Source organism: Chromatiales bacterium (assembly GCA_024234935.1).
Lineage (GTDB): Bacteria > Pseudomonadota > Gammaproteobacteria > Steroidobacterales.
The window spans coordinates 1-115343 of record JACKNI010000004.1 but is presented as its reverse complement, the minus strand read 5'-3'; the positions used below and the strand labels follow the sequence as shown (position 1 = coordinate 115343).

104 protein-coding genes, 1 pseudogene and 1 riboswitch (1 of these 106 running past the window's edge) are annotated in these 115343 nt (G+C 63.1%); of the genes and pseudogenes, 33 read left to right on the top strand and 72 right to left on the bottom strand.

Going from position 1 to position 115343, the window contains the following annotated elements; translation table 11 throughout:
* The 6 genes in view from recQ to ilvN are tightly spaced (at most 55 nt apart) and all read right to left on the bottom strand, a layout consistent with a single transcriptional unit that may run on beyond the window.
* A protein-coding gene (recQ, locus tag H6979_10280; GenBank protein ID MCP5140233.1) for a DNA helicase RecQ crosses the window boundary here: on the bottom strand, nucleotides 1-1459 show its 5' portion. The gene continues 380 nt to the left of window position 1, outside the view; 1459 of the gene's 1839 nt are visible here — the first part of the coding sequence; it begins with the start codon at nucleotides 1457-1459; the stop codon falls past the left edge of the window.
* A complete protein-coding gene (locus tag H6979_10275; GenBank protein ID MCP5140232.1) occupies nucleotides 1459-2511 on the bottom strand; it encodes a hypothetical protein in 1053 nt (350 codons plus the stop codon). The genes recQ and H6979_10275 overlap by 1 nt, the downstream gene beginning before the upstream one ends.
* Before the next feature lie 55 nt (nucleotides 2512-2566).
* Nucleotides 2567-4174, bottom strand: a complete 1608-nt coding sequence (glpD, locus tag H6979_10270) for a glycerol-3-phosphate dehydrogenase (GenBank protein MCP5140231.1) — start codon at nucleotides 4172-4174, stop codon at nucleotides 2567-2569.
* 20 nt (nucleotides 4175-4194) lie between these two features.
* Nucleotides 4195-5499, bottom strand: coding sequence for a glutamate-5-semialdehyde dehydrogenase (locus tag H6979_10265; GenBank protein MCP5140230.1), 1305 nt, complete (start codon nucleotides 5497-5499; stop codon nucleotides 4195-4197).
* An 11-nt stretch (nucleotides 5500-5510) separates the two neighbouring features.
* Complete coding sequence (locus H6979_10260) at nucleotides 5511-6662, bottom strand: glutamate 5-kinase (GenBank protein ID MCP5140229.1); 1152 nt, start codon at nucleotides 6660-6662, stop codon at nucleotides 5511-5513.
* A 19-nt stretch (nucleotides 6663-6681) separates the two neighbouring features.
* Nucleotides 6682-7182, bottom strand: coding sequence for an acetolactate synthase small subunit (gene ilvN / locus H6979_10255; GenBank protein ID MCP5140228.1), 501 nt, complete (start codon nucleotides 7180-7182; stop codon nucleotides 6682-6684).
* 246 nt (nucleotides 7183-7428) lie between these two features.
* Between ilvN and ilvB the strand changes: the two genes are divergently transcribed.
* The gene (gene ilvB / locus H6979_10250; protein MCP5140227.1) at nucleotides 7429-9228 is read left to right on the top strand and encodes a biosynthetic-type acetolactate synthase large subunit; all 1800 of its coding nucleotides are present in this window, start codon (nucleotides 7429-7431) and stop codon (nucleotides 9226-9228) included.
* Here the strand turns inward: ilvB and H6979_10245 are convergent.
* Together H6979_10245 and H6979_10240 are read right to left on the bottom strand one after the other, a co-directional pair.
* Entirely contained in the window at nucleotides 9225-10670 is a 1446-nt protein-coding gene (locus tag H6979_10245; protein ID MCP5140226.1) for an aldehyde dehydrogenase family protein, read from the bottom strand. The genes ilvB and H6979_10245 overlap by 4 nt on opposite strands.
* Nucleotides 10667-11530 (bottom strand): DUF1838 domain-containing protein, encoded by an 864-nt coding sequence (locus H6979_10240; GenBank protein ID MCP5140225.1) that lies wholly within the window; start codon nucleotides 11528-11530, stop codon nucleotides 10667-10669. Before H6979_10240 ends, H6979_10245 begins: the two co-directional genes overlap by 4 nt.
* Before the next feature lie 166 nt (nucleotides 11531-11696).
* Between H6979_10240 and H6979_10235 the strand changes: the two genes are divergently transcribed.
* Nucleotides 11697-14102, top strand: coding sequence for a TonB-dependent receptor (locus H6979_10235; GenBank protein MCP5140224.1), 2406 nt, complete (start codon nucleotides 11697-11699; stop codon nucleotides 14100-14102).
* A gap of 11 nt (nucleotides 14103-14113) precedes the next feature.
* On the opposite strand, the gene H6979_10230 is transcribed toward H6979_10235, so the two are convergent.
* Genes H6979_10230 through H6979_10185 form a run of 10 tightly spaced genes read right to left on the bottom strand, consistent with a single transcriptional unit; the run spans nucleotide 14114 to nucleotide 25398 of the window.
* On the bottom strand, nucleotides 14114-14458 hold the full coding sequence (locus tag H6979_10230) for a 4a-hydroxytetrahydrobiopterin dehydratase (GenBank protein ID MCP5140223.1): 345 nt from the start codon (nucleotides 14456-14458) through the stop codon (nucleotides 14114-14116).
* A gap of 19 nt (nucleotides 14459-14477) precedes the next feature.
* A complete protein-coding gene (locus H6979_10225; protein ID MCP5140222.1) occupies nucleotides 14478-15461 on the bottom strand; it encodes a VWA domain-containing protein in 984 nt (327 codons plus the stop codon).
* Nucleotides 15458-16540 (bottom strand): VWA domain-containing protein, encoded by a 1083-nt coding sequence (locus H6979_10220; GenBank protein ID MCP5140221.1) that lies wholly within the window; start codon nucleotides 16538-16540, stop codon nucleotides 15458-15460. Before H6979_10220 ends, H6979_10225 begins: the two co-directional genes overlap by 4 nt.
* On the bottom strand, nucleotides 16530-17915 hold the full coding sequence (locus H6979_10215) for an FHA domain-containing protein (GenBank protein ID MCP5140220.1): 1386 nt from the start codon (nucleotides 17913-17915) through the stop codon (nucleotides 16530-16532). The genes H6979_10220 and H6979_10215 overlap by 11 nt, the downstream gene beginning before the upstream one ends.
* Before the next feature lie 13 nt (nucleotides 17916-17928).
* Entirely contained in the window at nucleotides 17929-18726 is a 798-nt protein-coding gene (locus tag H6979_10210) for a MotA/TolQ/ExbB proton channel family protein (GenBank protein ID MCP5140219.1), read from the bottom strand.
* A 23-nt stretch (nucleotides 18727-18749) separates the two neighbouring features.
* Nucleotides 18750-19067, bottom strand: a complete 318-nt coding sequence (locus tag H6979_10205; protein ID MCP5140218.1) for a hypothetical protein — start codon at nucleotides 19065-19067, stop codon at nucleotides 18750-18752.
* Nucleotides 19068-19070: 3 nt separating this feature from the next.
* The gene (locus tag H6979_10200) at nucleotides 19071-21482 is read right to left on the bottom strand and encodes a PEGA domain-containing protein (GenBank protein ID MCP5140217.1); all 2412 of its coding nucleotides are present in this window, start codon (nucleotides 21480-21482) and stop codon (nucleotides 19071-19073) included.
* Nucleotides 21479-23368, bottom strand: a complete 1890-nt coding sequence (locus H6979_10195) for a protein kinase (protein ID MCP5140216.1) — start codon at nucleotides 23366-23368, stop codon at nucleotides 21479-21481. The genes H6979_10200 and H6979_10195 overlap by 4 nt, the downstream gene beginning before the upstream one ends.
* A 12-nt stretch (nucleotides 23369-23380) precedes the next feature.
* Nucleotides 23381-24631, bottom strand: a complete 1251-nt coding sequence (locus H6979_10190) for a hypothetical protein (protein ID MCP5140215.1) — start codon at nucleotides 24629-24631, stop codon at nucleotides 23381-23383.
* Nucleotides 24628-25398, bottom strand: coding sequence for a hypothetical protein (locus H6979_10185; protein MCP5140214.1), 771 nt, complete (start codon nucleotides 25396-25398; stop codon nucleotides 24628-24630). The genes H6979_10190 and H6979_10185 overlap by 4 nt, the downstream gene beginning before the upstream one ends.
* A 169-nt stretch (nucleotides 25399-25567) precedes the next feature.
* Between H6979_10185 and H6979_10180 the strand changes: the two genes are divergently transcribed.
* Together H6979_10180 and H6979_10175 are read left to right on the top strand one after the other, a co-directional pair.
* Complete coding sequence (locus H6979_10180; protein MCP5140213.1) at nucleotides 25568-26035, top strand: MaoC family dehydratase; 468 nt, start codon at nucleotides 25568-25570, stop codon at nucleotides 26033-26035.
* Nucleotides 26036-26045: 10 nt separating this feature from the next.
* Entirely contained in the window at nucleotides 26046-26813 is a 768-nt protein-coding gene (locus tag H6979_10175; GenBank protein ID MCP5140212.1) for an enoyl-CoA hydratase/isomerase family protein, read from the top strand.
* 35 nt (nucleotides 26814-26848) lie between these two features.
* On the opposite strand, the gene H6979_10170 is transcribed toward H6979_10175, so the two are convergent.
* The 3 genes from H6979_10170 to H6979_10160 all read right to left on the bottom strand — a co-directional run bounded on the left by H6979_10170 (nucleotide 26849) and on the right by H6979_10160 (nucleotide 30573).
* Nucleotides 26849-27295, bottom strand: a complete 447-nt coding sequence (locus H6979_10170; GenBank protein ID MCP5140211.1) for a winged helix-turn-helix transcriptional regulator — start codon at nucleotides 27293-27295, stop codon at nucleotides 26849-26851.
* A gap of 177 nt (nucleotides 27296-27472) precedes the next feature.
* Nucleotides 27473-28363 carry a hypothetical protein gene (locus tag H6979_10165; GenBank protein MCP5140210.1) on the bottom strand — a complete coding sequence of 297 codons (891 nt, stop codon included), beginning with the start codon at nucleotides 28361-28363 and terminating at the stop codon, nucleotides 27473-27475.
* Nucleotides 28364-28403: 40 nt separating this feature from the next.
* A riboswitch (cyclic di-GMP riboswitch) is annotated at nucleotides 28404-28496 on the bottom strand.
* Between the two features lie 385 nt (nucleotides 28497-28881).
* Complete coding sequence (locus H6979_10160) at nucleotides 28882-30573, bottom strand: AMP-binding protein (GenBank protein ID MCP5140209.1); 1692 nt, start codon at nucleotides 30571-30573, stop codon at nucleotides 28882-28884.
* Nucleotides 30574-30766: 193 nt separating this feature from the next.
* Between H6979_10160 and H6979_10155 the strand changes: the two genes are divergently transcribed.
* The 6 genes from H6979_10155 (at nucleotide 30767) to H6979_10130 (ending at nucleotide 37035) form a co-directional block, all read left to right on the top strand.
* Nucleotides 30767-33022 carry a hydroxymethylglutaryl-CoA reductase, degradative gene (locus tag H6979_10155; GenBank protein MCP5140208.1) on the top strand — a complete coding sequence of 752 codons (2256 nt, stop codon included), beginning with the start codon at nucleotides 30767-30769 and terminating at the stop codon, nucleotides 33020-33022.
* Nucleotides 33019-33600 (top strand): isopentenyl-diphosphate Delta-isomerase, encoded by a 582-nt coding sequence (gene idi, locus H6979_10150; protein MCP5140207.1) that lies wholly within the window; start codon nucleotides 33019-33021, stop codon nucleotides 33598-33600. The genes H6979_10155 and idi overlap by 4 nt, the downstream gene beginning before the upstream one ends.
* Complete coding sequence (locus H6979_10145) at nucleotides 33597-34403, top strand: SDR family oxidoreductase (GenBank protein ID MCP5140206.1); 807 nt, start codon at nucleotides 33597-33599, stop codon at nucleotides 34401-34403. Before idi ends, H6979_10145 begins: the two co-directional genes overlap by 4 nt.
* 12 nt (nucleotides 34404-34415) lie before the next feature.
* Nucleotides 34416-35366 (top strand): ABC transporter ATP-binding protein, encoded by a 951-nt coding sequence (locus H6979_10140; protein ID MCP5140205.1) that lies wholly within the window; start codon nucleotides 34416-34418, stop codon nucleotides 35364-35366.
* Nucleotides 35363-36592 carry an ABC transporter permease gene (locus H6979_10135; protein ID MCP5140204.1) on the top strand — a complete coding sequence of 410 codons (1230 nt, stop codon included), beginning with the start codon at nucleotides 35363-35365 and terminating at the stop codon, nucleotides 36590-36592. Before H6979_10140 ends, H6979_10135 begins: the two co-directional genes overlap by 4 nt.
* A gap of 140 nt (nucleotides 36593-36732) precedes the next feature.
* The gene (locus H6979_10130) at nucleotides 36733-37035 is read left to right on the top strand and encodes a hypothetical protein (protein ID MCP5140203.1); all 303 of its coding nucleotides are present in this window, start codon (nucleotides 36733-36735) and stop codon (nucleotides 37033-37035) included.
* 60 nt (nucleotides 37036-37095) lie between these two features.
* On the opposite strand, the gene H6979_10125 is transcribed toward H6979_10130, so the two are convergent.
* From H6979_10125 to H6979_10090, 8 genes are all read right to left on the bottom strand, one after another.
* Nucleotides 37096-38316, bottom strand: coding sequence for an MFS transporter (locus tag H6979_10125; GenBank protein ID MCP5140202.1), 1221 nt, complete (start codon nucleotides 38314-38316; stop codon nucleotides 37096-37098).
* Nucleotides 38316-39290 (bottom strand): phytoene/squalene synthase family protein, encoded by a 975-nt coding sequence (locus H6979_10120; protein ID MCP5140201.1) that lies wholly within the window; start codon nucleotides 39288-39290, stop codon nucleotides 38316-38318. The genes H6979_10125 and H6979_10120 overlap by 1 nt, the downstream gene beginning before the upstream one ends.
* 1 nt (nucleotide 39291) lies before the next feature.
* Nucleotides 39292-40785, bottom strand: coding sequence for a phytoene desaturase (locus H6979_10115; protein ID MCP5140200.1), 1494 nt, complete (start codon nucleotides 40783-40785; stop codon nucleotides 39292-39294).
* The gene (crtY, locus tag H6979_10110) at nucleotides 40782-41963 is read right to left on the bottom strand and encodes a lycopene beta-cyclase CrtY (protein ID MCP5140199.1); all 1182 of its coding nucleotides are present in this window, start codon (nucleotides 41961-41963) and stop codon (nucleotides 40782-40784) included. The genes H6979_10115 and crtY overlap by 4 nt, the downstream gene beginning before the upstream one ends.
* Nucleotides 41960-42457 carry a hypothetical protein gene (locus H6979_10105; protein ID MCP5140198.1) on the bottom strand — a complete coding sequence of 166 codons (498 nt, stop codon included), beginning with the start codon at nucleotides 42455-42457 and terminating at the stop codon, nucleotides 41960-41962. Before H6979_10105 ends, crtY begins: the two co-directional genes overlap by 4 nt.
* Nucleotides 42458-42596: 139 nt before the next feature.
* Complete coding sequence (locus H6979_10100) at nucleotides 42597-42995, bottom strand: hypothetical protein (protein ID MCP5140197.1); 399 nt, start codon at nucleotides 42993-42995, stop codon at nucleotides 42597-42599.
* A 206-nt stretch (nucleotides 42996-43201) separates the two neighbouring features.
* Entirely contained in the window at nucleotides 43202-43645 is a 444-nt protein-coding gene (locus H6979_10095) for an Hsp20/alpha crystallin family protein (GenBank protein ID MCP5140196.1), read from the bottom strand.
* A 93-nt stretch (nucleotides 43646-43738) separates the two neighbouring features.
* Nucleotides 43739-44923, bottom strand: a complete 1185-nt coding sequence (locus H6979_10090; protein ID MCP5140195.1) for a PLP-dependent transferase — start codon at nucleotides 44921-44923, stop codon at nucleotides 43739-43741.
* A gap of 182 nt (nucleotides 44924-45105) precedes the next feature.
* Here H6979_10090 and H6979_10085 point away from each other — a divergent pair, with 182 nt between their 5' ends.
* Nucleotides 45106-45450 carry a cupin domain-containing protein gene (locus H6979_10085; GenBank protein MCP5140194.1) on the top strand — a complete coding sequence of 115 codons (345 nt, stop codon included), beginning with the start codon at nucleotides 45106-45108 and terminating at the stop codon, nucleotides 45448-45450.
* An 8-nt stretch (nucleotides 45451-45458) separates the two neighbouring features.
* Here H6979_10085 and H6979_10080 read toward each other — a convergent pair whose 3' ends face one another.
* The 4 genes from H6979_10080 to typA form a co-directional block, all read right to left on the bottom strand.
* Nucleotides 45459-45692: a DUF2132 domain-containing protein gene (locus H6979_10080; GenBank protein ID MCP5140193.1), complete on the bottom strand. Its 234-nt coding sequence runs from the start codon at nucleotides 45690-45692 to the stop codon at nucleotides 45459-45461.
* 46 nt (nucleotides 45693-45738) lie between these two features.
* On the bottom strand, nucleotides 45739-45936 hold the full coding sequence (locus H6979_10075; GenBank protein MCP5140192.1) for a hypothetical protein: 198 nt from the start codon (nucleotides 45934-45936) through the stop codon (nucleotides 45739-45741).
* Nucleotides 45937-46114: 178 nt separating this feature from the next.
* Entirely contained in the window at nucleotides 46115-47899 is a 1785-nt protein-coding gene (locus tag H6979_10070) for an acyl-CoA dehydrogenase (GenBank protein ID MCP5140191.1), read from the bottom strand.
* 45 nt (nucleotides 47900-47944) lie between these two features.
* Complete coding sequence (gene typA, locus H6979_10065; GenBank protein ID MCP5140190.1) at nucleotides 47945-49783, bottom strand: translational GTPase TypA; 1839 nt, start codon at nucleotides 49781-49783, stop codon at nucleotides 47945-47947.
* 369 nt (nucleotides 49784-50152) lie between these two features.
* Between typA and H6979_10060 the strand changes: the two genes are divergently transcribed.
* A complete protein-coding gene (locus H6979_10060; protein ID MCP5140189.1) occupies nucleotides 50153-50497 on the top strand; it encodes a C40 family peptidase in 345 nt (114 codons plus the stop codon).
* Between the two features lie 2 nt (nucleotides 50498-50499).
* Here the strand turns inward: H6979_10060 and H6979_10055 are convergent, their stop codons facing one another.
* Nucleotides 50500-51882 carry a glutamine synthetase gene (locus H6979_10055; protein MCP5140188.1) on the bottom strand — a complete coding sequence of 461 codons (1383 nt, stop codon included), beginning with the start codon at nucleotides 51880-51882 and terminating at the stop codon, nucleotides 50500-50502.
* A 91-nt stretch (nucleotides 51883-51973) separates the two neighbouring features.
* On the opposite strand from H6979_10055, the gene purU reads away from it, so the two are divergent.
* Nucleotides 51974-52837, top strand: a complete 864-nt coding sequence (gene purU / locus H6979_10050) for a formyltetrahydrofolate deformylase (GenBank protein MCP5140187.1) — start codon at nucleotides 51974-51976, stop codon at nucleotides 52835-52837.
* A gap of 28 nt (nucleotides 52838-52865) precedes the next feature.
* On the opposite strand, the gene H6979_10045 is transcribed toward purU, so the two are convergent.
* Entirely contained in the window at nucleotides 52866-53939 is a 1074-nt protein-coding gene (locus tag H6979_10045) for a 3-deoxy-7-phosphoheptulonate synthase (protein ID MCP5140186.1), read from the bottom strand.
* A 122-nt stretch (nucleotides 53940-54061) separates the two neighbouring features.
* On the opposite strand from H6979_10045, the gene H6979_10040 reads away from it, so the two are divergent.
* Nucleotides 54062-55012, top strand: coding sequence for a hypothetical protein (locus H6979_10040; GenBank protein ID MCP5140185.1), 951 nt, complete (start codon nucleotides 54062-54064; stop codon nucleotides 55010-55012).
* Between the two features lie 52 nt (nucleotides 55013-55064).
* Here the strand turns inward: H6979_10040 and H6979_10035 are convergent, their stop codons facing one another.
* The 9 genes from H6979_10035 to H6979_09995 form a co-directional block, all read right to left on the bottom strand.
* Nucleotides 55065-55775 carry an SDR family oxidoreductase gene (locus H6979_10035; protein ID MCP5140184.1) on the bottom strand — a complete coding sequence of 237 codons (711 nt, stop codon included), beginning with the start codon at nucleotides 55773-55775 and terminating at the stop codon, nucleotides 55065-55067.
* A gap of 117 nt (nucleotides 55776-55892) precedes the next feature.
* Complete coding sequence (locus H6979_10030; protein MCP5140183.1) at nucleotides 55893-56738, bottom strand: SDR family oxidoreductase; 846 nt, start codon at nucleotides 56736-56738, stop codon at nucleotides 55893-55895.
* Between the two features lie 22 nt (nucleotides 56739-56760).
* Entirely contained in the window at nucleotides 56761-57909 is a 1149-nt protein-coding gene (locus H6979_10025) for an aromatic ring-hydroxylating dioxygenase subunit alpha (GenBank protein ID MCP5140182.1), read from the bottom strand.
* Between the two features lie 110 nt (nucleotides 57910-58019).
* Nucleotides 58020-59198 (bottom strand): MFS transporter, encoded by a 1179-nt coding sequence (locus tag H6979_10020; protein MCP5140181.1) that lies wholly within the window; start codon nucleotides 59196-59198, stop codon nucleotides 58020-58022.
* 94 nt (nucleotides 59199-59292) lie between these two features.
* The gene (locus H6979_10015; GenBank protein MCP5140180.1) at nucleotides 59293-60288 is read right to left on the bottom strand and encodes a DUF1838 family protein; all 996 of its coding nucleotides are present in this window, start codon (nucleotides 60286-60288) and stop codon (nucleotides 59293-59295) included.
* Nucleotides 60289-60297: 9 nt separating this feature from the next.
* Nucleotides 60298-61251, bottom strand: a complete 954-nt coding sequence (locus H6979_10010) for a DUF4437 domain-containing protein (GenBank protein MCP5140179.1) — start codon at nucleotides 61249-61251, stop codon at nucleotides 60298-60300.
* Between the two features lie 12 nt (nucleotides 61252-61263).
* Entirely contained in the window at nucleotides 61264-61530 is a 267-nt protein-coding gene (locus H6979_10005; protein MCP5140178.1) for a hypothetical protein, read from the bottom strand.
* Between the two features lie 43 nt (nucleotides 61531-61573).
* Nucleotides 61574-62470, bottom strand: a complete 897-nt coding sequence (locus H6979_10000; protein ID MCP5140177.1) for a polysaccharide deacetylase family protein — start codon at nucleotides 62468-62470, stop codon at nucleotides 61574-61576.
* A 23-nt stretch (nucleotides 62471-62493) separates the two neighbouring features.
* Nucleotides 62494-63147: an isochorismatase family protein gene (locus H6979_09995; protein MCP5140176.1), complete on the bottom strand. Its 654-nt coding sequence runs from the start codon at nucleotides 63145-63147 to the stop codon at nucleotides 62494-62496.
* Nucleotides 63148-63317: 170 nt separating this feature from the next.
* On the opposite strand from H6979_09995, the gene H6979_09990 reads away from it, so the two are divergent.
* Together H6979_09990 and H6979_09985 are read left to right on the top strand one after the other, a co-directional pair.
* Nucleotides 63318-63926: a hypothetical protein gene (locus H6979_09990; protein MCP5140175.1), complete on the top strand. Its 609-nt coding sequence runs from the start codon at nucleotides 63318-63320 to the stop codon at nucleotides 63924-63926.
* 86 nt (nucleotides 63927-64012) lie between these two features.
* Nucleotides 64013-66199 (top strand): TonB-dependent receptor, encoded by a 2187-nt coding sequence (locus H6979_09985; GenBank protein ID MCP5140174.1) that lies wholly within the window; start codon nucleotides 64013-64015, stop codon nucleotides 66197-66199.
* 71 nt (nucleotides 66200-66270) lie between these two features.
* On the opposite strand, the gene H6979_09980 is transcribed toward H6979_09985, so the two are convergent.
* From H6979_09980 to H6979_09965, 4 genes are all read right to left on the bottom strand, one after another.
* Nucleotides 66271-67305 (bottom strand): LLM class flavin-dependent oxidoreductase, encoded by a 1035-nt coding sequence (locus H6979_09980; protein MCP5140173.1) that lies wholly within the window; start codon nucleotides 67303-67305, stop codon nucleotides 66271-66273.
* A 37-nt stretch (nucleotides 67306-67342) separates the two neighbouring features.
* The gene (locus H6979_09975; protein MCP5140172.1) at nucleotides 67343-68272 is read right to left on the bottom strand and encodes a paraslipin; all 930 of its coding nucleotides are present in this window, start codon (nucleotides 68270-68272) and stop codon (nucleotides 67343-67345) included.
* Nucleotides 68273-68290: 18 nt separating this feature from the next.
* Nucleotides 68291-68740, bottom strand: a complete 450-nt coding sequence (locus tag H6979_09970; GenBank protein ID MCP5140171.1) for an NfeD family protein — start codon at nucleotides 68738-68740, stop codon at nucleotides 68291-68293.
* 83 nt (nucleotides 68741-68823) lie between these two features.
* Nucleotides 68824-69867 carry an aminoglycoside phosphotransferase family protein gene (locus H6979_09965; protein ID MCP5140170.1) on the bottom strand — a complete coding sequence of 348 codons (1044 nt, stop codon included), beginning with the start codon at nucleotides 69865-69867 and terminating at the stop codon, nucleotides 68824-68826.
* A gap of 129 nt (nucleotides 69868-69996) precedes the next feature.
* On the opposite strand from H6979_09965, the gene erpA reads away from it, so the two are divergent.
* Complete coding sequence (erpA, locus tag H6979_09960; GenBank protein ID MCP5140169.1) at nucleotides 69997-70350, top strand: iron-sulfur cluster insertion protein ErpA; 354 nt, start codon at nucleotides 69997-69999, stop codon at nucleotides 70348-70350.
* Between the two features lie 22 nt (nucleotides 70351-70372).
* A complete protein-coding gene (gene grxD, locus H6979_09955) occupies nucleotides 70373-70990 on the top strand; it encodes a Grx4 family monothiol glutaredoxin (protein MCP5140168.1) in 618 nt (205 codons plus the stop codon).
* Nucleotides 70991-71020: 30 nt separating this feature from the next.
* Here the strand turns inward: grxD and H6979_09950 are convergent, their stop codons facing one another.
* Nucleotides 71021-72541 (bottom strand): DUF4397 domain-containing protein, encoded by a 1521-nt coding sequence (locus H6979_09950; GenBank protein ID MCP5140167.1) that lies wholly within the window; start codon nucleotides 72539-72541, stop codon nucleotides 71021-71023.
* A 59-nt stretch (nucleotides 72542-72600) separates the two neighbouring features.
* Nucleotides 72601-74220, bottom strand: a complete 1620-nt coding sequence (locus tag H6979_09945; protein MCP5140166.1) for a L,D-transpeptidase family protein — start codon at nucleotides 74218-74220, stop codon at nucleotides 72601-72603.
* Between the two features lie 120 nt (nucleotides 74221-74340).
* Between H6979_09945 and H6979_09940 the strand changes: the two genes are divergently transcribed.
* Complete coding sequence (locus H6979_09940) at nucleotides 74341-74931, top strand: DUF882 domain-containing protein (GenBank protein ID MCP5140165.1); 591 nt, start codon at nucleotides 74341-74343, stop codon at nucleotides 74929-74931.
* A gap of 9 nt (nucleotides 74932-74940) precedes the next feature.
* Here H6979_09940 and H6979_09935 read toward each other — a convergent pair whose 3' ends face one another.
* Both H6979_09935 and H6979_09930 read right to left on the bottom strand, forming a co-directional pair.
* Nucleotides 74941-75471, bottom strand: a complete 531-nt coding sequence (locus tag H6979_09935; GenBank protein MCP5140164.1) for a sel1 repeat family protein — start codon at nucleotides 75469-75471, stop codon at nucleotides 74941-74943.
* A complete protein-coding gene (locus H6979_09930; protein ID MCP5140163.1) occupies nucleotides 75468-76406 on the bottom strand; it encodes a DUF1838 family protein in 939 nt (312 codons plus the stop codon). The genes H6979_09935 and H6979_09930 overlap by 4 nt, the downstream gene beginning before the upstream one ends.
* A gap of 150 nt (nucleotides 76407-76556) precedes the next feature.
* Between H6979_09930 and H6979_09925 the strand changes: the two genes are divergently transcribed.
* Nucleotides 76557-78002, top strand: a complete 1446-nt coding sequence (locus H6979_09925; protein MCP5140162.1) for an FAD-dependent oxidoreductase — start codon at nucleotides 76557-76559, stop codon at nucleotides 78000-78002.
* Between the two features lie 45 nt (nucleotides 78003-78047).
* Entirely contained in the window at nucleotides 78048-79289 is a 1242-nt protein-coding gene (locus tag H6979_09920; protein ID MCP5140161.1) for a DUF1015 domain-containing protein, read from the top strand.
* Here the strand turns inward: H6979_09920 and H6979_09915 are convergent.
* Nucleotides 79274-79558, bottom strand: coding sequence for a DUF2934 domain-containing protein (locus tag H6979_09915; protein MCP5140160.1), 285 nt, complete (start codon nucleotides 79556-79558; stop codon nucleotides 79274-79276). The two genes, H6979_09920 and H6979_09915, sit on opposite strands and share 16 nt — an antisense overlap.
* A 106-nt stretch (nucleotides 79559-79664) precedes the next feature.
* Here H6979_09915 and H6979_09910 point away from each other — a divergent pair, with 106 nt between their 5' ends.
* Nucleotides 79665-80447 carry a Crp/Fnr family transcriptional regulator gene (locus tag H6979_09910; protein ID MCP5140159.1) on the top strand — a complete coding sequence of 261 codons (783 nt, stop codon included), beginning with the start codon at nucleotides 79665-79667 and terminating at the stop codon, nucleotides 80445-80447.
* Here H6979_09910 and H6979_09905 read toward each other — a convergent pair.
* The 4 genes from H6979_09905 to H6979_09890 form a co-directional block, all read right to left on the bottom strand.
* A complete protein-coding gene (locus H6979_09905) occupies nucleotides 80444-82036 on the bottom strand; it encodes a phospholipase D family protein (protein MCP5140158.1) in 1593 nt (530 codons plus the stop codon). The two genes, H6979_09910 and H6979_09905, sit on opposite strands and share 4 nt — an antisense overlap.
* A 165-nt stretch (nucleotides 82037-82201) precedes the next feature.
* Complete coding sequence (locus H6979_09900) at nucleotides 82202-82696, bottom strand: TPM domain-containing protein (protein ID MCP5140157.1); 495 nt, start codon at nucleotides 82694-82696, stop codon at nucleotides 82202-82204.
* Between the two features lie 10 nt (nucleotides 82697-82706).
* The gene (locus tag H6979_09895; GenBank protein ID MCP5140156.1) at nucleotides 82707-83558 is read right to left on the bottom strand and encodes a YgcG family protein; all 852 of its coding nucleotides are present in this window, start codon (nucleotides 83556-83558) and stop codon (nucleotides 82707-82709) included.
* A 13-nt stretch (nucleotides 83559-83571) separates the two neighbouring features.
* On the bottom strand, nucleotides 83572-84171 hold the full coding sequence (locus H6979_09890; protein MCP5140155.1) for a LemA family protein: 600 nt from the start codon (nucleotides 84169-84171) through the stop codon (nucleotides 83572-83574).
* A gap of 93 nt (nucleotides 84172-84264) precedes the next feature.
* On the opposite strand from H6979_09890, the gene H6979_09885 reads away from it, so the two are divergent.
* A complete protein-coding gene (locus tag H6979_09885; GenBank protein MCP5140154.1) occupies nucleotides 84265-84696 on the top strand; it encodes a VOC family protein in 432 nt (143 codons plus the stop codon).
* A gap of 54 nt (nucleotides 84697-84750) precedes the next feature.
* A complete protein-coding gene (gene mrcB / locus H6979_09880) occupies nucleotides 84751-87075 on the top strand; it encodes a penicillin-binding protein 1B (protein ID MCP5140153.1) in 2325 nt (774 codons plus the stop codon).
* Here the strand turns inward: mrcB and H6979_09875 are convergent.
* The gene (locus H6979_09875) at nucleotides 87068-87298 is read right to left on the bottom strand and encodes a hypothetical protein (protein MCP5140152.1); all 231 of its coding nucleotides are present in this window, start codon (nucleotides 87296-87298) and stop codon (nucleotides 87068-87070) included. The two genes, mrcB and H6979_09875, sit on opposite strands and share 8 nt — an antisense overlap.
* On the opposite strand from H6979_09875, the gene H6979_09870 reads away from it, so the two are divergent.
* The gene (locus H6979_09870) at nucleotides 87288-87575 is read left to right on the top strand and encodes a tetratricopeptide repeat protein (protein ID MCP5140151.1); all 288 of its coding nucleotides are present in this window, start codon (nucleotides 87288-87290) and stop codon (nucleotides 87573-87575) included. The two genes, H6979_09875 and H6979_09870, sit on opposite strands and share 11 nt — an antisense overlap.
* 17 nt (nucleotides 87576-87592) lie before the next feature.
* Here H6979_09870 and H6979_09865 read toward each other — a convergent pair whose 3' ends face one another.
* The 3 genes from H6979_09865 to H6979_09855 all read right to left on the bottom strand — a co-directional run bounded on the left by H6979_09865 (nucleotide 87593) and on the right by H6979_09855 (nucleotide 90023).
* On the bottom strand, nucleotides 87593-88525 hold the full coding sequence (locus tag H6979_09865; GenBank protein MCP5140150.1) for an IS110 family transposase: 933 nt from the start codon (nucleotides 88523-88525) through the stop codon (nucleotides 87593-87595).
* Between the two features lie 269 nt (nucleotides 88526-88794).
* Nucleotides 88795-89745 (bottom strand): DUF4437 domain-containing protein, encoded by a 951-nt coding sequence (locus H6979_09860; GenBank protein MCP5140149.1) that lies wholly within the window; start codon nucleotides 89743-89745, stop codon nucleotides 88795-88797.
* A gap of 11 nt (nucleotides 89746-89756) precedes the next feature.
* Nucleotides 89757-90023 (bottom strand): hypothetical protein, encoded by a 267-nt coding sequence (locus H6979_09855; GenBank protein MCP5140148.1) that lies wholly within the window; start codon nucleotides 90021-90023, stop codon nucleotides 89757-89759.
* 190 nt (nucleotides 90024-90213) lie between these two features.
* Here H6979_09855 and nhaR point away from each other — a divergent pair, with 190 nt between their 5' ends.
* Nucleotides 90214-91116 (top strand): transcriptional activator NhaR, encoded by a 903-nt coding sequence (gene nhaR, locus H6979_09850; GenBank protein ID MCP5140147.1) that lies wholly within the window; start codon nucleotides 90214-90216, stop codon nucleotides 91114-91116.
* Between the two features lie 55 nt (nucleotides 91117-91171).
* Here the strand turns inward: nhaR and H6979_09845 are convergent, their stop codons facing one another.
* The 5 genes from H6979_09845 to H6979_09825 are packed head-to-tail and all read right to left on the bottom strand — an operon-like array spanning nucleotide 91172 to nucleotide 98478.
* Nucleotides 91172-92122 (bottom strand): threonylcarbamoyl-AMP synthase, encoded by a 951-nt coding sequence (locus tag H6979_09845; protein ID MCP5140146.1) that lies wholly within the window; start codon nucleotides 92120-92122, stop codon nucleotides 91172-91174.
* A gap of 22 nt (nucleotides 92123-92144) precedes the next feature.
* Nucleotides 92145-93392, bottom strand: a complete 1248-nt coding sequence (locus H6979_09840) for an MFS transporter (GenBank protein ID MCP5140145.1) — start codon at nucleotides 93390-93392, stop codon at nucleotides 92145-92147.
* Between the two features lie 49 nt (nucleotides 93393-93441).
* Nucleotides 93442-94491, bottom strand: a complete 1050-nt coding sequence (locus tag H6979_09835) for a respiratory nitrate reductase subunit beta (protein MCP5140144.1) — start codon at nucleotides 94489-94491, stop codon at nucleotides 93442-93444.
* Nucleotides 94457-97315 carry a molybdopterin-dependent oxidoreductase gene (locus tag H6979_09830; protein ID MCP5140143.1) on the bottom strand — a complete coding sequence of 953 codons (2859 nt, stop codon included), beginning with the start codon at nucleotides 97313-97315 and terminating at the stop codon, nucleotides 94457-94459. The genes H6979_09835 and H6979_09830 overlap by 35 nt, the downstream gene beginning before the upstream one ends.
* Nucleotides 97316-97374: 59 nt before the next feature.
* Nucleotides 97375-98478: a nitrilase gene (locus H6979_09825; protein ID MCP5140142.1), complete on the bottom strand. Its 1104-nt coding sequence runs from the start codon at nucleotides 98476-98478 to the stop codon at nucleotides 97375-97377.
* Between the two features lie 144 nt (nucleotides 98479-98622).
* On the opposite strand from H6979_09825, the gene H6979_09820 reads away from it, so the two are divergent.
* Complete coding sequence (locus tag H6979_09820; GenBank protein ID MCP5140141.1) at nucleotides 98623-99372, top strand: class I SAM-dependent methyltransferase; 750 nt, start codon at nucleotides 98623-98625, stop codon at nucleotides 99370-99372.
* 26 nt (nucleotides 99373-99398) lie between these two features.
* Nucleotides 99399-101879 (top strand): TonB-dependent receptor, encoded by a 2481-nt coding sequence (locus H6979_09815; GenBank protein ID MCP5140140.1) that lies wholly within the window; start codon nucleotides 99399-99401, stop codon nucleotides 101877-101879.
* Between the two features lie 59 nt (nucleotides 101880-101938).
* Here the strand turns inward: H6979_09815 and H6979_09810 are convergent, their stop codons facing one another.
* Entirely contained in the window at nucleotides 101939-102955 is a 1017-nt protein-coding gene (locus H6979_09810) for a DUF1838 family protein (GenBank protein ID MCP5140139.1), read from the bottom strand.
* Nucleotides 102956-103136: 181 nt separating this feature from the next.
* On the opposite strand from H6979_09810, the gene H6979_09805 reads away from it, so the two are divergent.
* Together H6979_09805 and H6979_09800 are read left to right on the top strand one after the other, a co-directional pair.
* Nucleotides 103137-104618, top strand: coding sequence for a TonB family protein (locus tag H6979_09805; protein MCP5140138.1), 1482 nt, complete (start codon nucleotides 103137-103139; stop codon nucleotides 104616-104618).
* A gap of 110 nt (nucleotides 104619-104728) precedes the next feature.
* On the top strand, nucleotides 104729-105310 hold the full coding sequence (locus H6979_09800; GenBank protein MCP5140137.1) for a hypothetical protein: 582 nt from the start codon (nucleotides 104729-104731) through the stop codon (nucleotides 105308-105310).
* Nucleotides 105311-105380: 70 nt separating this feature from the next.
* On the opposite strand, the gene H6979_09795 is transcribed toward H6979_09800, so the two are convergent.
* Nucleotides 105381-106181 carry an SDR family oxidoreductase gene (locus tag H6979_09795; GenBank protein MCP5140136.1) on the bottom strand — a complete coding sequence of 267 codons (801 nt, stop codon included), beginning with the start codon at nucleotides 106179-106181 and terminating at the stop codon, nucleotides 105381-105383.
* A gap of 153 nt (nucleotides 106182-106334) precedes the next feature.
* On the opposite strand from H6979_09795, the gene H6979_09790 reads away from it, so the two are divergent.
* The 3 genes from H6979_09790 (at nucleotide 106335) to H6979_09780 (ending at nucleotide 112446) form a co-directional block, all read left to right on the top strand.
* Entirely contained in the window at nucleotides 106335-108989 is a 2655-nt protein-coding gene (locus H6979_09790; protein ID MCP5140135.1) for a glycosyltransferase, read from the top strand.
* A gap of 170 nt (nucleotides 108990-109159) precedes the next feature.
* Nucleotides 109160-111190, top strand: a complete 2031-nt coding sequence (locus tag H6979_09785) for a pyrroloquinoline quinone-dependent dehydrogenase (GenBank protein MCP5140134.1) — start codon at nucleotides 109160-109162, stop codon at nucleotides 111188-111190.
* Between the two features lie 29 nt (nucleotides 111191-111219).
* The gene (locus tag H6979_09780) at nucleotides 111220-112446 is read left to right on the top strand and encodes an MFS transporter (protein ID MCP5140133.1); all 1227 of its coding nucleotides are present in this window, start codon (nucleotides 111220-111222) and stop codon (nucleotides 112444-112446) included.
* On the opposite strand, the gene H6979_09775 is transcribed toward H6979_09780, so the two are convergent.
* The 4 genes and pseudogenes from H6979_09775 to H6979_09760 all read right to left on the bottom strand — a co-directional run.
* A complete protein-coding gene (locus H6979_09775; protein ID MCP5140132.1) occupies nucleotides 112406-113101 on the bottom strand; it encodes a hypothetical protein in 696 nt (231 codons plus the stop codon). The genes H6979_09780 and H6979_09775 overlap by 41 nt on opposite strands.
* 21 nt (nucleotides 113102-113122) lie before the next feature.
* Nucleotides 113123-113701, bottom strand: coding sequence for a hypothetical protein (locus H6979_09770; protein MCP5140131.1), 579 nt, complete (start codon nucleotides 113699-113701; stop codon nucleotides 113123-113125).
* 157 nt (nucleotides 113702-113858) lie between these two features.
* Nucleotides 113859-113951 (bottom strand): annotated as a pseudogene (locus tag H6979_09765) (VPLPA-CTERM sorting domain-containing protein).
* 739 nt (nucleotides 113952-114690) lie between these two features.
* Nucleotides 114691-115343 (bottom strand): hypothetical protein (locus H6979_09760; protein MCP5140130.1); only part of this gene is annotated, 653 nt, incomplete at its 5' end.

The window sequence follows — 115343 nt, the reverse complement described above, 5'->3', positions numbered from 1 at the left end:
GGCCGCCGTGCCCGTCCACATCGACGCTGAGCAGACCGCGCGCAATGAGCTGGCGAAAGATTCCGCGCCAGGCCGTCGCACCGATTTCCGTACCGATGCCGAAGGTCGAGATCCGGTCATGGCCAAAGCGGCGGATCCGCTCGTCATCCTTGCCCAGCAGCACATCGATCAGATACATCACGCCAAAGCGCTGACCGGTGCGGTGCACGCAGGACAGCGCCTTCTGCGCCGCCAGCGTCGCATCCCAGGTCTCGGGCGGCGTGAGGCAGTTGTCGCAGTTGCCACAGGGTGCGGGCAGCGTCTCGCCGAGGTAGGCCAGCAGCGCCTGGCGGCGACAGCCGGTCAGCTCGCAGAGGCCGAGCATCGCATCAAGCTTGTGGCGCTCGACGCGCTTGTGCGCATCGTCCGCGGTCGATTCGGCCATCATCTGCCGCAGCATGATCACGTCCTGCAGGCCGTAGCTCATCCAGGCGTCGGCCGGCAGGCCATCGCGCCCGGCACGACCCGTTTCCTGGTAGTAGGCCTCCACGCTCTTCGGCAGGCTCAGGTGGGCAACAAAGCGCACATTGGATTTGTCGATGCCCATGCCGAAGGCGATGGTCGCCGCCATGACCAGGCCTTCTTCGCTGATGAATCGCGACTGGTTGGCGCTGCGCACGTCGGCACTGAGGCCCGCATGGTAGGGCAGCGCCGGCACGCCCTTGCTGCCGAGCCAGGCGGCCAGGTCATCCACTTTTTGCCGGGACAGGCAGTAGACGATGCCGGCCTCGCCCGGGTGTTCATCACGGATGAAACGCAGCAGCTGCTCACGAGCGTTGGCCTGGCCCTCGTGCAGGCGGTAGCGGATGTTCGGCCGGTCGAAGCTGCTGACGAACAGCTGCGCTTCGTCGAGCCCGAGCCGGCTGATGATTTCCTGCCGCGTACGTTCGTCTGCGGTGGCCGTCAGTGCGATGCGCGGCACCTCCGGATAACGCTCGTGCAGTACCGAGAGCTGCAGGTACTCGGGCCGGAAGTCATGACCCCACTGCGACACGCAATGCGCCTCGTCGATGGCAAACAGGGCGATCGGAACCGCGTCGAGCAGCTCGAGCATGCGCTCCATCATCAGCCGTTCGGGCGCGACATAGAGCAGATCGAGCTCGCCGGCGCGCAACTCGCGCTCTACCCGGCGAACCTCGTCGGGGCGCAGTGTCGAGTTCAGGAAGGCAGCGCGCACGCCTTGCTGGCAAAGCGCTGCCACCTGGTCCTGCATCAGGGAGATCAGCGGCGAGATCACGACGCCGGTGCCGTAACGGACCAGCGCCGGAATCTGGTAGCACAGGGACTTTCCGCCGCCGGTCGGCATCAGCACGAGGGCGTCCTCACCAGCGATCAGGCTGGCAACCACCTCATCCTGGGGCGGACGGAAACCGTCGTAGCCGAACACGCTACGCAGGATATGCGCGGCCTGGTCCGGCATCAGCGCAACTGGTTGTCCGGCGTCGGTCCGAAGAACATCTCGAAACCCACGCCGATGCCGGGGTTGATTTCCCGCTTCTCGTCCAGCGTCTCGCGTGGCCAGGTCAGCGAAGACAGCAGATCGATGAACAGCCAGCGCCGGAAGACCTGCTGGCGATAACGAACCTCGACACCATAATTCTGTATGGGCACGTCTGCACCTGTTTCACCGCGCAGCAGGGCCGTATAGCTGATGGCCCGGCGTCCGCCAAAACTCTGGTAGACCGCAGCGCTGGTTCCCCAGTCCACGCCGGTGGTGTCCTCGGCAATGGTGCCGCTGTTGTTCCAGCGCAGCAGCAGGGTGGAACTCACGAGGTGATCAAATGCGAGCTGGGTCGTTGCACCGAAGCCGCGGCTGTCGCGCCAGAAGGGCGTCTCGCGGAAGCGCACCATGTTCCTGGGGTCAAAGATGAAGTTGTGCCTGTAAGTGGCCTTGACGTAGGGATCGACCGGAAAACGCAGTCGCACCCCGACACCGAAGTCGAAGCCGTTTTCCAGGTCGTCCTGCTTCGAGTAACCCAGACCAAGCAGCCAGGCATCATCGGTACCCGTCTGCAACGCGGCGGGCTGGGGATTCTCGGTATTGCCAGGCCGCTCCTCGACCAGTTCCTGCTCATCACCGCGGCCCAGGGTGAGCCGTGCCCGGTTCTGCAGGGCCGGAAGCGCCAGGCGCGCCCTGAGCTTGAGTCGTGTATCGAGATTGTCGCGCCGGTCCAGCGTCTCGTAGAGGCCGAGCCGGCCGTAAGTCTCGTTCGAGTCCTGGTCGTAGCGCGGATTGCCGAAAAGTCCGTCAAACCAGGCGGCCGCACCGCACACGCCTGAATAGACGCCACGCTGAACCTCGTCGATCCACCGGTCCGCGTCGGCACCCGACTTGGTGCACTGAGTGGCCGGCACTTCGGCAGGCGGCGTCGGCGGCCCGGCACCGGCATCGTCTTCCGCAGCCAGGCCCGGCTGGACCATCAGCAAGGACAGCCCGAGCACCCGGATGCTGCGTGTCAGTGGCATGTACATGACATAACTCTGCCTGATCTGGCCGCAAAAAGCTGGGCATCGGCACGCATTCGCCTTATGGGGCAGATACTGGATCCGCGGGCGGGCCGGATTCCAGTACGCGGATCTCAGCTTCAAAGGCCTCCCGCTCTTCAGTCAGGCGCGCGGCATCCCAGCCCAGATATTTCGTCGCCACCGGCAGCGCGAGTTCCAGGGCCGCGCGGCCGAGGTCGGGGCCCAAGCCGGCCATACAGCGACGCAACAGGATGTCGGCCATTCCAAGCGCAAATTCCTGCCGCACGGCAAACACGACTTCGGCCGCAATGGCGGCACTCCAGCTGCAGATGGGCTCGGCCAGATCCGGGTGACCGATCGTCAAGGCGGCGACCGCTGGCGCACGCACACCATAGACATCGACCAGATGCGCCTGACTGGCGGCAGTGAGTCCCGGTACCCGGGCAAGTTCAGCCAGAAGATCTTCGCGGCTGCCACCGCCGCCCGGCAATGCCAGCTCAGCGGTCGTACATGGCGGCGCTCGCATACCCAGACGGTGCACGACCTGATCGACCGCTTCCTCGGCCAGGTGCCGGTAGGTCGTGATCTTGCCGCCGATGACCGAATACAGACCGCGCGCCGTCCGCCCGTGATGACGGATCTGGTGACGACGCGTGATCGATGCGGTCTCGCGCAGTCCCTGACGGGGGAGCGGGCGCAGACCGCTGTAGGCATACAGCACATCGTCGCGCCCGAGTCCGGCCCCCGGAAAAACATGGCTGGTCTCGGCAAGCAGATAGGCGATCTCGCCCTCCTCGGCATGCACACTTGCCGGATCAGCATCGCACCGCGTATCCGTGGTACCGATCAGCACCAGGCCGTTCCACGGCAGGATGAAAAACGGCCGGCCATCGCTGCGCGCTTCGGCATAACAGGCCACATCAGACATGCCGGCAAAGCGGCGCAGCACGATGTGCGTGCCCTTGGTCGGGCCCATGAATCGCGGCATGGGACAGTCGGCACCGGCCAGAACGCGATCTACCCAGGGACCGGCGGCGTTGACGATGGCGGGCGCAGTAATGCTTTCCTGTCGGCCGCTGCGGCTGTCGCGCACCATCACTCCCTGCACCTGGTTGCCCTCCAGCACGATGCGCTCGACCGTCGTGTAGGTGCGGATCGTTGCCCCCGCCGCCCGCGCGGCCAGCGCATTCTCCACCACCAGCCGCTCGACGAAAGTGACCTGTGCATCGTGATACAGGATGCCGCCATCGAGTCCCTGCGGATTCAGCGCCGGCACCTCCGCCAGAGCCGCGTCACGCGACAGGCGTCGATGGCCAGGCAGCACACCGCCAATCGACAGCAGGTCGTAGACCCAGAGGCCAAAATCGATGGTGTTCATGCCGCGCCGGCTGTGCGCGAAAACGGGAATGAGCAGTGGCAGCGGCCGGACCAGATGGCCGGCGTTACGCAAGAGGTTGGCGCGCTCCTGCAGCGACTCGTGTACCAGCCCGAGCTCGCCGAACTCGAGATAGCGCAGCCCGCCGTGGATCAACCGGCTCGACCAGCGCGTGGTGCTGCTGCAGAGATCGGCCCTCTCGACCAGACAGGTACGCAGGCCGCGCAGCGCGGCATCACGGGCAATCCCCGCCCCGTTGATGCCGCCGCCGATGACGATCAGGTCAAATTGCATGCGCGCCGTCGCCGGCACGCCTATTTGGGCCGGGTCTGGCCGGTACCATGGACCAGATACTTGTAGCTGGTGAGCTGCTCGGCGCCGACCGGACCGCGGGCGTGGATCCGGCCCGTCGCGATACCGATTTCCGCGCCCATGCCGAACTCGCCGCCGTCGGCAAACTGCGTCGAGGCGTTGTGCAGCAGGATCGCGCTGTCCAGATCATGCAGGAACTGTTCCGCGGCCCTGGCATCACTGGCAATGATCGACTCGGTATGACCCGAACCGTAGCGCGTGATGTGCGCAATGGCCGCATCGATATCGCTGACCACGCGACAGGCCAGGATCGCGTCCAGATATTCGGTACTCCAGTCGGCCTCGGTCGCCGGCCTGACGCGGGCATCGAGCGCACACAGCTCGGCATCGCCGCGCAGTTCACAACCGGCAGTCACAAGTGCATCGGCAATCTGCTTCCAGTGCGTCGCCAGACAGTCGCGGTCGATCAGCAGGGTTTCAGCGGCACCGCAGATGCCGGTGCGCCGCATCTTGGCGTTCAGCACCACGTCCCTCGCCATCGCCAGATCTGCGGAACGGTGCACATAGACGTGACACAGGCCCTCGAGATGGCCCATCACCGGCACACGCGCATCGGCTTGGACGCGCGCGATCAGGCTCTTGCCGCCACGGGGCACGATGACATCGATGAATTCCTGCATGTTTGCCAGCAGATAACCGACCGCATCCCGACTCGCTGTCGGCACCATCTGGATGGCGGTCTCCGGCAAGCCGCCGGCACGCAGACCAGCCACAAGCGCCGCGTGGATTGCATGGCTCGAGTGAAAACTTTCCGAACCACCACGCAGGATCACGGCATTGCCGGACTTCAGGCACAGGGCTCCGGCATCGGCCGTGACGTTCGGCCGGCTTTCATAGATGATGCCGATCACGCCCAGCGGTACGCGGACCCGCTGGATGCGCAGCCCGTTCGGACGCGTCCATTCCGCAATGACGGTACCGACCGGGTCCGGCAATGCCGCAACCGCTTCGATGCCCGCAGCCATCGCCTCGACACGCTTCGCGTCAAGCGCGAGGCGGTCGAGCAGCGCCGCCGAGAGATTCCGTTTCTGTGCGGCCGCCATGTCGCGGGCATTGGCGGCGAGAATCTGCTCACGCTGCACGCGGATCGCCGCGGCGGCTGCCAGCAGCGCCTGCGTCTTCTGTGCAGTGCTGGTCCGCGCCAGCTCGCGTGCCGCCTCGCGGGCCTGCCGCCCGAGCGCGCGCATCGCCGCGGCGAGATCCCCGGCGGTATTGGTATCCGGCAACGCTTTCGGTGTTGTACTCATGATTGTGTGGCTCAGTTGTCCAGCAGGGCGAGGTTGTCGCGGTGGATCAGTTCTTCGCGGCCACTGTAGCCCAGCAGCGCGGCGAGTTCCTCACTGCGCCGCCCACGGATGCGCCGTGCCTCCTCGCTGGAGCAGGTCACCAGCCCGCGCGCCAGATCGCGGCCCTCACCATTGCGCACCAGCACCGCATCACCGGGCTGAAAATCGCCACTGACTTCAACCACGCCGACCGGCAGCAGGCTGCTGCCTCCGCGCAGTGCGCGCTCGGCACCCGCATCGATGGTCAGGCTGCCGCGCGGCACGAGCGTACCGGCGATCCACTGCTTGCGCGCCTGCCGCGGCGTGCGCGCCGGCAGAAACCAGGTACAGGCGGCACCGTCCTCGATGGCCTGCAGCGGAAACAGCCGGCGGCCACTGGCGATCACCGTCGCGCAGCCGGCATTCATGCAGATCCGCGCGGCCACCAGCTTGGTCACCATGCCGCCGGAGCCATACTCGGTGGCCGAAGCACCGGCCAGCGCCTCGATGGCTGGCGTGAGTTCGCGCACTTCCGGGATCAGCGTGGCGCCCGACTTCAGGGTCGGATCACCGTCGTAGAGACCATCGACATCCGACAGCAGCACGAGCACATCGGCACTGGTCATCTCGGCCACGCGCGCACCGAGACGGTCATTGTCGCCGTAGCGGATCTCCTGGGTGGCCACCGTGTCGTTCTCGTTGATGACCGGTATCACCTTCAGCCGCAAGAGGGTCTCCAGCGTATTCCGGGCATTGAGATAGCGACGACGGTTCTCGGTATCGTCGAGCGTGAGCAGCACCTGGGCAATCTTGATGCCACGCGGCTCAAGCAGATCCTGATAGGCGTGTGCGAGCAGGACCTGGCCAGCGGCAGCGGCAGCCTGTGCTTCTTCCAGACGCCGCTGATCGCGCTTCATGCCGAGATACTGCCGGCCCAGCGCAATCGCCCCGGAAGACACCACCAGCACCTGCTGGTCGCGGGCCTGAAGGCGGGCCAGTTCATCGGCGATGGATTCAAGCCAGGCGCGATTGAGCCGGCCCGATTCGCGATCGACGAGCAGCGAGGAACCGATCTTGAGCACGATCCGGCCTGCGCCGCGCAGTGCAGCGTTCCGGCTACGTGACTGTTGTGCCTCTGGCGTCATTGGCCGGCACTCCGGGCCGTCACGTCGCGCTCGAATGAGCCGGTGCCCCGCGTCTTACAGCCAGCGGTCCACTGCGCACCACAGAGCGAATTTCCGCGTGCACGGCCGCGCGGTTGATGAAGTTGTCGAGGCGGGCCGCTGCACCCGTCAGCTCGAGCGTATAGCTGTCGAGCCGGTCATCGAGTATGCGCGCGCCCTCTGTCTGCACCAGCTCCCGCATGCGCTCCAGTTCCTTGTCCTCTACCCGGAGCTTGAGCAACAGCAGTTCACGCTCGATGTGATCCCCCTCGGTGAGGTCAAAGATGCTGACCACATCGATGAGTTTCAGCAGCTGGTTGTTGATCTGGCGGACGACATGATCAGAACCGAGCGTCACCAGGGTCAGGCGCGACACGAGCGGATCCTCGGTCGGCGCGACGTTCAGGGATTCGATGTTGTAGCCGCGGGTCGAAAACAGCGCGGCAACCCGGGTCAGCGCACCGGCCTCGTTCCGCAACAGGATGGAAATAATGTGGCGCATCGGACAACCGGCAGGCAATTGAGGAAAAAAAAACGGGTCGGGAATACTCGCCCAGATCCACTTCTATTGCAATGCGGGAGTAGTTGGTTAAAACTCCTGAGCAGTCTTGCGGTCCACTTGTTTGAGAGCTGTTGAGAGACTGGAAGACCGTTCCTGCTGCGTCGCGATCATCACCCTGAACACAACTTTATGACAACACGGACCCAGACCGCCGAATCCAGACCCCACCCGCTTGCCGGCAAGCGCATGACGGGTGCTGAAATCATCGTCCAGGTACTCGTCGATGAGGGCGTGCAGACGGTATTCGGCTATAGCGGTGGTGCCATTCTGCCGACCTACGACGCCGTGTTCCGCTATAACGATGAACACCGCGATGAAAACGGCGTACCGCCGCTGCCGCTGATCGTGCCTGCCAACGAGCAGGGTGCGGGGTTCATGGCGGCCGGTTACGCCCGCGCCAGCGGTCGCGTCGGCGTCTGCATGGTCACCTCCGGCCCGGGGGCCACCAATACCGTTACGCCGATCCGCGACTCGCTGGCCGACTCGGTGCCGATCGTCGTGATCTGTGGCCAGGTACCGACCAATGTCATCGGCACCGATGCCTTTCAGGAGGCACCGGTCTCGGCGATCATGGGCTCGGTTGCAAAACACGTGTTCCTGGTCACCGATCCGCATCAGCTCGAGGAAACGGTGCGCACGGCCTTCGAGATTGCGGCGATGGGCCGGCCCGGGCCCGTGGTCATCGATGTGCCCAAAGACGTACAGAACTGGGTCGGCGAGTTCCAGGGTGCCGGCCGGCTGCCCATCGATGCCTACCGCAAGCGCATCGATGCGGCGATCGGCAGCGAGATCCCGGCCAGTGCCGCAAAGTCGTTCTTCGACATCCTGCGCGCCTCGCACCGCCCGCTGATCTACGCCGGTGGCGGCGTGGTCAGCGCCAACGCGTCTGCAGCCCTGCGCGCCTTCGCCGCACGCTTTGGCATACCGGTGACCACAACGCTCATGGGCATAGGCGCCTGCGACACGACCGACCCGCTGGCGCTGCGCATGCTGGGCATGCATGGTGCTGCTGCCGCAAACTATGCGGTCGATGACTGCGACTTCCTGATCGCGATCGGCGCCCGCTTCGACGACCGCGTGGCTGCCGTGCCGGACAAGTTCGCGCCGAAGGCCCTCAAGGTCGCACACTTCGATATCGATCCCTGCGAGATCGGCAAGGTCAAGGCGGCGGACTGGCACAACGTCGGCCTGCTCGACCGTGATCTGCGCCAGCTGATTGCCTGGGCCGACAGCCATGCGCTGCGCACCGACTTCAGCGCCTGGCACCGGGAACTTGACGATCTCAAGCGCACCTATGCGATGGACTACGACCGGGCCAGTCCGCTGATCCAGCCCAACTACATCATCGAACAGATCAACCGGCACACGCGCGGCAATGCCATCATCACCAGCGGCGTCGGCCAGCACCAGATGTGGTCCGCGCAGTACTTTGATTTCCGCGAACCGCGGCTGTGGCTCACCTCCGGCAGCATGGGCACCATGGGCTTTGGTCTGCCGGCGGCGATCGGCGCGCAGTTTGCCCACCCGGAACGGCTGGTCATCGACATCGACGGGGATGCGAGCATTCGCATGAACCTCGGCGAACTCGAAACCGTCACGACCTACAAGTTGCCGATCAAGATCGTCGTGCTCAACAACTTCGGCGACGGCATGGTGAAGCAGTGGCAGAAGCTCTACTACCAGGGCCGCCTGTCGGCGACCGACAAGTCCTTGCACCGCAAGGACTTCGTGCGCGCCGCCCAGGCCGACGGTTTCGACTATGCCGTGCGCCTCGACAGCAAGGCGGATGTGCCCAAAGTCATCCACGAGTTCATCAGTTTTCCGGGACCGGCATTCTTGGAAGTCATCATCGATCCGGATGCGGGCGTGTACCCGATGGTCGGCCCCGGCATGTCCTACGACCAGATGATCACCGGCGATTTCATTCCCAGCCGGAAGAAGGTCGCAGCCGAGCTGGACCCCTCCAGCAACAACTCGATGTTCTAGGAGGAAGTGGATTCCTCGAAAGCGCTCATGTCCTTCGCCACGCCGCGCTGAATGAGAAGGGCTTTCTTGCGCACAAAGCGCAGCAGCCCGGAAGCGCCCATTCGCGATGCGCCCATGCCCGACAGCCGGAAGGCATTCTTGTCGACATCGAAGGCCTCGCCGGTCAGCCCGCCGTCGTTGATGCTGACTGCACCGACAAAGAGCTGTCGTGCGATGGCCAGCGCTTCGGCCTCGTCGCCGAACACGGCCGCCGACAGCCCGTAGACCGAGTCGTTGGCCAACCGCACCGCTTCATCGGCTGTGCGAAAGCTCATCACCGGAAGCACCGGCCCAAAAGTCTCCTCGGTCATCAACGACATGTCATGCGTCACGCCGGTCACGACCGTGGGCCGCAGCCAGTAGCCGCCGCCATGCCGCTCGATCTCGCCGCCGGTCTCGATACGGGCGCCCTTCCCCACCGCATCGGCCAGTTGCGCCGCGATGATGTCTGCCTGACGGGCAAAGATCAGCGGGCCGATCTGACCCCGCCGGCTGTCCGGCCAATTGAGCGGCACCGCATCCGCACGCGCGATGAGACGCGTGACAAATTCCTTGCTGATCCGTGCATCCACATAGATGCGCTCGATCGACTGGCAAGCCTGTCCCGTAGCCTGCACGGAAGCGCGTAACACGATCGCCGCAGCCCGGTCCGGATCAGCAGAGGCCAGTACGATGGCCGGGTCCTTGCCGCCAAGCTCCAGAAAGGCCGGGATGAAGCGTTGCGCACAGGCCGCCGCAACCTTGCGGCCGGTCGCCACGCTACCGGTAAAACAGATCGCATCCGCGTGTTCGATGAGGGCGGCACCTGTTGCGCCGTCGCCGGTGATGAAAGCGCAGACACCGGCGAGCTCCGGAAATTCCGCCAGACTCGCCATCAGCGGCGCGATAAAACGTGGCGTCACTTCACTCGGCTTGACGATCACCGCACAACCGGCGAGCAGCGCCGGAATCGTGTCCAGCATCGACAGCAGGAAGGGAAAGTTCCACGGACTGATCACACCGACGAGCGCATAGGGCAACAGCTGTGTCTGTGCATGGATCCCCGGCGCGATGGAAGGCCGCTCGGGCGACTCGACCAATGCGGATTTCGCCAGCGCCACATTGCCGGCCACCATGCCACCCAGGGTATTGATCTCGCGCTGGGCCACCAGATGCCGGCCCGTATCGGTCACCAGCGCATCAAGCACCGGACCGGGGGCCGCGAGCAGGCGCGCCGACCACGCCTTGATGACTTCGGCACGGTGTGCCGGACCTGCCGCAGACCAGGCCACCTGGTTCGCTCTCAGGCGACCGGCCACAGCCGTGATCTCGTCGGCACCGGCCAGCGAAATACGGTAGTCAGCCTGGCCGGTGCGCGGATTGCGCACCGGCACTTCGCGGGATGCAGTATCAGACACGTTCATGGCTTCCTCGCATCGATCTGCTTCTTGAAATAAGTCCAGCTGGTCTCGTTGGGACGCTGGTCATCGAGCGGCGGCGGATTGCGGTATTCGGCATAGTTGCTGTTGATCTCGGCTTTCATCGTCGCCGACAGATCATCCAACTTGTCGAGCTTGCGGCCGGCTGTATGGAAATACAGCATCCCCGCCCGATCACCCATTTCCATCCATGGCAGCCACGACGACAGACGCTGCCAGCTCACAGCAGTTCGGGCGGTATCACGCTTGCGGTCGTTGAGATCGTCGATATCGCCAAAGAAATTGAACAGCTCGGTCGCATGGTAGGTGCCACCGATGTACTGCTGGTAGTCGCCAGCCAGCGGGTTGGGATAAAAGAGCGGCACCGGCGTGCTCAGCCACCACTGCTTGCCCAGCACCTCGAAAGGCAGATTGACCGGCTTCCCGTCGCGCCCGACCACCGAGTAGTTGCCATTCACCGGATCGTTGGCCACCTGCACCACTTCAACCGTCTTGCCGGTCCACGGATTGGACCAGGTCTTGAGAACCTCGCCGCTCGCCGGGTCCTCGTAGAGCAGGATTTCACGGGTAACCAGACGGAAATCGACCTTGCTCTTTGCATTGGCCAGCGGCCCGCAATGACGGGTATTCATGCCCTCTACGCGGAACAGCAGGCGGTCCGGTTCTCCCGGCACGCGACTGTAGGCAACGCCTTTCCAGTAGAAAGTCACCGGCTTGCCATCGACCTCCGAGCACTGGATGCGGCGCAAGGCTGCAATCTGTCCTTCAGGGGTCTTGAGGTCCAGCGGCGCTGCGCTCACCGCAAAACTCAGCAGGACGGCAAGCGCAAAGAAAAGCCCTGACATGGTGTTCTCCCGTTATTGAAGCGGGGACTTTAGCGCCGGTCCGGCCAAACGCCAACTTCAACTGCAGGCCTGTACATGTAGCGAACACCACACAGCCTCGTGATATGCTCGAAGCACGACGTTTTGCACTGCCCGGACATTTTTCTCTGCACACAGGGAGCCTGTCATGCCTGCAGCAACGCACCCCGCATCGAAAGTTTCCGCCGCCATCGTCCTTTGCCTGCCGCTGGCCTTGCCCGCTCCGGCAGTGGCCGCGAACCAGCCCATCGAAGAAATCATCGTCACCGCACAGAAGCGTGTGCAGAGCATCGAGGACGTACCGATCGCGATCTCGGCGTACTCCGCGAAAACCCTGCAGATCGCGGGCATAGAAGACATCCGCGACCTCACCATCCTCTCGCCGAGCCTCGTGCTCACCAGCACGCAATCGGAGTCTGCCGGCACCACGGCGCGCATCCGGGGTGTAGGTACGACAGGCGACAACCTCGGCCTCGAATCGTCGGTCGCGGTTTTCATCGATGGCGTCTACCGCAATCGGAACAATGTGGCGCTGACCGATCTCGGCGATGTCGAACGGATCGAAGTGCTGCGGGGACCACAGGGCACCCTGTTCGGCAAGAATGCCTCGGCCGGCCTCATCAACATCATCACCAAGGGTCCCGACGCGGAGGAAATGCATGCCTATACCGACCTCAGCGCCGGCAACTACGGCTACTGGCGTCTGAGCGGCGGTATCACCGGCCCGGTCAGCGGCGACAAGCTCGCACTGCGGCTTGATGGCACAGTCACGCAGCGCGACGGGTTCATCGACGAGCTGTCGACCGGCACCGAGTACAACGACCGCGACCGTTATCTGCTGCGCGGCCAGCTGTCGAGCCAGCTCAGCGATGCACTGAGCCTGCGCGTGATCGCCGATGTCGCACATCATGATGAGGCCTGCTGTGCGGCAGTCACCTGGAAGGCCGGTCCGACCGCCGCGCTGATCGGTATGCTCGGCGGCACCGTGATCAGCCCTGCCCGCCCCTACGATCGCGAAATGTATGCCAACACGAACCGTGGTTACGACCAGGGCACCGATGAATGGGGCGTGTCGGCCGAACTGAACTGGGACATGGGCGGCATGACGCTCACCTCGATCACGGCATACCGTGACTGGGATGCAGACCGGTCCCAGGACATCGACTTCACGAATGCCGACATCCTCTACCGGCAAGGCGGCACCTACGGCAACCAGTTCAGGACCTTCAGCCAGGAATTGCGTCTGGCCGGATCGGCCGGGTCAGTCGACTGGCTGGTCGGCCTGTACTATCTCAACGAGAAGCTCGACGTACGCGATGCCGTGCGCACCGGTCCCGCTTACGAGCCCTTCGCCAACGGCCTGATCCAGGCGGGCGGCGGACCGCCAGGCGCATTGACGCTGTTCACCGGCCTCGCGCCCGGCACGGTATTCACGGATGGCGATGGTGCCATCAGTGATGACTTCGGACAGGACACCGACAGCTGGGCGGTGTTCACCCACAACATCTGGAACCTCAACGACAAGTCCCGGATCACGCTCGGCCTGCGTTACACCTCCGAAGACAAGGACATGGACGCCGCGATTGCGTCTGACAACCAGGCCTGCGACATCATTGCGCAACGCATATCGCTCGGCATCCTCACCGGCGCAACCGCACAGACTGCCCTGCGCTTTGGCTGCCTGCCGTTGTTCTCGTCGCTGGTCGATGGAAATTACAGCGCCACACACAAGGATGACGAAGTCACCGGAACGCTGGGCTACGCCCATGATTTCAGCTCGGGCTGGCTCGGCTATGCCTCATACGGCCGGGGCTACAAGGCCGGTGGCTTCAATCTGGACCGTGCCGGGCTCAGCAATCCCTTCACCGGTACGCCGCCGGCTGCCAGCCAGCTGGAGTTTGATCCTGAAACGGTCGATGCCTGGGAAGTCGGCGCCAAGGGCATGCTGCTCGATACGGTGCAGCTCAACATTGCAGCCTTCTGGAACGAGTTCGACGATTTCCAGCTGAATGCGTTTACCGGCACCAATTTTGTCGTCTCCAACATCGGCGGCGTCACCAGCAAGGGCGTGGAAATCGAAGCACAGACGCGTCCACTCGATGAGCTCACGCTGGCCGGCGGCCTGACCTATGCCGACACGCGCTACGACAACGATGTTTCCGATCCGGTACTGCGCAACCAGCGGCTGACCAATGCGCCCTTCTGGAGCGCCACCGGTTCGGCAACCTGGGAGCAGGCTGTGGGCAGCGGCATGCGCGGCTTTCTGAATCTCAACTTCCGCTTCAATGGCGACATGAATACCGGCTCTGACCTCGATGTCGAGAAGGACCAGAGGTCCTACATGGTCTGGAATGGCCGGATCGGCTTCGGGCCCGACGACAAGCGCTGGCAATTCGAACTGTGGGGACGCAACCTCTTCGATCGCGAATATCTGCAGGTCGCTTTCGATGCCCCACTGCAGGGTGAAGGCACGGGCGCCGGATCGACACAGACCTTCAACGCCTTCCTCGGCGATCCGCGCACCTGGGGTGCGACTTTCCGCTACAACTTCTGAGGCAGGGCGCTTCAGACCAGGAGCTGGTCGACTTTTGCGGCACAGATGAAGTCGTTTTCGGTGAGCCCGTCTACCGCATGAGTCGACCACTTCACGGTGCACTTGCCCCACACCACCTCGAGGTCGGGGTGGTGGTCCTCCGACTCCGCGATCCAGCCGACCGCATTGACGAAACCCAGCGTGCGCGCATAGTTTTCAAACGCAACGCTGCGCACCAGCCACTTGCCGTCGGCGGACAGTGTCCAGTCCGCATGCAGCGCACGACGCAGTTCAGCAACCGCGGCCTGGCCCAGCGGCGGAACGCCGCCTTCACAGGGTTTGCAGCGTCGCCTCGCAAGTTTTTCCGGCTCGCTCATACGTCGTCTCCTTCGGTTGTCAAAGTGTCGTCAGGGCCACAAAGCTCCCGCCATTGCGTTCGCACAGCACGCGCATGAGATTGGCAAAGCGCGTGCCGTTGCGATCCTGGCCACCGGCAAACTGGGTCGGGAAGCCCACCGCATGGATGCGCACCAGCCGCTCGCCATCCTTGCCGGCACTGTTGATCCGGTCCACATAGCGTGCCACCGCTTCCACCTGGCCCTGCGGGAAGTCATCGCCATAGATATAGATGCTGATCTTGCGCCCGGGTTCATAGTACGAGTTGATCGCCTCGACGATACCCTCGACCGGACTTGAATCGCTGTAGGGATTCCAGTTCGCCAGCCGGCTGATGATGTTCTTGCGCACGCCGGGGGTATCCGGCATCCACTTCCCGGCGTAGCTCGAGAACATGTACTTGCCCTCGTCGTTCATCACCTGGATGCCGCGCAGCTTCGGATAGACGCTCAGCGTCTCGCTGATCTTCCGCAGCACCAGCTGCCAGGGCCCCTGGTACATGCTGCCCGAGGTGTCGATAACGAAGATGATGTACTCGCTGTCCACCGGAATGCCGCCGACCGTGGTGTCTTTCGGCGCGGGACGGTAATTCGCGAGCAGGCGGCGCATTTCCTCGGTCAGACGCTGCCGGGCCGCCTTCAGTTCGCCCTCTTCGGCCGTATCCGGTACCGGTGCCCTGGTCGGCCGGAACTGGCCACGGATCCGGGTCAGCTCGGCCTGCAGCGCTGCAATCGTTTGCTGGTCATCGCCACGCGGTCCCGACATCTGGCTGGCAAGAATCGCCGTCTGTGCCTGGGCCTCCGCGAGCTTTTTCTCGAGGCTCGCGATGACCGCCAGGGCTTCCTCGCGGGTCGTCTGGATCGAAGCCGGTTCGAAGCGCATGGTGATCACCAGCAGCAGGATCACGGCACCAAAGCCGCAGGAAATCGCGTCCAGAAACGACAGGTTCAGGTTGTCAGCGGGCTCGCGTCGTCGCCGTCTCATGGCCAGTCCCGCGACGGTGTAAGGAACGAACCCTTGCTGGCGATGGCCAGCCGCCAGAAGAAACCGGCGGCATCCGGATCGCCATCCATCGGATACAGCAGCACATTCACCGGTGCACGGCCCGGCAGCTCACGCACGGCCTGATTGAAGAAGGTCGCGCGCTGGGAAGGTTTTACCTGTGTGACACCACCGGGCGCCTGCTTGCCCTGGGTTGGCAGGCCATCGGTCAGCAGATAGATATTGTCCGGTGCGGGCTTGAGCTGCTGCAGGGCTGCGAAGGCATTGACCAGGCTCGTGCCCTTTTCCGGCACCACCTTGCGCAGCTCGCTCACGGCCTGCTCCAGCGTGCCGGCAGCTCCGGCTTCCAGCCAGTTGCCGTCACTGCCGGCCACCACGCTGTGCGCCTCTTCGTTGAACACATAGATCTGGAACCGGGTGCCGGCGGCGAACTGCGTGGTCAGCCAGTCCACCGCGGCGACCACCTGCCGCCACTTCGGCGCTGTGCGTTTGCGGCTGTCAGGCATCGCCCGGTAGCGGACCACGTTCACATAGGTCCGCGCCAGCATGCTGGCCGAGGCATCGACGAGGATGACCACGCGCTTGCCGCCCATCTGCATGCCGGTCAGGTACTGGCGGTTGCCGTCACCGGTAAAGCTGCGTACCCGGCCGCCCGAGCCCGTGGTCTGCTGACTGGCCGTGAGCCGGCCCATGCCTTCCTCCAGGCGCTGTATGTCGGCGCGCAGCTGCTCCGGGCTTTCTTTCTGCGCGACGCTGTCGCCGGACTGCGACGCCACCTTCGCACGCATGTCTGCAATCTGCTGGCGCAGTTTTTCAATCTGCGCCGCGGCAGCCTCCGGTGAGCTGACCGGACTGGCCTGCAGACGCGAGAGATTGTCGCGCGCCTCCTTGAGTTGCTGTTCGAGACTGCCGGCTTCGGCCAGCAGTTCCTCGCTGGCGCGTTCGGCTTTCAGCCGGACCTGGGCACTGATGATCATCAGGAACAGGATCGTCGCGCCCAGACCGCAGGCCATCACATCCAGAAAGGCGAGATTGAAGACGTTGAAGGACCTACGCGCCATTTCCGGACACTTCGGCAATGAGCCGCAGCTCGACCGGCGGCGTGCCCAGCGTGATCACGTCGCCCGCCTTGAGGACCGCTGCCGAATCCACGCGGTGCCCGTTCAGCAAGGTACCGAAGCGGCTGTGATCGAAGAGCATCAGCGTGCCGTTCTCGGTGCGCACCGTACAGTGATGACGGGAAACCCCGCGCAGCCCGCTATCCAGCGCCACACCCCACTCGTCTGCAGTGACGCCGGTACCGATGCGGAGTGGCTCTGCCCCCAGACGGAAGGCGCGATGGCCGGCGAGCAGATGGCTTGCCGCACGCTCGCTGCGCTCTGCCGGGACGACACTGGCCGTGGCCCGCGCAACCGGCGGCCGGTCCCACGGCAGTTCGGTCTGTACCACCGGCTCCACACCCCAGCGTGGCTCGATCCGGCTCAGGGCGCCCAATGCGGCGGCACCTGGCTCAAGGACATGGATTTCGCATTCCTGCAGGCGCATCAGGCACTCGATCACGCCGGGAAAGTCGGTCAGCCGCTGCGGAACCTGCACCACATGCGGGCCTCGCATCACGATCCGCGACCGCAGACGCTGCAACAACGGCTCGCAGGCCGCTGCCATGCGTTCCTTGAAATCAGCGGCGTCAATGGTCGCGCGAAACCTGTCGTTTCCGGACTTGAGTTCGAGGCGCGCATCGACATCGCGCGCCACCCGCCCCAGCCAGTCCGGCAAATGGTTGAACAGCGCCTGTTCCATTTCCGCGCTGTGCAGCGGATCGAAGCGGCTGTACTCGATGAAACGCCGCGCGATCAGTTCGGTCGCCAGCCGCTGCAGCGATTCGATGCCCAGGGACGGAAAGAACTCGCGCTCGCCGAGGCTGACCTGTCCGTTCTGGCGCATATGCGTCAGCGTCAGCGTGTGCAGGCCGGCATCGATCTGCAGCAGCTCACGCCCCGGGTACTCGTTGCGCACCGCGGCCACCGACGCATCGACCAGTCCGAGTATCGGCACGTCATATTCGCGGCATATGCCGATCAACGCCGCAATCTGTTCAGGCGTCCACCAGGGTGGCGTGGCACCGACGATGCCCTGCTGGTTGCTGGTGCCATAGCGCAGCCACAGCCGCCGCAGATGTGCGCCGACGATCTCGGCATTCGACTCGAAGGCGCGCAATGGCCTCGGCAGCGGTGTTGCCGTCAGGTCGCGCCAGTAACGCACGCTGGTCAGCCTCGGCCAGCGCTTGAGTACCGGCAGGGCAGCCGTCCCAAAGCGCGCCGGCCCGTCCGCAACCACGACACAGGCGGGCTCGACGTGCAGCAGACCCGCCTCGTTCGCGACCGCAACGGCCGCATCGTTCAGGTCGATGGCCAGAGGCGGGCTGACAAGCGGCATGGTGTCCACCGGATCAGCTCACCTGCAGGTGGCGGATCAGGTGCTCGTCTAGATAGTTTTCCGTTTCAAATGACAGCCGCTCCTGCAGCAGCTGGAGCTGGTGGACGAGAAACATCAGCAGGATACTGATCAGCAGCGCGACCAGCGTGGAGTTGAAAGCCACGCCCAGACTCTCGGTAACGCCGCTGATGTCACCGGAAACCGCCTTGTTGGCCACGCTCAGCGCATCGCCGATACCGCGCACCGTACCGATGAATCCGATCGACGGAATCGCCCAGAGAATATAGCGGACCATCGACAGCTCGGCCTCGAGCTGCTCGCCACCCGACATCACCACCGTGTGTGCGGAAGAAGACGCATCCTGCACATTGTGGGTGGCGCCAAAGCGCTGCAGGGCATTGAGCAGCGCGCGCGGCAGCAACAGGCCCTGATCAGCCGCCGGCAGTGCCTGGATCTGGCGAATGTAGTTGCGCGTATCCTCGGGCAGGATGCGCACGCCTTCGGCGATCGGCACCAGCTCCTGATCGAGGATCTGCCGCTCGCGACTGACGTTGCGCGCCTTGTAACCCATGATCGAGAGCGCCCACAGACCGAGCACGAAACAGGATTCCTGTTCGTAATCCTTGAGCACGATGTACCAGGAACGCTGCGGCGTGTAGCTCGCATCCTGTTTCACCATCTGCCGGTTCTGGTCGATCACCGCCTGCGCGTTCGGCCAGACCAGGGTGACGTAGACCGCATGTACCAGCAGCACGGACAGCAGCAGCGAAAACAGCTGAAAGACGAACTCGGCAGAGAAGGTTCTTTGCATGGCGTGGCTTCCGGTCGGCAGATTCAGATATCCGAAGGCAGGGCGACACCGAGATCGGCAGGCAGCGGCTTGTCGGCCGCCACTTCACCGGGATCCAGGCCGCCGCTCAGCACCTTCTCGACGTTCTTCAGTTCAGCTTCAACCTCGGCGGTGGAGAGGTCCGTGACCGGCTCGGCGCCGGTTTTTCCGGCCGCGGCACCGGCCGTGCCGGTCGCCGCCGCTTCTGTCGCTGAATCGAGCTTCAGCACGGAAGGCGGGCCGCTGCCGATACGGCCGGCCGCCCAGGTGAGGCCCAGGCCGAGTGCGATCACCAGCACTGTGCGCCAGACTTTGCTCAACATGGCCTATCGCTCTTTGTCATCTGCCGTGCGCGCGATCCGGAAGCCGACATCGAGACGGCCGCTGTCGCCGAAATCGCGATACGACAGGCGCAGCTCGCTGATGCCACTGTGGCGCCAGCCTGAACCACGGATCACATGATACTGCCCGTCAGACGGCCCGGTGGGATCGACAGCCAGCGGTCCGCCGGAGGGATAAACGGTGTAACGGTCGTTCACCCATTCGGCAACGTTGCCGCCCAGATCAAAGAGGCCCAGCGGACCGGGGCTGAAGCTGCCGACCGGCGCCGTCACGGCATAACCGTCGCTGTAGCCGGCGAGCACATTCGCCACCACACCCTGTGCAGTGCGGTCGGCATAGTTTCCCGCCCCGGCCGGCGGCGGCATCGCATCACCCCAGGGATAACGGCGACTGCCGCCACCCCCGTTGTAGCGTGCAACCCACTCCCACTCGGCTTCGGTGGGCAGACGGTAGCCCGTGTTGACCGGCGTGACCAGCACCAGCTGCCCGCCAAGCTCGGCATAGGCATGCGGACGCTGCTCCTGGTCGCTGAGCCAGTTGCAGTAAGCCGCAGCATCCTGCCAGCTCAACATCACCACCGGGTGACTGCCAGCAGCCAGCTGCTGATACTTCTCCGCGCCGGAAGTGTGCTTCGGCTGGAAGGCGCGGTACTGGGTGTTCGTCACCTCGCGCGTCGCGATATAGAAAGCGCGCGTCAGCCGCACATCGCGCTCGGTCTCGTTGGCCCGCCGGCCCTGCTCGCGACGCGGTGCGCCCATGCGAAACTCACCCGGCCGGACCAGGCGCATTTCCAGGCCCTGCGAAGTCGTCACGGTGCGCGGCGTCGCCGCGATCACCGCCTGCTGCGGCGTCAGCAGCGTGGCTGTGACTGCCTGAGGCTGGCCCGGCTGCGGCGTCACCTCGGTGACATGGGGCACAAAGCCGGGTTTGCGAAACTCGAAGCGATGCGCAAAAGCCGGCAGCGACAGTTCGCGCGGTCCGGTTCCAACCGAATTGCCATCGACCAGCAGTTCGGCATCGGCCGGCTCGCTGCTGACGCGGACCACGCCGATGCGCGCAACGAGTTCGACGCGCAGCGTCGCACCCCGGCTGTTGACCAGGTCCACGCTGCGCGACACCGCTTCGTAGCCTGGTTTGCTCAGCGCCACCGTATAGCTGCGGCCGGGCGGCAGACCGGTCTCCAGTGGCGTCACACCGCGATAGCGGCCGGCTACCGTCACCGTCGCGCCCGGTGGTTCGCTGAGGATGCGCACCAGACCATCGGCCTGTTCCAGCTTCAGCACGTCAAGCTGCTGCGGCCGGTTGGCCACTGCCGCAACCCGGTGCCTGAGTGTCTTGAAGCCGTCTTTCTCGAAGCTGAGCGTACGCTCACCAGCCAGCAATTCCAGCTTCGCGGGCGTCGTTCCCGCCGGCACGCCATCGACAAGGATGGCAGCACCCTCCGGCACCGTGTTGACCGTCACCTCGGCCCAGTCAGGCACCAGCCGCGCCTCGATGGCCTGCAGAACACCGCCGCCCTCCACCGCCAGTTCCGTCTCGTAGGCCTGGTAACGCGGAGCTGTGACATGCAGCTTGTGGCTGCCGGCTTTTACTTCGATGGCGCGTGTCGGCGTACGCCCTGCGCTCACGCCGTCGATGGTGACCTCGGCAGAGACGGCGGGTGTGGTGCTGACCACCAGCTGACCCGGCAATCGCTCCAGCCGCAGGCTGAAATCCTGGCTGGGCGCATCCGTCACCTCGATGCTGATGTTGCCAGGCGCATAGCCTTCTGCCGTCGCAGTCACGGCATAAGACCCGGGCCGCAGCAGATAACGACCGGCAAAACGCAGGTCCGGAACGCCCTGCACATCGAGGACGGCCACCGGCGGATCTGCAACGATCAGCACCGCCCGCGAGGTCAGCAACCAGAACGCGCACACCGCGAGCATGAGCAGCGCGGCCCAGATCGCCGGCGCACGCCAGCGCGGACTCGCGCGACGCTTGAGCGCCCTGACGGGCGCTACGGGTGCTGAAGCCTCTGTTGCCGGCCCGGCAAGTTCCGGCACTGCTTCATCGGGCGGCAGCGTGTCGTAATCCACACCGCTGAAGCGCAGCCTGAATTCGAGCGCATCAGTACCGAAGGCGCAGCGGATGCGGGCGCTGCCGATACCGATCTCATCGCCATCGCCGAGCCAGCGCGTCCCGGTGAGCGGCAGCTCATTGACGGTGACCTGCGCGCCGGTGGGTTGCAGGAAGGGCCGGCCTTCGAGCAACCCGATCAGCGCATGACTCTGGTCGGCGACCGGACCCGGCAGCCGGATCGCCGCCGCCGGGCCGGTACCGATGCGCAGCGGCAGGTCGGCTTCGCCAAATCGGCGCGTGCCCGAAGCATCATGAACGACGATGGCGGGACTCAAATCGCTTCCTCACAACGGATCACCACCGGCGGCATGTTGCCGGCCGGATCCACACGGATGTTGCGCCGGACATCACGGTAGCCATCGCGCGTGCCGACCACCACGTAGCGCCCGGGCCGCAGGTCCAGCGTACGGCTGCTGAACACGCCGAGCGTGCCGATCTTGTAGATCACCACATTGGTCTGGTTGTCGGATTCGAATTGTACGGGCACCGGCTGCGCTGCGATCTTCAGCTGTACCTCAAGCCGCTCGATCTGCGCGCTCAACACCGGGCCGGGTGCCGGCACGGCAGCAGCCTGCGCCACGAGCTGCCGTGCCGGGCCTGCGATCGCATCGTCGTTGAAGCGGTCGGCACGCGCCAGCGCCTGTTCAAGCTGCTGGTTCAGGCTTGCGCGCGCCTGCGCTGCAGCGAGGCCCTTTTGCGCACCGAGCAGATTGGCATCGATACCCAGCATCGCTTCATATCGGGAGACTGCACCCTGCCACTGTTCAGCCGCCTCCAGCTTCCGTGCTTCTGCCTCCAATGTTGCGATACGCTCGCGCCGCTCTTCGGCGACCAGTTGCGCGAGCGCATTTTTCGCACCCGGATCTCCGGGCCGCAGCCCCGTCGCGACGTCGATGGCCTGTCGCGCTTCCGCGAGTCGTCCGGCAGCCAGCGCGCCCAGTCCGCGCGACAGCGCGCGCTCGAAATCAGCGGCGGAGCTGTCGACCACTGGCAACTCTTTGTGCGGCGCCGGTGGCGGTGCTTTGGCCGGCGCCTCAGCCACGACGGGTGCGGGTGGCGATTCCTGTGCCTGTGCCTGTGCCTGTGCCGGTGCCGGCGCCGGCTCAGGTTCCGCAACCGTTTCCGGCGGCGGTGGCAGTGCTGCTGATTCCGGTGCTGCGGCCACAGGCGGCGGCGGAAGAACCACCGGGCGTTCGCTGACCAGCTTCGGCAGGATAAACAGCACACCGGCCAGACACGCCAGCAGCACAAGGCCGCCGGCATAGACCAGCCAGGCGGGCAGACCGGCCGCACCTGGGCGACGCAGCCGCCGAGGAGCCGCTATCGTGGCCGGGCCATCGACAGAGCCGCGTCCAGGCAGCTGCTCATCGTCCCGCAATATTTCCTCAAGTACCGCCCGTACTGCAGGCATGCCAGCCGGCCGACGGGCCGGCGACTTTTCCAGCAGCGCGGCAACCAGCTGGACCAGCGCCAGCGGCAGTGCCTGGCCCGAACCATCGACACCGAGGCGGCCCGGAACCTCGGTGCGTATGCGCGCCGGGGTGATGCCCGGATGCAGGGGTGGCGCACCCGACAGCAGGTCATGGAGCAGTGCGCCGAGCGCATGGACATCATCGCTGACCGTCGGTGGCGCGCCGTCCAGTTGCTGCGGACTCACCGCCGACAGCGACACCGCACCGTCCGCGCCGAGCGCCGCCATCCGGAAATCACACAATCGCCAATGACCTGCGCTGTCGCAAAGCAGATTGCCGGCTTTCAGATCACCGTGGACCACGCCTTGTGCATGCGCGTACTGGAGTGCGTCGACCACTTCGAGCACGGCCGCAACGATGGTCTGCCAGGCAGTGCCTCGCAGTCCACCGGCATCGGTGCCGATGACCGCCTCCATGGAAATGCAGCAGCGCGCGCCATCCACATATACGGCATGGATATTCACGATGCCCGGATGCACGAGCCGCTGCAAAGTCCGGAGATCGCTGCGCAGCGCATCGGCCAGTCGGCACGCCGCTGCTGCATCAGCCGCAGGAATGATCTTCAGCGCGACCTCGGTGGCAAGCACCGGATCTTCGGCCAGCCAGACTTCAGCGCTGCCGCCACGACCGAGCACGCGGATCAGACGAAAGCGCCCGGCCAGCACCAGACCCGCGGCAAGTTCTGACATGCGCTGCGGAAACTACCCGGCGGGCGGGCTGATGACCGCAGCTTCTGCGGCATCGACGCCAGGGGTACCGGTTTCTGCGGAATAGATTTCGCGAAGCAGCCGGCGCCATTCCTGATAGCGCTCCTCGGCCGTACCGGTCAGACGACGCGTCTGGCCTTCGACTTCGACGACCACGGATTCCGCTTCGGAATTGAAGGAGCCGCCGAGTTCCTTCAGCGACTCGCGGCTGACGTTGGCCTCGGTATTCTTGCCCAGTCCGCTCTTGATGCCTTCGATGCCTCCCATCACGCCGGTCATGGTGATCGCACTGTTATCACCGCCAGAACCCTCGTAGATGATCGCGGCCAGGATTGCCAGTGCACCCGCCGAACCGCGCACGAATGCCGAGCGTTTCAGATCCCGATAGCGGATCACTTCCTCGCGCGACATCTTGCGCCAGTCTTCATAGGGCTTGCCGATTTCGTAATAGAGGTTGGCGTAGTACTCGTTCAGGGTATCGACGAGGGTGTATTCGCGCTCCCTGACCGCGTGCATGCGGCTGACCATCGGATCGTCCGTGGCCGGCAGGCGCCGCAGCTTGTAGATACCCGCGCGGTCCTGCTCCAGCAGGCCGGCGAAGGCCTCCGGTACGAGCTGCGCCCCGTAGCGCAGTTCGGCCACGTTGCGCAGCGTACGGAGCTCGCTCGCCGACATCTTCTGGCGAATCGCCAGCAGGTCGTTGGCGATTTCGTTGTAGAGCGTCTGATAGGGATCCTGCCCTGGCTCGCGGATTTTCGAATAGGCCTTTTCCGGCACCTGCACTGTATAGGCCTTGTTCAGCCATTCGCGGCCGGTGGCATCCCAGGCACCGATATGTACGCTGACATCCAGTCCGTCAGACAGATCGATGCGCCCCGTGACCGTCAGGTCCACCGCATCGGAACGCTGTGGCACCACCCACACCGAACCCCAGTAGCCGCTGGACTCAAGCGTGGTCTTCAGGTGATAGGGCATGTAACGCGCCTCTGCCTGGCGCACATCGGGAAAGATCAGCTTCTTCTCATCGGCCAGACTGTCGGCACTGGTGCCTGGATCGAAGAGGATGATGCCAACATCGAGGCGTTCGGCATCCGGCACTTCGGCAGCCGCACGCACGAGCGCAGCTTCCTTGTAGTCGATGGTACGAGCGGTCGAGCAGGCACTGATGAAGCAAGGCAGCAAGAGGAATACCACCAGCGTGCGTGGCATGCGCCCGTTCGTGAAGGAGCACAGCTCGAGGCTCATTTCGTTTTCAGTCCCATCTGCTTGCGATATTCGTTCCAGAGGGCGTCGCGGATCTTCGGATCGGTTTCCGCCTGTGCCGCCTCGCGGATCTGTTTCGCAACCTGGTCTTCAGCCGACAGGTCGGTGGGAATGTCATCGGGAATCTTCGCCACCTTGCCGGCCTCGGCGGACGGCGACTCCGCGCCACTGCCAGCACTCCGGTTCTTGCCCGCACCCGCCTCACTGCCTTCTTCGGCACCGGCCGGCATGCCACCTTCGATACCATCCCCGGCATCGACGCCGCGGCGGCCCTCGCCCCGGCCCTGCGGCGACGGCAGATCAGCACCGCTTCCCGACCCGTCCACCGCGATACCGCGACCGGCCGCCTTCACGGCAGAGGAATCGCCCGCCTCGCGACTTTCGGCAGCGCGCCCCGAGCCGGCGCCCGCCTTGGCCATCGCCGCGCGTTCGCCGCCGATTTCGCCATCGAAGTCACCAAGCGATTTTTCAAAGGCCACTTCAGCATCGCTGGCATCCGACCCGCCGCCGCTACCCATCGACTGGCCAGTCGAATCCTGTCCGCTTTTTGCACCCGCCTCAGTGCCGGACTGGGTGCCGGCCTGGGTGCCGGCCTGAGTACCGGACCGGGCACCTGAAGTTGAACCGGCCTGGGACCCGGAAGCTGAACCCTGCGCGCTCCCGCTGCTGCCTGAGGGTGGCTTGACTGGCGGACTGCTGCAGGCGCCAAGCGCCAGAGCGAGGACCAAGACGATCGGTATCCGTGACATGCGCGACTCCCGAAAAGGGTAGCGTCCCCTTTTCGCGCAGATTATATAGCCTGCGGCAGCAACGCCGCGGCCCGGCAACTGACCGGAGCCGGCACAGCCGTACAACGTCTGCTAGCATCTTTGCACTGCGTCAGTTTTCCCGCCATACCTTGACAGGGAGTTCCTCAACATGGCCCTCGCCCAAGCGCTTGCCGACCTGAAGTCAAAAGTCGGCCAGGAAATTCATACCAGCGACTGGCTCACCGTCGACCAGGCGATGATCGATGCCTTTGCCGCCGCAACGCGCGATAAACAATGGATCCACATCGATCCCCGCCGTGCAGCAAGCGAATCGCCATACGGCAAGACCATCGCGCACGGTTATCTGACCCTGTCCCTCTACCCGCTGCTGCGCGGACTCGTGGATGAGAGCAAGCCGCTCGTGCCTGGCGTAAAGCGCGTGATCAACTACGGCATCAACAAGCTGCGCTTTCCGAATGCGGTGGTGGTCGACAGCCGGATTCGTGCCCACTGCAAGCTGGTATCGGCTGAAGAAGCCAAAGGCAGCATCGAACTCGTCGAGGAATATTCCGTCGAGGTCGAAGGCCAGGAACGGCCGGCCTGCGTCAGCGAATGCGTGATGCGACTCTACTTCTGAGCGACATCCGGTGACCGACAAGATCCTGCTGACCGAACGCCGCGGCGACACGCTGCGGGTCATCATCAACCGGCCTGACAAGCGCAATGCGCTGTCACTGGAGCTGCTCGACCGGATCGGCAATGCCTTCGCGGAACATGCCACGGATGCCACGCTGAAATGCGCGGTCCTGACAGCCAGCGGTGACCGTTGTTTCGCGGCCGGGGGCGACCTGCGCGAACTCGAGGCGGTACGCAGCGAGACCGACACGCTTGCGATGTCACGACGCGGACGCGCCGCCCTTCAACAAGTGCGGCAGTTTCCGGTACCGGTCATCGCCGCACTCAACGGGCATGCGCTGGGCGGCGGTGCCGAACTGGCGATGGCCTGTGACCTGCGCATTGCCACTGCCCGGACTGAACTCGGCTTCCTGCAGGCCCAGCTCAATGTCACGACCGCGTGGGGCGGCGGTATCGACCTGCTCGCGGCGCTGGGTACGGCGCGCGGGCTGCAGATACTGCTGGAATCGCGACGCATACCGGCTGGAGAGGCTCTGCAACTTGGTCTGGTGCAGCGCGTCTGTACCGGCGATGAAACGCTGACGGCCTGTACTGCAGCTTTTATCCAGCCGTTTCTGGATCGGCCGGTACAGGTATTGCGTGCCTACAAGGCGCTCACACTGGCAAGTCGGCATGTATTGCACGAACGGCTGGTCACCCAGGAAGAACTGGGCTTCACCGCAACCTGGATCGATGCCGATCACTGGGCGGCAGCGGAGCGGGCGCTGGCGCCGCGCTAAGGCGTGAAAAGGTTTCGCCCTGTCCCGCGCCTCGGCTAGAAACCTGGCTTATTGGGATCGAGGATAATGATTCCGTGCTCCTCATAACGCTTCAAGAGCGTGTTCAGGAGGCGGCGAAAATCGCGCTCGAAGCGGTCCGATGCAGGGTGACCAGGCATGATCTCGATGATCCGCCTGCGCCCATCCTCCGGATGCACTCGCTCACGCACCCATTTCTGCTCAATGAATTCATGCACGATACGCGACACCGTCGGGCGGGATATACCCAGCGTCTCGGCAATGTCCTTGTTGCTGGTTGCATCGCCCACATAGAGACTCTTCAGCCCGATGTAACTGCCGATGCGCAGGTGATTGAGCGTCGTCTCACCACCGAAGTGCTCTGCCAGGGTCCCGAGAAACAGGCCGATGAACGCCTGGATTTCCTGTGCGGTCTGGAATTCGGCCAGTGCCAATGCCTTGTTGAATCTCCGCTTGTATGGCACGAACTTCTTCCTTGCGATCGCGGCAGAAACGCCAAGCGTTCGACGATACAGGATTGCAGGCGCCGAATTATCAAATGAACTGACCCGCTTCGACAAGGCAGAGCCGCGCCCAAAGAAAAACCCCGCCGAAGCGGGGTTTCTTGGTCACCAGCTGATCAGCGACTGGTCAGATGGCACTCAGGCCGCGCGACGACGCGCCCAGCCGAGGGCACCGAGGGCCGAACCAAACAGCCACACAGCGCCCGGTACCGGGACAACCGAATAGTTCAGGGTGTAACTCTGGAAGACGTTGGGCAGGAAGGATGCCGCCAGGTCAACCTGCCGCGTGATGTGGAGGCCAGTTGCGTCTTCCCAGACGGCCAGGGCGCAGCACATGCTGTTTCTGACCGCACTGCCGCCTGAGCCGGTCTGCCCACCGTTCCCGACGTTCCACGGTTCGAGGCCAGGAGTGGAGGTCGGTTGGCTCTGATCAACCAGGCTTGCTGCGCCATTGCCCTGCACCCCGTTGGACCAGTTTATCGTCCCGCCAGGCGCATTGGGACCACCAAACTGGTCCTTCGTGGCGCCAGTACCGCAATTTGCACCGATTGAGTCGATGCAATAGGCCTGGTTCCAGATCAGCGCAGTCGTGTCAGTGGCTGACCAACCTGCCTTGCCGCCAGGTGTCAGCGTGGTCGTGCCATTGCCGCCGAAAGTGAAGCCAATCTTGGAGCCACCGGTTGACGTGACCGGGCACTGGCCGACTGTCGTGCTGTTACAGACCGTGAAGAGCCCATTGCCCGTGGTATCTCCATAGGCCGCGAGACTGCCGTGCTCCAGAGCGATATTCCCGAAGCCATCATTCGTCGCGGTCGCGATACCACAACCGTCGCAGGTGCCGACGAGGTGATTGGTATAACCGGCGGGCAGTCCGTTATCAACGACGAACACTGAGCCGATAACAATACCGAATCGCCACTCCACTGATTGCAAGGTGTAGGTCGTGGGCGCTGCGCTGACTACTCCGCCAGCAAGCACGCCGAGGACCGCTACCAGTCCAAGTAGCTTCCTGTGTCTTATCGTCTTCATTGAAAGTCTCCCATTCAAAAATACACAATAGGCCTGTGGGATTTGCAGCCTGGCGATCTGAACAACTCAGCTGTTCGGCATCAGACCCGTGGCTTTCCGGCCCAGGCTCGCACCTGGTGTGGCTTTGATTCCCCGTTCGCTCTTTTGTCGCGGTTCGTTTGCCTTTAGTCGCTATCTATCTGAGATACCGATGGTCCGGATCTCTACCAGCCGAGTCCGGCCAGCAATCTTTACCGCGGCTTCGCCCCAGTCGTTTTGCTTTGTGGAGGGAAGTTGACAAGGAAACTAACAGAGCATTTTTCGGGTGTAAGAATGGATTTACATCCGAAATGATCTCCGCTGCGCGTATCCACAAATTTATGTTTAATCAGATTTTCTTGCGTCTCTGCAGCGCATAAAAAAAGCCCGCTTGCGCGGGCTTCGTCGTTGTCCCCTGGAAGAGGAACTCGCCCAAGGTGCGGACCCGGGCTTGGATACACGATACGGCGATTCAACGCGCGCGGACAGCATAGTTTCGCTTATGAAACGATCAAGGGGACGCCCCCTTGATCGCGCAATTCGCGACGCAGGATCTTGCCGACGTTCGACTTGGGCAGTGACTGACGGAACTCGACATGGCGCGGGATCTTGTAGGGCGCGAGCCGCTCGCGCAGGAACTCGCGCACTTCATCCCTGTCGAGACGGACGCCCTGCCGCGTCACGACAAACAGTTTTACCGCCTCCCCCGTGCGCTCATCGGGGATACCAATGCATGCGGCCTCGATCACGTCCGGATGACGGGTGATCTCGGCCTCGACTTCGTTCGGATAGACCTTGAGGCCGGCCACATCAATCATGTCCTTCTTGCGGTCGACGATGAAGAAGTAGCCGCGCTCATCCATCTTCGCGATATCACCGGTACGGAAAAAACCGTCACTGGTCATCGCTGACGCTGTTGCGCCCGGATCGTTCCAGTAACCGCGCATCAACTGCGGTCCCTGCATGCAGAGTTCGCCTGGCTCACCAGGTGCAACCACCGCACCCTCATCATCGCGCAGGCTGACCAGCGTGCCGGGCAGCGGCAGGCCGATGCTCGCGTTGAACTCGCGCTGGTTTGCCGGGTTGGAACAGACCACCGGTGAAGTCTCCGAGAGTCCGTAGCCCTCATGAATTGTCGTCCCGGTAAGTTCACGCCAGCGCTTTGCCGTTGCCGGCATCACGGCCATGCCGCCCGCCGAGACGAGGCGGACCGCCGAGAAATCCACCTTCGCGAAATCCGGCTGCTGCAGCAACGCCTGGTACAGCGTATTCACACCGGATATCGCCGTGAATTTCCAGCGACGCAGTTCGGCGATGAAGCGCTTCATGTCGCGCGGATCGGTGATCAGCACATCGTGAGCACCGATTTCCAGATAGGCGAGGCAGTTACAGGTCAGCGCATACACGTGATAGAGCGGCAACGGCGTGATGACGATTTCCTCGCCTGGCACGTTGAGGCCGGCAAACCAGCTGTTGATCTGACGCACATTGGCAAGCAGGTTGCCGTGCGTGAGCATCGCACCGCGCGAACGGCCCGTCGTACCACCCGTGTACTGCAGACAGGCCAGATCGTCGCCGGCAAGCGCCGGCGGCGGGCGGTAATCCGCCGGAGTCCGCGCCATCACGTCTGACCAGCCCGCAGCGCCCGGCACCGAAGCGCCACCCATGCGCCGCAGATAACGGACGACAAAGTTGACCAGCGAACCGCGCAGTGCGCCGAGCAGATCACCGATACCGGTGACCAGTACATGCCGTACCCCGGTATGCGCCGCTATCTCGTTGTAGGTCCCGGCGCTCTGGCTGAGCACCACCAGCACTTTCGCGCCACTGTCGGTGAGCTGATGCTCGAGCTCGTTCGCGGTGTAGAGCGGATTGACGTTGACCACCACCAGACCGGCACGCCAGGTACCGAACAGTGCGACCGGATACTGCAGCACGTTCGGCAACATGATGGCGACGCGATCGCCAGGCGAAACTTCCGGCAGGCTTTGCAACCAGGCCGCAAAGCAGCGGGTCAATGCATCAAACTCCGCGTAGCTGAGCGTGCGGCCCATGTTGCTGAAGGCCGGTTGCGGCGCGTACCGGGCGCAGGCGCGGTCGAGCATCGCTGCCAGCGTTTCGCGGGGATCCAGCTCGATGCCGGTCGGAACACCGGGTGGATACTCCTTCAGCCAGACCCTGTCATCCGCCATGCCGCCACCTGCTGCCTGAAACCGGGATCATGTTAACGCCCCGGACAGCGTCGGCGAAATGCAACGGGGCAGCCTGATACAGCCCGGAAACGTGGCAGCGCGCGGGCATTCCTGATACGGTTATGGTGCGCATTCGCGGCCATGCGGAGCGCCTGTAGACCGCCAATCCTGAACAGTCACCGAAGGGCGCCCCGTGACCCGATCCCGCATCCCGCACTTCTACAAGATGAGCGTCGCCGAACGCGTACGCGCCGTACACGAACGCGGCCTGCTCAGCGATGCTGATTTTGACCGCCTGTCCAGCGGCCAGACGACGCTCGACCTGCAAGCCGCCGACAAGATGATAGAGAACGTCATCGGCGTACTCGGCATCCCCATCGGCCTCGGCCTCAACTTCCTGATCAACGGCAAGGACTATGTGGTGCCGATGGCGGTCGAGGAACCCTCGATCGTCGCTGCCATCAGCGCAACCGCCAAGCTGGCGCGTGAATCCGGTGGTTTTGCCACCTCCTCCACCCCGCCGATCCTGATCGGCCAGATCCAGGTACTGGAGGTACCCAACCTGCCGGCAGCCCATGCCGCCGTGCTCGAACGCAAGCAGGAAATTCTCGACCTGGCCAACAGCTTCCATCCGCGGATGGTGGCGCGCGGTGGCGGCGCGGTAGATCTGGAAGTACGCTCCTATCCGTTGCGCTCGATGCCCGGCGAGATGCTGGTCGTGCACCTGCTCGTCGATACCCGCGATGCGATGGGCGCCAATCTCGTCAACGGCATGTGCGAGGGCGTGGCCTCGCTGATCGAGCAGATCACCGAAGGCACCGTGTTCCTGCGCATCCTGTCGAATCTTGCCGACCGGGCCCTCGCACGCGCGGAAGTCGTGCTGCCGGTGGCACAACTGGCCGGCAAGGGTTATGCCGGTGAACGGGTACGCGACGGCATCATCATCGCAGCCGATTTTGCCCACGCCGATCCCTACCGGGCGGCGACGCATAACAAGGGCATCATGAACGGCGTCGATGCCGTGGCGCTCGCAACCGGAAACGACTGGCGTGCCATCGAAGCCGGCGCGCACGCCTATGCGGCACGTCACGGGCGTTATGGCTCGCTCACCGAGTGGTGGAAGGATGAAGCCGGCAACCTCTGCGGGCGCATCGAAATGCCGATGAAGGTCGGCATCGTCGGCGGCCCTCTCGAGTCGAACCCCGGCGTGGCGATGAACCTGCGCCTGCTCGGTGCCGAGACCGCCACCGAGCTCGCCGAGGTGATGGCCGCGGTGGGCCTGGCGCAGAACTTCGCCGCGCTGCGCGCGCTGGCCACCGATGGCATCCAGACCGGCCACATGACGCTGCACGCACGCAGCGTGGTCAAGGCCGCCGGTGCGCCGCCGGAGCTGTTCAACGAAGTGCTCGAGCGCGTCCTCCAGAGCGGCGAGATCAAGGTATGGAAAGCAGAGCAGATCCTTGCCGAGGTCCGGCAGCCGGCTCCCGTTGCCGGCACGTCCACGCGGCGTGAACCAGAGGCCGGCGTCGGCATCGGCTACGGCAAGGTCATCCTGCTCGGTGAGCATGCCGTGGTGCATGGCCGGCATGCCATCGCGCTGCCGATCCCCCTCACCATCCGCGCGGTCGTCGAGGATGGTGAACGTGGCGTCGAACTGCTGATCCCGCGCTGGGGCGTCGAATACCAGCTCGCCAAACCCGCCGAGCAGCGCCGTTCCTTTGAACGCGCGGCCGGTGCGATTCTCGACAAGCTGGGCCTCGCGACACGCAAGCTGCGCATCGAAGTGTTTCCGGATGTGCCGCGCGGCATGGGTCTCGGCGGCTCGGCAGCCCTGGCTGTGGCGATCGTCCGCGCGCTGGACCTGCATTTCCGGCTTGGTCTCGGCGATACGGAAGTGAACGAACTGGCCTGGCTGTCGGAACAGATCGCGCATGGCCAGCCCAGCGGCATCGACAACACCATGGCCACATTGGGCACACCGCTGGTCTACCGTCGCGGCGCACCACCGCTGATCGAAACGCTGAATATTCCTGCACCACTGAAGCTGGTCGTCGGCATGACGCACCACGAGGGCCTCACCGCCCGTACCGTGGCCAGTGTCGCCGAAGCACGGCAACGCAACCCGCGTCTCTATGAAAAAATATTCGATGACATCGACGCGCTGGTACTGCAGGCAGTCTCGGCAATCCAGGACAACGATATCGCTACGCTTGGTGACCTCATGAACATCAACCAGGGCCTGCTGAATGCACTGCAGGTATCAACCCCGGAACTCGAACGGCTGATCGGCCTTGCGCGCAAGGCCGGTGCAGCCGGTGCCAAACTGACCGGCGGCGGCGGCGGCGGCGCGATGATCGCCCTTTGCAACGACAACAACATGGATATTCAGACTGCCATCGAACGTCAGGGATTCCGCACCATGACCGTCACCGCAGGCAGGAAGTCGTGAGCGGTCTGGCGCAAACTGCGGTGACGGAAGACCAGCTGATACTGGTCGATGAGGAAGACCGCGAGATCGGCACCATGGCAAAAACCGAATGCCATCTGGGTGCAGGTATCCTGCACCGCGCCTTCTCGGTGTTTCTGTTTGATGCCGACGGCAAGGTCCTGATACAGGAACGCGCGGCGGGCAAGATGCTGTGGCCCGGGTTCTGGTCCAACAGCTGCTGCAGTCATCCGCGACCGGGTGAAACCACCGAGGGGGCTGCAAAGCGCCGCGTGCGGGAAGAACTGCGCCTCGAGTGCCGGCTCGGCTTCCTGTACAAGTTTCGCTATCAGGCAGCCTTCGGCAGCGTCGGTTCCGAGCACGAGCTGTGCTACGTCTATGCCGGCCACGCGTCCGGGACCATCCTCACCGACCCTCTGGAAATCGCCGCGATCCGCTGGATTACACCGGCCGACCTGGATCTCGAAATTGCAGCCAGTCCCGAGCGCTTCAGCCCATGGATGAAGCTCGAGTGGCAGCAGATCACCGCCAACCATCTGGATCGCATTCTCGACGATTGCCGGAAGCAGGCCACACGGTGAACGTCGTCATAACGGGCAGCACGCGCGGCATCGGTCGTGGCCTCGCCGTTGAATTCCTGAAGCGCGGACACAACGTCGTGGTTTCAAGCCGCAAGCAGGCGGATGTGGACAAGGCGGTCAGCGAACTGGCCTCGACCGGGCCGGCAAGAGTCGCCGGCACGACCTGCGATGTCACCCGCAAGGCCGATGTACAGGCGCTGTGGGACCATGCCGTCACCAGCTTCGGCCGCGTGGACTTCTGGATCAACAATGCCGGCCGCGCGAGCTCGCGTTACGAAGTGCACGAAATGCCCGAGGACCTGGTGCACACGCTGGTCGATGGAAATTTCAAGGGCAGCGTGTTCGGCTCGCAGGTAGCGATTCAGGGCTTTGGAAAGCAGGGGTCTGGGGCCCTCTACAACATGCTCGGCGGCAGCTTCGATGGCAAGCGGCTCACACCGAACATGGGCGTGTACAGCGCCACGAAAGCTGCCGACTGGCTGCTGACCAGGTATCTCGTTCAGGAGAACAAGAACCCTGACATCATCATCGGCGCCATCAGCCCCGGCATGCTCATCACCGAGAACTGGTTTGAGGAACAGAAGCAGATCGATCCTGCGGAGTGGCAGAAGATCCGGCCCATCCTCAACATCCTCTGCGACTATGTGGAAACCTCGACACCCTGGCTGGTCGAGCAGATGCTCGACAACCGGCAAAGCGGCCGGCGTATCGCCTGGATGACCACCGGAAAACTGCTGGGCCGCTTTCTCAAGGCTCGCCTGCCCGGCCCGAAACGCGATCTGTTTGCGCGCTTCGGCCTCTGAGCCGCGCGCTCCGTGTCAGCACTTCCTCGCGGCGAACCCCTGGTGGTGGTGCGCTCGGCGCGGCGCCGCTTTGGCGTACACGCCGCGCTCTCCGGCGCTGACCTGACCGCCTGCAGCGGCGAGATCCTCGTGCTGCTCGGGCCGAACGGTGCAGGCAAGACCACGCTGCTGCGTGCGCTCTGCGGCCGCATCCGGCTTGATGACGGCAGCATCCGCATCGCTGGCGGCGATCCGGCGGACCCGGCAGTCCGGCGCCGGACCGGTTTTGTGCCGCAGTCGATCGCACTCTGGACCCAGCTCAGCGTGCGCCACAATCTGGAACTGTTTGGCCGACTGGCCGGCCTGCAACGAACCGACCTGCAAGTCGCCGTGGCCGACACGCTCGAGTGGTCGGGCCTCGCTGCACGTGCCGGCGATGTGGTTTCCACCCTGTCCGGCGGCATGCAGCGCCGGATCAACATCGCGGCCGGCACCCTGCACCGCCCGGACCTGCTGCTGCTCGATGAGCCGACGGTCGGACTTGATCCGGTCGCACGCAGTGAAGTACACCAGGTACTCGACCGGCTGCGGAAGACCGGCATGAGCCTGATCATGACGACCCACGACCTGGTCGAGGCAGAAGCGCTGGCCGATCGCGTCGCACTGATGTCTGCAGGGGCGGTACGCGCCGAGGACAGCCTCGCACGGCTGATCGGCCGGCTGTTCGGCAGCGACCAGGAAATCGTGCTGATGCTGGCGGCGGAACCTGCCCCGTCGATCCGCGACGCATTGCGCGACGCCAGGCTGGCACCGACCAACGAAGCGCGGGTCTGGATCGGTCGCCTGGGCAGCGGTCTCGAGCACTTGCCGGAACTGCGCAGCCAGCTCATCAACGCCGGTGCAGACATCGCCGAACTGCGCATCCGGCAACCGGGATTGCACGGTGTCTATATCGAACTCACCGGACAGGTGCCGCACGAATGACGCTGACGATCTTCAGGGCGGCCCTGCTCCAGCTGTTGCATGATCGTGGCGCGCTGCTGCTCAGCCTGTTCGTGCCGGCGGTGTTCTTCCTCATCTTTGCAGAAATCTTCGCCACTGCGGCCAGCGACCAGGTCCAGGTCCATGTCGCCATCGTCGACGAAGTGCAAAGCGCCGACTCGATCCGCCTGCTTGCGGCGCTGAACAGCGAAGCGACCGTAACCGTCATTCCCGGTGTACCCGACCGCAACGCGGCGCTCGACCTGGTACGCAGGGGCACCGCCGACGTCGCGCTGATCGTGCGCGCCGACGGTGAATCGCTGGCGACGGCGGCAGGTCTCGCTGCCCCGCCACTGCTGCTGCTTGTCGATCCCTCGCGCAATGTGGCCGCCACGGTGCTGAGCGGGCAACTGCAACGCGCCTACTTTAAAGCGCTGCCGGATCTTGCCATCGGCCGTGTTGCCGAACTCATCGGCACCGAGTTCACGGAGTTTTCACCCCGGCAGCAGGCAGAAATAGATACGGGTCTGGCCGAGCTGCGCGAATCGGCCAGTAAAGGACAGCGCGGCGGCTGGTCTTTCGAGGAACTGCTGGAACACGAGAACGTCGCCGGACAGACGGCCGCACTCAACCACATCGCCTACTATGCCGGCGCGGTGGCCTTCATGTTCCTGCTGTTTGCCGCCGCCCAGAATGCGGTGGGCATACTCGACGACCAGGCGGCAGGCATTCTCGACCGCATCGCCGCCGGGCCGGGCGGCATGACGGTCGTGGTGAATGGCCGATTCATTTTCCTGGTAGTGCAAGGCATGGTGCAGGGCACGGTGATCTTTGCGGTCGCCTGGCTGCTCTATGGCGTGGATGTGCCCGGCAACTTCGGCGCATGGTTGCTGATCTCCTTCAGCGCTGCAGTGCTCGCCGCAGGTCTGGGTCTCCTCCTCGTCACGGCCTGCCGCACACGCGCCCAGGCGCAGATCCTGCCCACGGTCGTGATTCTCATCATGTCGGCTGTCGGCGGCAGCATGGTGCCGCGCTTCTTCATGCCGGCCTGGCTGCAAACACTGGGCTGGATCACACCCAACACCTGGGCACTCGAAGCCTACAGCGGCCTGTTCTGGCGCGGCGAGCCCTTGCTGGCCCTGCTGCCACGTTGCGCCGGCCTGTTCCTCACCGGACTGCTGGCCCTCGCGATCAGCCACCTGCTCGCCCGCCGCCTCGTGCAGCACTGAAGTCGCACAGGGGCGTAAACGGCACGAGGGATTTCCTCCATGACTCAGGTCAATTGTTCCGGAATCCAATAACCGGATCATGCAAACGGCGCCGCGCGACACCGGCCCGGCATCCAGACAGCACAGGAGAGAGAATCACCATGAGCAGCATCGATGGAAAGTGGGACTGCATCAGCAAGACGCCGATGGGCGACCAGCCGTCCGTGATGGACCTGAAAAGCGACGGCAATGTCGTCACCGGCACGAGCACCAACATGCTGGGGACCATTGAACTCACCAATGGCAAGCTGGACGGCAACACATTCACCTGGCAGATGGAGATGACCTCGCCGTTTCCGATGAAGATGAACGGTGAAGTCGTCATCGACGGCGACTCGCTGGAAGGCACGGTTGCGGCAGGCTTCTTCGGCAAGTCGGGAATTGTCGGCAAACGCCAGTCCTGAAAACGTCCAACGTATCGGGCCACTTGCCCGGACGGGGCAGATCCTTCGACAAGGCTGCCCCTATTCTTCGCCCGGTTTCAGCGCCCTGAAACTGCGCCAGAGCGCGAGGTCGTAAATGATCTTGAGGCCGCCGGCCAGCAGGAATGGCGCGTGCAGTGACGTGGCCAGCAGTGCCCCGCTGAGTGCCGGCGACAGCGCCGCGCCCAGCGAACGCGCAATCGTGGTAATCCCGGAAGCCGCCGAGCGTTCGTCCGGGTCGACCACCGCCATGGTGTAGGACTGTCGCGTCGGCACATCCATCTGCGAAATCGTGAAACGCACCAGCAGCACGGCAAGCGCCCAGGACAGGGTCGGCATGAAGGGCACCAGGCACAACAGGATGTTCGAGGGCAGATGCGTGAAGACCATCGTGTTGATGAGGCCGAAGCGCGCCGCCAGACGGCTGGCCAGCAGTGCCGACATGCCGGCCAGCAGGTTGGCAACGAAGAACACGCTGCCCAGTACCGCTTCACTGATCCCGAAGCGCAGATAAAACCAGTAGGCGAGCAGGCTCTGGATCACGAAGCCGCCGGCAAAGGCGTCGACGGCAAACAGCGCACTGAGACGCATCACCACACCGCGCGAACGGTGCAGGCCAAAGCGCCGTTGCGGCAAGTCCGCTGCCACCTGTACTTCAACCTGCGCGGACAGGCGCAGGAACAGCAACACCAGCACACCGCCAAGCACGGCGTAGGTCGTCAACACGCTTTGATAGGCGCCGAGTGCCGTCATGCCCGTTTTCTGCAAGCCGAATGCGAGCCAGCCGCCGGCCAGCGAGCCCGCCGCGGTCGCGAGTGATCCGGCGAGGTGATACCAGGCGAACAAGCGGGTGCGGTTCCGGCCGGGAACAAGACCTGTCAGCGCTGCCTGCTCGACGGAAAGAAACGGACCGATCTCGTATCCGCTTGGACTGATGACACCGATGATTGCCGCCAGCGCCAGCAACAGGGGCTCATCGGTCAGGACAAATACCGTGCCGGCCAGCACCATCAGTGTTGCGCCGAGCAGCAGAATTCGTCGCCGGCCAAAGCGATCGGCGATGGTGGTCAGCCAGAGCGTGATCGCCGCATCACCCAGCAGGGTCGCTGAAAGCAGCAGGCCGATACCCCAGTCGCTGAGTCCGCGCGCGGCAAGGTAGAGCGCCAGCACCACCGATACGAAACCATAGGCGAACAGTCGTACGATCCGCGCGGCAAAAAGCACCCGGATATCACGGGACACAGACGACAGGCCGGTGGTCATCAGGGTTCGGGAATGGTCCAGAGATCGCGGGACCGCGGCATGCTGGTGAGCCACCGGTCGAACACGACCGCACGCAGCGCGGATCCGGCACCGACCACCAGTTCCCGGAGTTTGCGCGGCGTGCTGACGACGACCCGGCTGTCCCAGGCGCGCACACCGCGTCCGGTCACCAGCCGGCCGATCGCGCGGTAGATACCCAACGCAGCTGCCACCGCCCACGCCGACCTGAAAGGCAGCGCCTTGAGGCCACAATCTGCCGACCGGTAATAGCGCTCGGCCTCATCCAGCAGACGGGCCACCACACGCGCAACTGCCGGACGGTTTTCGGGGCGACTCAGCGTCAGGGAAGAAATCCCCGACTCGGCCAGCCACGATGCAGGCAGATAGCATCGTCCGTTGCCGGCATCATCGAGCACATCCCGGGCAATATTGGTCAGCTGAAAAGCGATGCCCAGATCCGCTGCCCGCTGCAGGGTGGGAGCATCGCGCACGCCCATGATCTGCGCCATCATCACCCCGACCACGCCGGCGACCCGATAGCAGTACAGCAGGGTATCGTCAAAGCTGCGGTACTCGTGGCCGCTCACATCCATTTCGAATCCGGCCAGCAACTCCAGCGCATGGCGCTCCGGAATCCCGCAATCCTTGCTGACCCGCTGCAAGCCGATGAAGACCGGGTCCGCAAGGCTTTCTCCGGCAAAAGCCCGGCGAGTTGCCGTACGCAGGTGTTCCAGTCGCACTGCAGGATCATGCGGAGCGGATCCCGGACCAGGCGCAGGCTGCGGCCTCGCTGATTCGGGCGCCGAATGCATGCCGAGATTCTGCCCGTCGATCTGGTCGTCGCAGTAGCGGCACCATGCATAGAGCATGTAGGCGTGGTGCCGCGTATCGGCATCGAAGAGCTTCGCCGCCAACGCGAAGCTCCGTGAACCCAGACGGATCATTTCCCTGCTGTTGGCGACGACTGCATCCATATCAACGCACCCCGAGATCGGCAAGCATCAGTCCGGCCGTCGCCTTCGCCGAACCCACCACGCCGGGAATACCAGCGCCCGGATGGGTACCGGCACCGACAAAGTAGAGGTTGCGGATCCGGTCGTCGCGATTGTGCACCCGAAACCAGGCGCTCTGCGTGAGTACCGGCTCCAGCGAAAATGCGGAACCGAGGTGGGCATTGAGCTCGGTCCGGAAATCTTCCGGCGTGAAGATCCTTGATGTGACCAGGTTTTCGCGCAGTCCGGGCATCAGCTGCTTCTCGAGGGCGCTCAGGATCCGGTCCCGATACACGGGGCCCATCGTGCTCCAGTCGATCGGCGCCTTGCCGAGGTTCGGCACGGGCGCCAGCGCATAAAAGCCGGCGTGACCCGGTGGCGCGAGAGTCGGATCGCTGGCGGATGGATTGTGCAGGTACAGGGAAAAATCGTCTGCCAGTATGCCCCGCTCGAAGATGTCCGCCAGCAGTTCCCGGTAACGCGGACCGAACAACACCGTGTGATGGGCGATCTCGGGATACTGCCGCTTCAGGCCGAAATGCACGACGAACAGGGAACTGCTGTACCGACCGCGAGCCAGGCGTTTTGCCATCGCCCGCCCACGATCGGTACCAGCCAGCAGGCTGGCATAGGTATGCACCACATCGGCATTGCTCGCTACCGCATCAACCATGATGCTGCTCCCTCCGGATACCGCCACACCAGTCACGACACCGTTGCGTACCTGTATCTCTTCGACCGGGCAGTTGAGACGGATTTCACCACCCAGGTCCTGGAACAGCTTTGCCAGAGCCTCGACCAGCGCGCCGGTACCACCACGCGGGAAGTACACCCCCCAGCGACGCTCCAGTGCATGGATCAGCGCATAGATGGACGGTACGTGGAACGGATTGCCGCCGATCAGCAGCGACTGAAAGCTGAAGGCCTGGCGCAGATGGGGATCGCGCATGAAATCCGACACGACACCGTAAACCGAGCGGTGACTCTTCAGGCGAATGAGCTGCGGCACCACCCGCACCATGCTCCATACATCCTGAAAGGGGACGGTACCCAGTTTCAGATAGCCCTCGCGGAAAACGGCTTCGGAAAATTCCAGAAAGCGGCGGTAACCGTCTGCATCAGCGGGATTGATGCGCGCTATCGCGCTCGCTACCGCATCCACATCGGCGTTGTAGTCCAGGCTGACCCCGTCCTGCCAGATCAGGCGGTAGAAGGGATCGACCGGCAGCATCTCCACATAGTCGCCGATTGCCCTGCCGCCGAGCTCGAACAGCTCCTCGATCGCATTCGGTGCGGTGACCACGGTTGGGCCGGCATCGAAGCGGAAGCCATCCTGCTCATAGACGTAGGCGCGACCGCCGGGCCGGTCACGCCGCTCCAGCAGGATGGTGCGTATGCCGGCTGACTGCAGCCGGATGGCCAGCGCCAGGCCGCCGAAGCCCGCACCGATGACCGCAACGGCGGGTGCAGGCCTCATGCCGCACCTCCCCCGACAGCCGAGGGCAGCAGACTGCGCAAGGCACGAATCACCGGCACTGGTGGCCGGCCGCTGAGGATCTGCCGGGCGTCATTGATGCTGGTCCTGCCGGCATAAAACCGTTCGATCACCGGCTGCGGCAAGCGGTAGAAATGCTGCAGCACGCGGTAGCGCTCCCCGGGAGCGGCGGCAAGAAACAGCATGCGATTCAGCATCCGGTACAGGCGCTGCTCCTGCCAGCGACGCCGGGCGCGGTCACGGATCCTGGGGCCGATGTTCGCACTGTGCAGATCGGTGACACCGGCCAGGTCATCGGCGAGCGATGCTGCTTCCGGCAGTGAATAGCCGGTGGTGTGATGGAACAGCCCGGCGTGCAGGCCCGCACGCGGCAAGGTCGCATCGGCCGGTGGCCAGAAGAGGTCGAATTCCACATCGAGCACGATTGGCAGTACGCCGCGTTCTTCCCGAGTCATCGCCTGCACCACCCAGCCCCGCGCCCGTACATAGCTGTTGATATTAAGTCGCAGCGCAGGCGCATCGAGCGCCGGCGTATCGCTGTAGTACGTGTCTTCAACCAGCAGCCGGTCAGGACCGAAGGGCAGCAGGTAGACGAAGCGGTAACCGTCTGCCTGCGCCACGGTTGCATCCATGAGCAACGGACCGGTCAGGCCGTGAGGGCCCGCGAGTACCAGCTCCTGACCGAGGAATTTCTGGTAGCGCAGCACCAGTCCCGCGCTGTCACCTGCCCCGGCTCCGCGCCCGTCGATCACCAGTCCGGCGCGAAGCGTCTGTCCGTCGTCAAGCTGCACCGCCTGCGGCCCGAGCTGCACGGCTCGTACGCCACAGCGGATATCTACGCCAGGCAAGGCCATCACCGCCTGCTTCAGTCTTTCCGAACTCAGCGAGTAGTACGCCCCGGAAATGCGTCGCTGCCGTTCCGGGAAACACACCTCATAGTGCTGCCAGGAATGGCTGGCCAGCGGCAGCAACCACTCGCGTTCCGCCGCCTGCAGGTCGCTGCCATGAAAAGACCAGGTGTGATTGCCACCCGGTGCGGGGCCTGCTTCGAGCAGGGTCACCCGGAGATCCGGCCGCAACGCGTGCAGCCGGAGCGCGATCAGGCAGTTGGCGAGTCCGCCACCGACCAGCAGCACATCACTGTTCGTCGTGCCGCTCATTGTGCAAGCAGGGCTTCGATGATGGCCGTGATGCCGGCAGCCCGTTCAGCACTGAAGCGGCCGCGCACCTGGCCAGCCAGTTTGCCCTCGCGATCAAAAACCAGCAGGTTCGGTGCGGCCGTATCCAGGCCATAACCGGTCGCCCAGCGACGCTCGATATCGATGAGTACCGGCACGGTAGCTGGCACCCGCTTCTGCACGGTTGCATTTACCCGGGCTATGTCGACCCGACCCTCGGCCGGCATTTCGGCCACATTCAGAAAATGCAGATCGGGGTGGCGTTTTCCCAGCTCTTCTCCCCAACGCTGAATTGTCGACAGTCGCCGCACATCGACCACTATCGCAACGACCACCTTGCCCTGGTGGCTGGCCAGACTATCGGTATTGCCAAACTGGTCGCGCAACGGCGCTGCAGCGATATCCGCTCCCGCAGCCGTGCCGCAGACGCCGAGCAGGACGAGCAGCAGTCCCGGCATTCCGGAAACAAGGCGCATGGATGGAAGCCGCGAAACGGGCATGGACAGTGCAACGCCCCCTGCGCGCCGGAAAATGGCGCTATCGGCTCATTGTACCGGTGCTTTGCCGCCGGGGGTGTCGGCGCGGATGGTCAGGAGCAGGAAATCCGGATGCGGCTCAGAACTTGAAACGCCAGCCAACATAGACTTCATCGGTAGCGGGATCGATACGGAACTGCAGGCCCGGTTGTGGTTCCTCGGGCAGGAAAGCCCCACCGACCCGGCGTACCGTCGCAGTACTCTGCTCCAGAAAAACACTGAGCAGGTGCCGGATCTCGAATTCCCGCGTACTCACCGTCACCACTTCATCGAGGCCACTCTGGTCAGACGGCAAATTTTCCCGGGGCTGCGGAAGCAGCGCCGGCAGATAACCCAGCACCGGATCTTTCGCAACTCGCACCGGAATCTGCATGCCTGCTGAAAACCTCGCAGCAGCCACACCGTCGGTCTCATCTGCCACCGCGGCCCCCGCCTGCAGCAGCAGGGCAGATACGAGAATTGCACGGAAAAAACTCATGCGTTACCACCTGAAGCGAAACCGCGGCCCATTGCGATTCCTCAACCTGGGGCAACCTTAGCCGGGTGACGGGTGGTGAACACCGACGGTGTTCACCTTTCAGACGTGGATCAGAAAGCAAAAACAGATTCGGTCAAACCGCATCTGCATAAGTCAAACGAAGCAGCGCAGCAGCGAATAAAAAGGGAGCTTTCGCTCCCTTTTCTTCAGCGCACCTGGACCTCAATGGGTCTCGGCTTCTTCGCCTCGGTCTTCGGCAGGCGCACCGTCAGCACACCGTCCTTCGCATCGGCCTGGATCTTCGCCTCATCGACATCCGCCGGCAGACTGAAGCTGCGGGCAAAGCTGCCATAAAACGACTCGATCCGGTGATGCTTTTCCTTGTCTTCGCGGGTCTCCAGCCGACGTTCACCGCGAATCGTGATCACGCCCTCGTGTACCGAAACATCGATATCTTTCTTCTCGACCTCCGGCAACTCGGCCCGGATCAGGTAGGCATCAGGCGTCTCCGAGATATTGGCCACCGGCCGCCATTCAACGCCGCTCTCGCGCGCTTCGGCAGCGGGTGTCGCCGAGCGGCCCAGTACACGGCTGTACTGATTGAAAAGGTCGTCCAGTTCGCGCAAGGGGCTCCAACTTACCAGCGTCATACTGCATCCTCCTCAGGGGTTGTCGCGCCACGCAAGGCGCGTCGCGCATGAGGCAGATGTAGGGACGATGCCGGCATTTTCAAGCCCCGCCGGTCAATCTCCCAGGGCCTTGCGCAGTGCGTAGATCAGGTCGTCGGCATCTTCCAGGCCCACCGACAGGCGTACCAGGCCATCGGTGATCCCGACCCGGCGTCGCTCGGCCTCCTCCACATCCGCATGGGTCATGGTCACCGGGTGGGTGATCAGGGACTCCACGGAACCGAGGTTTTCGGCCAGCGTCCACAGCTTGATGCGATCCATCAGCGTCTTGCCGGCCGCCATGCCACCCTTGACCTCGAACCAGATCATCGCGCCGAAACCGGAAGCCTGGCGCCTGGCCAGTTCATGCTGAGGAAAGCTCTTGAGCCCAGGGTAGCCGACCTGTGCGACCTTCGGGTGCGACTCCAGATACTTCGCAATCGCCATCGCATTCGCTGCCTGCCGGTCCATGCGCACCGACAGGGTCTTGCAGCCCTGCAAGGTCAGCCAGGCCACCTGCGGCGACATGATCATGCCGGTCGCATTCATGATGAAGCGGATAGCGTTCGCCTGCGCCTCATTGCTGACGACCACCGCACCGCCAACCGTGGCGTTGTGCCCGTCGAAATACTTCGTGGTGCTGTGTACGACCATGTCCGCGCCCAGTTCCAGCGGCCGCTGGTAGTACGGGGTCAGGAAAGTGTTATCCACGGCGTGCGGAATCCCGCGCTCGCGTGCCAGAACGGAAACCGCCTGCAGATCGGTGAGCTTGAGCGTGGGGTTGGCCGGCGTCTCGGTGAGGATCAGCTTCGTGTTGCCGCGGATCGCCTTGCGCACGGCGTCGGTATCGGAAGTATCCACGAAGGAAAACTCCACACCGAAACGGGAGAAAATCTTCGTGCTCAGCCGGTATGTACCACCATAGACCACATCCGAAACGATTGCGTGATCGCCGGCACTCAGAAAGGCGAGGAACAGACCGTTGATGGCGGCCATGCCGGTACCGAAGCAAATGCAGTCGCTGCCGCCCTCGAGATCGGTGAGCTTCTGCTCCAGCGCACGCACCGTGGGATTCGCCGAGCGCGAATAGGAATAACCCTTGGCCAGATAGCGATCCACCGACTCCTGCACGTAGGTCGTGGTCTGGTAGATCGGCGTGAGAATCGCGCCGGTCAACGGGTCAGGCTCTACACCGGCATGCACCTGTCGCGTGGTAAATCCCGGTTTCGGCTGTCCGGCGGGCCGCTTGTCGCTGCTCATGGTCTGGAACTCCTCAACACCCTGCCCTGCGGCATCGGGTGTGTCACCTGGCTTTTGGGCCGCATAGTTTATACGTGTAGCCGGGTACGGCTATCACTCTGTTGCCCGCAGAGACCCGAAAGTGGCTTGCCCGATGCCCCTGCTTTGGCCGATCATGAAAGCATCGCGATGCGGAGAGAGACATGAGCGACGACGCCTGGCAGGTATTCAAGGTCGATGAACTGGCCACACGGGTGGCTGGCACGGAACCCCGGTTTCTGGAGTTTCTGCGCGTCCCGACCCTGTCCTGCGCTGTATACCGGCTGCCGGCCGGCGCCCGCGACATGCAGGCCCCGCACCTCGAGGACGAGGTCTATTTCGTGATCAGCGGTCGCGCCAGGTTGCGGGTGGCCGGGCAGGACCACGAAGCCGTACCGGGCAGCATCCTCTACGTCAAGGCCACCTCGGAACACTCGTTCTTCGATATCGAGGAAGATCTGACCCTGATCGTGGTGTTCGGGCAGTCGAAGCCCCTCTGGCAGAGCTAGCAACCTGGTCAGGTCCGACGCTCGCGCTGCATGATGAGATAGAGTTCCTCGACCTTGCTGCGCGCCCAGGGTGTCCGGCGCAGGAAGGTGAGGCTTGATGCCACGCTCGGATCGTTGTTGAAGCAGCGAACCGGAATGCGCCGACCGAGTTCTTCCCAGCCCAGGCAAGCCACCAGTTCCTTGACCATCACTTCGAGGGTGATGCCGTGCAGGGGGTTCCGTGGTTGTTGCATGGTGGTCATTCCGGGAGGCACCGACGCGCGGGGACGATGCCCCGATGAATTTCATTCAGGTAACGGAAATTTCCAACTCACCGTCGGTGCGCACGAACAAGCGTGTGCCGTCGGACAGCTCGACGACGATCTCGTGGTTGTCAGCCTTGAGAACCCGGACGATGGACAGCCCTTCAATCAGCGCGCCGACCCGCCGCGCCAGGTCCTGCGGCGGCTGCTGACGATTTTTCCTGGACCGCTCGGGTGCTGTCATCGGAACTTTTCCTTGAGGCGGCCGCGGACGGGCTCGAAACTGCCGGGTTGGAGGTCAGGGGTTTCTTCCATAACGTGACAGCAACCCTACCGGCGCCTGATTGCTGCTGTCGAGCCACGAAAGTCGTGAGTTCGTGCGGCTCCCGTTATCTACTTCGAAACTTTCGGCCCGGGACCCCTCAGAACTGACTGTCAGGAAAGGCCACCAGCGCGTCGGCCCCCGCCTCGATCGCACGCAGGTAAGCCGTGGCCAGCGGCGAGAACTGTCCGGCGTAGAAGTCAGCGGTGATCAGTTTTGCCGCGAGGAAGTCTTTCTCGGCAGCATTCTCCGCACCACCCGCTGCCAGTTTCTCGCTGGCGATGACTGCCGCGCGCGCCAGTTGCCAGCCACCGGTGACCGTGCCGAGCAGCATCAGCATGCTGTAAGCGACCGCACCCGGTACCGCCGGATTCTTCGCGTGGTTTGCAGCGAGCCATCGGCCGGCCGCCTCCACGCTGGCGCAGCCTTCGGCATGCGCCTTGCGCACCGCTGCGAGCGCCGGATGGCGGGCGAGATCCGCATCGGTGGCCTGCATTTCCGCGAGCAAAGCCGTCAGCGAAGCCCCGCCATCGCGCAGGATCTTGCGCGCAACCAGGTCATTGGCCTGAATGCCGGTGGTGCCTTCGTAGATCGTGGTGATGCGCGCATCGCGCAGATACTGGGCGGCACCGGTTTCTTCGGCATAGCCCATGCCGCCGTGTATCTGCACGCCCAGCGAGGTCAGCAACTGGCCGACCTCGGTCGACCAGCCCTTGACCACCGGAATCATCAGGTCGACGCGAGCCTGATGCAGGGCGCGTGTTGCCGCGTCAGCATGCCGCAGACTGATATCGAGGTCGGCAGCGGTGACATAGGCGATGCTGCGCATCGCCTCTATATAGGCCTTCATCGTCAGCAGCATGCGCCGCACATCGGCGTGCTGCATGATCGCCACCCGCCCCTTCTGCCCGGGCACCTTGCCCTGTACACGCTCGCGCGCGTAGTCACGCGCCTGTTGATAGGCCCGCTCGGCGACCGCCACGCCTTCGAGACCCACGCCGAGCCGGGCGTGATTCATCATGGTGAACATCGCGGGGAGGCCGTTGTTGAGTTCGCCGACCAGATAGCCGACCGCGTTCTCGAAGGCCATCACGCAGGTGGGACTGCCGTGTATGCCGAGCTTGTGCTCCACCGATACCGGCCGCACGGTATTGCGCTCGCCGGGTGTGCCGTCGGCCTTCAGCAGGAACTTCGGCGCCAGAAACAGCGAGATACCGCGCACGCCGGGCGGCGCGTCCGGCAACCGTGCGAGCACCAGATGCACGACGTTCTCCGTCATGTCGTGGTCGCCCCAGGTGATGAAGATCTTCTGCCCCGTGATCCGGTAGTGATCGCCCTCGGGAACCGCCTGGGTACGCAGGGCCGCGAGATCCGAGCCGGCCTGCGGCTCGGTCAGGTTCATGGTGCCGGTCCACTCGCCCGCCACCATCTTCGGCAGATACGCCTTGCGCAGCGCTTCCGAAGCATGGGCCTCGATGGCACGGGCAGCGCCCTCGGTCAGCAAGGGGCAGAGCGACCAGGCGAGATTTGCCGAGCACCACATCTCCTCGACGGCGACGCCGAGCAGAAACGGCAGGCCCTGCCCGCCATACTCGGCGGGCGCGGTCACGCCAGCCCAGCCACCCGACTGATACTCATGATAGGCAGTCTTGAATTCTTCAGGAACGATGACGCTGTCGTTCTCGACCCGGCTGCCCTGGCGGTCGCCGATGGTGTTGGTTGGTGCAATGACGCCACCGGCAAGCTGTGCTGCCTGCTCAAGGATTGCTTCGGCAAGATCCGGCGTCGCTTCTTCACACCCGGGCAGGCGCGCGATCCGGTCCAGGCCCGCAAGCTCGCGGATCACAAACAGCATTTCGCGGACGGGACCGTGATATTCAGACATCGTTCTCTGGCTCGTGTGTGCTTCCTGACGGCAGTAGCAAAGCGATCAGGCGCGTTGACGGGACTCCCGGCGACGATCGGTTTCCAGCAATAATTTCTTGCGTAAACGGATACTTGCGGGCGTTACCTCGACGAGCTCATCATCGTCGATGAACTCCAGTGCCTGCTCGAGGGACAGGCGTATCGGCGGGGTCAGCAACAGGTCCTCATCCGTTCCGGCGGCGCGGATATTGGTCAGCTGCTTGGCCTTGGTCGGGTTGACGACCAGGTCACTGCCCCGGCTGTGTATACCGCAGATCATACCTTCATAGACCGGCTCGCCATGGCCGATGAACAGGCGGCCGCGTTCCTGCAGGTTGAACAGCGCATAAGCCAGTGCCTTGCCCGCTACCATGGAAATCAGCACACCATTATTACGCTGCCCGATCGAGGCCGGAACGCGGCGAGCGTAGTTGTCAAAGACGTGATAGATGAGCCCGGTACCCGAGGTGCAGGTCAGGTATTCGGTACGGAAGCCGATCAGTCCGCGGGCCGGAATACGGTATTCAAGACGCAGGCGACCGGTGCCATCCGGCGTCATGCTCAGCAGTTCGCCCTTGCGCTCGGCAAGGCGGCTCATCACGGCGCCCTGGAACTGTTCCTCGAAATCAACCGTGAGCTGTTCCCAGGGTTCGCAGACGACGCCGTCGATCTCCTGCTCGATCACCTCGGGCCGGGAAACGGCCAGCTCATAGCCTTCGCGACGCATGTTCTCGATGAGGATCGACAGATGCAGCTCGCCGCGGCCGGACACCTTGAACTTGTCCGGATCCTCGGTGGATTCCACGCGCAATGCCACGTTGTGTTTCAGCTCGCGCTCAAGCCGCTCCTTGATATGGCGACTGGTCAGGAACTTGCCTTCCTTGCCGGCGAACGGCGACTTGTTCACGCAGAAGGTCATGCTGATGGTCGGTTCATCCACCTTGAGCGGCGGCAGTCCTTCCGGCACTTCGCGGTCGCAGACGGTATCAGAGATAAAGAGTTCCTCGATGCCGCTGAACACAACGATATCGCCGGCGCTGGCCGATTCCACCTTGTAGCGGTTGAGACCGAGGAAGCCGTACAACTCACCCAGGCGCCCGCTTCGCACCTTGCCGTTCGCACCGACGATGCTCACGGTCGTGCCGGCAACCGCCCGGCCGCGGGTGATGCGGCCGATGCCGAGCATGCCCACGTAGGAGTCGTAATCGAGACTGGAAACCTGCAACTGCAGGGGACCGTCCGGATCGACTTTCGGCGGCGCGACGTGCTTGACGATGGCCTCGAAGAGCGGCGTCATGTCACCTGAACGCACGGTGGACTCAAGACCCGCGTAGCCGTTCAGCGCCGATGCGTAGATGACCGGGAAGTCGAGCTGGGCATTGGTCGCGCCCAGCCGGTCAAAGAGTTCGAAGGTTGCATCCAGCGCCCAGCCCGGGCGCGCACCATCGCGGTCGATCTTGTTGATCACGACGATCGGCGTGAAACCGAAGGCAAAGGCCTTCTGCGTGACAAAGCGGGTCTGCGGCATCGGCCCGTCGACGGCATCGACGAGGAGCAGCACGCTGTCAGCCATCGACAGCACGCGCTCGACCTCGCCACCGAAATCGGCATGGCCGGGCGTATCGATGATGTTGATGAAGTAGTCGCCCCAGGTGATTGCGGTATTCTTGGCAAGAATCGTTATGCCGCGCTCTTTCTCCAGGTCATTCGAGTCCATGGCCCGGTCGGGTAGCTGGAAGCGCGCGTCCAGGGTGCCGGACTGGCGCAGCAGCTTGTCGACCAGCGTGGTCTTGCCATGATCGACGTGCGCGATGATGGCAATATTGCGCAGCTTGTCGGTCGGTTTGGTCACGGAGATATTCATCGGGGGTGCCGGGGAAACGAAAGGTCGCGAATTATAGGGGAGAAACCGGGACCGGATTGCGATTTCGTGGCCCGGAACGTACTTATGTGACCCCATCAGGCGCAGTACAGCAGGGTCAACGGGTTAAGATTGGCGTGGAATCGGGGAGGCCGGATGGGCACAGGCCGGGACAACCATCAGCACCAGCGCCCGCTTTACGCGTGGCTTTGTCGGCATGCAGCGCCGGCCGTCTGTGTTGCCGGACTCTTTCTGGCGGGGTGCGCCGGACCCCCCCAGGCTCCGGACCCGGTAACCCGGATACCCATCCCTGTCTCGCCACCCTTTAGTCCGCTGCCTGACCCGCTGCGCACACAGGTCGTATTCACGGCGATGCAGATGGTCGGGGTGCCCTATCTGTGGGGCGGCAGCACGCCGGCCGGCTTCGACTGCAGTGGCCTGGTGCAATACGCCTATTCCAATGTCGGCCTCAAACTGCCGCGCACGGCGGCCGAACAACTCGCCGCATCAACCCCGCTGACGCTTGAAGAGGCGGTCGCCGGCGACCTGCTGTTCTTCCGCGACCGCAGCAGGACGTCGCACGTGGCCATCTACCTCGGCGAAGGCCGCTTCGTGCATGCGCCCAATGGCGGCAGCCGCGTTTCCCTCGATGACTTCAGCACCCCGTACTGGCGCACGCATTTCGCCGGGGCCGGGCGCATCATTCCCCCTGGCTGATATCAGATCGTCCCCAGATACCACTCGTAGTCCAGGTTGCTGACCTGCGCGTGAAAGGCTTCCGCCTCATGCCGGCGCGCGAGGCTGAACACGCGGCAGAACTCGGTGCCCAGATACTCCGGCAACAGTGTCCCGGCATCAAAGGCGTCGAGCGCGGACTCCCAGCGCGGCGACAGCCTGGTCGCCTCTTCCATCACTTCGCCCTCACGGATCATGCGCGGCGGCTCGATGTTCCGGGTCAGTCCGGCATGTACACCAGCGAGGATTGCCGCCATTGCCAGATAGGGATTGCAATCCGCACCGGCGACACGGTGCTCCAGACGCAGGTTCTGGTCGTCCGACACAGGGATACGCACCGCGACGTGGCGATGATTGACACCCCAGTTCGGTGCGATGGGCGCAAAGCAGCCCGGCCGGATGCGCCGGTAGGAATTTGCGTTCGGCGCAAAGATGGCCAGGGATTCCGGTATCGCCGCGAGCAGGCCGCCGACGGCATGCCGGAGAATCTGCGCGTACCTCTCCGGCGCTGAAACCGGCGGCTGAGGCGCAAACACGTTGTGTCCCTCGCGATCCACGAGGCTGAGGTGCACGTGCATGCCGGAACCATCGATGTCTGCGAAGGGTTTCGCCATGAAGGTCGCAGCGAGGCCATGTTTCCGCGCAACGCCGCGGATCAGACGCCGCAGCAGGATCGCGTGATCACAGGCGGCAACGGCATCAGCAACATGGTGGAGGTTGACCTCGAACTGGCCAGCGCCATATTCCGACACGATGCTGCCGGCCGGAATGCGCTGCGTTTCGCAGGCCGCCATGATTTCCGAAAACAGCGGATCCAGATCGTGCAGATCCTCAAGGCTGTAGACTCGCGGCCCGGACGGCCGGCGCTGGGTGCCCGGCACCCGCCCCTGCCGCGCCCGCGGCACTTCGCCGGTGGTGTCATCCAGCAGGTAGAACTCGAACTCCACGGCAACCACGGGCGTGAGACCGAGTGCAGCGAAACGGCCGAGTACTGCGGCCAGCACATGCCGGCCATCAGCGAAAAATGGCTGGCCATCGCGGTGTTCCAGCGCAACCAGGCACTGGCCGGGACGGGTCTTCGCCCAGGGTACCGGCGCCAGCGAACCGGGAACCGGGCGACAGACATGATCGGGATCACCGTCATCCGAGCCATAGCGCAGGCCGTCGATCAGCGCGCCGCGGCTGTCGAGGAGGATGCCGGTAGCCGGAAAAGCAATACCGTCACGCCAGAGTGACAGCAGTTCACGGCGGCCGATGCGTTTACCGCGCAGAATGCCGTTGAGGTCTGGCAACAGCAGCTCGACTGTCCGGGTATCCGGCCAGGCAGCCAGAAAGCTCCGGGCCTCATCGATTTGCCTGTCATTCATGGCGGTGATCCTGTTCCTGGCGGGATTCTGACCAATCCCGGCAGCCGCGTCGATCCTGCTACCATTTCCGCACGCAGACACAGAGCATGACATGAACAATCCCGCGCCTTCATACATTCTGACGGTTGTCTGCCCGGACAAGATCGGCATCGTGGCGGCAGTCGCTGGCTACCTGACCTCCCGGAAATACTTCATCGAAGAGTCATCCCATTTCGGTGACCGCGATACCGGCACATTCTTCATGCGAACCCGCTTTGCCTCACCGGACGGCAGTTTCTCGCGCTCCGGCTTTGGCGCCGGCTTTGCGGATATCGCGCAGAAGTTCGGCATTGAGTGGCAGGTACACGATACGGCGGTATTGCCACGGGTGCTGATAATGGCTTCGCGCTACGATCACTGCCTCAACGACCTGCTGTACCGCTACCGTACCGGCGCCCTGAAGATGGCGATTCCGGCCATCGTCTCGAACCACATGGATCTGGCTGGTCTTGCCAGCTGGCACAAGGTGCCGTATTTCCATATACCTGTGTCGGCAGAAACGAGGCAGGAGGCCGAAGAACGCCTGATGGATATCGCGGGCGACACGAAGGCCGAACTGATCGTGCTTGCCCGCTACATGCAGATCCTGTCACCGGCGATCTGCGCGCAATACCCGGGACGCATCATCAACATTCACCACTCCTTCCTGCCCGGCTTCAAGGGTGCGAAGCCCTACCACGAAGCGCACCGGCGTGGCGTCAAGCTGATCGGTGCCACGGCACACTATGTGACGGCGGATCTGGATGAGGGGCCAATCATCGAACAGACGGTTGAGCGCGCGGACCACACCATGTCGCCCGATGACCTCGCAGCGACCGGCCGGGATGTGGAGTCAATCACGCTGGCGCGGGCCGTGAAGCTGCATATCGAACACCGCGTATTCGTCAACGGCAGCAAGACCGTCGTGCTGCGCTGAAGGCGCCCGGACTCGCGGGATACTGCGCTCAGGCGCTCTTGCGGGCCTGCATTACCGGACGCAGCAGGAGCGCGAGTTCGCGCAGGGTCTTCTCGGTGCTTGCCCAATCGATGCAGCCGTCGGTCACTGAAACACCGTAACGCAACCGGCTGCGGTCGGCGGGAATCTCCTGGTTGCCGGCCTCGATATTGCTTTCCAGCATGAGGCCGATAATCGACTTGTTGCCATTGACGATCTGCTCGATGCAGTCGCGGGCCACCAGCGGCTGCAGCGCCGGATCCTTGTTCGAATTGCCGTGGCTGCAGTCGATCACGATGCGTTCCGGCAGACCGGCCTTGTGCAGGGCCTGTTCGCACAGGGCCACGCTCACCGAATCGTAATTGGTACGTCCGGCACCACCACGCAGCACGACATGACCATAGTTGTTGCCGCGCGTCTGCATGACAGCCGAGCGGCCATCCTCGTTGATGCCGAGAAAATGATGTGGCTGGCGTGCTGACTTGAGCGCATTGATGGCGACCATCAGCGAACCATCCGTACCATTCTTGAAACCGACAGGCGTGGACAGTCCGCTCGCCATCTCCCGATGCGTCTGGGATTCGGTCGTGCGCGCGCCGATCGCGTTCCAGGTAATCAGGTCACCCAGATATTGCGGCATGATCGGATCGAGCGCCTCGGTAGCGGTTGGCAGCCCGAGTTCAGCGAGGTCGAGCAGCAGCTTGCGCGCGATGCCGATTCCCTTCTCGATATGAAAGGAATCGTCCATGTCCGGGTCGTTGATCAGGCCCTTCCAGCCGACCGTGGTGCGCGGCTTCTCGAAATAGACGCGCATGACCAGTACCAGCGTATCGCTGAGCGCATCGGCCAGTGGCTTGAGCCGCCTGGCATAATCCATCGCCGCAGCGACATCGTGGACCGAACAGGGTCCGACGACCACAAACAGGCGCGGATCGCGCGCATCGATGATGTTCTGCAGGGTGCGCCGGTTGCGCAGCACAAAACCCTCCAGCGCGGGGGTCAGCGGATACCGCGCCTTGACCTCGGCCGGGGTCGGCAGCGTGGTGCGGGCAAGGACGTTGACGTTGTAAATCTGGCTATCCATGCGCGAAGCATAGTGTGCCGGCCACGTAACGGGCAACCCGGCCGGCCTTTCGGCAAGGACTGATGACGGCGGAATCCGCCCTGTAGAATGGCCAGTCTGTCTACAGGTCCGGAGAAACACCCATGGCTAACGTATCCACCATCAAGCCCTTCGCAAAGGGCGACATTTTCGTCGGCGCTACCCTGCTCAACCGCGCCGACGACGACCATGCCGGCGACGGCCGGATCATCCAGTACGACAGCAACCTCAACGAAAAGGGCGTGCTCTGGACCGCCGGCACCACCCACCTGATCAGCGGACTCCGCTTCGGTCCTGACAAGACCCTGTGGGCTTTCGACACCAATACACATACCGTGCTGCGCTATGGCCCGGACGGAAAAGAGCTGCCGCGGATAAGATTCGCGGACCGGGCCTTCTCGAACGTGAATTTCACCGCCGATGGCAACATCCTGTTGGGCGAGCACCTGGTCGGCAACACCATCAAGCTGCCGCCGGAACGGCCGCTCGGCACGACTCTGGCGAAGATGCCGGGCAGTGACCTTTTTGGTGACGGGCACGTCTTCAAGTTCACGCCGGATGGCAAGCTGCTGAAAGAATATGCGACCGAGACCCACGGTGGCATGGCCGGTTTCCTCGGTGTTACCACCGCAAGCCTCGCTCCTGACAACAGGACCCTGGTTTATGTGTCGGAGACCGGTACGCGGGTTTTCCAGTACGACATCGTCGCCGACAAACAGCTGCCCGACCTGATCACGCTGCAGCCGGGCGCTGGCGAAATGGCCTTGCTGGCGCAGCACTTGCCGGATGGCACGCTGCTGTACATCAAGGCGAACTTCAAGACCGGCTTCAAGCTCGATCACCTGAAGGCCAATGCGGAAGTCATCAAGAGCTGGGATCTGCCCGGACCCGGCTGGGCGACCGTCATACCGCTGCAGGAACCCGGCGTACTGCTGCTCGGCAATTTCTTCACCGGTACGGTTGCGAAATTCGACATGCAGACCGGCACCCTCGGCGCGAAGGCCGAAACCGGCGTCAAGCGCTCACTCGCCGGTCTCGCGCAATACCCCGGCTAAGACGACCTGTAAGGGCAGCTGGAGGCAGGAGCGGCTTTAGCCGCTCCTGCCTCTACCAGGGCAGAACGCTGCCATCGAAGGTCCAGAAGGTCCCGGTATTTTCCAGGCTGAGCTGATCCGTGATGCGGATCAGGTCGCTGCCAGCTGTTTCCACCGGACGCAGCATCTTTTTCGGCAGCATCTTCATCATGTCCGTATCCACCGGACCCGGATCGATCAGGGCCACTGAAATGCCCTGGCTCTTGAGCTGGATCGCCAGCAGGTGCATCTCCATGTTGAGCGCAGCCTTGCTCGGACGATAGAAATACAGCATCGCGTTCTTCGTATCAGCGATCGAACCCTGACTGCTCGATACGTTGCTGATCTTCTTCTGCTGGCTCGCCAGTACATTGGGCAGAAAGGCTTCCGCCATCTTCAGCGGGCCGATGACATTGGTGCGCAGGACCATTTCGTAAGTCGGCCATTCCATGTTCCTGGCGAACAGCTGGTTGCTGCCGCCACCGGTAATCCCCGCATTGTTGAACAGCACATCGACAGGCTTGTCCTTGTATTTCGCCGCCAGCGCATCGATGGCAGCAAAGTCGGTGACATCGAGCGTCTCGATGCTGACCTTGCCCTCACTGTCTGCCGCAATTGCCTTGAGTTCCGTTGCCTCGGCGGGCTTGCGCGCCGTGGCAATCACCTGCCAGCCCCGCGCTGCATATTGTCGCGTCAACTCCAGGCCGATACCGCGGTTGGCACCGGTCACCAGCACCGTCGGCACATAGTCATCAGCGCGTGCCGTCGCGCTGGCAACAATCGCCACACACAGTGCGGCAAGCAGCGTGAAGCTGCGGCTGTATCTTCGGTTCATCGTGACTCTCCTGGAGAAACCCCGGCTTTACCAGGGAATGATCTGGCCTTTGGTATCCAGAAACTGACCGGTCATGGACAGGTCAAACCGGTCTATCTCGCGCGCCATGTCAGTCACCGCATCGGCAACCGGACGCAGCATCCTCTTCGGCAGACCTTTCATGAAATCAGTATCGGTCATGCCCGGCGTGACCAGTCCGACAACGATGCCGCGACTCTTCATCTGAAATGCCAGATTGACCATCAGCATGTTCACCGCCGACTTGCTCGACCGATACCAGTACAGACGCGCGGCATCGACGCTGCCAATCGAGCCCTGGTTACTCGAGACCGTGATCATCTTGCGCAGACGACTCGCCTCGACATGTTTGACAAAGGCCTCGCAGACCTTCATCGGACCGACCGCATTGACAGCCATCACCTCGTTGAAGGTTGCATAGTTCAGCCGGCCAAACAGCTGGTTTTCCATGCCGCCGCCGATGCCGGCATTGTTAAGCAGGATATCTATGGACTGGTTTGCATAGCGTGCGGCGAGGGCGTCGATACCGGCATGATCGACCACATCCAGAGGCTCGATGATGAGGTTCTCATGTTGCGCCTTCAGCGCCTGGAGGGCTTCAGCGCTGCCAGGATTGCGACAAGTTGCGATCACCCGCCAGTCGCGCCCCGCGTATTGTCGGGCGAACTCCAGGCCGATTCCCCGGCTGGCGCCGGTGATGAGCACCGTAGGCTGCTGGCCGGCGGCTTTCTGCAGCGGTTCACCTTCAGCGGCTGCTGCAATCCGTCCCACCAGCGTGCCCATCGCAGCAAACGCCGCACTATTGCGGATCAGCTCGCGCCGGTCGATACCGGCACCCTCATCTCGGCGATCCATGCGTGACTCCCCTGAACCCGGCTCAGACGACTGCCTTGATCTCGTCGCGCTTGTCGGCATACCTCGCCGGATCCACCAGCGGTATGGCATCCAGCACCCAGCCCTTCTGGCGACGGCGTGCCGGACTCGGCACGGCATATGCGGCCCGCCCACCATTGGCTGCGACGGCCAGCATGTCGATTTTCCAGCCCTTGGCGGCCCATTCCTTCTGCTTGGCCCGGTAGTCGAGGATCACCTGGTCAGACGGAACCATGAACTCCTTGGTGTTCTTGTCCGGCGTCACCATCGGATGCAATTCCTCGATGATCTTCACATCCTGGTTGGCCACGTACTGGTTGCGCTCGATGACGTAGGCATCGGTCTTTTCTTCCAGCGAGAAGTTTCGTGCGCAGACGAGGTAGAGATGGGTGGTCTTCTCGTCTATCGGCCGCTCATAGAGATACTGGTGGATAAAGAAATTCGGCCCCGGGTGAATAAACGTCCAGACCTGGTTGGTGCCGTGATATCCGGTCCCCGCATCGAGGGAACCCTCACCAGCACGGTATTTCTTCAGATCACCCTGCAACGGTGGCGCCTGGAAGGTATGCCAGAAACCGCGGCCCCACGGCGCGTGATCCTCAATGCGCATGTCGCCGATCTTGTATTCCTCTTCGCGCTCGCCGCTGAATCCATGGGTGTCGTGCACATATTCGTTATGCGCGGGATCGATACCGTTCTCGATGGAACGCTCGTAGTAACCATTGAGCTGATAGTGCTGCAGCGTCGTCCGCCAGCCTTCCTGCTCCCATTCCTTCACTTCGAGGATCGGCGGCCGTTCCGCCTCGGGCAGATCACCGAGAAACGCGAACACGAGTCCATAGCGCTCGTCGACCGGATAGGCGTCGATGCGCGTGCGGGCCGGAATGTTGGCCTTCGAACCAAGCGACGGGATCTTCTGGCATTCGCCCTCGCCGTTGAATTGCCAGCCGTGATACGGGCACTGGATGCAGTCGCCCTTGATCTTGCCGCCCGCCAGCGAGCCGCCGCGGTGCGTACAGGTATTGGCCAGGCAGCGAGCCTTGCCCTGCGAATCCCGGAACACCACAAAATCCTGACCGAGCGCGCGTACCTTGCGCGGCTGATCGGTGAGTTCTGCTGTGGTCGCCATGGGGTACCAGAAATTAATGTACATACAGACTTCCTCAAACTGGATGGTTCAGGCCTGCCGGGCTTGCGCGGCATGCGACACCTTGTTGCCCGGAATATATGCGCTTCGCTGGCCATGGCCAAGCGGATTTGCGCTCAGCGACTGTTTGCGGTCCGCGCGACGATGCCGAGCAGGATAACAATGCATGGCAACAAGATCAGCGCCGCGGTGTATAGCGGGACATTTACCCCGAATACGTCGAACAACAGCCCGGTCAGCGGCGGGCCCAGCGCCCGGCCTGCCCAGCTGCCCGAGTTGTAGGTACCGAGCACCAGCCCGCGCTCGGACTCGCCTGCCTGCTGGGAGACGAGGCTGGTCACGGTCGTCATGTACAGCGCACTGCCGGCTGTCGTAAAGCTGATACCAAAGACCATCAGCGGCCAGACCGGCGCCTGGGTCATGATCAACAGGCCGGAGATATAGCAGACCAGCCCCGCAATCAGCAGCCTGCCCTCACCGAAAATCGGCACCAGGCGGCCGATGAGCACACCCTGGATGATGGCGACGATGGTACCAAGATAGGTAAAGGTCAGGCCGATCTGGCGCGGCCCCCAATCAAAACGTGCGCCAGCCCAGAACGGAAAGATCGATTCGAACAGCGCCATGGCCAGATAAGCCATGAAGCCGACCAGGACGATCCTCGCCAGCAGCGGCCGGGCAAGCACGAGTCGCAAAGCCGCGAAGCCGCCGGGACCCTTGTTGCCGCCGGCCTTTGTGCGCTTTTCCGGCGGCAGGCTCTCCTTCAGAAAGAACGTTGCACCGATCAGCATGACGGCATTGATGAATACAGCGGCAAGGCCAGGCCACAGCAGGGTCGCACTGGCCGCATCCCTGCCGCCGAGCAGACCGCCGAGCATCGGCCCGAGGATAAAGCCCATGCTCAGCGAGCCGCCCACATAGCCCATCGATTTTGCGCGCTGCTCAGGCGGGGTCAGATCTGACACATAGGCCATGGCGAGCGCGAGGCTTCCGCCCATCAATCCCGTCAACAACCGGCCGGCGCCGAGCATCCAAAGGTTCGATGCGAAGGCCAGGATCAGATAGCTGACCAGCCCGCCGGCGATACTGATCAGCAGCAGCGGCTTCCGCCCATAACGATCGGAAAACCGGCCCCAGATCGGCGTCGACAGCACCTGGCCAACGGCGTAAAGACCGATAATCGTCGTTGCCACCGCCGATGAGGCGCCCAGCTTCATCGCCACGAAGGGAAAGCCCGGCAGGATCAACCCGAATCCCATCCCGGACAGGAGGATGGTAAGAAACAGAATCGGCATGGGGGTCCCTGGGCCGTGCGAGCGGCTTCAGCCGCGATTTGATGCATGGGATCGCGGCTCAAGCCGCTCCCACAGAAGCCGCTCCTGGGTGGGGTTATTTCGGCTTCGGCGCAGCCGGTTTCTGCTCGCGGGCGTAGTTCTCAAGGCTTGAGAGGCTCACATCGGACCACTTGTCAGGTGCCTTGAAATACGTGGGGTAATGCTTCTCCACATAGTCGAGTACCTTGCGGGAGTGGATCTCCTCGAGGCTTTCACCTGAACCCATAAAACAGGCGTACTGGCAGTGCCCCGGCGCCTGCCCCATCAGCATCCACGGCAGCCACGGCGTGACACGATTCCAGACCCCGTGATAGGGCAGCTTCGTCATCTTCGGATTCTGTACATCCGCGAGATTGAGATGATGCGCGAAGAACTCCGAGACCCGGACGAACTTGCCGCTCGACTCGCGCGGCCACTGATCGGGCTTGAGTGCATTCGGGTAATTCAGATGGATGTGGATCTCCATATCCAGCCGGCTGCCGCGTTGCTGCCAGGGCAGGATGAAGGGCACGCGCGGCGGCTTCTCCGCATTGAGATTGCCGAACGTGGGCGGCAAGGGAAAGTATTCCTCGATGAGGTAATTGAAGGGATCGTTGGCGACATGCACCACGCGAACCCGCTCATCGATGTACGGGTTGTACCACTCATCGAGCACTTCACCCGATTTCAGGTCGGTATAGAGGCCGACTTCGCGCAGGATGCGCCGGATGGAACCATCCGGCATCTGCTCCAGCTTGACCGAACCAAAACCCTCGAAACCAAAGAGATCCTTGAGTTTCTGGTCGGGCCGCACCGCTGATACAAAACCCTTGTACCAGCCGTGCTTCTCCTTGCCGAAATCCAGATCACCCTGAATCCGGGCGTAGACGTTCTGGTTTCCCTTTCCGGTACGCAAGTCGACATACGGGCCATCAAGCCCCTTGCCCATCGCAGTGCCCAGCGCCGCCGGCGCATCGGCTCTCGCCGGACCGGTAGCTCCCATCGCCAGTGCCGCTGCGCCCGCGGCGCCGACGGTGGCAAAGGACGATACAAAATCACGACGGGTTGTCATGCAAAACTCCTACTTCCGCCGCTTCTTGCCGACATGCCCGCCAACCGGCTCGCCGTGCAGCAGGCGCACCTGGGGGTCGTTCACATAGTCAGGATTCTCGAAGTCGGTCGGACCATGCGGATGGTTGTGACCATCCGACATCACCCAGTTATAGAGTGCCGGGCGCTTGCGATACAGGTTGGCCGCTGCACGCAGCTTGTTCTCGTCCGGGTTCGTCCACGGATTGAAATGGAAGTAGTTGAACAGGATCGAATCAGTGCGGCCGAAGGCAATCGTGCCGTACTTGCAGCGGAATGAACCGTGGTTGATATACGGCGGACGCCAGAAGTAGCCACCCGTCGGCAGCTCGCCGAACTGCATCATCCATGACGTACCCCAGATGTGATACGACTCTTCAGCGCTGTCGTGATAGCTGATGTTGTCCTGGGCAAACTGCGGGGTCATGCAGTACAGGAAGCTGATCGCCTCGGTGAGCGGATCATAGTGCAGCACCTTGATCAGGCATCCTGAAGCCACGGAAGGCGACACGAGATTGCCGGGCGCCCAGGGACGGTCTTCATAGCTGTTGACCGAGGCAAAGGCATCCGCCATGGTCAGCGGATGATGCCGGCTGGACTCGGCAAAGCTCGGCTCACTGTCGTTGAACATCAGCAGCACTTCCGCGCCCTGCGGCACCTCGATGGCACCGATCGCCATGCCGGCCGGAATGAAGGCGTAGTGGCCCTCGACCCAGACCTCCTTGCCGACCTTGACCTTGCCGTTGAGGACAAAGATCTCGGAATCCGAGTAGCTGAGGCCGGGCTTGCGCTTGAAGCCGCCGTCAAAGCGGACTTTGAGCGTGCAGGCACCGGTGTCCTTGTCGAGGGACAGCACCTTGTAGTGACTGCCCTTGAAGCCGGTCAGGTCAAACTTCTTGAAGGGATGGTCGAGCTCTACGTACGGCTCTATATGCGGTCGTGCCACGGGGACTTCTCCTTAAAAAACAACCTGGTGCTTGCCTTTCGGCTTCTTGGCGATCTCGCTGGGCTTGATCACCCGCTTCATGTCACCGCTGACATTGAAGCCCCGGGTCTGAACGATGCGCAGGAACTCGGCCACCCACTTCTCACGCTGGGGTGCAAGCTCATCCTGCTCCTTGACGATCGCGGCGTAGCGCTTCTTCTGCTCCGCAATGTTTTCCTTTATCCAGCTCTGCGCTTCCGCTTTGCGCGCGGGCTTGGTGTCTTGTACGCGTTTGGCCATCTTTGGAAACTCCGGTCTGTTGGAGCGGCTGCAGCCGCAATTCCTACTTCTTGCGATACCAATCGTTGACGTCATCGCCGGTGGTGAGCCACACATCCTTGTGGCTGGCAATATGCGCAAAAGCCCGCTTGAGGTGCTTGAACTTGTTTGGCTGACCGACCCAGAAAGTATGCAGGCAGATCGGCATGCAGCGGGCGTTATCTGCGCCTTCACTGTATAGCACATCAAACTGGTCGACAATCATATCGCCAAAGGCCTCGGAACTGACACCGACATTGGCGAAGGCCGGAATATCGTTCAGCTCCACGGTATACGGCACGGAAATCAGACTGCCCTTCTTCACATTGAACGGGAAGGGATGGTCGTCAGCCGTGTAGTCGCACAGATACTCGACGCCGAGATCAGCAAGAATATTCGGCGTGTTGTTGGTGTGCGTCAGGAAGGGCGAGAGCCAGCCCTTGGTCTTGCGGCCAATCGCCTTTTCCATTGCCTTGAGCACGCCGCCGATGATTTCCCGTTCCTTCTTCTCGTCGATACCCGACAGGAAGTTGGCCGGCGCATTGTTGATGCCGTGGCCGATAAACGCCCACTTGCGCTTGTTGGCCTCCTCCACGATCCGCGGGTACTCGCGGATGATCTCGGAATTGAGACAGACCGTGCCACGCATGCCGATCTGGTCCATCAGTTCCATCATCCTCCACAAGCCGACCCGGTTGCCGTAATCGCGCCAGCCATAGTTCAGCGGATCCGGATTGAACTGCTGTGTGCCGGGAATGATTGCCGTACCGGGAATATTGTGCGGGAAGTGCTCGATATTGATGTACGGGATGACTGCCACGCGGGCGCCCTTAGGCAACTTGAACTTTGGCCGGTCGATGATCGGCACATAGTCATAGTGCGGGCTCTGGGTGAGTTTGCTGCGATCGGTTCTGGTGACCATGGCTTTTCCTTTTGCAGTTTTTGTCAACGCGCCTTCTTGCCGGACTTGAGGCTCCGGATGTACTTGAGCGCCTCGGCCTTGCTGATCACATCGCCATACTTGGCATTGATGTCGAACAGGTTGGCTTCATGCGGGCCGTCATGCCGGTCGCCGACGCATTCGCGGATCACGATCGGCCGGAAGCCGTTCTGCACGGTATCCACTGCCGTCGCACGAATACAGCCCGAGGTCGTGCAGCCAGTGATCAGCAGCGTGTCGATGCCGGCTGCAGTCAGCGTGGCGGCGAGCGAGGTACCGAAGAAGGCGCTCGCGTAGTTCTTGGTGATAACCAGCTCGCCCTTGCCGGGTTCCACACCCGTGCAGAACTGTGCAAATTTGTTACCCGGCACCAGGCTCTTCAGCACCGGTGCCTTCTTGATCCAGATGCCGCCATCAATGAAGTCGGACGGGTTGTAGAACACCCGGGTGTGAATGATCGGCATCTTGTGCTGACGCGCCAGTTTCAGGAGTTCCGGCATCTCCTTGACGGCCTTGACTACACCTGGCGCGAACAACGGCGCGCCCTTGAGCGTGTAGCCCTGCAGCAGATCGATAACGATCAGTGCCGTCTTCCGGCCGAAGCCCAGCCGGTTGTCCCAGACACCTGCGTAGTTGCTGGCTGCCGTTGTCTGCGCCATGGTTTTTTTCCTTGATATTGCGAACAGGAGCGGATCAGGATATTGAGGTGCATAGTTCCACCGAACGGCTCGCCCCGCAAGCCGATGTTCGCACGGTGGCCACGCATCAAACACAAGCGAATATTGCGCTGCGACCCGGACCAGAATGCAGACTTTCAGGAGGACCCGTCATGACCAATGCACCTGCAGCCTCGCCAGTCATCGCCGAAGTTCCGCCGCACGCGCCGAAGGCCGCCGCCGGGACTGCAAACCAGTACAAGACGCTGAGCGGCTTCGAGGGCCGGGAAACAGAACTCGGCCTCTCGATGTCGATACTGCTGAAGATGCTCGGCAATCACGCCGGCTATGCGCACGAAATGAACGATCCGCTGGTCAAGGCGCACCTGCTGGCTATCCAGTTTGCCAAGAACCAGGGACTGCTCGCCGAGTACATCGCCCACGACATCAAGACGATGGCACCGATCAACCTGCGCATGAAGCAGATCATCGAGAAAACCGGCCACCCGGAAATCGCCCTGGTGGCACTGTTCGATCGCACCGCCTGTCACTATGCGCTGGCGCTGACCAGCACCGGTGACGGCAACAGCCGGACCTGGAAAGACCCCTTTGGCTGGGTACTTGCCCAATGCCGCAAGATCGGACAGTTCGATCTGACATCGCAGGAAATCCACGAGACCTGGACCACGCCCCGCCTGCTCGGTTATGGCGCAGCCATGGGCGTGAAGCTCAAGGTCTCCCCCTGGCAGGACGACGGCATGATTAGCTGCTCGCTGGCCTGATGACCGGCACGCCGGGGCAATCGACTCGCTGACGCGGATCGCTTATCTTAAGAGCCTGCATTTCCGGATTCGGGGACTCCTTTGCCATGAACCAGCGTTTATCGGTAGCCGTGCCTGTAGCAATTGCCGTCCTCGCCGCCAGCTTGCCGGCCGGCGCTGCCGTCGAGGAAATCGTCGTCACCGCCCAGCGACGTGAACAGAACCTGCAGGAAGTGCCGCTCGCGGTCAGTGCCTTCGATATCAGCCAGATCGAAAACCGGCAGATCGATATGGTCAAGGACATCGGCCAGAACATCCCGAACCTTCAGACTTATACCGTCACGGCCGGCGCACAGGCGATCCAGCTGCACTCCCGCGGCGCAAGCGTGCAGAACCCGGGGTTCAACGTTTCCGAATCACCGGTCGGCATCTACCTCGATGACGTCTACTTCGGCCGGCTCGCGAGCGTGAACCTCGACTTGTCGGATGTGGAACGCCTTGAGGTGCTGCGCGGCCCGCAGGGGACCCTTTACGGGCGCAACACCATTGCCGGTGCCGTCAAGATCATCACCCGCACGCCGGGTGACGATCGCTGGGCCAACGTATCGGTCGGAATCGGCAACTATGAAACCACCAAGCTCACCGGATCGGTGGGCGGGCCGATCGAGGAAGGGGCCCTGGCCGGGTCCATCTCGATGCTCTATGAGAACCGCAACGAGGGTTGGCAGAACAATCCGCTGACGGGCTCAAGTCCCGGCGAATACAAGAACAAGGCTGCCCGCGCGAAACTGCACTGGTACGGCACCGAGAACTTCGACGCCGTGGTGACTGCATGGGCAGCGGACGTTGAAAACGATGGCTATAACGGCGTGCCGTATACCCCGTTCCAGAATACCGGCCCCAATGCCCTTTACGACCCTGCCTCGCCAGACAGCGTTCCGCTGGGCGGCTTCTATGCCAACTTCGACCCGGACGGCGTGAATTACGGCGCGTCAGACCAGAATGGTGCCAATCTTGCCCTGAGTTTCCGCTTCGGCGGCATGACCCTGAAATCGATCACGGGCTACGCCAATGTCGATGACCGCTTCGGCTTCGACCTGGCAGGCGGCGGCGTTGATGACAGCGCCGGCACGACTGGCCTGCTGATCGGCTCTGACTCCAGTCTCGACCAGATCAGCCAGGAGTTCCAGCTGCTTGGCAAGCTGGGCAACAGCCTTGACTGGCAACTGGGCCTTTACTATCTGGACGAAGACGGCTCGCAGTCCTATACCGGAGCCGGCGGTTTCCTCTTCGCCGAGGAGAGCAACAGCCAAACCCGCAGCTACGCGGTGTATGGCGAAGGCACTTATCAGCTGACCGAAGCGCTGTCAGTCACGGGTGGACTGCGCTGGACCAAGGATGACAAGGACTACCAGATCAGCTGCACCGGCATCTTCTGCCAGGGCGGGCCCGTGGATCTCAACGAAAACTGGGACGAAGTCACCGGCAAACTGGCGGTCAATTACCAGCTCAACGAAAACCAGCTGGTCTACCTGAGCTTTACCCAGGGCTACCAGTCAGGTGGATTCCAGTCGCTGTGTTTCGGCGATCTGACTGCGGCCTGTGCCGCCACACCCTTTGATCCACAAACGGTCGACAGCATAGAGGCTGGCTGGAAGGCTGACTTCTTCGACAACCGCCTGCGCTTCAACGCCGCCGCCTTCTACGCGATGTACAACGATATTCAACAGGTCGTCACCAACAACGCCGGCGGTTTCCCGACAGCCAATATCGGCGATGTCGATGTCTATGGCGTCGAACTGGAACTGCTCTGGGCGCCGATCGAGGGGCTGAACGTCTATGCCAACCTGGGTGTCCAGGAGAGTGACTTCGGCTCCGTGGATCCGCTGTCGCCGCCGGGCGGACTCGGTGACTCCTGCAACGCAGACCCCACACCGCCCTGCGCCGTGCCGACCGACGAGCTGGCCTCAAATCCGAAATGGCAGGGCAAGGTCGGATTCGATTACAGCATCCCGCTTGAAAACAGCCTGGCCTTCTTCTATGGCCTTGACGTATTCCATTCGGACAACTACTACAACGACGCGCGGAATCTGGTCGAGATCGACAGCTATACCCGCCTGAACGGCTTCATCGGCTTTGGTGCCGACGACCGCAAGTGGCAAGTCGTACTGACTGGCAAGAACATCACCGACAAGGAAGACAATGTGTCGGGGCTCTTTGCCAACGGGTTCACGAATATGCGCACGCCGCTGCCGCCCGCCGAGTACATGCTGAACTTCAAGGTGAACTACTGAGTTTCACCACGGCATGACAACGGCTGGTAACGGCCAGAGACAAGAAAGGGCGCTTTGGCGCCCTTTTTTTTTCAGCGCAACTCCGGCAACACCTGTTCGGCGAACAGACGGGTCTGCTGCACCAGCGCTGCCTGACGCGCGCCGTGCGGTGCCGGGACCGGCGATCCACCGAGGATATGGACGTGATCGAGCCCCAGTCCGATCACCAGCTGCAATCGCTCCAGGCACTTGGCCGGCGGGCCACAGATCGAAAACCAGTCGACGAAGGCATCATCGACCATGCCCAGATGTTTGCCGTCATGCTGTGCGTGGCGAGCCATGTCGTAACCGGACTTCATCTGCACCGCCAGCGCCTTCAGTTGCGGCGGCAGGTGCTCCGTCGGTGAATTCCGCATGCCGGCGAAATGCGCGACCATGCCGGAAATCATCCGGCCGAGTTCGATTGCGCGCTGCTCATCCGGATCACAGACCAGGTTGACGAAGGCACCCACGCTCAGCGTGGCCCGATCCCGGCCCGTTTCCGCAAGGCGCGCGTTCAGGGTTTCCAGCGCCCACTTGATGCGCTCGGGCGCACTGCCCACGGCAAAACTCACGCGATCGGCGACATCTGCAGCCAGACGAATGGTGGCGGGACCCGTGCAGGCCAGGTCGATCGGCACCGGCGGCAATTCGCCGGGCTGGATCCAGCGCATGCGGGAACGGGTCTCACCCCGCATCACTTCATCGCCACGCAGATAGGCACGCACCTGCTCCATATAGCTGCGCAACTCAGCCGTGGTGGCGTTGCGCATGCCGATATGTGCGGCAGAAGAATCGCCCCGGCCGATGCCACAGCGCGCACGGCCACCGGACTCGAGCTGCAAAGTCGCGAGCGCGCCGGCAGTCACCGAGGAATCACGGGTACAGGGATTGGTGACACCGGTACCGAGGAAGAGTCGCTTCGTTTGTGCAGCGGCCAGACTGAGCTGACCATATGGATCAGGACTCAGGCACTGGGTATCGGGACAGAGCAAGGCATCGAAGCCCATCGCCTCGATCTCGGCTGCCAGCTTCGCCGTGTACCCTGCCGAGGGCTCCATGACCATGCCCACTTCAAGCCGGCTCATGGCACGCAGCCTCCTGACACAAGGATCGTCACGTGCTTCAGCCCGAACGCGGCGTCTTGTTTTCCAGCACGTTCTTGGCCAGCGCGATCATCGAGGCCAGATCACTCAGGTTGGCCGGAATGACCAGTGTGTTAGCGGCCTTGGCGAGATTGCCGAACTGGAGCAGGTAGTCCTCTGCCACGCGCAGTTGCATGGCCTCGGCACCACCGGGTTCACGCACGGCGATCGCCACCTGGCGCAAGCCCTCGGCGGTCGCCGTTGCCACCGCGAGAATCGCCGCCGCCTCGCCCTCTGCCTCGTTGATCTGCTGCTGCTTGGCCGCCTCGGAGGCCTTGATCACGCGCTGCTTGTCGCCCTCGGCTGCATTGATCTTCGCATCGCGTTCACCTTCAGAGCCAAGCACCACCGCGCGCTTCTCCCGCTCGGCGCGCATCTGCTTCTCCATTGCAGAGAGCACGTCGTGCGGCGGGTTGATGTTCTTGATCTCGTAGCGCATGACCTTCACGCCCCAGGGCTCGGACGCCTTGTCGAGCTCCGCCACCACATTGGCATTGATCACCGCACGCACCTCGAAGGTACGGTCCAGATCGATCCTGCCAATCTCGCTGCGCAGCGCCGTCTGCGCCAGCTGGATGATGGCGAAGATGTAATCGGTGATGCCATAGGAGGTGAGCTGCGGATCGAGCACACGCAGGTACAGCACACCGTCGATGCCGACCTGTACGTTGTCCCTTGTGATGCAGGTCTGTTCCGGAATATCGATGGCCTGCTCTTTCAGTGAATGCCGGTAGGCCACCACCTCGACAAACGGCACCAGGATGTGAAACCCGGCCGACAGCGTGCGGCTGTACTTGCCCAGATACTCCACGATGTATGCACTCTGCTGTGGCACCACAACTGCTGTCTTGAGCAGGACGATGATCGCCAGAAAGGCAAGCGCCAGGCCAACTCCGAATCCAAAATTCATGTGATCACTCCCGTGCGTTCATGCCTGAATCTTCTGTTGCGCAGCCTCGACCTGCAGGCCGATGCCCGCAACCGCCGTGACACGCGCCTTCCCGCCGGCGGGAATCGAAACGCTGCCGGTATTCCGCACCTGCCAGGTCGAGCCGCGAATCTCCATGCGACAAACCTCGCCGGGCGGAAGGACTTCCGGTATGCGCAGTTCATCGCCAACGAAATCGTCCTTGAGTCCCGGCGCCTGGGCGCGCAGGGCCGTGTACAGGCGCTTGCGGAACAGCACCATGGAGGCCAGCGCGATGCCGGCAAACAGCAGCCACTGCGCCCATAGTGGGATCCACGGCAGCACCAGCACCGTACCACCGAGGATCAGCGCGGCCACGCCGATGAAGACCAGAAAGAACTCGGCCTCAATGACCATCAGCTCGGCGCCGAGCAGCAATGCTCCAATGACTATCCAGCCCCACCACGGCATACACGTTCTCCCTCGGGAGGAAACTCGAGCCGATTATGGCACCTGCGCGCCAGGATTGGCGTCAACACGTCCGGGACACACCCTCAGCCAGAGAAAACCCGCCGCACCACCTCTTCTGCCGCACCACGCACATCGAGCAGCGAGCGTGCAGCTGCGATCTGACTGGCCGCACGCAGCTGATTGTGCGCGCTGCGGCTCGGGTAGCGGCTGGCATCCCAGCCAAAGTAACTCTCGTTGAGTGCATCGGCACAGAAACGTGCCGCCAGTTCCACATAGATAGTGAGTGTCGCGGGCACGATCGACTTGCATTCTTCCGGTGTGATCCAGCCCGCGGCAATCGATGCGTAGCCCTCGACTCCTGCGCGGAAGAATTCCAGCGAGAAGGCCGAAGACTGATCATTCTCGCCGCGCGGGTTGCACCAGGAGCGAAACGCATCGCCGAGCTCGAGCGGCAGGGGCATGCGGCCAAGCGTGTCCAGATCGATCAGACAGAGCGCCCGGTCGCTGACCGGATCGAAAAGAATGTTGTTGATCTTGGGATCGCCGTGCACGAGCCGGTCCGGCAACGCAGGCAACGGCTCCAGCGCAGCAGCCAGCGCCAGGATCTCGTCGGCCAGCGGACGGACCGCAGCGTAGTGCGGATGGGTGCGGTGCCCGTCGAGGGCGAGTTGCAGACTGGCCAGGTGTCGCGGCGTGTCATGTACGCCGGGCCGGGTATTGCGGAACCGGTACACAAGATCATCCAGAGCCCGGTGAAAACGGGCCAGCAGCGCACCTGCCTCCTGCGCCTGCGCAGCGGCGGTAATCCGCTCGTGACTGGTGCCAGCCACCCAGGTCATCAGTCGCCAGGTATGCCCCTCGTATTCCTGCCAGTAGCTTCCGTCCATCGCCGGGAGCAGCTCGGGTGCAATCAGCCCCTTGGCACGCAAGTGGCCTGTGACGACCCGGATGTCCTCGTTGACGACTGGCGGGAAGACCGGATTGAGCTGCTGCATGACGAAGCGGCTTGCGCCCGCCTCAACCAGCCAGGTCCGATTGATCAGCCCGCTGCCGAGCAGCGACAGGCGGGCATCAGCGAGACCCCAGACGCGCAGCATCTGCAGCGGAGGAAAACCCTTGTCCGGCATATACACTCCATCAAACGGCGGCGACGGACCGCAGCATTATTGTCGCATCCGGCGCGCGCTGCCCATTACCCGGCAGCTTCACCCTGTTCACCTTGACAGCATTGCGGGCTGACGGTTAGCTTGCCGCTTATGGATACTGAACTCGCCACTGGCGCACCAACTCTGGTTTTTTCCGACTCGGCGGCGGCCAAAGTCGCCCAGCTGATTACCGAAGAAGCCAACCCCAATCTGAAGCTGCGCGTATTCATTTCAGGCGGTGGCTGCTCGGGCTTCCAGTACGGCTTCACCTTCGACGAGAACCTCGAAGACGGCGACACCCAGGTACAGAACCGGGATGTCATCCTGCTCATCGATCCGATGAGCATCCAGTACCTGGCTGGCGCCGAGATCGACTACAAGGAAGATCTGGAAGGTTCCCGCTTCGTGATCCGGAACCCGAATGCAGCCACCACCTGTGGCTGCGGCTCCAGTTTCTCCACCTGATTCAGCACAGAAGTACCCAACCATGAGCCTTGACCCCGAACTTCGCGATGCGATCGACGGCCTGCTGCGTGAAAACCGCGTAGTGCTGTTCATGAAAGGCAACCGCGCCCAACCCCAGTGCGGGTTTTCAGCGAAGACCGTCGAGGCACTGGACATGATCCTGCCCGACTACCAGGTCGTGGATGTCCTGCAGAACGCGGAGATTCGCGACGGCATCAAGGCCTACGGCAACTGGCCGACGATTCCCCAGCTGTATGTCGCCGGCGAACTGGTTGGCGGCTGCGACATCGTCAAGGAGATGTTCGACTCCGGTGAACTCGGCACAGTGCTCGGTGTCAGCCCGCCAGCCGCTGACAAGCCGCCGGCGATCCGGATCAGTCCGGCCGCGATGGACATCATGCAGAACGCACTGGAGAAGAATCCGGGCAAGGCAATCTGCCTCAGGATCAACGGCAGCTGGAAACACGGCATGTCACTCGAAGCGCCGCGACCCGGCAGCCTCAGTGTCAATGTCGGGCCGATCACCATTGATGTGGATGCATGGACCGCGACGCGCGCTGATGGACTGTCCATCGATGTGATGGAAAGCGTACAGGGCCGGGGCTTCCGCTTCGATAATCCGAACGCACCGGGCAGCTGAAGCCAGCCACCGGCTACCGGCCTGCCATTCTCAGGGCAGGTCGTCGATCACCATGACCTCAGGTGGTGTGCCGTCACTGGATACCGATCGGGCGGTATCCACGAGCACGACTGTCTGGACGCTTGCGCTCGACGCATCGATATCCACGCTGGCCAGCACGGTCTTGGTGCCCGCCGTGGTGAAGCTCACCGTATAGGGCCCTGGCTCAAAACGGAGGTGGCCCGTCGCGCTGCCGAGACCGAGGCTCGACAGACTCGCCGTCTCGTTGTTCAGGTCAGTACCCGGCGTCTTGATGTAAACGTCTACGGTAGCGGCCGCAATTGAAGCATCGACGATACGCAGCTTGCCAATTCGCCTCACCGGCCGGGTGTCGTCAGCCAGTACAGCCAGAATCTTTGCGGTGACCGTGCCATTCACCGGCTCAGGCACGAGACCTACTGTCAGCAGCGAGTTGCGCCTGCCCTGCACCAGCGACAGATTGGTACCAAACAGCACCGTTTCCGGCGCCGCCGTCGCCGCAACCTTGAAGGCATAGAAGTTGCTGAGATTGAGCAATGCGTAGCCTGCCGGCGGCGAAACGCTGAAATCGAGACTCGCATAACTGGCGGCGGCCGGGTAACCCAGACCGCTGACCAGTGGCGTGACTTCCGGTGGCGGCGCCACACACAGCACATCATCGGATGCCAGCGTGGGATCGTAAGGACATGGGGAGGACAGCGGCGGGTCCGGCGCAACGGTGTCATTGCGCAAGGCACGCTCTGCGGTCGCCTCCAGCGCGGGCAGATCGGGCGATACGTTGACGACGCGCACATCCGATGGAGTGGCGACATCAAGCACTTCGCCACTGGACAGACCGTCATTCGTCAACAGCGAGATCGGCGCGGACCCGGCTCCCGTATTGGTAACGACGACAAACAGGAAGCTCGCCGCAGAACGCAGCGTTACCTCGCCCGAATCGAACAGCACGGTCGTGTTGTCGCCAGCAGGCGTCACCCGGATGCGCCAGTTCCCCGACAGAAAATCCAGCTGCGGGGATATCTCCTCGAAATTGCTGAGCGAATACGATGGTGTCGTGGCGGCCAGGCTGTCGGTCGGCGCCGTCAGGTACACATCGATGGCCGTCGTGTCTGGTGCCGCGTGTACGAACTGTACGCGCACTGATCCGGTCGGCACCTGGGCAAGCGGGTTGTCAACGTGCAGCATCTGCAGCGTCGAGCTGCCGTCCTCGCCGAGCTTGCCAACGGCAATCGTGGTGTACTCCCGCCCCGCAAGCAGCGACCGGGACTCGTCGATGAGGACATCGTCTCCGGGCAGTACCACCTCCAGCCCGACCTGCCGGGGAGCGGGCGTCAGATACCTGAAGCCGGCGCCGCCTTTGTAATCGAGGCTGAACCAGCTCACGCCGTCGACCAGAAAAATGATCGGGGGTGCATCGGGCGATGCATTGATGACGCGCAGACCCAGCTCGTTATCGAAACTGCCACCGCCGCCACAGGCGGCCAGAAAAGCCAGTACGACAGTCAGCTTGACAGCTCTGAAAATGCGCTTCATCAGCAGATACCCAACCCGGATCGGCGCTCACCTTAGCTGGTTCCGGAAGCTCAAGCCAGTCAGCCTGAGCCGGGCGGAAACTCCAGCCTCACTTCACCGTTCAGCGCGGCCAGCAGGGCCGGGTCACGGTCGTATACATCAGGCAGAAAACGCACGCGGCCAGTCGCATCCAGCTCGGCCGTCCAGTACAGGATCAGTACCGGCCAGGGCCGTGGCAGACGCACAATCCGTGTTTTCCCGGTATCGATCGCCGCCTGCAAGGTCTGCTGGTTCCAGGTATCCGGGTCGGCCAGCAGGATTTCCGCCAGTGACAGCGGGTCCTCGATGCGCACGCAACCCGAACTGAGCAGGCGCCCGGTGCGCTCAAACAGGCCACGGGCCGGCGTATCGTGCAGAAACACGGCATGCGGATTCGGGAACATGAACTTGATCCGGCCCAGCGAGTTCTTCGGTCCCGGTGCCTGGCGGAGGGTCCACGGCGGGTGGTTGCCCACGCGGGGCCAGTCGACCGTCAGCGGGTCGATGACCCGGCCACGGGCATCGATCACACTGAGGTCGTTTTCCTGCAGATAGCCCGGGTCACGCCGCAGACGCGGCAACACATCCTCGCGCAGGATCGTCGGCGGCACGGTCCAGGTCGGGTTCAGCTCCAGCCAGGTCATCGACCCCCTGAAGACCGGAGTCTGCCGGTTGACCCGTCCGACCACCGCACGCCGGGTCCAGAAACGCCGGCCATTGCGGGCTGCAAATACCTCGGAGCCGGCAATGTTCACCACGACGACCTCGCCAGCCGTGTCATCGGCTACCCAGCGCGCACGCTCCAGCGACAGGCGCAGCTGATCGATACGTGTTTCAACGGGAACATTCATCGCCGCCAGCGTAGCGGCACCGAGCACGCCATCCACCGCCAGTGCGTGGCGCGCCTGAAAGGCACGGACACCCGCAACGAGCACGGCGTCGTATTGCTGGTCATCTGCGGCCTCTGCCGCCGGTGGCAGGTCGCCGCCTATGCCCAGATGCCGGCGGATATCCGGCACCCGCGCATCCGTATCGCCCTCGTGCAGGGTGGGGCCGGCTGCGATCATCGGCCAGCCGCCGGCGCTGGCGATTTGCCGATAATCCGCAAGCGCCTTCTGCAGGGCCCGGTAGAGCGGTGCCCGGTCGATCCACTCTCCGAGCAGTCCCTGCAATGACGGTGCTTCGACCGCTTCCCGCAACATCGAAACCGGTTCGCGTCCCGGCCGGAACTGGCGGGTGAAGTTCCACGTGGGCTCCATGCGTGCGGGGTTTACCTTGCCAAAACGCTGGTGATATCCAAAGCGGATCAGGCTCTCGGTCAGCAGCAGATCGAGTGCAGCCGCCAGCGCCGGATCATCTCCCGACCGGTTCTCTTTTCGAAGCTGGCGGAGTTGCGGCAGGTAGTAGTCGCGAGGATCAAGACCGTGTCTGTCGGCGGTTGCCAGCAATTCGAAAAGCTCATCGATACGCGCCTCGCCGGTCCAGACCGGCACATAGTTCCGCGCGGCGTAGAATTCGCTGAGCAGTGATGCCGAGGCAATGGCAAGACCGCGCACATAGATCCCGCCGGCCTCACCGAGCCGCTGCACCTGCGACCGCAGCTCGGCGGCCACGGCCGGCTGCGGCGGCGCCGCTTCGCCGACCGGGAACCACAGCAGCACCGACAGCAATGCCGCAAAGGCGCAGGCACGCAGGGCTGAATGTGACCCGCTTTGCAGATTGCGTATCCGAGTCGACAGAATGACCGACGGGCGGCGAATCAGGCTTGCCCCGCATGCGCCATGTCTGAAACAATCGATGCCATCCCGCTGCCCCTCCGACGGAGCACAGAATTGGCCGGTCAAACCACCAGCAGGCGGCGCTTTCTTGCCCTCACTGCACTCTCCGCCCCGGTTCTGGTCTGGCCCCGGCTGCTGCATGCGGCAACCCGCCCGCGGCGTCTGGCTTTCCATCACACCCATACCGGCGAAACGCTCGATGTCGAATACAGCGAGGCCGGACGGTACATACCGGATGCGCTGCTCACCATAGACCGGCTGCTGCGCGATTTCCGCAGCGGTGAGGTGCATCCGATCGACCCGCAGCTGCTCGATATCCTGTATGCCCTGCGGCAGCAGACGGGCAGCCCGGCACGTTTCGAAATCATTTCCGCATTCCGCTCACCAGCCACCAACGCGATGCTGGCCAGAACCAGCAGCGGCGTGTCCAGGAACAGCCTGCATCTGTCCGGTCGCGCCATCGATATACGGCTCCCGGGCGTTTCGACCGCTGCCCTGCGCGATGCGGGGATGCGTCTGCGCGCCGGCGGCGTCGGCTATTACCCGGACTCGGACTTCGTTCACGTCGATACAGGCCGCGTCCGCTACTGGTAGCGATCCGGCTCACCGCCCGGCGGCGTTCTCTTCTTCACATTTGCGGATCTGCGCGCGCAACCTGAGCGCCTGCCTCGCGTCCACCGGCAAGCCCAGTTCACCCCGCTCCCATGCCGTCGCCAGACGCTCAAGGGCCAGGCGATGCCGACCTGCGGCGGCCCGCTGGTACCACCCGAGTGCGACGGCCTGATCGTGCGGCAGCTCAGGCCCGCTCTCTGACTGCCAGGCGAGCCAGTACTGTGCCTCTGAAATATCCCGTTCGGCCGCCGAACGGATCAGTGGAATCGCTTCCGCCGGATTCCATTCACCGCCCAGACCCAGATGAAACAGCGCCAGCTGGTAGGTCGAATCGGCATCCCCGGCATTCGCCTCCGTTTCACAGATGGCACGAACAGCGGCGAGAGCTGCTGCCTCCGGCTCGGCCTGCAGCAACAAGGGTCGCAACTCGCTGCGGCAGATGCCGGCCCAGGCCGGCATCTGGCAGCAGAACAGCAGCAGCCATCCGCTCAGGGTGTAACGATTCAACACAAATTTACTCATTTTTTTCCGTGCTGCTGCCGGTAAAGAAAGAACATGTTGGTGAACTCTTCCCAGGGTACCGGTCGCGTGAACCACTGTGGATGGATCTGCTCTATTGCAGTGCGGGTGCGTGCCGGTACGTCATCAAGGCTGAAGACCTTCTTGCCGGCTTCATGCCAGACGACGAAGCCCGGTCGCTGACCCATCTTCATCCACGGCAGCCAGTCCGAAGTGGCCTGATAGAAATACTCGGTCGGCACCGAGGCTTGCGCGGGATCCAGTACATCGCGCAAGTTCGACTTCATGGTGGTGATCGAAGACACGTTGATCGGCGTTTTCGGTGTCTCGTCGGGAAACTGCTTGATATCGAGCCACTGGGGTATGCCCCAGATGTACATTTCCTTGACCATCCACAGATCGTCGCCGGCTCGTCGCCAGCGCTGATGGAAGGGTTCGGTCTTTTCCTCGAAGGGTGTCGGCAGCCCCACGAGCCGCGGCTGACGCTCGGCACTGTACTCAAACGTTACCGGCCCCTCGCGGTAGTGGAGCGGCCGAACCATATCGCCGGTTACAGGATTCCGGACCTCGTCGACGATTTCGTCGCTGTCCACATCACGGTAGATGCTCGCCTCCCAGTCCGTCACATGCCAGGTATGCTCGGCCAGACGCCGGGTACGCCGCAGGATCGTGGTCTCGACGTTGATGACTGGTCGTATCGCCTCACCCGGCACAGCCAGATCCAGTCCGCCGGTAAACCAGAAGTACACATCCTGGGACTCGAGGCTGGCTCTCATCTTCATCCATGCGGTCAGATTGTCCTGCGGCTTTTCCAGGTCGAGCTGCAGCGGCGCTGAGGGCAGCAGTGGTGCAGCAGGCAAGGCGCCGGCCAGGGCACTGCCGCCCAGCACGCCGAGCATTGCCCGGCGATCGATATGACGTGTAACCCGGTCGGCCATTGAGATCCCCTGTCAGCCGCAAGAAAGCGGAACCCGATTCTAATTGAGGCCACCGACCAGCGGCCACCTGCGTTTGTAGGACATTTCACGTGGTAGATCACCACGGTGTAGCATCACGGCATCCAGCAGCTGCGATCAGGAACACCAGACATGCAGAAGACCTCAGGCATCAGCCGCCGCACGATCATCAAGGGTATCAGCGCCGTACCGCTCGCTGCGGCGCTCGGGCCGGTACGGGCCCAGAACCGGGCGAAGGTCATCGTCATCGGCGCCGGTCTGTCCGGCCTGAATGCCGCGCTGCTGCTTGAGGAACAGGGTATCGACGTCCAGGTCATCGAGGGCCGGAACCGCGTCGGCGGCAGGGTTCTGTCCCACCGCAATGTCAACGGCAATCCCGAATCCGGCGGCACTTCCTTTGGCCCCGGCTACGCCCGGCTGATGGATGCCTGCAGGAAATTCAAGGTCGGACTCATCGATGTCACGCCGATCGTACCCTTCTTCAACGACCGGGAACTGGTTCTGGACGGCAAGCCGATTCCGAAGGCCGACTGGCCGACGCATCCGAAGAACCCGTTCCCGGAAGGCATGAAGCAACTGCCGCCCTGGGCCTACCTGATGCCGATCATCGGCAAGAACAACCCGCTCAAGACCGGCGATGCGTGGCTCAACCCGGCCAACGCCAGATACGACATCTCGCTGCACGACTGGCTGACCAGCCTCGGCGTCTCCGAAGAGATCATCGAGCTGTGCTGGAATACCAATCCCAATCACGGCACCACTGCCTACGATGTGTCGGCGATGATGGTGCTGTTTGGTCACACCTTCGCGATGATACAGGCGCAGCTCGGCGGCAAGACCTTCGGCTACACCGCCGTCGGCGGCAACCAGTCGATTCCGGAAGCGATGGCCGGCGGGCTCAGGAAGCCGGTGCACTTCGAACGCGAGGTCGTCGGTATCCGCACGACGGGTTCCGGTGCTGAAGTGCACTGTGCCGACGGTACCGTCTACAAGGCCGATCACGTCGTCTGCTCGATGCCCATGTCGGTGCTCCGGCGTGTGCATATCGACCCGCTGATCGGCGGTGCGCAGGGCCTCGCCATCAACACCCTCAGCTCACAACAGATCAACATCGTGCACCTCAGCATCAAGAAGCCGTTCTGGGAAGAGGATGGCCGCAATCCGAATATCTTCAGCAACGGCCTGGCTGGCATGGTGGTCCCCGAACGCAAGGGCAAGACACCACAGGAAATCACCAGTCTCACGATCTGGATCCGGGGCCGGAATGCCACCTGGATGGACACGCTCGAAGAAAAGGTTGCGATCGAGGCGATCATGGATGATTTCTACAAGACGCGGCCGGCAGCCCGGGGCAAGGTCGAAGTGGCTGCCTACAAGTCCTGGTATCACGATCCTTTCTCCGCCGGAGACTGGGCTGTCTGGGCGCCGGGGCAGGTCACCGCATTTGCCGGTGCAGTCGGCAATGCGCACGGCCGCATCCATTTCTGCGGCGAACACACGTCTGTATCGAATCGCGGCATGGAAGGCGCGATGGAGTCGGGCGAACGCGCCGCTTTCGAGGTACTGGAGCTGGGCTGAGCGCTGCTGCCCGCCATGCCCATTCCGTAATTCAGGATTTCTGACATGTCTGCACTCATCCGCCCGTTCCGGGCACTGCGTCCGGTGCCGGAACAGGCAGCGGCCGTCGCTGCCCCGCCCTACGATGTACTCGATACCGGCGAGGCACGCGCACGAGCGGCCGGCCGGCCGTTCAGCTTTCTGCACATTTCAAAGCCCGAGATCGACCTGCCTGAAGGCACCGATCCGTACGCACCCGAGGTCTATGCCAAGGGCACTGAAAATCTGCACAGGCTCATCGACTCGGGCGTACTCATCCGCGATCGAAAACCCTGCTACTACATCTACCGGCTGCGTATGGGCGATCACGTGCAGACGGGCATCGCCTGCACCGGCAGCGTCGCCGAATACGACCGCAACCGTATCCGCAAACACGAGTTCACGCGCCCGGACAAGGAAGACGACCGGGTGCGCCAGATCAGCGCGCTTAATGCACAGACCGGACCAGTGCTGCTGGCCTATCGCGCCAATGCCGCACTCGGCACGATCATTGCCAGCGCCACGGAAGGCGTACCGGCTTACGATGTGGTGGCGGATGACGGCGTGGGGCACACGTTATGGGTGCTGGACGACGAGCTGACGATCCGGCGCATCACACAGATCGTGGCGGCAATGCCGGCCCTCTATATCGCCGACGGTCATCATCGCTCGGCATCGGCATCGCGCGTCGCCGCACAACGCGCCGCCGCCAACCCCCGTCATGGCGGCGATGAGGACTACAACTACTTCCTGTGCGTCGCGTTTCCACACGACGAAATGCGCATCTTCGACTACAACCGGCTGGTCAGGGACCTGCACGACCAGAGCCCGAAGGCGTTCCTCGCCCGCGTCGGCAAACAGTTCGCCGTCACGCCCGTCGACCGGCAGGCGCGGCCGACGCGTGCCGGACAGTTTGGCCTTTATCTGGACAAGCGCTGGTACCAGCTCGATATCAAACCGCAGCTGATTCCCGCCGACCCGGTTGCCAGCCTGGATGTGAGCCTTCTGCAGGACCAGTTGCTGGCGCCCGTACTCGGCATCGGCGATCCGCGACGCGACAAGCGGATCGATTTCGTCGGCGGCATCCGCGGTCTTTCAGAACTCGAACGTCGGGTCGACAGCGGCGAGATGGCCGTGGCCTTTGCCCTGTTCCCGACCAGCCTGGAAGCGCTGATGGCAGTGGCCGATGCCGGCCAGGTCATGCCACCAAAATCGACCTGGTTCGAACCCAAGCTGGCCGACGGCCTCCTTTCTCACCTGCTCGACTGAATTGCCTCGTCGCCCAGCAGCAGGGCATCGACCTCCGCCTCGGCAGCCAGCCAGTCAGCCAGATCGTCGCCGACCAGGAAGCCGCGCTGTTCCGCCCTGAAATAGGCGGCTTCCGAAATCATCTGGAATCGTTCTTCAGGACTGATGCAAGGCGCTGGTTCTGCTGACTTTTTGTTGGCCTGGCGGGTGGCAGCCGGGCTCTTCTGTGCGGCAACCCGGCCCGGGTCAGTCCGGGCGGGTGCGCCGCCGACAACTTCTGCGGTCGTCATTTCAGGATCCCTCCATAGACATGAATGTTTGAATGCCCCTACATAATCAGACCCACTGCACGCAAATGCCTTAACCTGAGACAGCTTTCGCGATGGAGTGCAGGAGTTGGCACGAAGCGCATCGCCCGTTGACGCCACCGCCGGATTGGCACTGGTCACCCGGCTGCGGCAGTTTATCGACCTCACCCCGGCCGAGATCGCCAGCCTGCAGTCGCTCTCCCGGCCGCTACGCAGGGCGCAACCGCATGAAGACCTGATTACTCATGGTCACGCAAGCAGCACTGCGGTACTGATGCACCAGGGCTGGGCCATCCGTCATCGAGCCCTCGAAGATGGCCGACGCCAGGTTCTCGACTTTGTCGTTCCCGGCGATTTCTGCGACCCGAGTGTATTCGTCACACCGGTGGCAGGGTTCAGCCTGACCACCATCACCTGCTGCACATGGACTCCGGTTGCCGGCAGCGCCCTGCTGGACCTGATCGCCGGTTCACCGCGCATCGGCGCGATGCTGTGGTGGCTCGAAGCACAGGAGGAGTCACTGCTGCGGGATCACCTTTTCGCAATCGGCCGGATGAATGCACGGGAGCGGCTGGCAGGGCTGATCTGCGAACTCTGGACGCGCATGAAGAACGTCGAACTGGATATTGCCGACGGATTCGAATGGCCCGTCAACCAGGAAGTGATCGCCGATGCGACCGGACTCAGCGTGGTACACGTCAACCGCACCCTGCGTCGGCTGGAACATGAAGGCATCATCCGGCGCAGCGGCCGCATCTACCATATCCGGAACCCCGAGCGTCTCCGGCAAATCGCGCACGCTGCGAAAGCGGGTATCGGGCCAACACATCTTGATCCCGAAATCGCCGCGCGCCTGCGCCGCTCGCACTAGAGGTATTTTTCCATCGGGAACAGGCGATAGACCCGCGACTCGACACGACGCCAGAATCCCGTCATCGGTTCGTGCGTTGCAAGCACTGGCCCCGAGGCTGTTTCCGTGCGCCATTCGAGACCACCCGACGCGGAGCGCAGCACCTGCCAGCTGCTGTCCGGCGCCATCAGCTCTTCGATGGACTCGGCAATCTGTCTGGCAAGTACCGGGCTGTCGATGATCAGCGCGGTTTCCGAATTGAGGTAGGTAGAGCGCAGATTGATATTGAATGAGCCCACATAGACGATGCGACGATCAAGCACCAGCGACTTCGAATGGAGGGAAAACTCCCGCCCCTCCGTGCAGCCACCGGTGGCTGCGATCAAGCGCTGACAGGCACCCGCATCGGGCCGCAGCTCGAAAAGCTTCATGCCGCTTTCAAGCATGGCCTTGCGATGCCGTGCATAGCCTGAGTGGTTGGTGACCAGGTCGTTTGATGCCAGTGAATTGGTCAACGCGCGGATACTGACGCCGCGCACCGTCAGTTCTGCCCATTCGGAAAGGGACCCGTCGTTGAGGATCAGATAGGCCGACTCCAGCAGGATCTCCCGCTGTGCGGACATCGTCAGGCGCTCCAGCGCCTGCGCCACGGCCTGCGGTCGCGAGGCATCGTCCATCGCTTCCCGGTCCGGCGGCATGTCCAGCACCAGTTGCGCTGGCGCCCACAGCAGGCGCGACAGCAAGCCCGTCGCGTACCTGCCGGCATCCGCCCGTGCCGCGCGCGGCGCATACCCGAGCGCCCGCAACTCGGGCGCAGCGGCCCCGAGCTGGTCATGCGCGGCAGCACGCTGCTCCGGACTCAGGGCATCGCCGGCCAGCGAACTGGCGAGCGCGGTCCACGGACTCATCCAGAAGGCCTCGAAACCGGCGGCCACGTCGGCAACCACGGGTCCCACCACGAGGATTTCCCGGTCGCGGAAATTCTTCACCGGATCAAGATCGAAGTATTCGTTGCCGATATTCCGGCCGCCGACGATGGTGACCGCGCCGTCTACGGTAAAGGACTTGTTGTGCATGCGCCGGTTGAGGCGGATGAAGTCGCGCGCGAAGTCGAACAGGCGGCCGATTCCGGAACGGGAAGTCGCCGGGTTATAGATACGGACTTCCACGCGCGGATGCTCAGCCAGGGCGCTCAGCACGGCATCGCGACCGGCGGCGTTGATGTCATCGAGCAGAATCCGCACCCGGACGCCGCGGTCAGCGGCAGCCAGCAACCGCGCCGCCAGATAGCGCCCGGAAGCATCTGCATTCCAGATGTAGTACTGGGCGTCGATGGTCCGGACCGCAGCATCGATCAGGGCGTCGCGCTCGGACAGGGCCTCGCTGCCGGTATCCACCAGCAGCAGACCGGAGGTAGCGGGATGTTCTGCCGAGGCCGCCATGATTGCCTGTGCGAGCGGCGACTCGTCTGCCGCACAGACCGGAACCGCAGTCGATCCCGCGAACAGCAGCGCCATCAACCAGACCATGGGCAGGACTTGCTGCCGGATGCTGCATCCGGTCGCCCATATGCCGCGAATATCGGTTAGAGTCTTGGTGCCGAAACGCATCTGGAGCTTCCACCATGTCCAAAGCCAGCAACATAGGCCGTTACATCGAGATTGGCATCATTGCGATACTGGCAATAGCAGCCCTGGCCGGCATCATCCGCTTCATCATTCTCGCCGAGATCTTCTGAGCACCGGATAAACGGCACTCGGCAGACTGGCCCGGTATCACAGCACTACCGGGCGGTTCGGCAATTCGTCGCGGTTATCCGGGCCGGGCGGGAAATGCACGACCGCCAGTTCACTCAGACGCCCGATCGCCTGTATTGAACCGCGACCATACTCGGCGTTGCGGAATGCGGCCGCAATCGAGCTGCAGATATCGTCCCAGACCCGCTCCGCGACCTTGCCGTCAAAACCATGGTCGGCAACGATCTCGATATCGCGTTCAGCCAGCAGCACATAGACAAGTATCCCGTTGTGGGCTGCAGTGTCAGCCATGCCCAGCCGGCTGAATATCTCCCGGGCGCGCTCCTTGCAGCTGACGCCCCGCCACAGATGACCCAGAGGCAATGCGGTCTCGATTGCGAAACGGATTTCCGCCCGATGCGACTGCTCGGATGCGGTGATCGCCGCGTCGATGGCATTCATCAGCTCGGCGGGGAAACAGCGCCGCAGCGTGAAATGCGTGGTCGTGAAATGACTGAACCAGCGTCGCAACATCAGCGATTGCCTACCAGCGGCCCGAGGCGCCGCCGCCTCCGAATCCGCCACCACCACCGCGGAAGCCTCCGCCGCCAAAACTGCCGCCGCCGAACCCTCCGCGCGGATGACTTGCCCAGCGCCCGGCGCGGCCGGCTGGCGCGAGACCAAGCATGAAACCGATAAGCCCCATGAGCAGCGCCAGCCCGATTGCACCGACCAGCAACCAGGTGAGTCCGCTGACCAGCAGACCAGTCACCGCGGCCCCCGGCAACTGGCCAAGCACACGGCGCAGGATTGCGCCCGCCACGATGCTCACGAACAGGGCGATGGGCAGAACCTTGTCAAAACCGGTCGCCGGACTTCCGCTCCGGGCGGGCTCCGGCAGCGCTTCGCCGTCGATGAGACCGATCAGCCGATCGACACCTGCTTCGATGCCGCCGGCAAAATCGCCCTGCCGGAAGGATGGAACGATGAACTCGTCGATGATCCGGTTGGCGGCCGCATCCGGAATCGCCCCTTCCAGACCGTAGCCGACCTCGATGCGGACCTCACGGTCTTCCGTGGCCACGAGCAGCAACACGCCGTCATCAATGCCTTTGCGTCCCGGCTTCCAGGCTTCGACGACGCGCATCGAGAACTGCTCTATCGCTTCCGGCCGGGTGGTCGGCACGAGCAGAACGACGATCTGGGCACCCTTTCGCGCTTCGAGCTCTGCGAGTTTCGCTTCCAGCGCGGATCGCTCCCCGACGGACAGCGTGCCGGTGGCGTCAACGACGCGACCGGCAGGCGCGGGTACCGGCAGTACCGCTGCAGATACGCACTGTGCTGCCAGCAGCAACACGGCGACCAGGCCACGCAGACCACCTGACATTGCAGTCATGGCGGGCCGACCGTCAGTCTTTCCGGTCAAAATTCACTTCGGGCGGCTTGCTGATCTCCGCCTCATTGCTGACTGTAAAACCAGGTTTGACCTTGTGACCAAACAGCATCGCGGTCAGATTGCTCGGGAAGGAGCGGACCAGGGTGTTGTACTCGCGGGTCGCCTCGATGAAGCGGTTGCGCGCCACGGTAATGCGGTTTTCCGTACCCTCGAGCTGCGCCTGCAGGTCGCGAAAGTTCTGGTCGGACTTCAGCTCCGGATAGCGCTCCACCACCACGAGCAGCCGGGACAGCGCGCTGCTCAACTCGCCCTGTGCAGCCTGGAAGTTCTGAAAGGCCTGCGGATCATCGAGCGTTTCGGGCGTGGCCTGTATGGATCCCACGCGGGAGCGCGCTTCGGTCACCTGGATCAGCACATCACGCTCCTGCTGCGCAAAGCCCTCCACGGTACGGACGAGGTTCGGGATCAGGTCGGCACGGCGCTGATACTGGTTAAGCACCTCCGCCCAGGCCGCCTTGACTGCTTCGTCTCCGCTCTGGAGCGCGTTGTAGCCGCAACCCGACAACAGCAGCGCGCCCAGGGTAGTCACGAGGGCAAGCAGCATCCTTTTCATCATGTCTACATCCTCTGCGAGGTGGTGAAACCGGGAAGCGGAATGATTATATGCTTGCCCCAGCCCGGAACTGCCTGAAGGAGAATATCGCCCATGCTGCAAGGCTTCCACCATGCCGCAATTTCCACACCCGACCTGGCGCGTGCGCTGCGCTTCTATCAGGGCGTACTCGGCTGCGAAACCGTTCGCGAGTTTGGCTGGCCGGCAGGCGTCGCGGCCGCCGACGCGCTTACGGGCCTCAAGGATTCAGCGGCCCGCGCGGTACTGCTGAAGCTCGGTGACAGTTTCCTGGAGATCTTCGAGTTCAGTTCACCGGTGCCGCGGCGGGCCGATCCCGACCGGCCCGCATGCGACCACGGCATCACGCATATCTGCCTCGAAGTGAAGGACTGTCAGCACGAATACGAACGGCTGCGTGCAGCCGGCATGCGCTTTCATGCGCCGCCGCAGGCGCAGGACGGCGGCTTCGTCTGCTATGGACGCGACCCGGACGGCAACATCATCGAGCTGCTGGAGTTTGTCTGAGAGCCTCGGGGCGGGTGTTAACATCCCCGCCTCCCCCGCAGCGGAAGCAGATTCTTGGCCCGACGGTCCCGACGCCCCCGGCGAAACCTGCGCCAGTATCTGAGCCGGCGCGTGATCTTCACGCTCGCCGGCCTGGCGCTGCTTGCGGTATTGGCGCTGGCGACCTGGGTCTGGCTGCTCGACCGGCAGATCGTGCAGCAGTTCGAGGGTCGGCGCTGGGATCTGCCGGCACAGGTCTATGCGCGACCGCTCGAACTCTATGCCGGACAGCGGCTCAGCGCCGAAGAATTGCAGCGCGAACTCACCGCGCTCGGCTACGCGGCAACACCGGCCGTAAGAACGCAGGGCACCTTTGCACGCCTGAGCGGCCGGATCGTACTCATGACCCGCCCCTTCCAGTTCTGGGACGGCGCACAGCCGGCACAGAAGGCCACGATCAGCTTCGGCGCCGGCGGCATCGTCGCGCTGACCGACGAACGAGGCAGTGAGCTGTCGCTGCTGCGCCTCGACCCGCCCTTCATCGGCAATATCTTCACCGCACATGGCGAGGACCGGATCGTGCTGGGTCCGGACCAGGTCCCCGAGCTGCTGCTCGCCTCACTCAAGATCGTCGAGGACCGCGATTTCGACAAGCACGGCGGCATTTCACTGCGCGCCATCGCTCGCGCGATGTGGGCCAATATCCGCGCCGGGGGTATCGAACAGGGCGGCAGCACGCTGACCCAGCAGCTGGTACGCAGCTACTTCCTGGACAACAGCCGCACGCTGACCCGCAAGCTGCGCGAAGCCCTGATGTCGATGCTTCTGGAACTGCACTTCGACAAGCCCGATCTGCTCAACGCCTACGTCAACGAGATCTATCTGGGCCAGGCGGGCGACCGCGCGATTCACGGCTTCGGACTGGCCAGCCAGTTCTACTTCGGCAAGCCGCTGACCGAGCTCGAACCGCAGGAAACGGCATTGCTCGTCGCGATCGTTCGTGGTCCATCCTGGTACGACCCGCGACGCCATCCGGAGCGCACGCGCAAGCGCCGCGACATGGTGCTGGACCTGATGGCACAGTTCGGCCTCATTTCGGAAGCTGCGGCCGGCAAGGCCAGACAGCGCGACCTTGGCGTACGCGGGAAAGCCACGACCTTCGCGAGCTACAACCCGACCTTCATGGATCTGGTGCGCCGCGAGCTGCACGCCGACTACAAGGAAGATGATCTGCTGAGCGCCGGGCTGCGCATCATGACAACGCTGGATCCGCGCATTCAGGCGCTGGCCGAACAACGCCTGAAGGAAGGCCTCGACGAGCTGGAGATCAGCCGCAAGCGCAAGCCTGGCTCACTGGACGGCGCGATCGTGGTCACCGGCACCCAGACTCCCGACGTGCTGGCGATCGTCGGGGGCCGCAATGCGCGCATGCAGGGCTTCAACCGGGCACTCGATGCGAAGCGACCGATCGGTTCGCTGGTCAAGCCGGTGGTCTATCTCGCCGGCTTCGAGTCCGGGCGATACACGGCTGCCACACAGCTCGAGGATGCGCCGCTCAACATCCGCCTCGATACCGGCAAGATCTGGAGCCCGCAAAACTACGATCACCAGTATCGCGGCCCGGTGCCGGCAATTCGGGCGCTCGCGGAGTCACTCAATACACCCACCGTGCGCATCGGCATGGATGTGGGCCCCAAAAAAGTCGCCGGCCTGCTCAAGTCGCTGGGCATGAGCAAGGCGCCACCTCCGCTGCCATCCCTGTTACTGGGTGCGGTCGATCTCTCGCCGATGGAAGTCGCGCAGGTGTACAACAGCCTGGGCAATGGCGGATTTCACGCGCCGCTGAAGGCGGTGCGCGCGGTACTCGATGTGGACGGCAAGCCGCTCGAGCGCTACCAGCTCAAGATTGACCGGGCGGCCGATCCCTCGGCCGTGGCACAACTGACGACCAGCATGCTGCAGGTGGTGGATCGCGGTACCGCCCGCGGGGCGAGACGCTGGTTGCCACCCGGCCTGGCCGTTGCCGGAAAGACGGGTACTTCGGACGATCTGCGCGACAGCTGGTTTGCCGGTTTCACCAATGACCATGTCGTTGTCGTCTGGGTCGGTGCGGATGACAACACGCCGACCGGACTCAGCGGCGCCTCCGGCGCACTCCCCATCTGGGCACGGCTGGTGGCCGGCTTCGGCGACCTCGGCTACGAGGCCTTGCCGACCGAGGATCTCGCCGATGTGTCTTTCGACTATGCAACTGGCATGATGTCGCGCGCTGACTGCGGCGATCTGGTTACCGTGCCGCTGCCTGCCGGGACGGTCCTGCCCGCGAAGCCGGACTGCCTGCCCGAATCGGATAATCTCACCAGGCGTGGCATCGAATGGCTGAAGGGTCTGCTCAACTGAAACGGCGCGACAATATTGCCGGGGCAATTGCGCCATCGCTGTTGCTGATCGCCACGCTCAGCGGCTGCGTGCCGCCGGGCGGCACCCGGCCATCCCAACCGAAGCCTCCGGTACCCGCAACCCGCCCGGCTCCGGCCCCGACCCCCGCGCCCGCGCCGACGCCGCCACCGGAGGCGCCCGTCACGCCGCCAGCGGCACCGCCGCAGGCACCCGTGAGGATCATTCCACCGGTCAGTCCGGCCAGCCAGACGCTGCTCAACGAGAGTCGCGGTCACTCAGCGGCCGGCCGCTATCCGCAGGCAGCTGCCTCCATCGAACGCGCGATCCGGATCGAGCCGCGTCAGCCGGTACTCTGGCTGGAACTCGGCAACATCCGCCTGAAGGAAGGTGACTACCTCCAGGCCGAGAGTCTTGGCCGCAAGGCGCTGAGCCTCAGCGCGGGAGATGCCGCGCTTTCCGCCCGCGCCCAGCAGCTGATTTCGGCGGCAAAGAAACCGTAGGAGCAACTGTCTTTTTTTCAGGCCACACCTGAGAGGGTCGGTGGTGCCCAAGTGGTGTGGTCGCGGGCCATGGCGTTGAGCATGATGAGCAACTTGCGCATGCAGGCAACGATGGCCACTTTCTTGAGTTTCCCGCGGGCGAGCAGCTGCCGATAGGTCGTGGCGATTATCGAGTTGGCACGGATGGAAGCCAAGGTAGCCATGTAGAGCACGCGCCGCAGGTCAGCGCGGCCACCACGGATATGCCGTTTACCCTGATGGGCTCCGCTGTCCGCGTTGTACGGTGCAATGCCCACCAACGCCGCGATCTGCCGGCGACCCAAGCGGCCCAGTTCCGGAAGTCGTGCCGCCAGCGTGGCTTGCAAGACCGGTCCCACACCTGGCGCTGTAGCCAGGTCTGTGGTGGCCGTGACCGCCAGCTGCGCCTTGATCTTGCGGTCGAGTTGGTGGATCTCCCGCTGCAGGCTGGCGTTGATCCGGTTGAGCACCCGCTGGGCAACCACGGCGGAACTCTGCTTGAGTCGACGCTGATTGTCGTCGCGCTGACTGACCAGTTGTCGACGCAGATCGACCAGCGCCCGCAAGGCCTCGGTCGCCGCATCGGGCGCCATCGTCACCGGCACCACCAGGATCCGGGCGGCCTCGGCCAGCAAGGCGGCATCCAACGGATCCGTCTTGGCCTGCCAGCCCAGTGCCCGGGCCAAGGCCTTGACCCGTCGTGGCTGCAGTCGCACCACGGTCAGCCCAGCGGCTTGCAGCTGCTGCCAGATGGCCCGTTCATAGCCACCGGTGGCTTCCAGGGCGATCCGTTCCGGTTGCACCGCCTGCAGTTCTGCCACCACCTGCGCCCGCCCTGCTGGTGTATTGGGTCGCTTCCATGTGCGCCCCTCCGGCTGCAGACACAGCACCAGCGTGGCCTTGGCCACATCAATCCCGACATACGCTGTCATGTGCTTCTCCCCGCGTTAAACTCAGCCCTGAGAGCACTCTCGCCTGGCCCACGCTTGTGCGGTTTCGAGCTGACACTCGAGCAACTGTTCGGGCTTGACGGCGGGAGTACGGGGTACGGCGGCCTGCGCTCCTACACGTGCTCGCAGCACTCCGGCTCATCGGCCTGCCGTACTCCGCTCTCACCTTGAGATTAACCGGGAAGAAAGACACAAGCGGCTTCAGCCGCGATCATCAACCCGACAACGGAGAATCGCGGCTGAAGCCGCTCCTACCGCCGTTTCCTGCCTACATGCCCGCCGACCGGCTGGCCATGCAGCAGCCGTACCTGCGTGTCACTCCGGTAGTCCGCATGCTCGAAGTCCGGCGGTCCATGCGGATGGTTATGGCCATCTGATGCCACCCAGTCATAGAGCATCGGCCGCTTGCGATACAGGTTGGCGGCCGCACGCGCCTTGTTTTCGTCCGGGTTCGTCCACGGATTGAAGTGGAAGTAATTGAAAAGGACGGAGTCCGTGCGGCCGAAAGCGATGGTGCCGTACTTGCAGCTGAATGACCCGTGGTTGATGTACGGCGGGCGCCAGAAGTAGCCACCGGTCGGCAGTTCGCCAAACTGCATCATGAAAGACGTGCCCCAGATGTGATACGCCTCTTCGGCACTGTCATGGTAGGAGATGTTGTTCTGCGCAAACTCCGGCGTCATGCAGTAGAGGAAGCTCAGGGCCTCGGTCAGCACATCGTAGTGCAGAACCTTGATCATGCAGCCCGAAGCGACCGACGGCGACACCAGATTGCCAGCGGCCCAGGGACGATCCTGATAGCTGTTGACCGAACTGAAGGCCTCGGTGAGTGCCAGCGGGTGATGCTTGTCGCTCTCTGCAAAAGCAGGCTCGCTGTCATTGAACATCAACAGCACTTCGGCGCCCTGCGCCGACTCGATGGCACCGACGGCCATACCGGCCGGAATGAAAGCGTAATGGCCTTCAACCCAGTTCTCCTTGCCAACCCGCAACGTGCCGGTCAGAACGAAGATCTCCATGTCGGAATAGCAGAGGCCCGGCTTGCGCCTGAAACCGCCATCGAAGCGGACCTTCAGCGTACAGGCGCCGGTGTCGGCATCCAGCGACAGCACCTTGTAATGGCTGCCCTTGAAGCCGGACAGGTCGAACTTCTTGAAGGGATGATTCAGTTCGACATAGGGTTCGATATGTGGTCGTGCCATGAGAGATCTCCTCAAAAGATGACCTGGTGCTTGCCCTTGGGCTTTTTGGCAATCTCGCCAGGCTTGATGATCCGTTTCAGGTCACCACTGACGTTGAAGCCGGTGGTCTGGATGGCCCGCAGGAATGCAGCGACCCACTTCTCGCGCTGGGGGGCCAGCGCATCCTGTTCCCTGACGATCTCTGCGTAGCGCTTCTTCTGCTCCGCAACGTTTTCCAGCACCCACTTGCGGTTCCCGGCCGCCGGGGCGGGTTTGGTGTCCTGCACGCGCTTGCCCATTGTTTTCAAACTCCGGTCTGTTGGAGCGGCTTCGGCCGCGATTCGCTGTGGTCGTCGGACTGGTGATCGCGGCCAGGGCCGCTTCTGCCAGGCACAACTCCCTTGCGTCCAGACTACCTTCTTCATACATACGTAAAAGTCGTTTGTTTCTTAGATATACTTCGAGAATCCCGATGTATCTGACAACCGCATGAAACACCCGAACTACAACCACCTGCTGTACTTCTGGACGGTCGTCCGCGAAGGCGGCGTGGCGCGTGCCGCGGAAAGCCTGCACATCACACCGCAAACGATCAGCGGACAGATCAAGCTGCTGGAAGCAGAGCTGAATGGTCGACTGCTGGAAAAGAAGGGCCGGCGCGCCGTACCCACGGAACTGGGCCTGACCGTATACGAATACGCCGACGAGATCTTTTCCCGCGGCCAGGACCTGATGCGGGTCCTGCAGGGCGTTACCCCGTACGGCCAGCATACCGTCACCGTGGGCGTCTCCGACGTGGTACCCAACCTCATCGCATGGCGCGCCATCTCACCGCTGACGCAGGGTGACAATCCCTTCCGCGTGCTATGCCACACAGGCGGGCTCGACACACTGGTAGCGGATCTCGCCGCACACCGCCTGGATTTCGTGCTTTCCACCAGCGCCCTGACGGCGAGCTCCGGATTTCGTGCCTTCAGTCACCTGCTGGGTGAGTGCGAAATCAGTTTCTTTGCACCGCCGCGTCTGGCGGCCCGGCTGCGCCGGGGCTTCCCGGGCAGCCTTGACCAGGTACCGTTCCTGCTGCCGACGGAACGCAGCCCGAACCGGCGCGTACTGGAGAACTGGTTTCTGGAAAACGGCATCACACCGAAGGTCGTCGGCGAATTCGATGACAGCGGACTGCTCAAGACTTTCGGCCAGGGCGGACTGGGCGTCTTTGCCGCACCCTCGGCGATCGGGGAGGAAGTCGTCCGCCAGTACAAGATGCGGATCGTCGGCAAGGCCGGCAGTGCGCGCGCGAAGTTCTACGCGCTGTCGATGGAACGGACAATCCGGCACCCCGCGGTGATGCAGATCGTTGCGGGCGCACGCGGTACGCTGTTCAGCGATTAAGAAACTTCAGCCTGGCGCCACTGCCTTCCTGCGTGTACGGGACATACTCGAATAATCAGACGCCCCGGCACCGCGGCGCTGCGGCGCGCTGCAAGCGGTCATTGATGGCTTCGCCGAGGCCATGCGCCGGCACCGGCGCTACCGCGATGCCGGCTGCGCCACTGGCATCGAGTGTGCGCAGCATCCCAAAGAGGTTGGCTGCCGCCTCAGTCAGGTCGCCGCTGCGGGACAGGTTCGGGCTGCCATCACGATGATGGGGACCGAAGCCGAGAAAAGCCTCGCCTGGTTCCGGCGCAACTGCATTCATGCGCAGCCGCGCACGCGGAGCGTAGTGGGACGCGAGCTGGCCGGGTGCTTCGATATGTCCGGCCGGCAGCGCCGACAGCTCGTCGACGACAGTCAGCAGCGCCTCGCGACTCACGCCACCCGGACGCAACAGGCGCACAGGCTCGCCCGGCAGCACGGCGACGATGGTCGATTCCAGGCCAAGCTGCGCGGGACCACCATCAAGGACGAAACCTGATTCCGCACCGAGTTCCGCAACCACGTCCTGTGCCGTGGTCGGACTGATGTACCCGGAGCGATTGGCAGAAGGTGCGGCCAGCGGGCCACCGAAGGCGCGGATCAGTTCAAGTGCCACCGGATGACCAGGCATGCGCAACGCCACGGTCTGCAAACCGGCGCGCGCCAGCTCGCAGACCCGGCCCGCGGGCGCAACTGGCAACACCAGGGTCAATGGTCCGGGCCAGAAGCGGGCGGCGAGACGCTGCGCGCGTTCGTCGAATACCGCCTCGCTGGTCGCCATCCCGGGACTGGCTACATGAGCGATCAGCGGATTGAACTGCGGGCGGCCTTTTGCGGCATAGATGCGGGCGACGGCGATATCACTGCCCGCGTCGGCAGCCAGCCCGTAGACGGTCTCGGTCGGCAGACCCACAAACTCGCCACGGCGCAAACACTCGACCGCCCGGGCAATGCCCGACTCGCTCGCCTTAACGATGTCCATGCGCCGGCCTCATGCGCGGCACTCAGGCTGCTGCCGGCCTGCTTGCCGGGAAAGCCGGCAACCGTGCCAGGAGAATGGTTGCGACAACCAGCATCGCGGCATGCACCAGCAGGATCTCGGTGTAGCCACCAAAGCGATCCACGGCATTGGCAGTCGCCAGCGGGCCCAGGCCCGCACCGAGGGAGTAAGCGCTGTAGTACCAGGCGTAGATGCTGCTGAAGTGATGCAGGCCGAAGTAGCGGCTGACCAGATAGGCGGTTACATCCACCTCGGCACCGGCGGCGAGACCGGTGAGGATGCCGGCAACGAACGCCAGCCAGCCGCTCGCACCCGACGCAAGCAGGAAAATCGCAGCGATGGGCCCGAGCAGGAAGGCGATCGCCACGCGCGGTGCAAAGATGCGATCCATCAGCCAGCCGGCGGCCACGCGACCGAAAAGCAGCGCCACGGCAAGTATCGACAAGGCATTGGCTGCGCGCATCGGCGTGACACCGCGGCTGACGAGCAGCGGCACCAGGTGCACCTGGATGCTGGTCACTGCGAGGCCGATCAGCAGAAAGACCACCAGCATCATCCAGAAGTGACCGGTGCCCAGCGCCTGCTTGAGCGTCATGCCCGGCGGCACAGCGGATTGCGCCGCCCTCTGCCTGCTGCTCGCTGCTGTGTCGCCGTCAGGCAGCAAACCCATGGACTGCGGCGAGTCGCGCACGACCAGCAATATGACGCTGCCGCCAAACACGATGATGGCGGCAGCGATCACCAGCCAGGCGCTGCGCCAGCCAAAGGCATCGATTGCCCACTGCGTCAGGATGGGCCACGCAAAGCCACCGATACCGACGCCGGCCAGCGTTACGCCGAGCGCCAGACCGCGCTGGCGGTCGAACCACAGCGCGATGATCCGCGTAAAGGCGATATGCGTGGTGCCGACGCCAAGCAAGGCCAGGGCGATGTAGCGCAGATAGAAGGTGAGGACGTTTGCATCCTGAAAATAGAAGGAGGCAACCAGCGCGGCCTCGAAGACCAGGCCAACCAGAATCACGCGCCGGGCACCGAGCCGGTCCACCAGCAGGCCGAAGAACGGCGCCACGAAGGTGATCGTCAGCACCGACAGGAAGAGCGCCGCGAATACCTCAGTCTGCGACCAGTCGAATTCCGCCCGCAGGGGCGTAACAAACACGCCGAAGGTGTAGGTCAGTACGGTAGCCAGTCCGCAGGCGAGCCCGATGCCGCAGGCAAGCGCGACATACCAGCCATAAAACAGCTTTTTCATTCATCCGCCCTGTTGACTGCCGGATCATGCCCGCATTTCGGCGGGCAAATCAGGTTGCGGAACCGGACTCCGAATACACCTGCACATCGGTGATGTTGAACAGCGACTTCCAGTCCTTCGCGATCAGCAGATCCATCAGCTCCGATGGCTTGCCGGCTTTTTTCCGATCCATCTCGGCATCGATGGTGATCAGCGCCTGGTCGACCTCAGGACCGAACAGGTAACGCAGGTATTCGGTGGGTACGCGCGGCTCCTCGCTGAAACGGCCTTCCGCATCAAAGGAGGCCGGCAGGATCGGCGGGACGTAGTACACATTGGGTTCGGTGCCGAACTCGGGGTGCAGCGGCAGCGCAACTTTCCACTGATGGACGAGCTTGTGGATCGGGCCGTCGAGATCCTCCAGAAAACCGACGAAGCGCAGACGGCCGGGACACTGGCGCGCGCAGGCCGGCGCCACACCCTGCTCGACGCGCGGGAAACAGAAGATGCACTTCTGCGACTTCCGCTTCACGAAGTTGAAGTACATCTTGTCGTAGGGGCAGGCGCGATTACAGAGCCGGAAGCCCTGGCACTTGTCCTGGTCGACCAGCACGATGCCGTCTTTTTCACGCTTGTAGATCGCGCGCACCGGACAGGCTTCGAGACAGGCGGGCTTGGTGCAGTGATTGCACAGGCGCGGCAGATAGAAGTGATAGTTGTTCGGATAGTCGCCCGAACTGGTGTCTTCGTCCCAGTTGGCGCCGTATTCCATCGGTTCGGTCTGCTGCAGACGCTCGGCCGTGCCCTTGAAGTACACGTCCTCATGATTCAGCGCGATGGGCTTGCCGTAGTCTTTCTGGTCATGCAGGTCACCGAACTGCAGATTGCCATCCTTCCAGCCCGACTTCGCGCCCTTCGCCTCCCATTCCTTCGGATAGCCACGACCCGGTTTGGTTTCGACATTGTTCCAGAGCATGTACTCCTGGCCTTCTTCATCAGTCCACAGCGACTTGCAGGCCGCCGTGCAGGCCTGGCAGCCGATGCACTTGTTGAGGTCGATGACCATTGCTACTTGTCTGGACATTTCAGGTTTCCTGGGTAGTGGTCGGCGCGGCGGCATGCAGGTTGCCGGGGATCGCGGCTGAAGCCGGTCCTGCGGCCGCTCGTGCGACAGGGACTGCGCCGGCGTACTTCTCGAAATCAACCGTGTGGTCGTGGTAGGTCTGGTTGGGTACGTAATCGGGCGTGCGATAGCCGATATGTCCGTAGTTGCCGACCAGCGAGGTCGGCTTGAGCAGGCCACCGGTCGGGATCACGCCGCTGAAGTTCTGCCGGCCGCGGAACATCATCGGATCCCAGCCATGGAACATGAACATCTGCCCCGGCTGCATGCTGGAACTGACGTGCGCCATGGCGATGAATGAACCCAGCTTGTTGAAGGTGCGGATCAGGTCGCCATCCTTCACACCGCGTTTCGCCGCATCATCGGGATTGACGTACACATCCGGCTCACCGCGCTGCAGGCTCACCAGCAATGCGTCATCGCGCCACATGCTGTGTACACCGTGCCGCGCATGGCCCATGGTCAGCCGCAGCGGATAACCCTTGATGGCCAGCGGGTCGACATAGACCGGCAGCGCCTCGCCTTCCTGCAGGAACCAGTCGTGATCCATGTAGAACTGCTGGCGGCCCGTCAGCGTCGCATAGGGCTTCTTGTCGCGCGTACTGGCAAGGACCTGGTAACTGTAGGGTGCACCGGGTCCGAACTGCACATCGGCTGAGTCGTCGACGCGGATAAAGCCCTTGCTGGCCAGTTCCTCGAAGCTGATCTTCGGCAGGCCCGCCGAGTTGTCGAGCAGAAACTGTGCCAGGTCGCGTGAATTGGTGATCTTGCCGTTGAGCGTGAACAGCTCATGCAGCCGCGCGTAGTCGTGGGTGATGGGCTGACCAAAAACCACATCCTTGACCGGCGGCAGCTGGCGCGCAGTCGCCTTGGCACTGATCGCTTTGGCAAGACGCTCCATGATCGTCCAGTCGTCGGCCGACTCGCCGAGCGGTGGTACCGCCTGGTCGAGCACCTGCACATAGGGCGTGCGGCCCTCCATGACGAAGTCGCGCCGCTCGTAGTGCTGCGCGACCGGCAGAACATAGTCGGAATACATCGCCGTGACGCTCATGTCAGGCGTCATGGTCACGATCGTTTCGAGCTTCGCCAGCACGGTTTCGCGGAAGCGCGTACCGGCAGCTCGCCAGTTGGCGGTGTTGTGGCCGGCCATGATGGCCATCTTCCACGGCGTCTTGCTGTAATCGGGCAGCCAGCCGTTCTTGATGGACTGCTGGTAGTGCGAATCGATGTGACTGGCCAGCTTGTCGCCATACACCTCGGTGTTGAGCGCCTTGCCGTCCGCCTTTGCATAGTCCCAGACGGAGATCGCCGCCACCTTGAGCCGCGGACCGACACCTTCGAAGACGAATTTCAGCAAGCCATCGGCCTTGCCGAGCTGGGTGGTCTGCATGCCGCCGCCTTCACGCCCCGTATCGCCGGTGAGTGCGCACATCAGCAACCACGCACGGTGCAGCTTGTCACCGTGCAGCCATTTGCAGGAGCGGTAGCCCGCATAGATCATGCCGGCGCCGGATTTGGCAAAGGTCCGCGCGATGGCGCGGATATTTTCTGCGTGCACGCCGGTGATCTTCTGCGCCTGCTCCGGCGTGTAGTCGCGATCGCAGAGCTGTCGTGTCAATTCGAAAACGGTCGTGACCTCGACCTTGCCCTGCGGTGTTTTCACCTTCCAGCGACCCTCGAGGGCCGGCTTCAGACCGCTGAGCGTCAGGAACTCCGGCTCGCGCGGCGCGTGCGGTGCCGCCGGGTGCTGCCCATAGCCGGTCCCGGGCGCCTTGACCGGCTTGCCCGCGGCTTCGTCCCAGAAATAGAAGCTGTTGTCGGCACGGTCGCCGGTTTCACCGAAATCACTGGCGCGCAGGAACTTCTGGTTGTCGGTACGCACGAGGAAGGGCAGATCGGTCTGTTCGCGGACATAGTTCCAGTCGATCAGCCGGTCCTTGATGATGGTCTGCACCATCGCCAGCGCCAGCGCGGTATCCGTGCCGGGCTTCGGGTTGAGCCATTTCGAGGCATGGATGGCCGACGCACTGAACTCGGGGGAAATGACCACGACTTCAGTGCCGTTGTACTTCGCTTCCCAGAAAAAATGCGCGTCGGGGATACGTGTCGCGGCCGGGTTTGCCGCCCACACCAGGCAGCACTTCGATTTGTAGACCGCTGCCATGTTGTCGCCCGGCAATTCATAGCCCAGCGTCATGTAGGCGCCGACCGGCAGGTCACCGACGCCGGCAAAGGTCTCCGGCACGACAATGCCGGTGGCATTGGCGAAACGGAACATCGCGGTGAACGAGGCCTTCTTCAGGATCATCTGCGTGCCCATCGCGAAAGTGATCGCGTCCGGACCTGACTCTGTCGCGTGCTCGATGATCTTGTCGGAAATCTCGCTGATCGCCTGGTCCCAGCTGATGCGCTCCCACTTGCCAGCGCCCCGCTCACCCGCCCGTTTCATGGGGTAGAGAACGCGCTGCTTGCCGTACATGTACTTGGAGTGGCGAATGCCTTTCTGGCAGCCACGCGGCCCGTAATCCGGCGTGTCCTCGTCGCCCGAGCGACCGTACTCGCCCTGCTGCTCTTCGCGCCAGACGATGCCGTTCTTGACGTAGACGTTGAAGGCACAGTGTCCGGTGCAGTTGATGCCGCGACTGCCGCGCACGACCTTGTCCCAGGTCCACTTCTTGCGCATCAGGTCTTCCCAGACGCCATAGACCGGCGGCGAGGCGGCCAGCGCCTGGCCGGGCACCATGTACTTGAGCGAGAGAGCTGCCGCCGCGACGCCGGAATGTTTGAGGAACGTTCTTCTGTCAGTGGTCGCAGTCATCTGTTGCACTCCCGCTACGGTCCCGAGCCACGGATCATAAGGTATCGAAGCCGTGTCTGTTACAGCAATCCCGACTTGACCAGCCGCTCGATATTGGCTTCCTGCCGGCGACGGAAAGCGTCACGACTCGGTGGCTCCACGACCTTGCCGTCCTGAAGCAGGAAATTCCCCTCGTGGTAGCGCGCTTTGGCGTAGGTGCTGGCATATATATCAAAGGGCTGGCGCGACATCACGTTGGACATCGCGGTGCGACGCCGGGTGCGGCGCAACGCGCCGATATCGATGACGGCATTTGAATTGAAGGCTTCGCCACCCTGCGCGGCTTCGGCCAGCACATGGCCGTTGTAGTCGACGATTTTCGACATGGCGCTGCAGGTGTAGGCCGGGATCGGCGTGTCGTCGATGGTCGCGGTATTTGCCGAAACGACGAAGACCTGGTTCTCGATGGCGCGCGCACGCCGGCAAACCTCCTTGATGGTCAGCTCTGCGCTGCCTGGTTCACTGGTCGGATGCAGGATCACCTCGGCACCGCGCAACGCCACGCAGCGCGTGATCTCCGGATAGAGAATCTCCTCCGAGGCGATGGTGCCGAGGTTGCCGATCTCGGTCTTTGCCACCGGAAACACGCCCTCCTCCCCGTAGATATCCAGATACTTGTCCCACACATCGTGCGGAGTCGGCTCGAAGCAGGACGTGAGACGCCGGTAACGCAGGATCACATCGCCGTTCGGACCGATGATGAAACAGGTCTGGAAGTAGAGTTCCGGAAAATGCGGATCGATTTCGTAGACATTGCCCGACAGGAACAGGTTATTCGCCTGTGCCACCTTGCCGAGCGCCTCGTATTCGGGCCCGTTCTGTTCCAGGCAGGCGCGGTCACGCCATTCCTGCACCGACTCGCGCATCGGAAAGCCGGTAAGCGTGTATTCCGGCAGGGCCACCAGCCTGACCGGCAGACCATAAAAAAAGCGCAGGAAGTGGGCAGCGGTGGTCGTGAATTCACCGATGCGCCGGATATTCTCGTCGATCTTTGCGCGCGACGACGGCCGATCCGTGCAACGATTGACCCCCTTGACTGAAACCTGGAGCGCGACACCGATGAATTCCGGGCCGGCCTGCGTGTCACCGGTCGGCGCTGCGCCGGCCTGTTTGCTGTCCGCCATGCTGTCTTCCTGCTGAATGTCCGGGAGAGTCCTCAGTATAGTGGGGCATCCGGAGTTCCCCGAAACCACGTGATGGGCGGTCCGCGTGGCAGTTAGCCAAGCGGTATATCCGGAGCTACGATCAGTCAGAGGAGGTGCAGAACAATGCCCAGTCAACCCGTCCCGCCACCGGGCTGGAATCGCCCCGGGATGATCCCGACGCTGAACGACACAGGCTTCATGTTCGAGGTCCGGGACTCCTTCACCAACGATTTCATCAGTTTTGCGGGCCAGACCACCCTGCCCGTGCTGGAACTCGGCTGCGCCTATGGCGTCGCCAGCATTCCGGCACTGGAAGCCGGTGCGCGGGTCACCGCCTCCGACATGGAACCGCGGCATCTCGAAATCCTCAAGGACAAGGTGCCCCGGCATCTGCTCGGGAATCTCGAACTGGTCGTCGCAACACTGCCGCAGGCCGAGTTTCCGGCTGGCCGGTATGGCGCAATTCTCTGCTCGAGAGTCCTGCATTTTCTGAGCGGTGAGGACATCGAGACCTCCGTGCGCAAGATGGCGCAATGGCTCGCCCCCGGCGGCCGCCTGTATCTCGTTGCTGACACGCCTTACGGGATCTGGCGGAAGAAGATTCCCGAATTCGAAGCGGGCAAGGCCGCCGGCATGCGCTGGCCGGGGATGATGGTCGGGCTGCACAACTACCTCGCCGCCGACCCGCCGCCCAAGCCGACCGAGAAGCCGCCATTCATGAATGTGCTGGATCCGGAGTTGCTGGCCAGAACCTGCACGGAAGCCGGCCTCGAGGTGGTCGAGGCGGCCTTTATTCCGCGACCCGACTTTGGCGGTTTCGGTCAAATGGACGGTCGCGAGAATGCGGGTGTACTTGCCGTCAAGACTGGCTGAAACTGTGCTCTCAGGGGGACTGATAAATGAGCATGGACTTTCTGCGCCGTGCCGGCGGCATCTCCGCGTGCGTCCTGATATCGCTGTCCGTTTCGATACCACTGCCGGCATCTGCTGACGAGGAAATCAGCGAGGTCATCGTCACCGCTCGAAAACGCGAAGAGCGCCTGCAGGAAGTACCGTTGTCGATCACCGCTTTCGACGCCGATGCGCTGAAAGACCGCAACATCCAGTCTGTCTACGATGTTGCAACCTTCACCCCCAACTTCAGCTTCACCCGCAACGTGGTCGGCCGGCGCCTCGACGCACCGAGCATCCGCGGCCAGTTTTCGCCGCTGAACAACTTCGGCTCGGAAGGCAACGTGGCCTTCTATGTGGATGGCGTCTATATCAGCGGCACTTCCAGCAGTCTGACCGCCGACAACGTCGAGCGCATCGAGGTTCTGCGCGGGCCGCAGGCCGCGCTGTTCGGCCGTGCGGCTTTTTCCGGTGCCGTCAACTACGTCACCCGGGAACCCACCAACGAGATCGAGGGTCAGGTCTACCTGAAGGGCGGCGAAGACAGCGACTACAAGACCTCCGCATGGCTCAGCGGACCGCTGATCGAGGACAAGCTGCTGTTCTTCACCTCGGCGAGCTGGGAGTCGGTAGACGGCCAGTGGCAGAACTCCATGAACCCGTCGAATCCCTGCGGACCGGGCGAGACACTTGCCGACGGCTGCCTGCCGCTGAGCCGGCTGCCGGACGGCTCACCGCGCTACACGCTCGCCTGGCCGGAAGATCAACCGCCCTCAACGCAGATGGACGACTACACGCCGCTCGGTGGCGAGAGCACCTGGAATGTCACCGGCAAACTGACCTGGAACGTCAGCAACGCGCTGAAGCTGAACTTCAAGGCCGAGTACACCGAGACCGACGATCAGCACTTTGCATCGCTGTTTCAGCCCGCCCTCGCCTGCTACGTGCCCGGCGGGCCGGCCTGCGAGATCAAGGCAGACGGACTGCGTGTCGTCATGAACATCGCTGATCTGCGCGAAGGTGCCACCTCGTCGCTGTTCGGCACCACGGAAGATGGCGAGTTCGTCCCCAGCACGGCGCGACCCGCATCTTTCATCGGTACCCGCAGCGAAACCCGCCGCTACCTCGCGGAAGGCATCTATACGATCAACGAGTGGGAAGTATCGGCGCGGGCCACGCTGAACCATCAGAGCCTCGAAAGTTTCAAGGACCTCGACCGCTCGCCCTACTGGGGACCGCTGTACGCCGGCGTATTCGAGACCGGCGAACTGCAACGCTGGAGTGACCACTCCTACGAAGTCCGCGCAACCTCGCCGCAGGACAAACCCGTGCGCACCACAGCCGGCGCCTATTATTTCCGTGCCGACAACAACTCTTTCCAGCGCGAGTTCACCGGCTTTTGCAACCGCGTTGAATACGGTCTGCCGGAAATCAACGGTCAGCGCTCATGGACGCTGAATGCCGACAAGGAGAACAAGGCGGTCTTTGGCGGCGTGGAATACGACATGCCTGGCAACGTCACTCTCGCCGTTGAAGGCCGCTACGCCAAGGACTCGCCGGTACAGTACGCCGCAAACGGCATCCGCGCATCGACCAACTATTACAGCTTTACGCCGCGGGCAACGCTGACCTGGAAGCCCACCGAGGACCTCAACCTCTATGGACTGGTCGCCAAAGGCAACAAGCCCGGCGGCTATTTCTATGGCTACTTCGATGCGGCGGTGATCGCCACCGGGGCCGGCAGCACGACCGAGGCCATCGAAAATGGCGATGCGATCATCAAGGAAGAAAACTCCTGGACTTACGAACTGGGCGCGAAAACCCAGTGGCTCGACCGCCGGCTGACGGCCAACGTATCGCTGTTCTATATCGACTGGAAAAACCAGGCGATCAATGAAGTGCGCAATATCCAGTGGGTCTGCGCGGACACGGGCAACACCTCACAGGTACCCAACAACGTCATCCGCAACGTCGGCAAGTCCGAAGTGATGGGCAGCGAAGTGGAGCTGGCGCTGGCCGCGACCGACAACCTGCGTCTGGCCCTGAACTATGGCCTCGCGGCAACGAAACTGAAGGACTACAAGTCGGTGATCGACCAGGTCAGCGAGGTCGTCGTCGATGCGGCAGGCAAGGAAGCACCACGTGTACCCAAACACACGGTCACGACTTCTGCCACCTATACACGGCCTTTCGGCGATGGCGGTGCCAGCTGGTTCCTGCGCGGCGACTATGTGTACAACTCGAAGACCTGGCTGGAAGCCGATAACGTGGTCTACGTCGGCGCATTGAACCTGGTGAACACCCGCTTCGGCATCGAATCAGACCAATGGACGGCCACCATCTATATAGACAACCTGACCGACGATGACACGCCGCTGCTGGCCACGCAGTTTCCGAATTTTGACCGGTTTCCGAACGTGACCACGGCTTTTCACGTCGTCCCGAGACGCGGCAGAAATGCCGGCCTCACACTGCTGCACCGCTTCTAGCTGCGCCGTTTCTGGCCACGCCGCAGGAGGCCTGCAGGCGCTCCTGCCGGGGATTGGACTCAGCGTGCGGGCTTGTAGGCCGGATTTTCCGGCGGTACTTCGGCAGCGTAGGCTTCCCAGGTACCGCGCGGCATGACCTGCGGCCAGTGATCCGGTGGCTGCAGATATTCGGGCGCATTCTTCTCGATATTGGCCAGCACCTTTGGCGGAATATCACCCGGGCCCTTGAGACCCTTGTGACTGAACATCCGGCCGAACAGCACGCCGGATTCGGCCAGCTCGTGACCACCCATGCGCATCCACGGCCACCACTGCGAGAGCCGCGAGAAGCCCGCGATGAAGCGGCTCGAGGGTGCACTGCGATCCTGCATCTCGCTCAACGACATGCTGAAGGTGAAATGTTCCGACGGACTGATGCGCGGCCCCGTGCAGGCCTTCGGCCATCCTTCGGCATTTACCGGGTTCGTGTACTCGTGCGCGTAATCCCAGGCAAGCATGAGATCGTCGCCGTAGGTCTCGAAGGGCAGGACGAAGGGCACCTTGCCGCCCATGTTCCGTTGCGTACCTTCATTCATCAGTGTTGCATCATCCTTGGCAGCGCCCATTGCAAAGCGCGGCATCTCGGCGGTGAGCTTGCCGCCCATGGTCGGGTTGTAGAAATTGAAGACCTTGACTGTTTCGCCGGTGAAGGGATTCTTCCAGGTATCGAGGATGTCGCCGGTGGCGAGATCGGTGAAATAGCCGGTCTCCTTGCCACGGATCCAGCAGTTGCCGTCACTGTCGATCTTTGACTGCATGACGCCGGTACCGGTGTAACCGAACAGCGGCATGGCCCGCTTCGCGCCGATGCGCGCATACATCAGGCCATGAAAGCCGCTGAGGACCGGTTCGTCGTAACCGCCCCAGATCTTGCCGAAGGCATACAGGTTGTCGTAGGGATTGTTGAAGTCGAGCGGCTTGCCGGTGGCGGCCCGCGCGGGCTTGCCAATCGTCATGAGGCCGGCACCCGTGGCGGCAAGTGCGGCCATGGCGGAACGACGATTGACGAACAGACCATTGACCAGCTCAGAAGTCATCGCAGCACTCCCCGGTTGAATCAGTCTGCATTTAAACCTAATACGGGCGAGGGCAATAGCGCTGCAGCCACTGAAACGTGACGCGTTGCGAGGCGAGTTCGCCCTGCGGTTGCTAGATTTGCCTCATCTGGCCCCGTACCGGCAGTCAGGGCGCGCAGCGCCTGCGAGGCACCAGCGGTTCATGTCACCAGACCATGCATCTGCCCGGCAGTGGGCATCCAGCCTTGCTCCCGACGCTCCGGTCGCAGATCCGCAGCTGCGTGGGTCGGGGACGCCACACTCAGCCGGTTCCGAACCGGCTGAATGCGCCTCGCTCGCGCAAATTCTCGACACCCGCAACCATCGTCCCATGCTGCGCCTGCAGGCGCTGCAGATCATCGAAGGCGTCTGCCGCAGCCTGGACCACACGCACCGCAACGGTTCCGCACATGGCGACATACAGCCGGCAAAAATACTCGTCACCGCCGAGGGACATGTCCGGCTGATCGATCACGGCACCACGCCCACGCCTGCCTATGCCAGCTGCGAGGTACTGGAGGGAGAGACGCCCGCGGCAGCTGATGACCTGTTTTCCGCCGCTTGCACCGGCTACCAGTTGCTCGCCGGTGAGCCAGCCTTCGGTGGCCGTACCGCCCTGCAGGCGGAAGCGGCCGGGCAACGTCCGGTACGGATTCCGAACCTGTCACCCGGGCAGTGGCGTGCGCTCGACCGGGCGCTCGCATTCCGGCGAGCGGAACGCCAGCCGGATGTCGAGACCTTCCTCAACGAGTTGCGCAGCCAATACCCCGGACAGGCGGAAGTCGAGGCGACTGCCTCTGTACCGGCCCTGCCGATTGCACACCAGGCAGAAAATCGAAGCCTGCGGCGACCGGTGCTGGCGGCTGGCGTCGCGGGCATCGTTGTCATCAGCATTGCGATCGGCTGGTGGTGGTTGCGCGCACCCGAAGTGCCCGCCAGCGCTGCGCCAACTGTTTCAGCAACCGGGCCCGGCACTGGCGGGCTCATCATCCGCGGCGAAGAAAGCGCGCCTGTAACCTCAGTCGCGCCACCTTCATTGACAGCAGACACGCCAACGGCACCGACGACAGCACCGCTTTCGGTTCCAGTCGCGCGGCCAGATGCGGCCTCGTCTCCCCGGCCGCAAGCCGTGCCCCCTGGTCCCGCACCAGCCGCGGTCCGCGCAGAACCAGAGCCTGCTGCAACCACAGGGGCGGCGGTCAGTACAAAGCCGGATCTGCCGCGCGCCATCGTCGGACCGCCCAGACCGGTTGCACCGCCGACGCCCTTGATCGCGCCCCGACCGGTCGCGCCTGCCCTGCCCCTGCCGGCCGCACCAGCGATTGCCCTGGGCGCGACGCCTGCCGCAGACACGAACAGGGATGTGGTGCCCTTCTCCAGTCTGAAACTGCGCCATTACGTCGAACCCGACTACCCGCGTAACCGGCAGGGCGTACGTATCGCCGGATGGGTGGATGTGCGCTTTGGCGTCGACGAGGCAGGTCGTACCACCGAACTGCAGGTCACGGCTGCCGAGCCGGCGGGCCTGTTTGAAGATGCCGCGCTCTCCGCGGTACGCCGCTGGCGCTTCGCACCGGTTGAACCGCCGGCCGGCTCGGACCAGAAAGTACGCAGCGAGATCCGCGTTCGTTTTACGCCTGACTGAGCGTAACCGCGCGGCCAGGCAGGCTCGCTATACATAACATCTCTTGTCCGTTTTCGTGGCCAGGAATAATCTAATGCCGTCTTTCCTGGTCGAGGAACAAGAAGGTCAATATGTGTGGGCGATCACTCAAGAAGAACCTTGTGTTGCTGCTGGCCGCTGCCTGTCTCGGAGGAGCCCTGCCAGCCGGGGCATCGGTCATCCTGTCGGGCACGATCTCCAACAACAACCAGATCGTCGGTCCCAACGATCCGGTTACCCTGACGCTGAACTTCGCGAACGTGGGCGATGAACCTTTCGCCGTGGACCTGGCGACGGCCTCAATCGGTTTCGCGAATCCCCGACCACCCGACTACTACACCTTCTCGTTCCCCGACTTGAGCGTGCTGGACTTCGCAGCCGGTAGCGCCCTTGCTGTTGGCAGCTCTGTTGGTCTTGACGTGACCTACCTGCCGGTCTCCGGAGGAGCGCCGGCCCAGGCGTATACCAGCACTTTCACCTTCAACTGGAGCTGGAACGACGGGGCGGATGAGCTGCAGCTGGTATTCGACGGCTACAACGACCCGCCGAATGGTGGTGCGTGGACCGTGCAGGCGGCAACGGTGCCCTTGCCGGCCACTTTCCCCTCACTGCTCGCCGGTCTGGCCGGGCTGGCGTGCGTGGGTCGCAGGGGCAAGCGGCAGCGGCAGCGGTAGCACGCTTCAGCGCCCGCCGCCGCAGCGAGATCCGCGTTCGTTTTACGCCTGACTGAGCGTAACCGCGCGGCTAGAGACCAAGCGGGCCGAAGACATCGCGCCGGCGAAAGATGCTCATGAAGAAGCGCCGGCGCACTTTGCCGTTACTCAGCCAGCGGACCGCCGCGCCATTCTTGCCGTGCTTGGCAAGCATCCCGGCAACCAGATATGGCGTGACGGTCTCAACCGTGTCAGCGAGGATATTGAGGATCTTCTTCGACCGCTCCCAGTCCTTGTTGCGTCGCTCGGGCGGCGGTACCAGAAGGTCGGTCACGACGATACCGGGACTCAGATAGCCAACGCTGACCGGCGACTTGCCGAGCTCCTTCACCAGTGCCTTGGTGAGGTAGGCAACCGCATACTTGGATGTCCCGTATACCGAAAGCGTCGGCCGCACCGAACCATTGCTGCCAAAGCCCTCCATATTCCAGATCGTGCCGCTGCCCTGCTGGTACATGGCGGGAATCGCCACCCGGTTGCAGTTCATCAGTCCGATGACATTGGTGTTGATGGTCTTGACGTAGTCGTCCGGCGGCAACATGAAGAACGGCACCTTGATGCCGTCCCGGCCGGCGTTGTTGACCCAGATATCCACGCTGCCCAGGCCGGCGACCGCCGCATCCCAGAGTCCCTTGACCTGGGCGTAGTCGGCAACATCACAGACCTTGCCGACCAGTTTCCGGCCCGAAAACTCCGCCCGCAAACCGGCCAATGCCTTTTCGACTGCTGCGGAGCCGCGACTGGAAACCACGACGTCGTGACCCAGTTTCAGGAACTCCCTGGCCAGTCCCAGGCCGATACCCTTGGTACTGCCGGTAATCACCACGTTCATGCGAAGCCACCTCGGGAATCCGGGAAAAACCGATTGTGCCCGTGCGGTAGCAGTCATGCACCTGGCCAGTACCGTGGCGCCCGTCCACGGAGTAGAATCCGCGTCGGCAAAACCCGATAGCTTCCGACTCCGGTAGCGGACAGAAACACACCCATGCGAATTCCAGCCCTGCTGATTGCGGCCGTCTTTGGCGCTGTAACCGTGACCCTGTGGGGGCTGGCCAACCAGCCGGTGCCCGAACCGGAGTGGCCGACACGTATCCAGGGCTTCGCCTTTTCCCCCTACCACGCCGACCAGGACGCGGTAGCCGGCGACTTTCCCAGCGTCAAACAGATCGAAGACGACCTGGTACTGCTCAAGGACCGTACACGGTCCATCCGCACCTATACGACTGACGGCACGATCGGCGAAGTACCTGCGCTTGCACAGAAGCACCAGATCAAGGTTGCGCTGGGTGCCTGGATCGACGCGCGCTTTGCGCACAATGCGACCGAGATCGAGCGGGCGATCCGGCTCGCCCGCCGTCACGACAACATCATCCGCCTGATCGTCGGCAACGAGGTCATTCTGCGTGGCGACCTTCCGCTCTCGGCGCTCACCGCCTACCTGGACCGCGTGCGCACAGCGGTGAAACAACCGGTCAGCACCGCTGAACCCTGGCATGTGTGGCTGCGGCACCCGGAACTTGCCGAACACGTCGACTATCTTGCCGTACACATGCTGCCCTACTGGGAAGGCATATCGGCGGAAGATTCCATCGCCTATATCGACGACAAGGTTGCGGAACTCGAAAAAGCCTTCCCTGGCAAGAAGATCGTCCTCGCCGAGGTCGGCTGGCCGAGCAATGGCCGCACACGCGAAGCGGCTGTCGCCTCCGACGCCAATGAAGCGATGTTCCTGCGCCGCTTTCTGGCCCGCGCAAAACAGCAAGGCTACGTCTATTACCTGATGGAAGCCTTCGACCAGCCCTGGAAAGCGCAGAGCGAGGGCTCCGTCGGCGCCTACTGGGGCGTCTGGAATGTGGACCGCGACACCAAGTTTCCCTTCAAGGCACCCATCGTGCGCATCCCGGAATGGCGCACGCTCGCTGCCGTGGCGGTGGCGCTGGCCTTGCTCATGCTGACGGTCTTTTCACTCGACGGGCGCAGGCTCGCCAATTCAGGGCGCAGCTTCCTGGCCGTGGTCGCCTACGCAACGGCGACCACCCTGGTCTGGGTACTCTACGAGTACTCACAGCAGTACATGACGGTCAAGACGGTGCTGGTCGGCGTGGTGCTGTTCATCGGGACTATCGGCGTACTCGCCGTACTGCTGGCCGAAGCGCATGAATGGGCCGAAGCACAATGGGCTACGGCCCGACGACAGCTGCCCCGACCGGCCGATGATCCCTCCAGCGACGTACATGACCAGCCGAAAGTCTCGGTGCATGTGCCCTGCCATAACGAGCCGCCGGCGATGGTCATCGAAACCCTCGACGCGCTGGCCAACCTCGACTGGACGGACTTCGAAGTCCTGGTCATCGACAACAACACCCGCGACGAAGCAGTCTGGAAACCCGTCGAAGCCCACTGCGCTGCGCTCGGCCCACGCTTCCGGTTTTTTCATGTGTCTCCGCTGGCCGGCTTCAAGGCCGGAGCACTCAACTTCGCACTGAAAAATACCGACCCGGCCGCGCAGGTCATCGCCGTCATCGACAGTGACTATGTGGTGCGGCCGGAGTGGCTGCGCGACATGCTGCCTGCCTTCGCCGACCCGAAACTGGCCATCGCGCAGGCCCCGCAGGATTACCGCGATGCCGCCGAGAACGCTTTCAAGGCCAGTTGCTACGCCGAGTACGCGGGTTTCTTCCACATCGGCATGGTCACGCGCAATGAACGCAACGCCATCATCCAGCACGGCACAATGACGCTGGTACGTCGCACGGCGCTCGAGTCTGCGGGCGGCTGGAGCGAGTGGTGCATTACCGAAGACGCGGAACTCGGCCTGCGCCTGTTCGAGCAGGGCTGGAGCGCAACCTACAGCCCGCGCTCCTATGGCCGTGGCCTGATGCCGGACACCTTCAACGACTTCCGCAAACAGCGTTTCCGTTGGGCCTATGGCGCGATGCAGATCCTGCGCCGCCATGCCGGCGTACTGTTTCGCTGGCAAGACCGGTCGCTCACCGCTGGTCAGCGCTATCACTTCCTGGCCGGCTGGCTGCCCTGGATGGCGGATGGCCTGAACCTGCTGTTCAACATTGCGGCACTCGGCTGGTCGATCGGCATGATCCTGGCGCCGACCGTGGTCGATCCGCCGCTGCTGATCTTCTCGGTACTGCCCCTGTCGCTGTTCGCCTTCAAGGCAGCAAAACTGATCGACCTGTACCGCAGCTGCGTGGGCGCCCGCCCGCGCCAGATTGCAGCCGCCGCACTGGCCGGGCTCGGCCTGTCGCATACCGTCGGCGTGGCGATACTCTCGGGACTGATTACCAGCGACAAGCCCTTCTTCCGCACACCCAAGCAGGCCAAACGGCACGCCGTACTTGCGGCCTTGTCCTCGGCGCGCGAAGAATGGCTGATAACCATCGCCCTGCTGCTTGCCGCCTGGGGCGCCAGCACCATCGATCTGATGGGCAGCCCGGACCTGTCGGTCTGGATTCTGGTACTCCTGGTGCAGACGGTGCCGTATCTGGCGGCAATCATCATGTCGCTGGTCAGTGCCCTGCCGCTGCCGGCCAGGCTGATCGGTATGCCGAAGCCCACCCGCTACCAGGTACCCGCTGCCGATGGCGAATACGCCAGCGCTGCGAGCCGGCCCGGAAACAGCTGATTCATTCAGCTCCAGAAACCTGCCGGATCACTGGTCGCACTCAAGGCATCAATACGCCTTGCGTCCGACCAGTGGCGCAGTACGCAAGGAATGCCCCCCATTTCGACTAGGCGCGACGGCGCGTGGCCGCTACCATCGTTGTTCGCAACACTGCCATCCGGAATCGGTCCATGATTTCTGTCCTTCGTCTGCTGTCCGTCATCGGGCTACTGGCTGTCGCAAGCGCCGGGCAAGCCGAGCAGTGGCTGTACTACGGTGGCGACGCCGGTGGCCAGAAATACTCGCCGCTCAACCAGATCAACACGGCCAACGTCGGTCAGCTGGAAGTCGCCTGGCAATACAGTACGGGTGAACTCAGCCGTCGCCCCGAACTGCAGAGCAAGTGGGCCAAGGTGCAGGTCAATCCGATCCTGCTGCCTGCAGCAGCCGGCGGACACCTGATGATCTGCACACCGTTTGGCCGGGTGATCGCCCTCGATCCGGCCACCGGCAAGGAACGCTGGGCCCATGAACCCCATACACGGGTCGGCGGCTATGGCACCCCCGAAGATCCGGAAGGGCTCAAGAGCCCCGGCTTCACCAACTGTCGCGGTGTCGCTTACTGGGCAGATCGCAGCGAAACGCCGCCCGCTTTCTGCGGCCAGCGCATCTTCGTTGCCACGCACGATCTGCGCCTCATCGCGCTGGATGCACCCAGCGGCAAACCCTGTCCGGACTTCGGCAATGGCGGCACGGTTGCACTGGAAGCCGAAGTCCTCGCCGCGCACCCGCCGGCGGCCATCGGCGAAGTGAAGTTTTCCGGCCCGCCGCTGGTCATCAATGATGTGGTCGTACTTGGCACCTCGGTGCGCGATTTCTATCGCGCCGATGCACCGAATGGATCCGTACGCGCGTTCGATGCGCGCAGCGGTGCGCCGCGCTGGAGCTTCGACCCGGTGCCGCGTAGCGCAGAGGATCCGGCCTATGGCGGCTGGACCGAATCCGGTGCGCGCGATACTGGCGCCGGCAACGTCTGGGGGCTGATGAGCGCCGACGTTGAGCGCGATCTCGTGTTCATGCCCACCTCCAGTCCTTCGCCGGATTTCTACGGCGGTACCCGGCCCGGCGACAATCGCTACGCCGATTCGATCGTGGCGCTGCATGGCGCCACCGGCCAGGTCGCCTGGTATTTCCAGACCGTGCATCACGATGTCTGGGACTACGACAACGCGGCTCAACCGACGCTGGTCGAACTCAGCAAGGACGGCAAGCCCTTCCCGGCCGTGATCCAGGCCACCAAGACCGGCATGCTGTACATCTTCAACCGGGAAACCGGCGAACCGTTCTTCCCGATCGAAGAGCGCCCCGTACCCCAGGGCGGCGTGCCGGGCGAAGTGCTCTCGCCCACCCAGCCCTTTCCGGTCAAACCGCCACCGCTCGTGCCTCACGAGTTCAAGGCAGAGGATTTCTGGGGCATGACGCCCTGGGAACGCAATGCCTGTGTGAAGGCCTATGGCAAGACCCGTTACGGAAAAATCTTCACGCCGCCGTCTGCCGAGGGCACGATCATGGTGCCGTCCAGCGCCGGCGGCGTGAACTGGGGTGGCGTCGCAGTCGATCCGCAATCGAAGATCCTCGTCACCAACGTGTTGCGCCTCGCCCACTTCGCGCAACTGCTGCCTGCGGCGAAGGCCGAGGAAGTCCGCAAGAGCATGCAGGAAAACATGATGGGTGCGCCCGCCCGGATACTCGGTACGCCGTGGGCCATAAAACAGTCGGCTCTGCTGTCGCCTCTGAACCAGGTGCCCTGTACGGCACCGCCCTACGCCGAACTGGTGGCCGTCGATCTGCAGCAGGGCGAGATTCTCTGGCGCGGCACACTCGGCGTCTGGGACCACACCCTGCCGCCGCCGATGGCTGCGCCGTATTCGCTGCCGCTGCCGCTGAAGTGGGGCACGCCGACTTTCGGCGGTCCGATGCTGACGGCCGGCGGCCTGGTCTTCATCGGCGCCACCGGTGACGATCGCCTGCGCGCCTTTGATCTCCGCAACGGCAAGGAACTCTGGAATGCCACCCTGCCGACCGGCGCATTTGCCGTACCCATGAGTTACGAGATCGACGGCCGGCAATTCGTGGTCGTCGCTTCCGGCGGCCACGCCTTTGTCTATCAGAAAGCGGGCGACCAGATCACGGCCTTCGCACTGCCCAAAGCGCAGCCCTAAATACACTCAAGCACATTCAGGACGAATACATGACGGATACACCAGGGGCGGGCCCGCTGAAGGCCAGGTTACTGCTTGGCTTTGGCGTGATGCTGTTCGCCATCGGGCAATCGCTGACCTTCGTGATCATCGCGCCGCTGGTGCGCCGGGTCGGCTGGGATCCGCAGAGTTTCGGTATCGCGCTCACACTCGCCAACCTGCCGCTGGTCTTCGGCGCGCCATTCTGGGGAAAACGCAGTGACAAGATCGGCCGCAAACCGGTATTCATCACCGGCGTGCTGGGTGCCGCAAGCGGTACGCTGATCGTTGCCATCATCCTGCAGCTCGGCCTCAGTGGCGTGATGACCGGCATGAGCCTGCTGATACTGTTTGCCTGCGCGCGCGCCTGCTACGGACTTGTGGCCTCGGCGATCTACCCGGCTTCGACTGCCTACATGGTGGATATCACCGACGTGCAGCACCGCGGCCAGGGCATGGCGGTGATCGGCGGTGCCAATGGACTCGGCTCGGTGCTCGGTCCGGTGCTCGCAGCAGCGCTGGCCTGGCTCGGTGAACTGGTGCCGATGTATACCGCCGCACTGATCGGCTTTTTCGGCGCCACGTTCAGCTACATCATGCTGCCGGAAACCAATCGCCACATCAGCACGACGCCGCGCGTTGCGCTCAAACTGTCCGACCCGCGCCTGCGACCCTTCATCATCATCTGGTTCTGCTTCTTCATCACCTTCATGGGGCTGCAACTGATCCTCAGCTTCTACCTGCAGGACGAGTTCGGCATTCACGACGCCAAGGAACTGGTGCGCACGGCGAGCACCATGCTGGTCAGCATGGCGACGATGATCGTGGTGATGCAGGTGGGTGTATTCCAGTTCTTCAAGATAAAGCCCCATGTACTGCTGCGGGTCATGGGCCCGCTGTTCGTCCTCGCGCTGCTCATCATCCTGGCGGCACCAAACCCCATCGTCATGGCGTTCGGCTTCGCCACGCTCGGCCTCGCATTTGCCTGCGCCAACCCGGGCGTAAATGGCAGTGCCAGCCTGCAGTTGCAGCCCTGGGAACAGGGTGCGGCGGCAGGATTTCTCGGCGCCGGCACGACCTTCGGAGCGATTCTCGGGCCGCTGGTGGGTACGCAGATCTACACGCAGCTCGGCCATCATGCGCCCATGATCATCGGCGCGGTGGTGATGGGCCTCGTCAGCCTCTATACGCTGACCATCAAGCCGCCTGAACGGGCAAAGCCGCCCGCCGCAGCATGAGAAATGCCAGCCAGCCGGACCAGATCAGCACGGTCTGCAGATAGATCGGGATGAAAGTCAGGCCCATGATCAGGCCCGTGAAACCGGACAGATAACCGAACCAGCAGAAAGCCTTCGGCAACATGCCGGTCCTGAGACCGCAGTAGCTCAGCTGCCAGGCAAACCAGCCCAGCCCGACCTGGGCGAGGCAGTTGAAGATGATGCGCACGATGCTCAAGGACAGATAAGCCGCGTCTGCAAGCTCCGGATTCCGGGCGGACAGGAGCTTCACCGCCGCGCTGCCGGCCTGGTCCGTGATAGCCGTCAGCAAAAACCCTGCACCCGCAACAATGCCGGCGCCTGGCAGCAGGTGCACCGCGGTGCGCTTCGAATCGCGAAACAGTTGCCGGGCGGACATCCCCAGCACCACGCAGGCGAAGCCGCTCAGCAGATGCCCGAACCCCGACAGCCGCCAGGGCAGCGAACCCAGCGCATTCTTGAGTTTGGCGAGATCTGCGTAATCAACGCGCGGATCCCTGAAGCCGAGAAAATTCGGCTCGATATACAGCGCATTGATGTTGTGGACGAGAAAGGCCGCGCAAATCACCAGCGCGGCCAGCCCCATCAGGGTGGCGGGTTGGTACTCGGGTGTCTTGCCGGCGGAAACCACCGGCAAGATATACCACGAGTCGCGCGATCAGCGGCGAACGAAACGCCGCGTCACGAGGCCGGCGAGGCCGGTCACGAGGAGCCAGATGCCGGCGGGAGCGGGAACGACATTGATCTGGGCACCCGGCAAGGCCACGCTCTGCAACTGGCTGCTGGTGCTGTAGAAGTTGCCATATGCCGAGTTGATGGCCATGCTGATGGTGCCAACACCAAGGCTCAACAGGTTGACTGTCAGATCACCCAGCTTGTTGACCCCGCCCAGCCCGGCAAAATTGCCAAAGTGGATTTCATAGTCGTTATCGGCATCCACGGTGCCGTGACCGGTAAAGAACGGATCAGCTGTTGTCGTGAAATAGCTGGTGGGCGTAAACGTGCCCATGGAAATCCCGCCCTGGAAGTCCAGGTCGACACCACCACCAACGGTCTGCTCGCCGGCACCCGAGAAGTCCATATACAGCTCAAGCGTCACGGAACCACTCGACAGCGATGCGCTTTGACTGGCCGGCGTCAGATACACCGAAGCAGCTTCGCTGGCCGACATCGACAGTCCGGCCAACACGGCGACGGCAAGCGCGGCTTTCAGACTATTCTGATTTACGTTTTTCATAACCAGACACTTCCCCCACAAAATCTGTCTCAAGTGGCTGCGAACCCACTCATCAAGGCAGCTTTTATACCATTAACCATGTCACAGGCCGGCCACCTGACATAAGACCGGAGAAAGACCCCGTCCCCAGTGGAGTCTTTCTCCGTTATCCGGCTGCTCAGACCGCAGAACGGCGACGCGCTGCGCCCATCAGACCCAGCGCCGAACCGAACAACCAGACCGCTGCCGGAACCGGAACGACATTGATCTGGGCACCGGACAGGCTCACATTCTGCAACTGGCTGCTGGTGCTGTAGAAGTCACCATATGCCGTGTTGATGGCCATGCTGATCGTGCCAACTCCAAGGCCTAACAGGTTGACTGTCAGATCACCCAGCTTGTTGACGCCGCTCAGCCCGGCAAAATTACCGAAGTGGACCTCGTAATCGTTATCGGCATCCACGGTGCCGTGACCGCTGAAGAAGGGATCAGCTGTCGTCGTGAAGTAGCTGGTGGGCGTAAACGTGCCCATGGAAATTGCTCCCTGGAAATCCAGGTCGATGCCACCGCCAACGGTCTGCTCACCGGCACCCGAGAAGTCCATATACAGCTCAAGCGTCGCGGAACCGCTCGACAGCGATGCGCTTTGACTGGCCGGCGTCAGATACACCGAAGCAGCATGGCTGGCCGACATCGACAGGCCACTCAGAACGGCGACGGCAAGGATGCTCTGCAGATTTTTTTCAATGCGATTTTTCATGGTCAGTAACTCCCCTACAGGTTGTGGAAACACATCGTCTGCAAAGACGATAAATCCCTGGTGGCCAGTGCAGATCGTGCCCGCACCAGACGGATCGATGACCCAGAAATTCCCCTGTTCTTTTCACTGATGGAGATCTGACTGCGCCATTGCAGCATTTCTATACCATCAGGCGTTTGCTGTGCCGGATAGCCGACATAAGCACGGATAAAACCCTACACAAGGCTGGCTATCCGGCACTGTCAGTTGATCAGGGCACCAGAGCAGAAGGCCCCGGCGGCTTGCCGAACAGCACCTTGAAGCGGGCAAGATCGGCGAAGTTGACCACGCCGATGCTATCAAGATTGGTATTGGCATCAGTGCTGCCAAACTTCAAGCGGAACTCGGCCAGATCAGCAAAGTTCACCCGACCATCGTTATTGAAATCGGCATCGCACCAGTTACCGAAGCCGTCAGCGTCGGTATCCTGCTGGCCGGGGTTGGCGGCGCCGAGGCAATTGTCGCTGTTGTCGTCAACGCCATCGCCATCAGTATCACCGTAGACGGTGACGCGAACGATTGAAGTGTCGACGTCCCCATCGCCATCGGCGAGGCTCAGCGTACAGCTGTCCTTGCCCGTATAACCCGCAGCAGGGGTAAAAATCACACCGGATGTCCCGTTGCCCGGCGAGACAGCACAACTGCCATGCGCACCGTTGCTAGTGACCGCCATGGTGTGCTGTGCCGCTGAGCCATTACCCAACGTGATCGTTGGCAAGAACGGCGCAGAGGGCATATTGAGATTGGTGGTGAGCGCGCCGTCGGCGATGACGGGTACTGCATCCGCAATAGTCACCGTGACCACACCGGAATCGGTTTCGCCGTCCAGGTCGGTAACCGTATAGCTGAAGCTATCGGCACCGA

Excerpts from the sequence above, each read along its gene's own strand:
- H6979_10275 (MCP5140232.1), bottom strand. The coding sequence starts at position 2,511 with ATGTACATGCCACTGACACGCAGCATCCGGGTGCTCGGGCTGTCCTTG.
- glpD (MCP5140231.1), bottom strand. The coding sequence starts at position 4,174 with ATGCAATTTGACCTGATCGTCATCGGCGGCGGCATCAACGGGGCGGGG.
- H6979_10265 (MCP5140230.1), bottom strand. The coding sequence starts at position 5,499 with ATGAGTACAACACCGAAAGCGTTGCCGGATACCAATACCGCCGGGGAT.
- H6979_10260 (MCP5140229.1), bottom strand. The coding sequence starts at position 6,662 with ATGACGCCAGAGGCACAACAGTCACGTAGCCGGAACGCTGCACTGCGC.
- ilvN (MCP5140228.1), bottom strand. The coding sequence starts at position 7,182 with ATGCGCCACATTATTTCCATCCTGTTGCGGAACGAGGCCGGTGCGCTG.
- ilvB (MCP5140227.1), top strand. The coding sequence starts at position 7,429 with ATGACGGGTGCTGAAATCATCGTCCAGGTACTCGTCGATGAGGGCGTG.
- H6979_10245 (MCP5140226.1), bottom strand. The coding sequence starts at position 10,670 with ATGAACGTGTCTGATACTGCATCCCGCGAAGTGCCGGTGCGCAATCCG.
- H6979_10240 (MCP5140225.1), bottom strand. The coding sequence starts at position 11,530 with ATGTCAGGGCTTTTCTTTGCGCTTGCCGTCCTGCTGAGTTTTGCGGTG.
- H6979_10235 (MCP5140224.1), top strand. The coding sequence starts at position 11,697 with ATGCCTGCAGCAACGCACCCCGCATCGAAAGTTTCCGCCGCCATCGTC.
- H6979_10230 (MCP5140223.1), bottom strand. The coding sequence starts at position 14,458 with ATGAGCGAGCCGGAAAAACTTGCGAGGCGACGCTGCAAACCCTGTGAA.
- H6979_10225 (MCP5140222.1), bottom strand. The coding sequence starts at position 15,461 with ATGAGACGGCGACGACGCGAGCCCGCTGACAACCTGAACCTGTCGTTT.
- H6979_10220 (MCP5140221.1), bottom strand. The coding sequence starts at position 16,540 with ATGGCGCGTAGGTCCTTCAACGTCTTCAATCTCGCCTTTCTGGATGTG.
- H6979_10215 (MCP5140220.1), bottom strand. The coding sequence starts at position 17,915 with ATGCCGCTTGTCAGCCCGCCTCTGGCCATCGACCTGAACGATGCGGCC.
- H6979_10210 (MCP5140219.1), bottom strand. The coding sequence starts at position 18,726 with ATGCAAAGAACCTTCTCTGCCGAGTTCGTCTTTCAGCTGTTTTCGCTG.
- H6979_10205 (MCP5140218.1), bottom strand. The coding sequence starts at position 19,067 with ATGTTGAGCAAAGTCTGGCGCACAGTGCTGGTGATCGCACTCGGCCTG.
- H6979_10195 (MCP5140216.1), bottom strand. The coding sequence starts at position 23,368 with ATGTCAGAACTTGCCGCGGGTCTGGTGCTGGCCGGGCGCTTTCGTCTG.
- H6979_10190 (MCP5140215.1), bottom strand. The coding sequence starts at position 24,631 with ATGAGCCTCGAGCTGTGCTCCTTCACGAACGGGCGCATGCCACGCACG.
- H6979_10185 (MCP5140214.1), bottom strand. The coding sequence starts at position 25,398 with ATGTCACGGATACCGATCGTCTTGGTCCTCGCTCTGGCGCTTGGCGCC.
- H6979_10180 (MCP5140213.1), top strand. The coding sequence starts at position 25,568 with ATGGCCCTCGCCCAAGCGCTTGCCGACCTGAAGTCAAAAGTCGGCCAG.
- H6979_10165 (MCP5140210.1), bottom strand. The coding sequence starts at position 28,363 with ATGAAGACGATAAGACACAGGAAGCTACTTGGACTGGTAGCGGTCCTC.
- H6979_10160 (MCP5140209.1), bottom strand. The coding sequence starts at position 30,573 with ATGGCGGATGACAGGGTCTGGCTGAAGGAGTATCCACCCGGTGTTCCG.
- H6979_10135 (MCP5140204.1), top strand. The coding sequence starts at position 35,363 with ATGACGCTGACGATCTTCAGGGCGGCCCTGCTCCAGCTGTTGCATGAT.
- H6979_10130 (MCP5140203.1), top strand. The coding sequence starts at position 36,733 with ATGAGCAGCATCGATGGAAAGTGGGACTGCATCAGCAAGACGCCGATG.
- H6979_10125 (MCP5140202.1), bottom strand. The coding sequence starts at position 38,316 with ATGACCACCGGCCTGTCGTCTGTGTCCCGTGATATCCGGGTGCTTTTT.
- H6979_10120 (MCP5140201.1), bottom strand. The coding sequence starts at position 39,290 with ATGGATGCAGTCGTCGCCAACAGCAGGGAAATGATCCGTCTGGGTTCA.
- H6979_10115 (MCP5140200.1), bottom strand. The coding sequence starts at position 40,785 with ATGAGGCCTGCACCCGCCGTTGCGGTCATCGGTGCGGGCTTCGGCGGC.
- crtY (MCP5140199.1), bottom strand. The coding sequence starts at position 41,963 with ATGAGCGGCACGACGAACAGTGATGTGCTGCTGGTCGGTGGCGGACTC.
- H6979_10105 (MCP5140198.1), bottom strand. The coding sequence starts at position 42,457 with ATGCGCCTTGTTTCCGGAATGCCGGGACTGCTGCTCGTCCTGCTCGGC.
- H6979_10100 (MCP5140197.1), bottom strand. The coding sequence starts at position 42,995 with ATGAGTTTTTTCCGTGCAATTCTCGTATCTGCCCTGCTGCTGCAGGCG.
- H6979_10095 (MCP5140196.1), bottom strand. The coding sequence starts at position 43,645 with ATGACGCTGGTAAGTTGGAGCCCCTTGCGCGAACTGGACGACCTTTTC.
- H6979_10090 (MCP5140195.1), bottom strand. The coding sequence starts at position 44,923 with ATGAGCAGCGACAAGCGGCCCGCCGGACAGCCGAAACCGGGATTTACC.
- H6979_10085 (MCP5140194.1), top strand. The coding sequence starts at position 45,106 with ATGAGCGACGACGCCTGGCAGGTATTCAAGGTCGATGAACTGGCCACA.
- H6979_10080 (MCP5140193.1), bottom strand. The coding sequence starts at position 45,692 with ATGACCACCATGCAACAACCACGGAACCCCCTGCACGGCATCACCCTC.
- H6979_10075 (MCP5140192.1), bottom strand. The coding sequence starts at position 45,936 with ATGACAGCACCCGAGCGGTCCAGGAAAAATCGTCAGCAGCCGCCGCAG.
- H6979_10070 (MCP5140191.1), bottom strand. The coding sequence starts at position 47,899 with ATGTCTGAATATCACGGTCCCGTCCGCGAAATGCTGTTTGTGATCCGC.
- typA (MCP5140190.1), bottom strand. The coding sequence starts at position 49,783 with ATGAATATCTCCGTGACCAAACCGACCGACAAGCTGCGCAATATTGCC.
- H6979_10060 (MCP5140189.1), top strand. The coding sequence starts at position 50,153 with ATGCAGATGGTCGGGGTGCCCTATCTGTGGGGCGGCAGCACGCCGGCC.
- H6979_10055 (MCP5140188.1), bottom strand. The coding sequence starts at position 51,882 with ATGAATGACAGGCAAATCGATGAGGCCCGGAGCTTTCTGGCTGCCTGG.
- purU (MCP5140187.1), top strand. The coding sequence starts at position 51,974 with ATGAACAATCCCGCGCCTTCATACATTCTGACGGTTGTCTGCCCGGAC.
- H6979_10045 (MCP5140186.1), bottom strand. The coding sequence starts at position 53,939 with ATGGATAGCCAGATTTACAACGTCAACGTCCTTGCCCGCACCACGCTG.
- H6979_10040 (MCP5140185.1), top strand. The coding sequence starts at position 54,062 with ATGGCTAACGTATCCACCATCAAGCCCTTCGCAAAGGGCGACATTTTC.
- H6979_10030 (MCP5140183.1), bottom strand. The coding sequence starts at position 56,738 with ATGGATCGCCGAGATGAGGGTGCCGGTATCGACCGGCGCGAGCTGATC.
- H6979_10025 (MCP5140182.1), bottom strand. The coding sequence starts at position 57,909 with ATGTACATTAATTTCTGGTACCCCATGGCGACCACAGCAGAACTCACC.
- H6979_10020 (MCP5140181.1), bottom strand. The coding sequence starts at position 59,198 with ATGCCGATTCTGTTTCTTACCATCCTCCTGTCCGGGATGGGATTCGGG.
- H6979_10015 (MCP5140180.1), bottom strand. The coding sequence starts at position 60,288 with ATGACAACCCGTCGTGATTTTGTATCGTCCTTTGCCACCGTCGGCGCC.
- H6979_10005 (MCP5140178.1), bottom strand. The coding sequence starts at position 61,530 with ATGGCCAAACGCGTACAAGACACCAAGCCCGCGCGCAAAGCGGAAGCG.
- H6979_10000 (MCP5140177.1), bottom strand. The coding sequence starts at position 62,470 with ATGGTCACCAGAACCGATCGCAGCAAACTCACCCAGAGCCCGCACTAT.
- H6979_09995 (MCP5140176.1), bottom strand. The coding sequence starts at position 63,147 with ATGGCGCAGACAACGGCAGCCAGCAACTACGCAGGTGTCTGGGACAAC.
- H6979_09990 (MCP5140175.1), top strand. The coding sequence starts at position 63,318 with ATGACCAATGCACCTGCAGCCTCGCCAGTCATCGCCGAAGTTCCGCCG.
- H6979_09985 (MCP5140174.1), top strand. The coding sequence starts at position 64,013 with ATGAACCAGCGTTTATCGGTAGCCGTGCCTGTAGCAATTGCCGTCCTC.
- H6979_09980 (MCP5140173.1), bottom strand. The coding sequence starts at position 67,305 with ATGAGCCGGCTTGAAGTGGGCATGGTCATGGAGCCCTCGGCAGGGTAC.
- H6979_09975 (MCP5140172.1), bottom strand. The coding sequence starts at position 68,272 with ATGAATTTTGGATTCGGAGTTGGCCTGGCGCTTGCCTTTCTGGCGATC.
- H6979_09970 (MCP5140171.1), bottom strand. The coding sequence starts at position 68,740 with ATGCCGTGGTGGGGCTGGATAGTCATTGGAGCATTGCTGCTCGGCGCC.
- H6979_09965 (MCP5140170.1), bottom strand. The coding sequence starts at position 69,867 with ATGCCGGACAAGGGTTTTCCTCCGCTGCAGATGCTGCGCGTCTGGGGT.
- erpA (MCP5140169.1), top strand. The coding sequence starts at position 69,997 with ATGGATACTGAACTCGCCACTGGCGCACCAACTCTGGTTTTTTCCGAC.
- grxD (MCP5140168.1), top strand. The coding sequence starts at position 70,373 with ATGAGCCTTGACCCCGAACTTCGCGATGCGATCGACGGCCTGCTGCGT.
- H6979_09950 (MCP5140167.1), bottom strand. The coding sequence starts at position 72,541 with ATGAAGCGCATTTTCAGAGCTGTCAAGCTGACTGTCGTACTGGCTTTT.
- H6979_09940 (MCP5140165.1), top strand. The coding sequence starts at position 74,341 with ATGTCTGAAACAATCGATGCCATCCCGCTGCCCCTCCGACGGAGCACA.
- H6979_09935 (MCP5140164.1), bottom strand. The coding sequence starts at position 75,471 with ATGAGTAAATTTGTGTTGAATCGTTACACCCTGAGCGGATGGCTGCTG.
- H6979_09930 (MCP5140163.1), bottom strand. The coding sequence starts at position 76,406 with ATGGCCGACCGGGTTACACGTCATATCGATCGCCGGGCAATGCTCGGC.
- H6979_09925 (MCP5140162.1), top strand. The coding sequence starts at position 76,557 with ATGCAGAAGACCTCAGGCATCAGCCGCCGCACGATCATCAAGGGTATC.
- H6979_09920 (MCP5140161.1), top strand. The coding sequence starts at position 78,048 with ATGTCTGCACTCATCCGCCCGTTCCGGGCACTGCGTCCGGTGCCGGAA.
- H6979_09915 (MCP5140160.1), bottom strand. The coding sequence starts at position 79,558 with ATGACGACCGCAGAAGTTGTCGGCGGCGCACCCGCCCGGACTGACCCG.
- H6979_09905 (MCP5140158.1), bottom strand. The coding sequence starts at position 82,036 with ATGCGTTTCGGCACCAAGACTCTAACCGATATTCGCGGCATATGGGCG.
- H6979_09900 (MCP5140157.1), bottom strand. The coding sequence starts at position 82,696 with ATGTTGCGACGCTGGTTCAGTCATTTCACGACCACGCATTTCACGCTG.
- H6979_09895 (MCP5140156.1), bottom strand. The coding sequence starts at position 83,558 with ATGACTGCAATGTCAGGTGGTCTGCGTGGCCTGGTCGCCGTGTTGCTG.
- H6979_09890 (MCP5140155.1), bottom strand. The coding sequence starts at position 84,171 with ATGAAAAGGATGCTGCTTGCCCTCGTGACTACCCTGGGCGCGCTGCTG.
- H6979_09885 (MCP5140154.1), top strand. The coding sequence starts at position 84,265 with ATGCTGCAAGGCTTCCACCATGCCGCAATTTCCACACCCGACCTGGCG.
- H6979_09875 (MCP5140152.1), bottom strand. The coding sequence starts at position 87,298 with ATGATCCTCACGGGTGCCTGCGGCGGTGCCGCTGGCGGCGTGACGGGC.
- H6979_09865 (MCP5140150.1), bottom strand. The coding sequence starts at position 88,525 with ATGACAGCGTATGTCGGGATTGATGTGGCCAAGGCCACGCTGGTGCTG.
- H6979_09860 (MCP5140149.1), bottom strand. The coding sequence starts at position 89,745 with ATGGCACGACCACATATCGAACCCTATGTCGAACTGAATCATCCCTTC.
- H6979_09855 (MCP5140148.1), bottom strand. The coding sequence starts at position 90,023 with ATGGGCAAGCGCGTGCAGGACACCAAACCCGCCCCGGCGGCCGGGAAC.
- nhaR (MCP5140147.1), top strand. The coding sequence starts at position 90,214 with ATGAAACACCCGAACTACAACCACCTGCTGTACTTCTGGACGGTCGTC.
- H6979_09845 (MCP5140146.1), bottom strand. The coding sequence starts at position 92,122 with ATGGACATCGTTAAGGCGAGCGAGTCGGGCATTGCCCGGGCGGTCGAG.
- H6979_09840 (MCP5140145.1), bottom strand. The coding sequence starts at position 93,392 with ATGAAAAAGCTGTTTTATGGCTGGTATGTCGCGCTTGCCTGCGGCATC.
- H6979_09835 (MCP5140144.1), bottom strand. The coding sequence starts at position 94,491 with ATGCCGCCGCGCCGACCACTACCCAGGAAACCTGAAATGTCCAGACAA.
- H6979_09830 (MCP5140143.1), bottom strand. The coding sequence starts at position 97,315 with ATGACTGCGACCACTGACAGAAGAACGTTCCTCAAACATTCCGGCGTC.
- H6979_09825 (MCP5140142.1), bottom strand. The coding sequence starts at position 98,478 with ATGGCGGACAGCAAACAGGCCGGCGCAGCGCCGACCGGTGACACGCAG.
- H6979_09820 (MCP5140141.1), top strand. The coding sequence starts at position 98,623 with ATGCCCAGTCAACCCGTCCCGCCACCGGGCTGGAATCGCCCCGGGATG.
- H6979_09815 (MCP5140140.1), top strand. The coding sequence starts at position 99,399 with ATGAGCATGGACTTTCTGCGCCGTGCCGGCGGCATCTCCGCGTGCGTC.
- H6979_09810 (MCP5140139.1), bottom strand. The coding sequence starts at position 102,955 with ATGACTTCTGAGCTGGTCAATGGTCTGTTCGTCAATCGTCGTTCCGCC.
- H6979_09805 (MCP5140138.1), top strand. The coding sequence starts at position 103,137 with ATGTCACCAGACCATGCATCTGCCCGGCAGTGGGCATCCAGCCTTGCT.
- H6979_09800 (MCP5140137.1), top strand. The coding sequence starts at position 104,729 with ATGTGTGGGCGATCACTCAAGAAGAACCTTGTGTTGCTGCTGGCCGCT.
- H6979_09795 (MCP5140136.1), bottom strand. The coding sequence starts at position 106,181 with ATGAACGTGGTGATTACCGGCAGTACCAAGGGTATCGGCCTGGGACTG.
- H6979_09790 (MCP5140135.1), top strand. The coding sequence starts at position 106,335 with ATGCGAATTCCAGCCCTGCTGATTGCGGCCGTCTTTGGCGCTGTAACC.
- H6979_09785 (MCP5140134.1), top strand. The coding sequence starts at position 109,160 with ATGATTTCTGTCCTTCGTCTGCTGTCCGTCATCGGGCTACTGGCTGTC.
- H6979_09780 (MCP5140133.1), top strand. The coding sequence starts at position 111,220 with ATGACGGATACACCAGGGGCGGGCCCGCTGAAGGCCAGGTTACTGCTT.
- H6979_09770 (MCP5140131.1), bottom strand. The coding sequence starts at position 113,701 with ATGAAAAACGTAAATCAGAATAGTCTGAAAGCCGCGCTTGCCGTCGCC.